Here is a 115,343-nt window from a genome sequence, read left to right as displayed (position 1 = left end):
CAATATTACCTCTGCATATACTGATATTTCTTTTTGTTATAAAGTCAATCATGCTTATGCCATCTTTTAGTCGTCCTACATATTTAGAACTTTGTACTAAAATGTCTTCGATATGGGGTGGGGTCGGATTTTGTTTTTCTATGAATGTAATATCATAAGCCTCATTGATTTTAAATGGACAATCGTCAGATTGATTGTGACCATTGTTATCAAGCAATCGTACAAATCTTCCATCAAAAGTTATGCCTCCAACGCATACTCCTGTATTCATGTGTGTTTTTGATACTATTAGAACTTTCATTTTATAGGTGTTTAATGAAATTATTGTATTTAAGGTGTAAAGCTTTTGCTACTATAGAACGATGACATGCTTCAGGATGTTCTTCAACGCAGAATAGAGCTATTTTCTGAGAATTGTTTTCTTTTAATGTATGTATTAATGTATCAAAATCAAACTGTGATAATATTTTGTTCTTATACTCAATTTCAAATACTTTTCCGATTTCTATCCGAGCAGATTTCGATATTCCATTCTTCTTATCTATTTCTTTTTGTAGCTCTCGAATTTCAGTAGTTGGAGATAATTGGCTTATATATAAATATTTAATTCCATATTCTTTTAATTTGTTTTGTAAATAGGTACTATTTACATATGCGTATTTTTTACCTCTAATTCCTCTTCGTTGTCGAATATCGCAAAATGTATCTATTCCATTTTCTTTTAGCTTTGTAAAGAAAGATTGTTCTGTAGAGCCATATACCCCAATTGTGTAGAATTCCATATTTTATTAGATGTATTTTTTTCTTGATGTGAAATGTTCTTCGCCAAATATGGTATTAAGACCATCGCCATTAGTTAGTTCGAAAATTACTTGGTTTTGTGTTTTCTCTTTCTCAATACCAATGATATGTCTTAATTCAATTCCCATTTTTTGTAGTTCAACTCCAATGAGTTTTGCTCTATGGCATTCTTTGGGATTGCTTTCACTGCATAAAATGCAAACATTAAATCCTTTACTATTTGCATTTTGTAATCTTTTTTAATCCTTCGATGAAAAACTCTCTGTTTTTTAGCTTGTTATAATCGACTTTACCATCAGTATAACACGTTCTATCTAAAGGTAATCCCCCTAATAAATCTCCCATATATCCATACTTAATGTGGTATTCTTCTACAGAATATTTGAGGAAGCCTTGGTTAAAATGAGTATAAAATTTAGAATATGGTTTAGAGCGTATATCAACAAGAAACTCAATATCGAAACTTTGTAGTTCCAATATAAGCTCTTTGATATCCTTGCTTCCATGTCCTATGGAAAATATGTGACTTAATTGTTCCATATATTCTTTTTGAATAGATTCTATACTATTACAAAAGTAACAAAATCTTTTTAATGTGGTTCTAATTTTACTTTTTTTATTTTGATTGTTAGCTAATCTGTGAAGTTGGGTATCAGGTCAATAGCTTTCTTCTTGCTTTCATCCACAATCTTAGCATATATTTGCGTAACTTGAATATTTGTATGCCCAAGTAATTTTGATACAGTATATAAATCTGCTCCAAGTGTAATCATCATGGTTGCATGGGTATGGCGGGATACATGGAATGTAAGATGTTTGTCTATTCCTGCACTTTCTGCCCATTTTGGCAATATTTCATTTGTCCTGCCCAATGATATTAAATCAGCGAAAACTTTGTCTGTGGGCTTTGCATTGCCTTTAGGAGGCAGTTGCTTTATAGCTTCACCACTTAGTGGTATTGAGATTGCTATTTTAGTTTTTTGCTGTACCATATTGAGGGTATATTTTCCTTCATTGTCTTCCTTTAAGTCACCCCATGTTAAGGCAGCTACATCGCAATGGCGAATACCACAAAAACAGCAGAAGAGGAAAGCTCGTTTTACCGTGTTATTGCGGAAATCTGTTTTTACCAAAATTTTCAACTCGTCTATGGTGAGAAATTCTCGCTTGGCTTGTACTTGCTTAGGCTTATCTTCCAATTTTATTTTATCCATAGGATTAGCAGGTAAAATATCTTCTGTTACAGCATAATTGATGCAATAACGAAGCATCTTGTAGTAGTGGGCACGTGTATTTGGGCTTATATATTTTTCTTTCTTACAATGTTGCTGTTTAGCTGTTTTTAGATATTCGACAAAACCAATAATGTATTCCTTATCAAGTTGTTTAAATGTAATCCCTGTCTTATCGTATCGCTGCAAATGATGGATAAGGGTATTAGAGGTGACCTTTCTGCCTGTCTTTTCTACATCTTTATCAGCTATGTACTGGATATAGTCAATCAACTTGATGTTTGACTTATTTTTACTGTTGCTGAAGCCATAGCGGTTATTTTGTATCTCAACGATTTTTTGAGCTTTGATGGCGTTTGCTAATTTCATGGTTTCCGCATTACGGTTCTTGGTTGCACGGTCTTTTTCTGGAACAAGATAGAGTTTTAGAAATTCATAGTTTCTTTTTCCATCTACATAGATGTCCAAGTAAATAGATTCATTTCCATTGTTCAGTTTCTTGGTTCTGATACGGATTGGCTCTTTTATTTTCACTTCTTTGCTCATGGTTAATTCTTGTTTGATACAATAGCAAAGATAGAAAATATTTTTGTTTTTGAGTAACAAACGAGTAACAGAAGTAACAAGAAACAAGGGTAGAGAAGGGAAAAATGAAGTAACAACAGAAAATGATAAATGAATGTAATATATTGATATATAGTATATTTGTATTCTTTTGTTATTTTGAATATGGCATTACCATTATTCCACATTGCAATGCCATTTATCTATTTCGTTTTATTTAGTTATCGATAATCTGACTGCAAAGATAGGTATTTTGATAGAGTTTTAGTATTTTGCCTGGTATTTCTTATAAAAAATCAAGAACAAAGTGAATCCGATCAAGGCAAACGGTACACCTGTCAGGGCAGGATAACGGTATCCGCCACTAACAGCTAGTCCGCCTACATAGGCACCGATGGCGTTTCCGAGATTGAACGCAACCTGTACGCAGGCTGCTCCCAACATTTCTCCTCCTTTTGCTACACGGATAATCAATATCTGTTCCGGACTGGATACAGCAAACAGTCCAGCCGTACAAAGGCACATTAACAGGGCAGCTGCCCATTTGTATGGAGAAAGGAAGAAAATAAGCAATAACATCATGCAGATGAGTGCTTGTGCGGCAGTTCCCACCTTTCCGGGAGTGTAACGATCGGAGAGACGGCCACTAATCAGGTTTCCCATCACCATACCGAAACCGGCAAGGATCATTAAAGGCGTAATGCTTTCTGCAGAGAAGCCGGACACATGGGTAAGCAGCGGATTGATGTAGCTATACCAACAGAATACACCACCGTTTCCTAAGGCTGTAGCACCGAGAATCAACCACGGAGCCGGAGTTTTAAGAAAACGGAACTGCCCTTTAAAGCCGGTGTCCTGCAAACCTTCTACATGGGGAACCCATCGCCAGATATAGTACATGATAACAATTCCCCAAATGCCGACTAAGAGGAAGGTGGCACGCCAGGAAAGCATGGTACTTAAAGAAGTTCCCAGAGGTACACCGAATAGGTTGGCAATGGTCATTCCCGCAATCATGATGGAGACGGCTTCCGAGCCTTTGCCTTTATCGGCCAGTTTCTCGGCAACAATAGAGCCTACTCCGAAGTATGCGCCATGAGGTAAGCCGGAGATGAAACGGGCAACGAGTAGCACCCAGTAATTGGGAGCCATAGCCGCACAGATGTTACCTATCATAATCAAGGTAACTAATACCAACAGAATATGTTTTAATGGATATTTGCGGGCCAATGTCAGTACAGGGGCACCGACACAGACTCCTAATGCATAAGCAGATATGAAATGCCCTGCGGTAGGAATACTAATACCTAAATCTTTTGCCACATCGGGCAAAATTCCCATCATCACAAATTCGGCAATACCCAATCCCAGTGTACCGAACGCCAATGCAATAAGACTCTTCTTCATACCAAACTTTACCTAATACCTGTTTTTTACCTGCCGCTTTTTTTATTTCGGCTGCAAAGGTAAAACAAAATCTTTCAAGGTGAGTTCAGACCGGACGATTTTGATTTAAATCAATTTATACAATGCTAGTGTGTAGCAAGATGATTGCCGGGAGGTTGGAAGATGGATAAAGCGACTATTTCGTTTGCTTTAGAATCCATTCCGCGATATCTTTTAAAACTTCCGGGCTGATGGTTTCCTCCAGTTGCCCGTATTCTGCCAGTGTTCCTTTTTCGCAAGTCTGAAACAGATGGTTTAAGTTGGGATAGGCTTTGATAGTTACATTTGTATTTCCATTTCCAGTGATTTTTTCTTGGATGGCGGTCAGGTTCATGGCGGCATCCATTTGAATGTCTTTTTCTCCGTTTAGTGCCAGAACCGGACATTTTAGTTCCTTCAAGTCTTCGGCCGGATCATATCGCATAAAATGCAGATACCACGGAGAAGTCATCGAATTGATTTGTGCAGATATCTGCTGGATGGTATTTAAATCTTTCAATTGTTCGGGAGACATTGTTTGGGTAATGTCTGCATATAATTCTTTCTGTAACTCTTCGGGAGTCTTATCCGTTTGTTGCAGTATGGCGTACCTGTTTCGTATAGACGGTTTTATCCCCTGCCAGACTGCATCCGGCATTCCCTGGGAGTTAGATATTAACTCTACCTGCTTCAACATCAGACTGTCACCTTTTACACCGGCCCCTGCCAATGAAACGACAAATGCGATCGACGGATCTTTTTTTGCAACGATGAATGCAATGATTCCGCCCGCACTATGTCCGATGATACCGATTTTCTTCGCATTAATTTCTTTTCTGCTGCGCAGATAATTGATAGCAGCCTCCGTATCTCTGGCAAAATCCTCATTGGTAGCTGTTGCGTGATTACCTTGTGAAGCGGCAGTTCCCCTATCATCACACCTAAGTACGGCAATTCCGTTCCGGGTCAGATAATCGGCGATGACGAGGAAAGGTTTGTGTCCCATGATTTCTTCATCCCGGTTCTGTGCACCGCTCCCTGTCACCATAACCACTGCCGGAAACTTAGTTCCCTTTTGGGGAAGAGTCAATGTTCCGGCAAGGTTGATGCCATCCTGCTCATTCCTCACAATGACCTCTTCACTTTTGTAGGGGAAAGGCGGTTGAGGCTCCTGCGGGCGCCTGGGGCGGCTGGCTTCTCCCTTTTCCAAATTCAACGGAATAGGCATTCCCTGTATAAACGTCCCACTGATTGTTTGATTACTATCCAATTTTCCTTTGTAAGAGGCATGGATAATGGGTATCTGGATTGTCAATATAGAATCATTGAAAGAAGTAGTCTGCGTCTTTATGCCGTTAGCTCCTTGGTCGGGGCTGTCCAATGTCGTCACATAAGTTCCCTGTTCTGTTTGACTGATATGGAATACAATAGTCAGTGAACCGGTGGGAATGGAAAGTTTTCCATGCCAGGTTCCCGAAATATCCTGGGCAGAAACAGGGGATGAAAAGAACACTCCGGCTACTACTAGTCCGGTAATGAGGGTAACGATGCGGGCGGCTTTAATTATTTTCATAAGAGGAAAAATTAGATTTGATCTTATTGTAAATATAAGATATAACAAAGGTAACAATTTTCCTCATTATAAAAATAAGACATTACCCAATCTTGTCAGAATCTGGTAATATCTTATTCAGAAACATCTTAATCTATTTCGATGTCGTGTAATATTTATAATATACCTATTGAATTATTCTAAACTATATAACAATCGCCTTCTGTCCGTGCTGGATGGCTTCAGATATTTTTGGCAGATCTCCTCCCAACCCGATTTATTGTCATAGAAAGAAGCACGGTGCAATATCCAACAACTTGTTTGCAACTCTTTTTCCCAATCCCTGCTTTGCTGGTATGGAAACTCACTTTGTGGCTTGCCGATAAAAGAAGCCATATACTTCAATGCTTTCGCGATGCAACGCCCGTCTTTGGAAGTGCTGTTGTAGACATCTATACCTAATGTATGGCCGATTGCACACATATCCATTATAAGAGCCAGATTGTAGTTTGTGTAACTAAGTCCGTTGGTGCGCTCCAGTTCTCTAAGTTGCCTGCCGTCGGGTTCGATTTGTGGGAACAATCGTAACTTTGCAAACTCACTGATTGTCTTCCGTGCCAGGACAGAATCTCCGGTGAAGAGCGCATATACCGTTTGTTGCACGTCGAAAGATACCCCATGATTATTTTCAGATGTCCGTGCCTCGTCGGCTACAGGACTGGTGCGAATCCATTCCAGATAATCGGTAAACCAATCTTTCAGACCGGAACGGTCTGCTGTTGTAAAGGCGGTGGAAGTATTCATCATCTCTACTGCATCCAGTAAATTGATAAACGAATAAACATCAATCATGCCGAACCCTCTGCCCTTGTTTCCATTATGACCCGGAATCATTTGTGCATAATTCATGTTGGGATTCATGCGAGTTTCAGGGTTCAGAAACCAGATGCGGGTGAGTTCAGCAGCTTTGGCTGCATATTTCTCATTGCCGGAGAAATAGTAGGCGATTCCTAAAGTCGATATATCATTAATTGTCTTTCCGATGTTCGTACAGTCACTCGTTGCATTAGGGTTGCGTACTCCGTCTTTGCGGATATAAGGCAGACCGTCGGGTTTCGTCGGATCGGGCCACCAGTAAGGTCCCATACTAATGTAGTCGTGTTTGTCCCCGCTACCCGCAACCATCGTTTTATCCATCACGGAGACAGGTTTACTTTTCAGGGCTTTGTCCGCCTCATTCATCAATTTAGTGATGGCAGATGCATATTCTTTTGACTCCATACGGGCTTTTACCTTAGCCAGTTTCTCTCCGTCGTATATTCTGGTAGATGGAATTTGAGCAGTTACCCTTCCTGCTCCGGTGAATAGGAAGAGAATGACCATCCATAATTTAGTAGATTTCTTCATGGTTTTATCCGTTAGTTTAAACAATTAAATATTCCGTTTTCTTACCGACATGATTTAATATTAAAACAGTTTACCCGTTTTTTCTAATTTGTTTTTACGCATCAACGCTTCTATGAAATAATAGTCGGCATAGACAATAGGTACGTCCACTTCCGTATTAGTCGGTTTGGTACCCGTGCTGTGCAATAACAGGAAACCGTTGTCTTTCTTTAGCGTAGCGCGATAATGCTTCGTCAGGTTCTCTATGATCTTATCTGCATTGCTCCTGTAGCGTTCCCCCTTTTCAGGATCATACAGGCTAAGTTCATAAAGTGCCGAAGCGATGACCGTAGCCGCTGAAACATCACGCGGCTCGTCGGGTATACCGGGCGCATCGAAATCCCAGTAAGGAATAAGATCCTCCGGCATATTGGGATGAGTAAAGAGGTACTTCTCTATGTTTTGTGCCTGCTCCAAAAACTCCGGTAACCGGGTTTCGCGATAACACATCGTATATCCGTAGAGCGCCCATGCCTGTCCGCGTGACCAGGCAGATTCATCGGCAAAGCCCTGATGAGTATTCTTTTTTAATACCTGCCCTGTAATTGTATCATAATCTATCACATGATAACTGCTGAAATCAGGCCGGAAATGATGCTTCATCGTAGTTCTTGCATGATCGACCGCTATCCGGTAAAACGTAGAGTCTTTGCTCTCCTTAGTAGCCCAGAACAGCAGTTCAAGGTTCATCATATTATCAATAATCACCGGACATAGCCATTTGGCCGTACTATGATCCCACGACCGGATAATCCCTGCCGCCGGTTTGAAGCGCATAGCGAGTGTGCGTGCTGATTGCAGCAAGACCTCTTTATAGTGTTCATCTTGCGTCAGACGGTATCCGTTGCCAAAGCTGCAATAGACTTTAAAACCCATGTCGTGAGTACTTCCGTTCATCTTTTCTTTCTCTAATATATCAGTATGTTGCTGGGCTTTCTTTTTCCAGAAATTGTTTTGGGTATATTCGTAAAGGAACCAAAGTTCTCCCGGAAAGAATCCGCTTGTCCAGTCTTTGGACGGCACCAGGTTCAGTGTCCCGTCCGGTTCCGAATTGCGGGGGTTGGTCAGTTCTCCCCAACCGTTCTTTTCCCGTTTCGCGCGGCTTTCGGGTGACTCATTGACGATGGCATAATCTATCTCATCAAAAGCAAACCGGAGCTGTTGCTGTGCAAACTCCATATTATCTTCAATGAGGTTGGTTGCCGGTTGGGGAGTGCAGGCGGCGAAACCTGCTCCCAGTGCCAGAATAGCTATTTGTTCTTTCAGGCTCATATCTTTTATTAATGGTTTAAGTAATAGGTATTTCCTTTTTGGGTGGCAAATCTGATGCGGTTCTTACTTTCCCGGATAGTTTTCACTTTCTTTCCTTTGGCGTCTTTGATTGTAAAATTGGCAATATCCTTGTATTGAATGACGCATTCGCCACCCGCTCTGGATAAGACATCCATTTGAGTCATGAGTCCCTGTTTCCAGAAAACGGAAACTACAAAGTTTCCCCGGGCTACCAAACCTTCATAACTTCCGTCTCTCCATGCAGCCGGCAGGGCGGGGAGCGGGTTGATATACCCTTCATGACTTTGAATCAACATTTCTGCTACTCCGGCAGTCCCTCCCAGGTTTCCGTCAATCTGGAAAGGCGGGTGCATATTCCACAGGTTTTCGAGGATGTATTTCTTCAATAACAGCTGGTATCGTTGGTATGCCATATCCCCGTCTTTTACCCGTGCCCATAAGTTTAAACGATGGGCGACACCCCATCCTGTCGATTTATCTCCCCGGTTGTTTAAAGTTACGGTAGCCGCCTTCAACCATTCGGGAGTCTCCGCATTAATCAGCGTACCCGGATAGAGTGCGCATAAATGCGAAATATGGCGATGGCGCGGATCTCCGATGTCACTATACTTTTTTTCTTCACGATATTCCTTTATCTGCCCCGATTCTCCGATCTGGATGGCATCCAGTTTGCCAATCTGCTCTTTTATCGTCCGGAGGAAAGGCGACTCCTCTTTCAGGATATCCGCTGCTTTCAATACATCATGAAAACTCTCCCAAATCATTCCCTGATCGAATGCACAACCTTTCGTCTGGTAGGTCGTACCGTTATGATATTGTTCAGGCGAAGAAGACGGATCAGCCAGCAAATATCCTTCCTCTGTCGGTTTCAGAGTTTTCGAAAGAAATTTGGCCATACCCAGCATGGCGGGATAAGAGTGTTTCTTCAGTATATCCTCATCCCTGGTGAAATCATAATAATCCCAGAATAATTTGGTGGTGAATCCTCCCGTTCCAGGTCCCGAATGTCCGCCGGGGCTATCTATTGAGAAAGCGTTTGCCCCCGTTCCGATGGTCCATCCGTTTTCTTCGGAGATGGCCGATAAGGCGTCAGGGTTATTCTTTTTGATATAACCTGTCGCTTTCTCGTTGGCCGATTGACGGAAAGCCTCATTGTATTCCACATAAGGAATAAATACTTCCGCCAGATTCGTGTTAAAGGCAGCCCAGTAATTCATTTGTATATTGATGTTATGCCAGTAGCCTCCGGACCAGGGCGCATATTCATACTGGCTCCATGCTCCCTGGAGATGGGGTGGCAACGAACCCTTTCTCGACGAAGCGATTAATAAATAACGTCCGTACTGGAACAATAATTCATCCATATATAAACTTTCTTTTCCTCTCTGATAGTCGTGCAACAGGCTGTCAGTCGGTATACCGGGAGTCTCATCACAAAGACGCAAGTCCACCCGGCTGAAGAGAGACTGGTAATCGGCTATATGCTCTTTGCACAATGCCTCATATCCTTTGTCGGCCGCTTTCTGTATGCATTGGCTGACAGCACGGTGCGGATGCTCGTTTCCGGTAAACTTATTTTCCGGAGATGCCGTGAATACCGAACTTTTCAGTTGATAAGCAGTTTGTGCATTAATCAGTAACACTACGCTGTCAGCCTGTTGTATGCGGATGGTTCCGTTGTTTCCCGATTCGTCGTTCATCGCTTTTAGCTGTCCCCCACTGGGAATTACTTTAATCTGCGCTTCATACGGAAGCCGGAAAAACTGTATATCTCCGGTCAGGGTAATCAAGTCATTCTGCGCTGATACCTTGCCTGTACGTCCGGTTCCTTCGTCGTTATATTCGTGCAGGTAAGGAAGCACGGGACGAAGAGTGAACGAAATCTTTCCGGGTTGGTCCGCTTTGAGCTTTACGACGATTACATTGCTTGGGTAGTTGGCGAAATATTCCCTTGTATAGTTCACACCCTCGTATTGGTAGTTTACCCTGGAGATAGCGTCGTTGAGGCGCAGTGAACGTTTGTAGTTCAATGGCTGGTCATGGTGAATACCCTCTATATATATTTCCGCAAAGTTGCCGATGCCCCCTTTCTTGTACGGTCCTTTGACGCCGAATGTTTTTTCTGTCAACTGAATACGCTCCGTATCCGTGCGTCCGAATATGCAAGCCCCCATATATCCGTTCCCTATGGGTAAAGACCATCTCTCCCAATATTTGTCATAAGGGAATCCGCGACTCTTTACAATGTTTTCAGCTCCTTCATTAGGTGCAGGCTGACTGTACCACAACGAATATTCTTTCTGTTGTGCTGATGCCGACGGCAGAATAAACAGATACATAATAAGTAAGAGGAATAGTCTGGTTTTCATATATCTTATTTTTTAATTTGAGGTAATTTGATTTCTGTAATGCCCACTCTGTCACTTCCTAACACGATACGCAGGTCGCTGGCAGTAGTTCCTTTAAAAGGAAAGTTCAACAGCTTATGATACTCTTTCACTGTGCCGGAGTACACCGTCAGGAACTGTCCGCCACCACTGGAAAGCTGTATTTCAAAATCGGTTTCCAGTTCGTTATCGCGATGAAAGGCAATGGAAATGCCGTCCACTTTCGCTTCGTTCTGTAAGGCAAAGGTGATGTAATCCCCTTTGTTTCCCTCCCAGAAAGTGGTAGGGTTGTTATCCACCACGTTATTCACCGTTTCCTGATTCGTACTTGCACTTATCGGAGCTTCGTTTTCCTTGCTTTGCGGAGTAGAGTCGTTTATGCAGTCAACCACCGTTAACGTGCCGTTCAGACGAATATCCGTAGAAGAAGCCCCTACCATCAGTGTGAAATCACCGGGCTCTACTACCCAATGCATATCCGCGTTCAGCAATTCCAATGCCTTCCGGTCAATGGGAAAAGAAACTTCCTTTGTTTCGCCCGGCTTCAGATGGATTCGTTCAAATCCGGCCAGGTTCTTCTCGTACGTAGTGACGCTGCTCAACACATCGCGCACATAGAGCTGTACTACTTCATCTCCTGCCCGTTTGCCTGTATTTGTCACTTTGCAGGTGACATACGTCTTTTGATTAGGAGTGATAACTGCCGGAGTTATTTTCAGGTCGGAATATTCGAAAGAGGTATAACTCAAGCCATATCCGAAAGCATACAATGCACCGTTGGCACGTGACATATTGCCATCCATTCCCGGATTCTTCCCCCCATCAATTTGAGAAGACGGTTTGCACGGGAAATTGAAAGGAATTTGTCCCACTGTTTTCGGGAAAGTGACAGTTAGTTTACCGCCCGGATTATAATCTCCGAAAAGCACGTCGGCTACCGCTTTTCCACCTTTCGCTCCCGGATACCACGTTTCGAGAATGGCGGGAACAAACTTGTCAGCCCAGTTAATAGACAAAGGTCTTCCGTTGATAAGCACCAGTACGACAGGTTTGCCCGTAGCCACTACTGCTTTCAACAGGTCAAGTTGCCTCCCCGGCAGATCGAGACTACTGCGGGATTTGTTTTCTCCGCACGTACGCTGTCCGCCTCCCAATACAACTACCGCTACATCCGCCTCTTTTGCCTGACTGACAGCTTTGTCTATTTCCTTTTGCTCTTCTTCCGTCAGCGGAAAATCAATCAATTCCGATTCCGGCCAGTTCGCATCTACCAGTTCGCATCCTTTGCTATAAAGCACTTCCGCTTTCCCGTCCGTCTTCTCTTGAATACCTTTCAGTACGGAAGTCACCTCTACCGCCAACGGCCCATAATGTCCCAATGCATAAGAACATTCATCCGCATTCGGTCCGCAAACCGCTATCTTCTTGATACCTGAAATATCCAGCGGCAACACGTCTTGATCGTTTTTCAGCAGTACGATCGATTCCCGGGAAGCCTGCAGGGCGACTTCCTCGTTTTCTGCTTTCTCCACTTCTTCATCCGCCCCTTTCAAATCTGTCTGATACGGATGATCGAACAGTCCGACTAAAAACTTGACACGCAGAATATCCCGTACCCGGTCATTGATGACCTCCTCACTCAATCCTCCCTCTTTCACTAATTCCCTCAACGGCAATACATAAGAATCGGGAGAGCGGAACGTGCAACGGACATTTAATCCGGCTTCTACGCTTTGCCTTACCGCCTCTTTCATATCCTTGGCAGTATTATGTTTGGTATAAAGATACTCCACAGCATCACTGTCGGAAACAACATACCCACGAAATCCCATCTCTCCGCGCAGGCGGGTAGTCAGCCAGTAATAGCTGCTTTGGATAGGAAACCCGTCATAATCATTGTAAGAACTCATCACCCCCAACAATCCCGCTTCACGGATCACCCGCTTGAAAGGATAAACATGAACCATCTCAACCTCGCGCGGAGACATCTGCGGATCGACGCGGGACATGCCTTCACGCCCGCCTTTGTTGTTACTGTAAGCGATGAAATGCTTTCCCGTGGCAGCCACCTGATAATCCTGCTGCATCCCCCGCACCATTTCAATGCCCAGTTCAGCCACCAGATAAGGAGATTCTCCGTACACTTCTTCATAACGTCCCCACCGCTGGTCGCGCCCCACATCGAGTATGGGCGCGTAAACATTGGTATACCCCAGCATACGGGCTTCCCGTCCGGTGATGACACCGACCTGGCGGATGAGTTCCCGATTCCAGGTATGTCCTAATCCGAGTTGAGTAGGAAAGTTCGTTGCTTTGTAACTTTCTACCCCACGAATCCCTTCGTTGGTGAAATCGGTAGGAATACCCAACCGGGTTTCTTCTATAAAGAACCGCTGCACCTCATTCAACGCCCACGCATGACGGGAAGCAGGCCAGACATATTCATTGTCCGATGGAGGAAGTCCCCATTGTTGAAATCCGTTCAGGTGCTCGTCAATGGCTCCGATACCATCTTTCCACAACTGGTTCTTCCATTCGGGAGTGGGCAGATCATCCTTTAATACCCTCTTATATCCATACAGAGTGACCATCTGACAGGTCTTTTCTTCCAGCGTCATCTGCTTGAGCAAATCCTCGATGCGTGCATCGACAGGTGCTGAAGGATCTTCATAGATGTCCTTCACCCCGTTCTTGTTAAAGTCTATCCATCCCTTTTTATACATCTCGGTACGGACAGGTTTATATATGGCAGGTGTTTTAACTGTTTTCTGTGCAGCAAGAAATCCGCAACTTCCTGACAAAAGGATTGTAATTAATAGCTGTTTCATGGTTTTTCTGTTGGGGGTATAATGTTTCTCAAAACGGGGAGATAAGACTATTCTGCTGCGTTACTCCAATAAGAGTTTTGTTTCAGAAGTAAGTTCACTCCCAATTCTTTCATCGGAATAGGCAGGAACTGATGCCTTTCTTCCGTATTGGCTGCATATTCTTTAGCTGCTTTATAATACCCGCTGGTAGTCCACCGTTTGTCGTTCGTGGCTTCAGTCAGTTTGTTATGAGCGGCATCATAATAGATTCCCCAGCGGATAAGGTCGTACTTGCGCAGACTCTCGAAACAGAGTTCGCGGGCTCTTTCATCGCGCACTTCCTGTTGGAATTCCGCGTATGACAGGTTCTCCACTTTATCGATTCCGGCACGTTCGCGTACCTCATTGATTGCATCGTAGGCCAGGTCAGTAGGAGCTTTACCGGCTTCGTTCTCGGCTTCGGCCAGCATGAGCAGCACATCGGCATAACGCAGCACCGGATAGTTGATCTGGTCGTTGTTCTTCTCTTTAGGGGAAGTAGTGGTCCATTCCCTGCGGTATTTGCCGCAACGGCGTGTCACGATTTCCGTATCTTTCCAGTATACCGCGGCGTCGCTGGCGTCGAGCTTGTAAGTAGCCATTGATAAGTCGCGACGTAAGTCACCGGGGTTTTTCTCGAACAAATCCCATAAGATCAGTGAACCGCAATAGAACCCGTAGGCATATCCCTTACCGGTGGAAGAGGTGTTTTCCTGCCAGTTTCCGATAGTGTTTCCTATGCGTGAGTAGGTAAACTTGCCGTCTACGCGGGTACCGATGAATTCCACTTCCCACATACTTTCATTGTATTCCGTATCATACTTGTCGGAAGCGATGTTTTTCCAGATCGCATAGATGTCTCCCTGATACAGTTTGTGCTTATGCGAGTCATACACAGCCTTGGCATACTTGGCCGCTTTTTCATAAAACTCCTTGCCGCCATTGGAGGGCGATCCGGCACGCCATAAGCAGACGCGTGCCAATATGCCTTGAACAGTCGTCTTTTTGACGTGTGATGGAGACAGGTCGTATTTGGAGTCATCCACCAGGTCGATGCAGTCTTCCATCTCCTTGATAATCCAGTCAATGGCTTCTGCATGCGGAGTTGCCGCAAGGGAGCTGTTATTGATGTCGGTCACGGTTTCTGTGCGGATGGGTACTTCATACCAGCTCTGTACAAGCAGAAAGTGGTAGTAGGCACGCAGGAATTTGGCTTCTCCCTTAATGCGGTTCTTCACGGCTGCATCCGGAATGTTGGCTGCATCGATATTGTCCAATAATACGTTGGCGTTGTTGATACCGGAATAGAGCTGCGTCCACGTCTGGTAAATATCATTATTACTTGAATTGTGTGAGTTGGTATAAACCTGACCGCTTTGGTTCAGGCGGGCATAGTAACTCAAGTCATCGGTATTGGATAGGATATTCGAGTACCTCTCACCGTATACATGGTCGGTAGCCAGTGTCCAATAAACTCCGGCCAGTGCCATCATACAGTCACTTTCATTTTTGTAGAAGATTTCGGGAGAGACGAAATCATGCGGGTTTTTATCCAGGAAGTCTGAACAGGATGACAGTAATAAGGACATACATCCTAATGCCAGTACAGCGGTCTTTAAATTGCGATATATCTTTTTCATGTTGAATACTCTTTAAAATGTTATGTTTACGCCAAATGATGCATTGAATGAACGCGGGCAGGAAGACCAGTCGAATCCGGGAGTCAATACGCTGTTGCGGACGGAAACTTCCGGGTCTGAACCGGAATATCCCGAGAGGGTGGCTATATTTTCAGCGGAGAAGTACACTCTGGCTGCCTGAATACCCAGTTTGTAGAGTGCTTTTCTTCCTAAGTTGTATCCTAAAGAGATGGTCTTTAACTTTAGGAAAGAGCCGTCTTCCACGTACAGAGAACTGTAATGTTTGGCGTCCAGAGCTTGCGCTCTCGGCATGTCACTGGTAGGATTGGCTGCGCTCCAGCGGTTGTTGTAAGAGGCGAACATATTCGTATTGGTCCGGTTGCTCGGATTTTCGAAAACCATTCTGTTTGCATTCAGAATATCGTTTCCATAGCTCCATTGCAGGAAGATATTCAAGTCCCAGTTTTTATAGACAAAGTTGTTGGTGAATCCTCCCGTGTGTTTCGGTTGTCCGTTGCCGATAATGGTACGGTCATCGTCGGTGATTTTGTTGGTTCCGTCGTTGGACAGTTTTTTGTATCTGGGGTCACCCGGTTGCACACTGTCGGAGATTCTGGGGATTCCGTCTTTCAGTTTGTATGATATGGAGCCGTCCGAATTAGTGGTCTGGTTAAAATCGTCGTACTTGTAAGTACCCTCGTAGATGTAACCATACAGTTTTCCGGCAGATTCACCTACGCGGCTGATATAAGCAGGCATATTGTTGTAGGCATTATCCCATCTGACGTAGCTAAGCATTTCTTTCTGTCCGGAGTTGAGGGCGATAATTTCATTATTGTTGAATGCAATGTTGAAGTTAGAGCTCCATGTGAAGTCTTTCGTTGTGATATTGGTACTTTCCAGGGTGATTTCAAAACCTTTGTTACGCAGCTTACCGATATTCAGTGTTGCTGTGGCATAACCCGAACTTGCCGGAACTTCCGCGTTCAATAACAGGTCTTTGGTCGTTTTGATATAGTAGTCCAGTGTCAGGTTGATGCGGCCTTTGAGGAAGCCCAGATCGATACCGAGGTCGAACTGTTCGGTCGTCTCCCATTTCAGGCTGGGGTTGGCCATGGAACTCAGTACATAACCAGTAGTGAAAGAGCTGTCCCACGGATATTTATAGTAGTCGCTGTGTGTAATCAGCTGCGCCATGTAATCATAATTTCCGATGCGATTGTTACCCGTCAGACCCCAGCTTGCGCGTAATTTACCGTTTGATAGCCAGGGAAGATTCCCGCTTACAAAACTCTCACGTGAAAAAGTCCATGCCAGCGAACCGGATGGGAAGTATCCCCAGCGATTGTCCTTGGCAAACTTGGAAGAGCCGTCGGCACGTATGGTAAAGTTTGCGTAATATTTTGATTTATAATTGTAATTGAAACGGGTAAAGTAAGACATCATAGCGTTGTCGCCCAGCGATGCAGTGGTCGTCGGAGTAGCTTCACTCTTACCGATACCTGCCATGCCGAAAGATTCGTTCGTGATGTAATCCTGCGTGATACTGGTCGTATAATCGGAGTATTTCTGGAAAGTCAGACCGGCCAGTGCGTTGAAACTGTGTTTGTTCTTGTTGAACTGATAAGTCAACGTATTCTCATTCAGGTAATTTCTGGTTTCCTGTTGAGTCAGCTTGGCATTGATACCCTTGCTTTGTGTATTCTTAGGATGCGAGTTACCTGTACGGGTCTGACTGCCGTTGAACTCTTCTCTTTTGATGTCCCGTCCCGTATATCCGGCGGTAGTCTTGAATTTCAGGTTTTTGATGATTTCCCATTCCACTCCTAAGTTGGCTTGCAGGTGATTAGTCGTGTTGCGGCGGTATTCATTCCGTGCGGAAAGTACCGGATTGAAACGATAGTCATCGCTCATCGACACATCTTCATCGTACATGGCCGCCAACAGGTCGGAACCCGACGGAGAAACCGGACGGTATCCCCAAACACTGTATAATAAGGAATGAGACATCGACGAAGCCTGTGCCGACGGACTGACTCCGTTCTGCACGTTACTGGCGAAATTCGCATTCGCATTTACCTTTATCTTCTTATTGATTTGCTGGCTGAAATTGAAACGTCCCTGATAACGGCTCAAATCCGTATTGATAACAATACCCTGCTGGTTGCTGTAAGAGAGCGAAGCCGAATATTTCATTTTGTCGCTACCGCCGTTCAATCCCACATAGTGATTGTGGCTGACGGCTGTACGGTAGATTTCATCCTGCCAGTCATAATCTCTAAAAGTTTTGTAATCTTCCAGAGTGACGCCATTCTTCAGATAATAATTGGAGAAGTCGTCTGCCGACATGATTTCCTGTTGTAACAAAGCGAAATCATAACCGCTCATCATATCCATCGTTTTGTTGACTTTACTTATGCTGACGCTTCCGTTATAAGTCACTTTCGCCTTGCTGGCCTGTCCCTGTTTGGTGGTGATGATGACGACACCATTGGCACCGCGTGAACCGTAAATAGCTGTGGCGGACGCATCTTTCAAGATGTCGATAGATGCGATGTCATTCGGATTGAGGGCGCTCATGCTGGAATTTTCCTGCGGGAATCCATCTATTACATAGAGAGGAGCCGTGCTTTGCGTCAGCGAACCCGCTCCGCGGATGACGATATTGAAGTTATCCCCCAAAGCTCCGTCGGTAGAAGTCACCTGTACACCGGCAATACGGCCACCCAGACTTTCCGCGATATTGTTTACCGGGGTTTTCGTCATATCACTTATATTGGCCTTGCCGATAGAACCGGTCAGGTCCCGTCTTCTGACGTCACCGTAACCCACAGCCACTACAGTTACCTCTTCCAATGTCTGGGCATCTTCTTCCATTACAATATCGAATCTTTTCTTATTGCCCACTTTCACTTCCTGGGTTTTATAACCTACAAAAGAGAATTTCAGAACGTCGCCGGATTTTACATTTCCTAATTTAAATTCGCCGTCCATGTTTGTAGTCACTCCATTTGTTGTTCCTTTTACCACCACACTGACTCCTGCGAGTTCTCCGGAGGCATCGACAACTTTACCTGTAATTTGGCTTCCCGTCTGTGCTTGAATAGCAGATGTACACCAGAACGAAATAACCAATAGCATGAAAGCTACTTTCTGTTTCATAAATATTAGTTTAATAAATTGTTAAATAAAAGATTTCTGTTCTATTTCTGATAACTACTTCGATCGCAGAGACAAAACTCCGACGATGTTTTTCTGACTCAAAAATAGGACGTTCCGACGAGAGTCGATTACACAGGCTATTCTAATGCTTGTAAAAACGGACACTCCCTGAAAAATACGTCATTTTACAAACGTATGGTGGAATATTACAAACTAACGTGCGGAAATGCAATCCATCCGTTCCGCCGATGAGGCAATATTTCCAGTCTCCCTCTTGCTTTTTACTGTTTAATTTTGTATCTTTAGAGTTTCTTATCCTTCTAAAGACAGGTAGTCATATTATAAAGTGACTAATGTCATCTTATAAGGTGATATTTATCATTCTATAAGGTGACTATTGTCACCTTACAACGGGACGACTACCCGACTGCATAAAAGTTCACTAATTCCTGCACTGAAAATCCTTAATCTCTGCACTGAAAAACCTTAGATACAACGATGAAATAATAATCTGTTACGGTGCAACAATCAAACATTTAATCGTATTGAAGGATAACAGTAGGTGTTATTTCCCCTCCGCTTTGTTCTTGAACTCGGTTGGTGAAACGCCGTACAATGCCTTGAAGCAATTGGAGAAATAGGCCAGACTGTTATAACCCACCGCACAATATACTTCTGTAATTGTCATATCTGTCTCTTTCAGCATCTTGGCAGCAGTTTCCAACCGGAAGTTACGGATAAACTCATTCGGCGAATATCCGGTGATCTGTTTTATTTTCCGGTAGAGGTTCGATTTACTTAAACCGAGTTCTCTGCAGAAAGCATCCAGATTCAGATCGGAATTGGCAATGTTCTGCTGCAAAGTGGCATATAGATTCTGCATAAATTTCTCGTCCACAGATGTCATATCCACTCCCAGGGATTCGAGAGAGAAGTTTTTGCTGTACAGGTCTTTCAGCCTTTCCCGGCTTTGAATGATGTTGTCCACTCTGACTTTCAATATCGAAGCGTCGAAAGGTTTGGTGATGTACTCGTCCGCTCCGGCGGCGTATCCCTCCTTAATATCGTTCGTACCCGTCTTGGCAGTGACCATGATGATAGGGATATGGCTGGTATTCATGTCTTTCTTCAGTTGCCGGATCAGTTCGATACCGTTCATTTTCGGCATCATCAGGTCGGTGATAATCAGGTTTGGCAACAGGTTGATGGCCTTGGCGAGCGCTTCTTCACCATTAGTCACTCCTATTACGTTGTATTTATCCGCCAGACAGGAACAGATATAGTTGTTCAGGTCGCGATTGTCTTCTACTATCAGAATCGTGGCCTGCTTCTTGCCCGAATGCTCGGCTTCGAAAGCAGTGTCCGGAAGTTCCACATTAAATAATACGGTTTCATTGGCGGATGATTCTACCATCGTTTCCGGGTCGAAACCGTTTTTGTCGATAGGCAGGACAAATTGGAAGACTGCGCCGGAGTCGGGAGCGTTGTCTGCCCATATCACTCCGTGGTGCATTTCTATAATGGCTTTGCTTAGGCTTAGTCCGATGCCCGTTCCCGATTTGGAATGTTCGTTTTGTGCTACCTGATAGAAAGGACGGAAGATTTTCTCCAGTTCGTCGGGATCAATGCCGACACCGTTGTCCTGAATGGATACGGTGAGGTATTTTATTTCCGGGTCCTTATACTTGTTCAGTCTGGCAGGCACGAAGATAGCAAGTTCGGAGAGTGATTTCACATTCAGTTCCACTCGTATGGAACCTCCGTCCGGTACGTTCTTGAAAGCATTGGAGAGAAAGTTGAAATAAACTTTTTCCAGCAGGTTCCAGTCGAACCACACCGGTTGCTCGTCTACGGCATGTTTGAACCTTAAATGGATGTTCCGGTACAGTGCTAGATCCTGAAAAGAGCTTACCGCTTCGTGTGTGAACTTGACGATGTCATGCTCGGAAACTTGTAGTTTCATGGTTCCGCTTTCATTCTTTTGCAGATCCATCAGGTTGTTGACGATACGGAGCAGGCGCTGCGCGTTGCGCAGCATTAGCTGGGATTTGTAGTGGACATCATCCACCAGATCCGTTCGTTTTACGAATTCCTCCAATGGAGCCATGATTAAGGTCAACGGCGTACGCAGTTCGTGTGAGAAGTTGGTGAAGAGGCGGTTTCGTTCCTGATAAAACTCTTCGTGCACTTCCGCTTCCATTTGTTTGAGCCTGATGTTGTTTTGCAGGCGTTTCTTCTCCGTAAAATAGCGGATAATGAAAGCGATCAGGGCAATGGCGACGACACTGTATATCAAGTAAGCCCACCAGGTCTTCCACAGGGGAGGCAAGACAACGATTTCCAGTGTGGCTCCCTGTTCATTCCAGATTCCGTCGTTGTTGGAGCCTTTCACGATGAAGTGGTAAGTTCCGGCCGGAATATTGGTGTAGTAGGCAGTACGTCGGTTGCCGACCTTGTTCCAGTCAGAGTCGAATCCCTCCAGTTTGTAGGAATATTCGTTCTTGCTGTTGAAGATATAGTTCAGCGCACAGTATTCAATGGTTATATTGGTCTGATTATGATTGAGTACGATCTTCTTTTGGGTGGAGATGTTCTCCTGCAGTACATTCTCTTCGTCATTGGGGCATACCAGTTTGTTGTTGATATATAGTTTGTCCAATATAATAGGAGGGACGTTGGGGTTGGTGACAATATCATTGGGGTTGAACAGGGTAAAACCGTTGTTGCCGGCAAAGAAAATCCGGTTGTCGGACAGGCGGAATCCTGCACAGGGAGAAAACTCCTGTATCTGTATTCCGCTTTCTTTGTTGTAATTGGTGATGCTCCGGGTACGGAGGTCCAATCTCGAAATGCCGTTTAGCGTGCTGATCCATAAACTGTTGTCGGCTCCCTCCACCACTTTGCAAACCTGATTGCTTTGCAAGCCGCTTTTCTCATTGTAGGTGGTGAATTGCTCGGTCGTGATGTTGAATTCACTTAGTCCGCCATCCATGCTGCTGATCCATATCCTGCCGGAACGGTCCTTTAGAATACTGCTGATATGTTTGGCGGTTAGTCCGTTGGTGTGGTTGTAGGAAAGCAGGGAGTGATTGATCTTGTCATAAAAGAATAAACCTTTCTCTTTGGTGCCGATTAGAAACACATCGTTACTGATTTCGCATACACAGATGACACTGGCAAAACGGAAAGTGCCCTCGCCTTTTACGGCAAATTCGGTCTGCACATGGAGCGATGGGGTATCTGAAATAAACATCAGTCCCTCTTTCGGACTTGTAGAACCTACAACCAGTTCTCCGGAAATGCTTTTACTGATGTGGTAAATCGGATTCCGGTCATTATTCTGAAAGATCAGTGAGAAATGGTGATTGTGCAGGTTGAATTCATAGATTTCCCCGATGCTCGTTCCGCATAAAATCCGGTTCTTGTCGTAATAGACGGTTTTAATGACGCTTTGCATCGACTCACCGGGATTGTGCGGGAGTATGTATTGCTGGAAAGTCTGCTGTTCGAGGTCGAAAGTAATCAATCCTCCTCCTTCGGCTCCGATGTATAAAGTTCTGTCGTGTTCGATGGCAGGGCCTAAGATACCCAGAGTTTTGTTTAGGGATGAGCTGGGATTGTAAAAGTCGAAGAGATGTCCGTAAGGGTTATAGTAGCTGATACCTCCTGCATACGTTCCGATCCAGATGGTTTGCATCCGGTCGAACAGAATGCTGTAGATGGAATGATGACTCAATGTGCCCTGTGTGCCGTAGCGATAGGTTTGTATCCGGTTGGTCACCGGATTGAGGATGTTCAGACCGTCGAAAGTGCCTATCCATATTTCACCCGAGGGAGACTCGTTGATGCAACGGACGTTATTGTTGGATAGTCCGTTCCGGGTATTGTAACACACCACTTCCGCCGGATCGTGTTTGATGACATAGACGCCGTGTGTGTCGTTTCCCAGCCATATATTTCCTTTTCTGTCGATGTGCACTTTTCTGATCCGGTTTGACGGGATAGGCAGTGATTCGGAATTCTGTTGGAAGGAACGGACTACTGCCTGCTGCTGTAAATCGTAGATAAGCAGTCCTCTGTTGTAGGAGGCGATGTAGAGTTTGTGGTCTCTTTCAATAATGTCATTTACCCAGTTCCCTTTTAGCTCTTTGGTGGAGATGTTTTTCAGGGAATCTCCTTGGGGAGTGTAGGCAAACAGTCCTTCAGAGGCGGCTCCTACCCATAAGGTACCCTGCTGGTCAAGACAAAGTGAGGTAATCTTGTTCTTGTCCTTGTTTTCCTGCTGGTTGATATGATACCGCTTAAACTCGTTCTTGTTCTTGTCGAGCCTGTTCAGGCCGTTTTCTGTGCCTATCCACAGGTTGCCTTCTGCATCTTCCGCCATGCAATTAATGATATTGCTACTGATACTGTGCGGATCGTCGGCATGGTTCCAGTAAACCTCGAAGGAATTTCCGTTGAATTTATTGAGTCCGTTGCGTGTACCAAACCATATATATCCTAATTTGTCCTGATAGATACAGGTGACGTTCAGCTGGGATAATCCATCTTTGACAGACAAATGAGAGAAATGATAAGGCTGATTGGCAAAAAGAAACTGTACGGAAATAGCAAACAGCAATGTACAAAAAAGTCTTTTCATAAGTGGATGATTTTAAGGAAAGAGTGTTTTTACTTGCAACAAAAATAGCAAAAAACAGTAAAATACCTCCCAAAGACTCCCATTATTTTGTACCCTTTTCCCTATCAGATAGATAGTTGAACGATTCTTATAAGGTTTCGACGGAAAATTATAAGTGCGAAAAGGAATCTGCAATTCTTTGGTGCATATTAGAAAATAGATTGGAAAGGAAGTGTCTATTTTTACCATCGTAGAATTTGTTGAATTGAAAAACATATTATTATGAAAAAAAGCATTCTTTTTAATCGGACACTGCATCTGGTGTCTTATGTATTACTGTCTCTTACGTCCTGCCTGTTTGTATCCTGCGACAAGGACGATGACTGGGATAAGAACTTGGGAAATAACCTGCTGGAGGGAATTTGGACACGCGAAAGCACATCACAGAAGTTTGTAGCGACCTTCAATGCCGATCACACTTCGTACATCTGTACCTATAATATAGAAACGGAGGCACTCGAACATGTGGATTTGCAGGGCAAATATCGTGTGGTGGATGAATCGGTATTGATTTATCAGAGCGGAGACAAGCACCGGTTCAAACTAAGTGAGGACGGCAATACGGTAGAGATTACTTACGGATATGATACGGGCAGTCCGGAAACGGAGAAAACATATACCTATCAGCGGTTTGTTGAAGTGCAGGAACCGGAGCCGGAACCCGAAGAAAAGGAACTTGAGCTTGCAGACGTGAATGCTGCAAAAGCCACTCTGGGTAGTTTGAAAGCCGGTGCTTCGGTAACGGTGGGAATGAGTAACTGGGAAGAGGTGGTGGTAACGAAAGTCAGCCTGCGTAAGCTGCTTACTATCGAAGATACTCCGATGACCAACAGTAGTCTGGCAAGTGGAAATCTGACTTTCACCGTTCCGGAGAATATGCCGGTAGGCTCTTATTCTTTGATAGTGGCTTACACGATGAATGGCAAAGCGAAAGAGGTGATGTTTGATGCGGTGACTTGCACGGTGAAAGAAGAAGTGACGCCTCCCGAACCCGGAGCCAAAGTGCTGGTGTTCAAAAATCAAATGATGGGAAGTGCACAGAATCGTGATTTCGGCTGTCTGTTGACAGTGACCGATGCCGGCCAGTTGGATATACAGACTGCCTGCTACATGAACGACGATCCTACATTAAATGCCGACGAGAACAAGAAACGCCGTTCGGAAATAGATTTGATTGCAAACACTTATTCCGGTCCTGCTTTTGCTTTGGGTAATTTCGATAAGATTGCTCATAATCTTAGGAACTTCAGATGTAACGGGACGAATCTTTTCACAACGTCCAAAGATGATGCCAAGGATAAAGAGACTGCTGTCACGATGTTCCCGGGATATGCCGATATTCAGACTAAATTCCTCGTGCTTCAGGAAAGCATCGAAAAGGAGAAGAACATTATAGATTTAGTCAGAAACGATCAGTTGGCGGAAATTTCGGAAACGGCGACTCCGGCTTTGTTCGATGGAACTTCGAAGATAGACCGTATCACTGTGCAGAGCATCAAGCCTGGTGAGTCTGTGGGAAGAGACCGGTTCGATCTGAATGGCGTAGTTGTTTTCAAGAGTTCGAAGAACGGTAAGATAGGTATTATGCTGATTCGTCAGATCAATGAACTGGATGGCTCCAATGATGCTGCCGACGCTACCATCGTTTTCGACCTTTATTATCAGAAATAAGTGTTTTATCCAAACTAAATAAAATATCGAATGATGAAGAAAGTATGTTTATTGGTAATCATGGTTGCTGTTGCTCTGATGGGGCATGCACAATCCTTGAGGAATAATTTGTTGAAAGGGTATAAACCCGGGGATCAGTTGGAAAAGGGAGTTTATACGAGCGATCAGGATACACCGCGTTTCAATACCTGGTATGGTGCGTTCAATGCGAAAGCGGTGGAAGTGGAAGAGGGGCCTGTTATCGGTGAGCCGCTTTCTTATAAAGGTTACAATGAGGGCGGACCGTCGATTAATCTGGCGGGCGAAGGGCAGTTGAACCGGGTGAGTGTTTATCCGTTGACGAAGAGTAATAAGGAGTATGCCCGTGGTGCGTATTATCTGGCTTTTCTGGTCAATTTCGAGAAACTGGGTTCCACTAAGTTTTATGATTTTGCAGGCTTGGATATTAATCCGCTTAGCAGGGCCGTGCGCGGCAAAGTGTTTGTGGCCGGTGAAGGGAAAGACAAGATTAAATTCGGTGTGGCGGTACGTACGGATTGTACCGAGGGTACTGAAACTTACGATTATAATCAGACGCATTTATTGGTACTGAAAGTGGATTATGACAAGAAGCAGGCTGTTTTGTATGTCAATCCGGATTTGAGTCAGGGCGAACCGGCAAATGGGCTGGTTGCAAATGCCGAAGGAGATGAACTGAAAAACGGGCTGAAGTCAATCTATTACAGGTATCGCAAGAACTATAAAGGAAACATCGGTAACTTCCGTTTTGCAACGACTTGGGATGCGGTAATCGGTAAATAGACATCTCACAGGTTGAAACTCCTCTAAAGAAAATCCCCTTATTTCTCCCTTTTAATTGATAAGACAGGGTTGAAATAAGGGGATTGTTGTATGTAATTGACAGATAATGCGTCAACTTCTTTTGTGCAACTTCTTTAATGATAAAGTCTTCCCGTCCGCTTGCGTAATTCCAGTTGTGCTTCGAAAAGAGAGGCAGGTGATACGGTGGCATTGGCCCTTACCCAAACACCGTCCGGACGAACCGGATTCTTAAAGTCTCCTGCATGTTTGGTTCCTTTAGTTCCTATACTATAATTCTTCGCTGATACCCAGGGATTCTGAACACATACTTCTTTGGCGGTGCAGTTCCAGAGTACCTGATTGGCTCCGGCCCAGCCGTGTCCTGTTCCCCAGTTACTGCGATCCTGTATATTGATCGGACTGTCGCTGTTGATGTTGTCATAGAGCGTGCCTACATTCCAACGCTGGTGAGGGCCTGTGTCCCCATGTGCATTCCGTATATTGACCCTGACAAATGCGTTAGGACCGACTCCCTTGCTGCCCGTAACACAGTCATGGCGTCCCTCGGTGGCTTCACAGTCTATCACTAAGCACTGCTGTGCCTGATTCATATTGTAAGAATAGCGTCTTCCACCGGTAATGATAGATTTTGCATCCAGGCATTTGCAGTCTTTCACTGTTACATACCGGGTTCCGGAGTTCAAACTAACCAGTCCGTTGCCGAAATACCTGGAAGTGATATTACGCACCCAGCTCTGCTCCATCTTATTGAATTCTATGGCAACCCATCCGTGGTCTTCATCGGTATCAGACGTATATTCGCTTTCTATCAGCATATTCTCAACTCCGCACCGGTTGATTCTTCCTTTGAAGCTCGATTTGAATACGGCACCTTTATTATATGGGGTTTCCATAGCCATCATGATGGGATTGTCGAAGTGCAGCGCATCGTCTATAATATGAGTGATGGTGCGTTCGTAACTTAGGTTGTAGCTTTCGGGAGTCCATTGCACAATAGGGTCTCCGGTGGTTCTTTCCGGAATCTGATTCATTTTCAGATCACTGATCCACTGGGCGGTTCCGGGACGATAGATGGTCACTTCATCCCCTACCTGAAAAGAGGACGGATTTAAAACCCTCACCCAGAACTGTCCTACCGGAACGTAATCATCCTTTATATTGAATAGAGAAGGACTACTGGGAGAAGAAGAACCCGTACCCTCGAATTTAATGAGAGTTCTTTGTCCTTTTCCTGCGGCAATCAATACGGTTCCCGTTTTAGAATCTTCTCCTTCACCACGAAGTACGATTCCTGATGATTGGATGTTCAACGTTCCTGAAATGCTGTAACGTCCTTTTTTCAGAAGGATGGCTCCTTTGAAACCATTGGTTGCGGAAGTGATTTGAGCTACCTTGTCGATCGCATTCTGGATTAACCGGGTGGCATCTGCCCCGTTTGCGGGCGCTTCGATGGTTTCTACCACTTTTACATCGGGAATCTCCTGCTCGCTACCCATATAGCCGATATTACTGAAATCAGGCAGAATATTCCCCTGTTCATCGGTTAATGAAGAAAGAGGCAGATCTGAATCCACTTGCGGATAAGTGGGGGTGGTGGAGGATGAGGCTGCCCTTTGATAGATTTCCACTCTTTTTTCTGTGGAGCCGGAAGAGATGATTAACCGGGTCAGGCGTTCTTTCCCGGTTTGATTGGCGTCTGTGGATACGGACAGGACAGAAGGTGCATTTTCTTTCATCTTGTAATGACACCATTCTCCCCCTTTGGCCACTGTGACGGTCCATTCCCCTGAAGATTCTATCTGCAGTTCCTGCGTCTCTCCCGTACCGTTAAAGTAGAGCACATCCGCATTGACTTGAATGGATGCGGTTCCTTCCATCGGAACAGGCCTGTAAGTTTCCCGCTAAAAAGAGTAATAGCCCCAAGAGTTTTACTTTTATACTTTGTAGTGCCAAAGTATGAATGAGTTTTTTCATGATAGTGTGTTTTTTGAGTAAATAGTATGATGATAATTCTTCTTTTCCGGACGGTGATTCGTAGGAGTTTTTGATAGAAACAAAGGTAGATAATCTTATAGAGACTGTTTTTTGATATTGAACCAAATAGTTGCAATAATATCCCAAAGAAGAACTGACACCCTCTTTTGGGTATTTTCATGAGGTAAAAGATGTATTTTTCGGGGGAATAAGTATAGGATGGACATGACTCCCCATTATTAAACATTTGTTCTATATAAATAGATAAGCGGTGGCTAAATTTGCATCGTTATTAACTGCATAATATGATGAAAAAATTAATCTATCTTGTTCCTACATTGTCTTTGGTAGGTTGTACCTCGCAGCAAGTAGAAGAGAAACCGAATGTGATTGTGATTCTTGCCGATGATCTGGGATTTGGCGATGTCAGCGCTTATGGATCGACTACCATTCATACCCCGAATATCGACAGTCTGGCTCATGGAGGAGTCTGCTTCACGAATGGATATGCCACTTCGGCGACGTCTACTCCCAGTCGTTATGCCTTGATGACCGGAATGTATCCGTGGAAAAATAAGGATGCAAAAATCCTGCCCGGCGATGCTCCTCTTATCATCAATGAGCATCAGTTCACTTTGCCGAAGATGATGCAGCAATGTGGTTATGTGACCGGAGCTATCGGAAAATGGCATTTGGGTATGGGCGACGGAAATGTCAACTGGAATGAAACCGTCAAACCGGGTGCCAGGGAAATCGGTTTCGATTACTCTTGCCTGATTGCGGCAACCAATGACCGTGTGCCGACCGTTTACGTGGAAAACGGCGATGTCGTGGGACTCGATCCGGCTGATCCCATCGAAGTGAGTTACGAGAAGAATTTTGAAGGAGAACCGACTGCCATCTCTCACCCGGAGATGTTGAAGATGCAGTGGGCACACGGACACAATAACTCCATAGTAAACGGAATACCCCGTATCGGTTATATGAAAGGTGGCCAGAAAGCCCGTTGGAAAGACGAGGACATGGCCGACTATTTTGTAGATAAGGTGAAGAATTTTGTAACCGAACACAAGGATGCTCCCTTCTTCTTGTACTACGGCCTGCACGAACCTCATGTACCCCGCGCTCCTCACCAGCGTTTTGTGGGCAAAACAACTATGGGGCCTCGTGGTGACGCTATCGTTGAGGCGGACTGGTGTGTCGGTGAATTGCTTGCTCACCTGGAGAAAGAAGGATTGCTGGAAAACACACTGATTATCTTCTCCAGCGATAACGGTCCTGTATTGAATGACGGCTACAAAGACGGTGCTCCGGAGTTGGCAGGCAATCATCTTCCTGCAGGAGGACTTCGCGGAGGCAAGTACAGTCTGTTTGATGGCGGTACGCATATCCCTTTGTTTGTTTATTGGAAAGGAAAGATTCAGCCGGTTGTATCCGATGCGCTGGTTTGCCAGGTGGATATCCTTGCTTCTTTGGGTTCAATGGTACATGCCGATTTGCCGGAAGGGCTGGATAGCCGGAATTACCTCGATGCTTTCTTCGGAAAAGCTTCAACTGCCCGCAAAGATGTAGTATTGGAAGCGCAGGGACGTATGGCTTACCGTTCGGGCGACTGGATCATGATGCCTCCTTATAAAGGTTCCGAACGCAACCTGACCGGAAATGAATTAGGCAACCTGGGCGAATACGGATTGTTCAATGTAAAAGCCGACCGGACTCAACATCAGAACGAGGCGGCCCAACACCCCGAACTTCTGGATTCTCTGAAACAAAATTTCTTTGCCGAAGTGGATGGTTATTATCGCAGTGAAGTAGAAGAAGAACCATTAAAATAAGGTCAAATGTTTATTCTGAACATAAATCCCGTTGATAAAACAATCGTTCTATTCTACCGGGATTTATTTCTCTACCTTTGTTCTGTTCGATGTCGGACAATTAACCTTGAAGTATGTATATGAAAATGAAAGCTTTTTTAATGTTTGTATTGCTGTTCTTATGTTCAATGGGAACAAAGGCGCAGGATTTGGGGGCGAACTATAATGAAAATATAGACTACCCGATTACGGAAATAGAGATGCTGAAGCAGTCGAAAGTGAATTGGGTGAGAGGGTTTGTCAATGTCCCCGCTCTGTTTCTTCAAAATGAAAACGGGAAAATTGTAGGCGTGAAAGAAGAAGCCATTAAGACACATATTCCCACACTGAAATTTATCCAGGCCAAGAAAGCGTTGGGCGACCGCGTGAAGTTCATATTAAGCCTGAAAATACCTTTTGAATTATATACCGATACGGTTCCCAAAGTAGGGACGAAGGAGATGGAGTACATATTCCGGGCAACGGAAGTGTTATTGCAAACTTATCAGATGGCGCAGAACATTGACATTTTGGTTATGGGTAACGAACCGGAGTGGGAAAATGCATTGGATACCGATCTTTGTCATGCCGACGGTGATGATTACCGGGCATTCCTGAATGAGTTTGCCAATCGGCTGACTACTTGGAAGCAGGCGAATGGCTGGACATTTGACATTTATGCAGGGGCATTGAACCGTGTGTCCGAGTTGCCGAAGAGCGAAACGGTTCCTGCGGTAGTCTCTGTGGTTAATAATAATCCTAATGTGGTGGGACTCGACCTGCATGTTCACGCATTGAATATCAATCAGGCGGAAGATGATTTCCGGATCATCCGCAATAAGTACGGTGTAACCAAAAAACTGATTTGCACGGAATTCTCTATGGTGCGTGCTTTGAATCCTCATGTGGCCGATGCGTTGGGAGAATGGGGAACCAAGAATGGTTATACAGCCGGAATGAAAATCTACGAATATCTTAATCTGATAGCTGAAAAGGCGAATGCCGGTACACCGGTTAGTGCTGCCGAGTTCAAGAGTCTTTTTGAGAGTTACTCCTGGTATCCGAAGAATTGGTATAAGACTTTTTATGAGGTATTCAAGAAATATGATACGTATGCCATTACCGGGCGTTTTAGCGTTGTTCCCGGTGGGGCGAGAGCTGTTTACGATGCGAATACTGAAATGTGGGAGCTTGGAGGAATTTATTTTTCCCGTTATTTAGGACTGGATGCAAACGGGTTCTACAATCCCAATCCATTATTATATCCTGATTTCATCGCTGCTCAAAATGGGCTGGCAATTTCCAGTCTTGTCGAAGGACAACAGGAGTTATTTATTAGTTGGGGTAACGGAGCTGATAAGACGGGAGTGTTGTCGGTGACAGACAAGGACGGGACCGAGGTAGTGCGTCAGCCGCTTGATTCGGAAAGCGATTATACGCTGGTTGAAAATCTTGTTCCCGGCACAACATACCATGTAGCGTTGCTGAAGTCGGATGACAGTGTGTTGTGGGAAGATGATGTCAAAACTAAGCTTGTGACGGGAGAGTTCCCTCTGTTGAAATATCAGCAAGTGGATGGATATGCGTTGGTGCAACTGTTGAATTTGCCGGCTGATGTCGCTTCTTACAAGCTAAAGGTGGATGGACAGGAAATCGATATAGTGAATAAGAACCTGAACGGGCAAGTGCTTACGGCCGAAGTGACTTATAAGGATGGATCGGTAGAAACATTGTCGGCAACTATTAGAAAGTAATGATCTTAAATTTATTCGCTTATGAAAGTAATATATGTATTATTGGCATACCTGTTGGTTTTCGCCTCTTGCGCAAAAACGGATTATGCTGAAAACGGCGTTGATAGAAAGGATATAACGGGATATACCGAAATAGGATTTTATAGTTTGGATGGAGTTTGTATTTTTGCAGAGCAGGAACAAGTTCAGACTGCAATCAATTCCAAGCGCCTGACCTATCGTTTACAGAATTCGGATCAAAGCCAATACATTCATGTGAAGTTTACCGGGAAACCTGCAACTATCGGTCAGAAAATAAAGGCAGCGTTCTCATTCCGGGGGAGTTTCTTTCCTCAAAGAAGAGATGGAGATGGAGGTCGTTCGGATAGATGGTGGAAAAGTGTGGTTGTCAGGTGACAATGTTGGTATGGTAATCCCTGTTTTTTAATCATTAAAAAAGAATTGAATTATGAAAAGATATATTCCTATTGTAGCGTCGCTGATGGCGTTTTCATTGGTTTCCTGTGGTGAAGTCATGGATTTGACGCAGCCGGAAAAGGCGGAAGTTACTTATTCCGGTATCACTTTGTCACTTAATCAGACTGGCAAGTATGACCTATATCTGGATGAACCTGAATATGAATATACCATTATGGTAGAGAAGAGCCATTGCGAAAAGGAAGCGAAAGCGGAATTTGCAGTAGTCGATGCTCATTCGTTTGGCGAGGAATACACGCTATTGCCTGCGGCTAACTATGACCTGGATGCCAACAGTCTCGACTTTAAAGGTGACGATGTGTTGCATGCTGTGGGTCTGCGTTTCCACGATCTTACTACACTGGACAACACCAAAAAATACGTGCTTGGTCTGAAACTGAAGTCTGACGATCTTGCCGTCAATGAAGAAAAGAGTACCATGACTTTCTATCTGCAACAAAAACAAGGTGGTATCGGTAATCCGTACATCATCACTGCGGCCAAAGACTTGGCCAAGCTTGGTGAATATCTCAAAGACGGACAGACTACTTACGTACGTCTGGGTGCGGACATCGACCTGCAAGGAACGGACTGGACTCCGGTGGAAGCCACTGCTGTCAGACCTGTGGATTTCGACGGCTGCGGACACGTTATCAATAATCTGAAAATTACATCTTCTTCATCCGGTTATCAAGGCTTCTTCGGTATGTTGACAGGACGGTGTGCCAATGTGACCTTTACGAACGCGCAAGTTACCGCTGATAAGAAACTTGCGGGTATTGTTGCTGGTCAGGCGGGTAATGTTTCCGGTGCGGGTATAGTAGAGAATGTTCGGGTGTCAGGTACTATCAGTCTGACTTCGGGTAATGCCGCATGGGACGACGGTCAGGCGGGTGGTATTTGCGGACGACTTCATGGAGCAGACAGTAAGATTTATCAATGTGGTTCGGAAACGAAGATTACTGCTTTGTGGTCGGCAGGTGGTATCTGCGGTGAAGTGCGTGAGGGAGCTGCTATAGAACAGTGCTATCATATAGGTGATATCACTACCCAGTCATGCGTCGGTGGTATTGCCAGCCGGTTGCTTGGAAGCAAAATTTCCCACTGCTATTCACACGGAGTGATGAAAGCGGTTCCCATGATGGTGGCTAATCCGGGTGGTGGTATAGCAGGATGGGTGCAACCTATGTCCGGTGCTTCTACAACCTCTACCATATCCTACTGCTGGAGCGACTGCGATGTATCTGCACAAAACCAGGTGGGAGGTATTATGGGTAATGCCAACAATACTACCGGGAGCGGTATTACTGTTCATCACTGCGTGGCATGGAATACGTATTTATTCTCTCAAGCTGCGCCCAAATCGGGTAAGGTATGCGGACGGTACAGCGAGAACGTCGCTTATTCCTGTTACGCTAATCCTGCTATGGAATGTGTGTTCCCCAATAATCCCATGTTGCCTGACCAAGCCAGCGTAAACGTGGACGCTGTCATTACGGTAGACCGTTACAATGGCCTGACTACCATCAATAACTTGATGGAAGCTGTCCGTACTCTTGACTGGGATAACTCTATATGGAACCTTGACGGTGAACAACCCCGTTTGGCATGGGAACTGGATTAATAAGAAGTGATATAATAATTAAGATATAAACTGATGAATACATTCAATAAAATCCTCTTACGAATGACACTTGCTTTGGGAGCGACATTCATATCTGTCTCCCAACTGCAGGCTGATGATTGGAAAGAAATATCTTTTGCCGACCCCACTATCTTTGTGGAAAATGGAAAGTACTACCTCACCGGTACGCGCAACCAGGAACCGTTGGGCTTTTCCATCCTCGAATCGACCGATTTGGAGCATTGGACGGTTCCCGACGGCAGTTCCCAGCAGCTGATTCTTCGGAAAGGTGACCGTACGTACGGTGAAAAAGGCTTCTGGGCACCTCAATATTTTAAGGAGAAAGGAACCTATTATTTCACTTATACCGCCAATGAGCAAACGGTGATTGCTTCTTCAAAATCGGTATTCGGTCCTTTCCGTCAGAAAGAAGTCAGACCGATAGACGCTTCCGCCAAAAATATCGACTCATTCCTGTTTAAGGATGATGATGGGAAATACTACCTGTATCATGTTCGTTTTAATAAAGGAAATTACCTTTGGGTAGCCGAGTTTGACATGAAGAAGGGAGGCATCAAACCGGAAACGTTGAAACAATGTATGGACTGCACGGAGCCTTGGGAAAAGACTCCGAATTACAAGTCCGCACCAGTAATGGAAGGACCGACGGTTATGAAATGGGACGGAGTGTATTACCTGTTCTATTCTGCTAATCATTTTATGAATATTGACTACTCGGTGGGCTATGCTACTGCTTCTTCCCCTCTTGGTCCGTGGAAGAAACATCCGAACAGTCCGATCATACATCGTAGTCTCGTAGGAGAAAACGGATCGGGACATGGAGATGTGTTTAAGGGGTTGGATGGAAAATACTATTATGTCTATCATGTCCATCGTTCGGACTCCACGGTGCAACCTCGTAAAACGCGTATTGTTCCGCTTATGCTGGAGAAAGGAAATGACGGCGTATATAGCATCACCGTAGACAAAGATCACGTCATAAAGCCAATGTGGAAATGATTTGTTCAGAAATGTAGTAGAGAAATCTATTTTGCACATTTGTACGGGTTTTAAGGAGATTCTTCCCTTTCATTTGAAGATTTTCCCGCTTAATTTGTGCTATGAGATAAAGAATTTGTTAACAGTTAAAAATAATGTTTATGAAAAGGAACAGACTTTATTTTTCTTTCTTCTGTCTTTGTTGCTTTTTGCTTTGTACATTGAGCGTACATGCACAACAAATCTATTGGAAGGGACAAGTGAAGGATGCAGTATCCGGTGAGCCGATGATAGGTGTCAGCGTTCGCGTGAAAGGTACAGGCAGCGGTACGATTACTGATTTTGACGGTAATTTTTCCGTGAAAGCATCGAAAGGAGACATACTTGTCATTTCTTATGTGGGCTATAAAACTCTGGAACTGGATTTAAAGAATAAGACGACGCTGGGAGTCATTTCTTTGGGAGAAGATGCGGAAACGTTGGAGGAAGTGGTAGTGGTAGGATATGGTGTTCAGAAAAAGGTATCCAGCGTCGGTTCCATTGCTACGGCAAAGGGAGACGACTTGTTAAAGGTAGGTAGCGTGAACTCTGTGTCCGAAGCCTTGCAAGGTCAGATGCCCGGTGTGGTTGCCATCAACTCCACTTCGAAGCCGGGAGCCGATCAGGCCTCTTTGTTGATTCGCGGTAAGTCCACTTGGGGAGAAGCTGCGCCGCTTGTGCTGGTGGACGGCATCGAGCGTGATTTCAATGATGTCGATGTGAATGAAATAGAATCCATCTCTGTATTGAAAGATGCTTCGGCCACTGCGGTTTACGGTGTGAAAGGTGCAAACGGCGTTATCCTGCTTACCACCAAGCGGGGACTGGAACAGAAACCGGAGATTTCGTTCACTGCCAACTTTGGCTTCAAGCAACCGTCTGCCGCTCCCGAATGGGCGGATTATGTGACTTCCATGAAACAGTATAACAGAGCCCAGGCGAATGATGCCAACTGGGGGCACTGGTTCCCGAATCTACCATTGCTGCATGGGAAAATGCGTATGCTACCGGAAATTATGGCCCTTACAATGATGCTTTCCCGCAAGTGGACTGGTGGAAAGAAATGGTAAAGAATGTAGGTTACGAGCAGAACTACAACCTGAATGTACGAGGTGGTACAAAGAAAATGAGTTATTTCGTTTCTTTGGGTTATTTGCATGACGGTGATATCTTTAATACGACCAAACAGGAGGAATTTGATCCTTCCTTCTCCTATCGCCGCTATAACTGGCGTAGTAATTTCGACTTCAATATAACGAATACTACCAAACTGTCATTTAATGTAGCCGGTAAGATGGGGTATCAGAATCAACCTTCTTATTATGAGAATGTCGATTCTCCGGATGAACGCTTTTTCGGAACGTTCTTCACGGCTCCGAGTAATGAGTTTCCGATTAAATACAGCAATGGAATATGGGGAGACGGGTTAAGTTCCGATCAGAACATTGTCTGTCTGATGACAGAAGGGGGGAGTCGTAACATTAAGCAACATCAAGGTTTCTATGATGTGATCCTGAATCAGAAACTGGACTTTGTCACTAAAGGATTATCATTGAAAGCATCCTTGTCTTATACCACTTCTTCATCATGGAGTACCCAGATTATGCCGGGTAAGATTCTGGGTAAAGATGATTTGGTTGCTCAACGTACGCATATTCGTATCAATCGTGTGTATGATTATGCCAATCCTATTTACAATCCCGATGGAACCATTACTTATAATTATACGGAGAAACGCTATCCGGATGAAAACGCCCCTGGAGATTTACCTGTCGGCGGTGCTTATGACGGATTCAAGGCTTACGGACGTAAGTTGTATTATGAAGTGGCATTGAATTACAACCGTCAGTTTGGCGACCATGATGTAAGTGCCTTGTTTGTGTTCAACCGTAAGATGAACGAGTCGACTAGTGATAATGTGGCCGTCATGAACTTCCCGGCTTACGAAGAAGATTGGGTGGGTCGTGTGACTTACAACTTCAAAGAACGTTACCTGGCCGAGTTTAACGGTGCTTATACCGGCTCGGAAAAATTTGCTCCGGGACATCGCTTCGGTTTCTTCCCGTCCGCTTCTATCGGTTGGCGTATCAGTGAAGAGCCTTGGGTGAAGAAATGGACCAAAGGAATACTGACCAACCTGAAAGTGCGTTATTCGTATGGTGTGGTGGGTAATGATAAAGGGGCTACCCGTTTCAACTATATTCAGAAATTCGAGCAACTCTCCGATAACGCACAGTTCGGTAAATACCAGACCAGTAATTGGGGACCTTTATATAAAGAAGGCAAACTGGCCGATCCGGATGCCACCTGGGAAGAATCCGTTAAACAGAATATCGGTATTGAGATAGGTTTGTGGGGCAAATTGAACTTTACGTTGGACTTGTTCGATGAAAAGCGAAATAATATTCTGATGACTCGTAATACAATTCCGTCTTGGGCGGACAGTGGTATTGCTTTCCCGCAGGTGAATCTGGGTAAAACTAAAAATCATGGTTTCGAACTAGATGTTACTTGGAACGATCGTATCGGAAAGTTTAATTATTATGCAAAGTTTAATTTTGCAACTAGCGAGAACCGTGTCGTCTTTATTGACGACCCGAAGAATCAGAGTGAATATCTGAAGAAAGCCGGGAAATCAATCGGATACGTCAACAAGTACCTGGCAACAGGTAACTTCCAGTCGTTGGATGACATTTATAACTCGGCGCAGTCTACCATTGCCAACGGTGCACACAACACACTGATTCCCGGTGACTTGTATTACATTGATTACAACGGAGACGGTATGATCGATGCTAAAGATATGGTTCCGATGAAAGACCTGAACTATCCGGTAACTACCCTCGGATTTACGCTGGGAGGTTCTTACAAAGGATTTGGATTCAATATGTTGTGGTACAGTGCCATGGATGTTTATAAGGAAGCGATACCGTCTTACTTGTGGGATTTCCCTGCAGGTAACATCAAAGCTCAACCCAATACATTGAACACATGGACAGCCGATGCCCCGATTCAGAGCGGAGCCGTCCGCCCTAGTATTCATGTACAGAGAAATTACAACTCGGTGGGCAGTACTTATACGTATACCAACCATGCTTATCTTCGTCTGAAGAATCTGGAAGTGAATTATGAGATTCCGAAACGCTGGTTACAACCTGTGCATCTGACAAAGCTGCAGATATATATCAACGGTACCAATCTGCTGACATTCTCGAAAGGCGATTCACGTCGTGACCCGGAGCATTCGGGACAGAATGTGTATCCGATGGTGAGACGTTATAATATTGGTTTTAGATTAGGATTATGAGACACTTTAAATTTACTGATATGAGAAGACATAAGTTGAATTGGATATGGATCATTATGCTGGGGTTGTTTTTCGGAAGTTGTGAGGACTACCTGGACCGTTCCCCTGATGACGGACTTTCCGAAGATGATGTTTATAAAGACTATAACAGCTTGTTAGGGTTCATGGACCGCATTTTTCTGAATGGTGATATATTGATCTTCACACATGGCATCAACTCCTATTCAAATACGTATGTAACGGTAGGTAATTTGTCCGATGAATATGCATCTGTCCGTGATGATGACCCGTCGAAGTTTGTCAATGCAGGCAACTGGCTGGAGAATGCGAGTACACGTTTCGAAATAGGAAGTAAAAGTGATGGAGCGAATTTCAAAAGTGCTATTTCGCGTGCCTATACCGGACTTCGTATCGTGAACCGTGTGATTAACGGAGTCGACCAGGTGAAATCGATTACCGAAGACCAGAAAAGAAAATTGCTGGGACAGGCTCACTTTCTGCGTGCTTACTTCTATTTTGAAATCATCAAACGATATGGCGGAATGCCTATCTTTGACCAGCTTTGGGGAGCATCAGACAACTTCGATCTTCCCCGTAAAACTTATCAGGAATCCAATGCATGGATGCAGACTGATCTGGATAAAGCCATTGAATATTTGCCATTAAGTTGGTCGGATGTAGAGCACGGTCGGCCTGACAGAGTAGGTGCTATGGCATTAAAAGCAATGACGCAGCTTTATGCGGCCAGTCCTTTGATGCAGAACGACCTGAATACCATTGAAAACAAAGGATATGGAAAAGAAATGGCTGCCGAGGCTGCCCGCAGTGCGCAGAAGGCTATCAACGCTATCGAAAGCCACGAATATTATCGCCTGATGAATCATGACGAATACCGCAGTATTCAGTTAATGCCTAATTCCAACCAATTCGCACAACCGGAATACTTATGGTTTCTGCGCTGGCATCACGGTAACTGGTCGGCTTTTGTCAGAGCGCAGTGGTTGACACAACCTTATGATAACAAGACCGGTGCCGAAGGTACTCCTTATAATGCTCCGACACAAAATGCGGTAGATATGTACGAACGCATGGGAACTGATGGTAAGTACTATCCGATCACTGATTCGCGTTCCGGTTATGATGCGGTGAAGACTACCGATCCATACTCGGATAGAGATCCTCGTTTCACTAACAATATCCTTGTCCCCGGTGAACAGTGGGGAAAGAACTTGCAGGGTGTTCCTTATTATGTAACCACTTATTCGGGCGGTTATTCCGAGAACTTCATTTCTACCAACCAGTTTACGAGAGGTTCCCAGCAGACCGGATATATGTGTAAGAAGTTTATCTGGCCGGAAGCAAGTGTGCCTTTGTTTGGCGAAGCAGGTTTCCAATTATATCGTCTGGTGGCTGTATACATTCGTGTTTCACAGGTTTACCTCGATATGGCAGAGGCTTCCATACGAAGCAACAGGTGATCCGGATGCAATAGTGACAGGTTGTACGATGTCGGCCCGTCAGGCATTGAATAAAATCCGTGTAAGAGCCGGAATCGGTGAACTGCCGGATGGAGTGGACTTTAGAGAAGCTTATCGTCGGGAGCGCGGTGTGGAATTGATGTTCGAAGGACACCGCTGGTACGATATCCGCCGTTGGATGATTGCTGAAGACTTGTTTAAGGGTGAATATCCGATTATGGGCGTTAAAGCTACCCCGATCAACCATTCTTATACCGCCGACCAGTTGAAAGTGGAAAAAGCCTGCACTTATAAGTTGACCGACTTCACCTATGAGTATGTTCCGGTAAAGACAGCCGTGCGGACGTTTAACAAGCGTAATTATTGGTATCCGTTGCCGATGGATGAAGTGGCGGCTTTGGATAATCTTCAACAGAACCCCGGATGGTGATACCTAAAATAAAGAAAAGTATATGAGAAACAAGATTAGATATATAAGACTGATAGGGCTCATATTTGTCCTTATCGTTGGCTCTAGCCTGACTTTCGCACAAAATAAATCAAAGAGAAAGTCGGCGAAGAAGCCTTTGGTGGAAATAGTTTCTATTGTTACCGACGAGAAAGGTAGTCCGCTGAAGAATGTTTCTATCATTTGTGGAGAAGGTGCAGTCGTTCTATATACAGATGAAAAGGGACGTTTTCAGACGAAAGTGGAGAATGACGCAACCGTCATGATCGAAGCTTTGGGATACGAGGATAAAGTGTATAAACTGACAGGTAGCAATATCGTTCCTGAAAAGATTGTCCTGAAGAAAGAGCCTCTGTTCCTGACCGGAGAATCCTTGGTGAACAGAGCCGATGGCGGAAAGACATATAAAGGGAATGAAGTAGGTGCAACGAGTGTACTGGAGAACGGGCAGTTCGGAACGTTTCCGGATTTGACTTTGACGAATATGCTGCAAGGTAAAATGTTAGGTTTGCAGGTCCGCTCTACGGTCAGCGGATTGGGAAATAATACGCCTGATTTATATATCCGTGGCCAGCACGGTATGTCGGAAAATACGGCTATTGTTATTATCGACGGTGTGGAACGTCCGGTTGCGGATTTGATTCCTGAAGAAATTGAACGTATCGAGTTGCTGAAAGATGCCACTGCTAAGATTCTTTACGGAGCACGTGCAGCGAATGGAGTACTTTGGGTAACTACCCGCAGAGGAAAGGCCAACCGCCGTATTTATAATGCCACTGCCGAGGTGGGAGTGGTGCAGATGACACGCACACCGGATTTCCTGAATTCCTATCAGTATGCTAATCTGTATAATGAAGCGCGTGCCAATGACGGGATGACTCCTTACTATAACCAAAAGCAACTGGAAGGATATAAAAACTCCAAAGGAGCCAATGACCTGTTATACCCGAACGTTGATTTATATGATCAGTTGTTGAATAAGAATGCCAATTACCGGAAAGTATCATTCGATATGACGGGAGGTACCGACAGAGTGCGTTACGCACTGATTGCCGGATATGTAGGAGGTAGCGGATTTGAAGACGTTGCCTATACTCCACAACTGAACCGCTTGACGCTTCGCGGAAACCTCGACTTTAACGTAACGGATTTCCTGACTATATCCGCAGACGTTGCCGGACGTATGGAAATGCGCAAATGGGGACAACTGGACTGTGGACAGGTATTTACGGCCTTGTCTACTCACCGCCCGAATGAATACCCTCTGACAATGTCAACGGAAGAAACCGGACTGGCAGGCGGTTCGGACGGGATTCCTTTGTTCGGTGCAAGCCTCCGGCAGCCGATGAATGCTTATGCGGAAACCATGTACGGAGGATATACAGACGAACGCTATACGCGTAGCCAGACCAATATCGGTTTGAAATTTGATCTTGATATGCTGACGAAAGGATTGAAAGCCGGAGCTTTCCTCTCTTTCGACAACTATGATTACCTGCAACTTTCCTTGAGCAAAGTCTATCCGACGTATGCCATCAAGACATACCGTGACTTTGCCGGTGAGGAAAAAATCATGTACACCCAGATGAAGAAAACAGATGTAGCCACTTCACAAAGCCGGAAGTCGACTACCCTGCAACAGACATTGGGATGGAATGCTTTTGCCGGTTATGAGAATACATTCAATCAAAAACACGATGTATCGGCACGCCTGACTTATATGTACTCGAAAACAACCAATCAGGGAGTAACCCAAGACATCATCAATGCCAACTACGCATTGCGCCTGAACTATATGTACGACCACCGTTATGCTGTGGAAGCCGACATGGCATTGATGGGAAGCAACCGTTTCAAACCGGGAAACAAATATTTCTTCTCGGCTGCGGGGGGCTTGCCTGGATTCTAAGCAATGAAGATTTTCTGAAAGACAATGAATACGTGAACTTCCTGAAACTGAAAACCAGTGCCGGTATTCTGGGATATGACAGAAGCACGGAACATTTATTGTATGAACGTGCTTGGGCACAAGACGGCAGTTTCCGGTTCGGAACAACGAACAACGGTGCTACGGCTTACTATTCTACTTTTGTCCGTGCAGGCAATCCGAACCTGAAATGGGAAAAGGCGGCAGAATGGAACATCGGTGTGGAAGGTCTGTTCCTGAACAACCGCTTATATACCGAAATAAACTATTTCCGTGAAAAACATACAGACATCATCGGTTCTGTCGATGCATCTTACGGGGATTATACAGGCAACTTTACTTACCAGGATAACATGGGTTCTGTCTTGAATCACGGTATAGAAGGAATGTTCACCTGGAGCGACCGCGTCAACGACTGGTCTTATTCGGTAGGAGCCAATTTCGTATGGTCAAAGAACAAAGTATTGAAATGGAATCAGGTGAAACATGGTGAAGAATACCGCTACACCGTAGGACGCTCTACCGATGCTATGATGGGATTGGTTGCCGAAGGATTATTTGGTAAGGACGTAGCTATCAACGGACATGCAACCCAGACATTTGCCGATTATCAGGAGGGCGACATTGCCTACCGGGATCTGAACGGTGATAAGGTTATCGATGGTCGTGATGTGAAAGAACTTGGAAACTCATTCCCGCGTACTACACTGGGTATTGACTTCAGCGTAAGCTACAAAGGTTGGGGGCTGTATCTTCAGGGATACTCCGAACTGGGTGTTCACACTTGGGCAACGAATGCCTATTATTGGAACAACGGAGAAAGTAAATACTCCAAACTGGCATTAGACCGTTACCATCCGGTAAACAACCCGACCGGAAGCTATCCTCGTCTGACAACAACTGCCGGTGAGAACAACTTCCGTAATTCTTCCTTTTGGCTGGAGAATACAAGTTTCTTCCGTATGAAGAATGTCGAGTTGAGCTATACGTTCAATCAGTTCTCTCCGAGTTCGGTGGTGAAAAAGATCAAGGTTTTTGCCCGTGGTGCCAACTTGTTCGTGCTTTCTTCCGTGAAGGATCTGGATCCTGAACTGCTGAATGCCGGTGTGACCAACTATCCGGTGACACGTAGCTTTACAGGTGGAGTCTCTTTTGTATTTTAATTTTGAACAATTAATAGATGGCAATATGAAACATATATTAGGAAGTTGCGTTTTAGCAGGTCTGTTTCTCTTTTGTGCTTGTGACGACACATTGGATACCAAGGTGACGTGGCAGATCGGAGACTCCGATACATGGAGAGTTCCGGAGCTTGCTCAAGGCGTACTATATAAAGCTTATAATGGCATAGCCAACCGTCCGGATTGCTTCGAAGATAACTTTCTGGATTGTGCTACTGATAATGCAATGACCAATTTGCGTAGCTCTTCTGTCTATAAATTAAGCATGGGCGGTATGACAGCGTTTAACAATCCGATTGGAAACTGGAGCAATGCATACAACATGCTGAATTATGTAAACTCTTTCCTCGAAAACGGCTTGACCGACCAGGTGCAGTACAACCGTACCGATCCGGAAGTGGACAAGCAAATCAAGTTACGTCTGAAAGGTGAATCGTATTTCCTGCGTGCATGGTGGCATTTCGAACTATTGAAGATGTACGGTGGAAAGGGTAAGAACGGAAAAGCATTGGGTATTCCGTTGGCAGATCATTTTATCTCGCAGGAAGAAGCTGCGCAGAATGGTGAGTTCCTCCGTCCTACATATCAGGCAACAGTCAATTTTATTGTAAACGATTTGAATAATGCCATCGAACTGTTGCCGAACGCATATCAGGGAGATGACCTGGAGTTTGGTAATACACAAATAGGGCGTGCCACGAAAGCTGCTGCGGCTGTTCTGAAAAGCCGTGCGCTTTTATATAGCGCCAGCCCAGCCATGCAGGATGATGACGTGACGAAGATTACCGGTATGGGACAATTCGAAATACTGAACCCTACAGTTTATCAGGCAAGATGGGAAGCGGTAGCTAAAGAGATTAATAAGATTCTGGGTATGGAAGGTTTCGGTACTTTTGTTCCTGTCACGGCTTCTTCCATAGCCGATGTCCAGACGGAAAGTTCCGATTATGCTTTCCGCAGGTATTTTAATAATAACCTGCTGGAAGGTTTTCATTTCCCGCCGTTCTATTATGGAAGTGCCCGTGCCACTCCTTCTCATAATCTGGTAAAGGCTTTTTATACGAAGAACGGTTATCCGGCAACTGACGTCCGTTCGGGTATCGACTTGTCTGATCCAGACTTTGATATGATGCAGCTTTATGCCATACTGGATAATCGTTTTGCATTGAATGTTTATTACCACAGTGCTACATTTGGTGATTCCGGTCAGTCACTGGATATGTCCGAGGGTGGAAAAGATTCTCCGTCGTTTAGTGAGAATGCTACACGTTCCGGTTATTACCTGGCTAAATTCGTATCCAAGAAATCGGCTATGCTGAATCCGATCCAGACGTTAAGTTCGGTTCATTACAATCCTTTATTACGGAAATCGGAAGTTCTTCTTAACTTTGCCGAAGCTGCCAATGAGGCATGGGGCAACCCGACGGTGAAAGGGGAGGGATGTCTGTATTCTGCTTATGAAATAATGAAAACGATCCGTTTGCAGGCAGGAGGCATTAACTTTGATCTTTATCTGGATGAAGTAGCTCAAAGTAAGGATTCGTTCAGAAAGCTGATTCAGAATGAACGCCGCTTGGAGTTTGCTTTCGAGAATCATCGCTATTTTGATATGCGGCGCTGGGTATTGCCGTTGAACGAAGAGGTGGAAGGAGTTGCCGTCACCCGCAATGAAGACGGTACATTCAGCTTCAAAGTACAGAAGGTGGAGCAACGGAAATATGAAGTGAAAAACTATTTCACTCCACTGCCATATTCAGAGCTGGAAAAGAATAAGAATCTAATTAATAATCAGGGTTGGGAATAACATGTGGTTGATATAAATACTTATTTACAATGAAGAAACTAAATATATTATGGATAGGGCTGATAAGCGTTCTGATGACTGCTTGTTATGATGATTATGAAAAGGACTACGATAAGAGTACGGTGTACTTTGCTTCGCAGAAACCTTTGCGGACACTGGTAGCCGACACAGATATGTCGATAAAGGTAGGAGTGGCCATTGGTGGCAAAAGAGAAGTGCATACCGATGATTGGGCTACGTTCGAGATCGATCCGTCTTTATTGGATGGTACGGGCTTGACACTAATGCCGGAAAACTATTATCAGTTGGCTGATCCGAACAAGATGACGATCAGCAACCCGAACCTGGCAATCGCAGATGTGAAAGTGACTTTCTCCGATGCTTTTTATAACGATGATGCCGCTTTGGATAAACACTATGCCATCCCTTTCCGGTTGGTCGATCACAATCAGGATGAAGTAAGTACCGACGTGAATGGCAATTTGAAGGATTACAGTATTGTAGTTGTCAAGTTCGTCAGCCAGTATCACGGCACCTACTTTGTAAAAGGGAAAGTTACCAACTTATCCACCCAGCAGGTGACTGAATACAATAACAAGGATTTGAGTCAGAATATGACCCGCGACTTTGTTTCATTAGGCAGGAACAAGGTACGCAGACCGGGCTTCGGACAAACGTTGGAAAACAATGAATCGGTGAATCTGACAGTCAATTCAGATGGAAGTGTAACTATCGAAGCCGGGGGAAGTGTCGCTATCGCAGATGCATCCGCCACATTAGATCCTGCAGCCGAATCACTGGAATTTGTAGGGAAACAGCCTAAGTTTACACTTTCTTATAAATACACGAAAGGCGGTGTTACTTATCAAGTCAATGAAGAATTGATTCGTCGTCAGAATCCGGAAGCCGATTTACGCTTCCAGGAATGGTAGAATAGGTATTAGTCGATTATAGGTGTCTATCTGTCACCGGTAATTAGCTGAATCAACGATGTTGCAGGCTGATTACCGGTGATATTTTTAGACATTCTGTTAAATTTATATCGCTTAAATTAGCTTACGACTCTACTTTAGAATAGATTTTCCTTTTTCTGTTATCATCCAATAACCTATCTTTTTCGAGCCTTTTCGAATAATGCAGCCATTCACTTTTAAGTTGCGGAATGCTCTCTTGATCGTAGCACTGGAAACAGATAAAGATATGGCTAAATTATCATATGTTGACTGATTATCTTTTACTATCAATTTTAATATATCTTTCTCTAATGATGATAGTTTTAAAGGGTCATTTAAAGGGTCATTTAAAGGATCATTTAAAGGGTCATCGTTCTTAATTCTGTTAGGTCTATATATGATAAGTGTAACACCACCGGCTTCATTTATAAACTCCGGTTTGCGGAGCCCTGCTTTCGTCATACCCTCATAAATTTTATGAATACCTCGTCCCCATGATTCAATAAATCCGGCACGGTAAAAAGTTTCGGCGATAAGGCGATTCCGGGGTTGTGAAGCGTGGTCACCTAATAATTGTTCGATAGTCATACCTTCGGGAAGTGTCCCCGGATTCCAAAGGCGGATGCGGTCATTATACACTTTCATTTGTATATGTACTCCCGTGTACAACTTATGCACAATACTATTGAATAAACTCTCCCGCAATGCATCTTCTGGAATTTCTAAAGGTTCAATGCGCTGCAATCCTTCATAATGGACAGGTGAAATGAGATACTTGGATTTCAATACTTCTATCACGCGATCGGTCATCTGAATGATATTTCCATCCACTACATCTTGAAACATCAGGTCGGCTTCATCACGACCAAACCTCCCAATACGAAATTGTACACTGGTGAAAAACTTTGCAGGATTTTTGCCGAATAGAAGTAAAGCAGCATTGCGCAACTTACCTTCCCCACCGATAAGATTCAGATTAGAGAGTACTTTTTCCGTAGTTTCATTCAATGAATCTACTGGCATACGTCCGGCATCGACGGCTTTACGCAAAAAGAAATCAATAGCTTGGCGGTCGATGTCATCCAATGTAGCTCTTTCGTTTTCAATATCATCCCACGAATGCCCCATTTTGCGAAGCAAAAACTGTTGCAAGGCTGCACCTTTCAACTCCTGTTTGGTAGAACCGCTGCGATAATGATATATACCGTGATAAGCGATAGGCAAATTACACGGTTGCACGGCAATCTCGATGTAGTCTTTATCCTCTTTATGCAAAAGATTTACATCAGCTACAATGCCCAGGTAGTTAACGATCTTATTAGGAATGTCTTCCATCAGTCGTTTGGTGTCTGCTACACCAACCACTTGTTGGTTATCGTCTATACCGATATAGATACGTCCACCTTGTGCATTTGCAAAACCACAAATCCACTTTAGATATTCGTCTCTCCACGATTCCTTATATTCAATATTCTGACTTTCACTCATAATTACTACAAAGTTACATATTCTTTTTCAAACTTTGTAGAGTATAAGGAGATTTACAAGTGCCAGTTCCGGCGAATTACTTCAATTGCTTGAGAAACTCTGTCGGAGTGATATTAAATTCCTTTTTGAAACATTTTGTAAAGTAGTTCGGGTCTGATATACCGACAGCGAATGAAGCTTCGGAAACATTCATGCCGTTCAGTAAATGGGTTTTGGCTTCCTTCATCTTGATGGTACGTATAAACTGTGTGATGGAGCATCCCGTGAGTGATTTCAGTTTCATGTGCAGCAGACTACGGCTGATGCGGAGATGGGCTGTGATTTCAGTTACTCCAAAATCTTCCTTGGTGAGGTTCGCCATGATCAGCTCCACCAGTTCTTTCATAAACACCTCATCCCGTGGATTATTGGTGATTTGCTTGATGTTCAGTTCCTCCGCCTGTTTGAAGTGCTCGATATTCTGTTTCCGGTTCTTCTGGATATTCTGTACCAGCAACTCCAGGTTCTTGGCGTTGAAAGGTTTGGTGATATAGGCGTCCGCTCCCCGCAGATAGCCTTCTGTATGGTCGTTTTCATCCGTCTTGGCAGTCAGGAGGATGACGGGGATATGACTGGTCGTTACATCTTGCTTGACGCGTTCCGTGAATTCCAGTCCGTCCATCACCGGCATCATTAAGTCCGATATAATCAGATTCGGCAGTTGTCTGGCTATCTTCTTGCAGGCTTCCGCTCCGTTGTAGGCACGTATGATGTCGTATTTCTCGCCGAATATACTGGCGAGGTAATCATTCATTTCTTTATTATCCTCCACAATCATGATAGATTCTCTGCCGGAGTCTTTCTCTTTGTTGGTCAGCTTTTCGGGGATGAGTTCGATTGTTTCCTTGATTCGCTGGTTGTATTTTTGTATTTCTTCGGTCGTGATGTTTTCGGAAGAGCGTTCGTCGGGTGCGTAGGCATCCTCCGATACGTTCAGGGTGACGATAAAGTCCGAACCTTTGTTGACTTCGCTCTCTACCCGTATTTCCCCTTTGTGCATGTGGATGAGCGAACGGGTGAGCGACAGTCCTAGTCCGAATCCCTCGCGGTGGTCACGCTTCTCTACCTGGTAGTAGCTTTCGAATATTTGTTCTTGGGCTTCCTTAGGGATGCCTCTACCACTGTCTTTCACGGAGATTTGCACAAATGTCTCTTTTTCTTCTTTTATCAGTTTGGCGCTCAACTTGACATATCCTCCCGGTTGTGTGTATTTAAATGCGTTCGAGAGCAAGTTATAAAGAATCCGTTCCAGTTTGGAAGGCGAGAACCATACTTCCTCTTCGGTGTCTTCCAGATTGACAATAAAGTCTATTTCCCGTTCTCCGGCTACGATGTCGAAGATGTGAGACAACTCTTCCAGAAAATGCATGATGTCTCCTTTGCGGACGCTGATATGCATCTGCTTCATTTCGATTTTACTGAACGTCAGTAATTCGTTAATCAGATAATTCATCCGGTTGGCATTGCGGTAGATGACTTCCAGTTTCTCTTTGTCGTTGTTGTTGATCTGTGGCTGCTGGATCAACCGTTGAAGAGGTGACAGAATCAGGGTTAGCGGTGTTTTCAGGTCATGGGAGATGTATGTGAAGAAATTGATCTTTTGTTGGTTCATGTTTTCTATGTTGACACGCTGTTCATGCTCTGTTTTCAGTCGCATGAGCAGGATGATACGTGTTTTGGTATATCTGTATGCGGCGTAAATGATTAACAGGGAGAGTAGCGCATAGGCAAGGTATGCTCCCGATGAGAGCCACCAGGGAGGAAGGATTCTGATGGCAAGGTCTTTTTGTCCCGTTTCATCCCAGTGGATGCCGTCTTTGCTGGCTTTGATCTTTAAGATATACCTTCCTGAAGGCAGGTTTGAGAAACGTACCTGATGCTGGTTGCCTACAAACTGCCAGTCTTTGTCGATACCTTCCATTTTCATGGCATATTGGGTGTTGTAGGTGTATTGATAATTCAGTCCGGAATATTCGAGACGCAGGGATTGGGCCTGGTCGTGTGTCAGGGTAATCTCTGTCAGCTCGGAGATGGAGGAAGGGATGGACGCCTTTTCATTATTGGGTGACATATATTCGCTGTTGCTCCATATAGCAGTCAGGGCAATGTTGAAATGGGGATTGACGGAGCGTACCTGTTCCGGATAAAAAGAAATCATGCCGTTGATGGTTCCGAAATACAGTTCTCCGTCAGGTTTCTTGCAGGCGGAGGAGTAGTTGAACTGGTTGATGGGCAATCCGTCGGCAGTGGTATACCGGTCTATATTTTTTGTTTGGGGATTGATACAGCAGAGTCCGTTTCCGGTTCCTACCCAGATATTACTCATTTCATCCTCAATGATACCTTTAATGGCGTTGGAACCCAACTGTTCTTTGCTGTAAAAAGCGATGATGCTGCCGTTGCGGTCTGATACATAAAGCCCGTTGTTGTCTGTCCCTATCCATATCCGTTGGTGCGAATCGGGGTAGATATAGGTTACATAGAGATCGGTGTGTGGTAAGATAGGGAGCGAGGTAACTTTCAGTGTACGGGTGTTTATCTGGAACATACTGCCTTTTCGGGTTCCTGCCCAAAGTATGCTGTCATTGAATTGTACCAGATTGAAGACGCGCAGCGGTGAGACCTTTTCCGGACGGGCATTGATTTTTTTCTTGTCGATCAGGAACAAGCCTGAAGGACCTCCGTACCAAACGTGGTCGTTTTTGTCTTCGATGATGCAGAAGCCGGACGAGACCTCTTCCGACAATAGATTATAGTTCACCGTACGGTTCAGATGCGGTATATAGTGAAGAGCTCCTTTCAGGAACAGTCCGAGCCATAGGCTGTTATCTTTGTCGAGCCATAGAGAGTGTATGTTCTTGGCGTAGATTTGCATCTGTTTGTGAAGCCGTTCGGCGCGGGTAATCTCTTTTTTACTGTTCAGGTAATTCAATCCGCCATCCTCCGTAGCGATGTACAGGCCGTTGTCCGGAGCATTGATAATCTGGCGGACAGCTTTTCCGCTCAAATGATTGAAGCTGCTTCCGTAAGGATATATCTGGAATTGGTCGGAGCCGAATATATAATAGTTGACTCCTCCGAAATAGGTTCCCACCCACATATTATGTGCCTTGTCCTGATAAAGACTGTAAATGGGCGAATCGTTCAGGGCACTTAAATCCCGTTCGGATTGTTCGTAGTGCGCAATCAGTTGGTAGAGTTTGTTGAACACGAAGATGCCGTACTCCGTTCCTACCCATATATTTCCGGTATAGTCGGTTGACGCACACCGGAAATCTTTCACTTCGAGGTCTTTCGAGAGGTTACACAGGGTGTTGCTTTGTATGTGGTAGACGAAGAAATCACTATTAGTATTCAACAAAAGCTGGTTGGACGAGATCAGGACAGCATTGTTACATTGTTGTGCAAAAGGCTGGATGAGAGTAGGGAGGGAAACGAATTGTTTCTTTTCCAGACTGTATCGCATCAGTCCTTTGTTGGTATCTATCCACAGGGTTTTGTCTCCGTCCTCTGCGAGGTATCTCACATGGGGCTTCTCTTCATTGAGCAGGAAAGGGACGAACAGGCTGTCCTGTTCATTGTAACGGTAGAGTCCGTTGCTGCAGGCCGCCAGGAGCATACCGTCGTTGGTGTTCAGGAAACAAACATCATCTTTGGTGTTCCCTTTGATCCGGTAACGGGTAAAATCTTCCGTCCGGTAGTCATAGCTGCAGATGCCCTGATCGGTAGAGATCCATAGAACGTTGCGGAGTGAGTCATTGTACAGACGGGTGATGAAGTCATGGCAGAGTGAGGTACTGTCGGCTTCATTGTGTGCGAACAGGTTGATATTATAACCGTCAAACCGGCACAAGCCGTTGCGTGTACCAAACCAGATGAATCCGTGATTGTCCTGTGTGATTGCATTAATGGTGTTATGCGGAAGTCCTTCGGTTATACTTAACTGTTTGAAACGTATGTTGGTATATTGTATCTGTCCCGTAGACAGGTTTATGTTTAAGAGCACGAGACTAAATAAGAGGATGATTTTAAGTGATGTGGTTCTCATGGCTTTTCTGATTAATTTTCACGACCAAAGATACGTCTTTTTTTGTTTTGGACGGTCGTAGGATTGTTCAAACGGACAGTACTAATGTTCAGTTTGTTGTCCGACAACTGATTTTTATACATGATTGCAGGTATTAAATACTATTTTTCTGTTTTTCTTGGATAGAAAAGACCACATTTGCAAGGTGAAACTCTAAAAGTCAGAAAAAGGATCACACGTTTGATGTGTGTCCGGATGCGGCGATTAAGGATATGGAAGGTATGCAGAAAATTTTTGTGACGATGGGACATGATATGAAGTCGGTTCCATGATTGTACACCGTTTTGAATAAAAGACTATAAGATTAAAATAAGCAAATATGAAAAATACACTCTTTTGTATCACAGGACTAGCTATACAGGGATTGCCTCTGTCGGTCACAGCGCAGAACGGTAAACCGAATATTGTGGTTATCATGACCGACCAGCAGCGTGCCGATCTCTGCGGCAGAGAGGGGTTCCCTCTTGACGTGACTCCTTATGTAGACCAACTAGCACAGGAGAATGTATGGTTCAACAAGGCATATACCGTGATGCCTGCCAGTTCCCCCGCCCGTTGCTCCATGTTCACCGGACGTTTCCCTTCTGCCACTCACGTACGTACGAACCACAATATCCCCGACATCTTCTATCAACAGGATTTGGTAGGAGTATTGAAAGAAAACGGATATCAGACAGCATTGGTCGGCAAGAATCATGCTTACCTGAAACCTGCCGACCTGGACTTCTGGTCTGAATACGGACACTGGGGAAAGAACAAAAAGGCGACTCCCGCCGAGAAAGAAACTGCCCGTTTCCTGAATCAGCAAGCCAGAGGGCAATGGCTCGAACCCTCTCCAATCTCCCTGGAAGAGCAGCATCCCACCAAAATCGTGAACGAAGCACTGGCATGGATTGAGAAGCAGAAAGAAAATCCTTTCTTCGTATGGGTATCTTTCCCGGAACCCCACAACCCTTATCAGGTATGCGAACCCTATTACTCCATGTTCTCACCAGACAAACTTCCCGTATTGAAGACATCGCGCAAGGATTTGGCAAAGAAAGGAGAGAAATACCGTATTCTGGCAGAACTGGAAGATGCATCCTGCCTCAATCTGGAACAGGACCTGCCCCGAATCCGTGCCAACTATATCGGAATGATCCGGTTGATAGACGATCAGATCAAAAGATTGATCGAATCATTGAAAGCCGGCGGACAATATGAAAATACCATCTTTGTTGTACTCTCCGACCACGGTGATTATTGGGGAGAATACGGATTAATCCGTAAAGGAGCCGGACTTTCCGAGAGCCTGGCACGTATTCCGATGGTATGGGCGGGGTATCAGATCAAGAATCAGCCTGCACCTATGGATAGCCACGTGTCGATAGCCGACCTTTTCCCCACCTTCTGCTCTGCCATCGGTGCCGAAATACCGGCAGGCGTTCAGGGACGTAGCTTGTGGCCGATGTTGACCGGGAAGGCTTATCCCCAAGAAGAATTCTCCAGTATAGTGGTTCAACAAGGCTTCGGCGGGGCTGACGTCGGACTGGACGCTTCCCTGACTTTCGAACAGGAAGGCGCATTGACTCCCGGCAAGATAGCCCACTTTGACGAACTGAACACCTGGACGCAAAGCGGCACTTCACGCATGATAAGAAAGGATGACTGGAAACTGGTGATGAATCATTATGGAAACGGTGAACTTTACAACTTGAAGAAAGACCCTTCGGAAGTTCATAATCTGTTTGGTGAGAAGAAATATAGCGAAATTCAAACGGAACTTCTGACCCGGTTGCTGGCATGGGAATTACGTTTGCAGGACCCACTACCTCTTCCGCAAAGACGCTATCATTTTAAACAGAACCCATTTAACTATCTTAAATAGGAAGAATACGTAAACATAAAACAGGAATATATGAAATTGATTGGACGATTAGGATTGATCTTGCTTACAGGATTTATTTCCATCTGTACAGCATCAGCGCAGTTATATGGAACGGCAAATACAAACGCTCCGGAACTACGTGTTCCGAAATCTGTAAAGCCGGCATTTGATTATTGGATGAGGGACACCTGGGCTACGCTGGGACCTGACGGTTATTATTATATCACAGGAACTACCTCTACCCCCGATCGTCATTTTCCGGGACAGAAACATTGCTGGGACTGGAATGACGGTTTGTACCTGTGGCGTTCCAAAGATATGAAGTCGTGGGAAGCTATGGGACAAATCTGGTCGATGGAAAAAGACGGCACCTGGCAAAAGAAGCCGAAAGTATATAAAGCAGGAGAGAAATATCAGAAAAAATCCATCAACGGTGATCCGATGGACAACCGCTTTCATGCAGTGTGGGCTCCGGAAATGCATTATATCAAAAGCGCGAAGAACTGGTTTATCGTTGCCTGCATGAATGAGTCGGCAGGCGGGAGAGGTTCTTTTATTTTGCGCAGTAAGACCGGAAAACCGGAAGGACCGTACGAGAATATCGAAGGCAACAAAGAGAAAGCCATCTTCCCGAACATCGACGGAAGTTTGTTTGAAGATACGGACGGCACAGTTTATTTTGTCGGGCACAACCATTATATCGCCCGTATGAAACCGGATATGAGCGGATTGGCCGAGGAACTGAAAACGTTGAAAGAGAAGAAATACGATCCGGAACCGTATATTGAGGGAGCGTTTATTTTCAAATACGATAACAAGTATCATCTGGTACAAGCAATATGGTCGCACCGTACGGCAGAGGGAGATACCTATATCGAGAAGAAGGGAGTGACTTCGCCGAAAACACGTTATAGTTATGACTGTATCATATCGACAGCCGATAATGTGTATGGGCCGTATAGTGAGCGCTACAATGCCATCACGGGAGGAGGACACAACAATCTTTTTCAGGATAAGGCTGGAAACTGGTGGGCTACCATGTTCTTCAATCCACGCGGGGCACAGGCGGCAGAGTATAAAGTGACGTGCCGTCCCGGATTGATTCCGATGATCTATGAGAATGGTAAATTCAAACCCAACTTTAATTATAAAACCAAATGAAAACTTCTTTATTGATAGCAGGCAGTCTGGCTCTGGTTCCGATGGCTTATGCGCAGGACAAGCCGAATATTATAATTATACTGGCTGATGACTTGGGATTTTCAGATCTCGGTTGCTTCGGTGGTGAGATTCATACACCGGTATTGGATAAACTGGCGGAGAATGGCGTCCGTATGACGCAAATGTACAACAGTGCACGCAGTTGCCCGTCCCGTGCCAACCTGTTGACGGGACTTTATCCCCATCAAACAGGACTGGGACACATGGACGGCAGTCACCCTGCATGGCCGAAGGGATATTCGGGATTCCGTTCCAATTCGGATAATGTCACGATTGCGGAAGTCTTGAAAGATGCCGGATATTTTACGGCTATGTCGGGAAAGTGGCATTTGGGGAACAAGTCGAATCCTGTTCTTCGTGGTTTTCAAGAGTATTACGGGTTGCTGGGCGGATTCAATTCTTTCTGGAATCCGGCGGTATATACCCGTTTGCCGAAAGACCGTACCCCCAGACACTATGAAGAAGGGGCTTTCTATGCAACGAATGTGATAACGGATTATGCGATTGACTTCATCGACCAGGCACATCAGGAAAAGAAACCGCTGTTCCTGTATCTGGCTTATAATGCTCCCCATTTTCCTTTGCACGCACCGAAAGAAGTGACTGATAAATATATGTCTCTCTATATGCAGGGATGGGACAAGATTCGTGACGCACGTTGGAAACGGATTGTTGACCTGAAACTGATGCAAGGCAAACCGGAACTTAGTCCGCGCGGCGTGGTTCCCGAAAGTCTGTTTGAAGATGAAACGCATCCGTTGCCGGCATGGGACTCATTGACGAAAGATCAGCAGACCGACTTGGCACGCCGTATGTCTATTTTTGCAGCGATGGTGGATGTGATGGACGCGAATATCGGCCGGGTAGTGGATGAATTGAAAAAGAACGGTGAGCTGGACAATACATTTATCATGTTTATGTCTGATAACGGAGCTTGTGCCGAATGGCATGAATTTGGTTTCGACAAACAGACCGGAGTCGAATATCATACGCATACGGGAGCCGAACTCGACCAGATGGGCTTGCCCGGAACTTATCATCATTACGGCACAGGCTGGGCGAATGTTTGTTGCACGCCGTTCACGCTGTATAAACATTATGCTCACGAAGGAGGTATCTCAACCCCATGCATCATTTCCTGGGGCAATCATGTGAAGAATAAAGGCGGACTGGATCATCAGCCTGCACAATTCTCCGATATCATGTCTACTTGTGTGGAACTGGCAGGAGCCACTTATCCGAAAGAATATCAGGGAAGAGCGATTCTGCCCACGGCAGGTAAATCCATCCTCCCGATTGTGAAAGGAAAGAAGATGCCCGAAAGGTATATCTATGCGGAACATGAAGGCAACCGCATGGTGCGTAAAGGTGACTGGAAGCTGGTTTCGGCCAATTTTAAGGGAGATGAATGGGAATTGTACAATATCAAGGAAGACCGTACCGAGCAGCACAACCTGATCGGCAAATATCCTGAAATGGCAAAAGAACTGGAAACGGCCTATTTCGAATGGGCAGACAAGAGCGATGTCCTGTATTTCCAGAAAATGTGGAATACCTACAATAAGAATCGACGGAAAGATTTTTAAAGAATATAAAACCCGCTAACGCTTATGGATAAGAGAATCTTGTTTACTCTGGCTTTAGGAGCCATGTCGCAGGTGTTTGCCCATGCATGGGAGCCTAAAGGAGACAAAATCAAAACAGTATGGGCTGAACAGGTGACGCCGGAAAATGTGTGGCAAAGTTATCCCAGACCGCAATTGCAACGGGCAGAATGGATCAATCTGAACGGATTGTGGAAATATGCCGTAACGGATCAGAACACGCCCCGGAAGGATGTTTCCTTTGAGGGGGAAATCCTTGTTCCGTTTGCGATTGAATCGTCACTGTCCGGAGTGCAGAAAACATTTCTTCCTACGGATAAACTATGGTATCAACGTGAGTTCACACTAAATCCTTCCTGGAAGAATAAATCTACTATCCTGCATTTCGGAGCAGTGGATTATGAATGTCAGGTGTGGGTGAATAACCGGTTGGCCGGCACGCATAAAGGAGGGAATAATCCGTTCTCGTTTGATATTACTAAGTTTTTGAAGAAAAGCGGGCCTCAAAGCATTGAGGTAGCTGTAACCGATCCGACAGATACGGAATCTATTTCCCGTGGCAAACAGCAACTCAATCAGGAAGGGATTTGGTATACTCCTGTATCGGGTATTTGGCAGACAGTCTGGCTGGAAGCGGTAGATAAAACTTATATCCGTCAGGTGCTTCCTTCCACTGATATTGAGAAGAAGTCTGTAAAACTGAATTTCGACATAGCCGGAGCTAAAGGCAATGAAGAGGTAAAAATAGAAGTATTGGATGATGGTAAAGTAATCAGGACGGTGGAACAGAAGTTGCGTGATGCGATTGAGATAGATGTTCCGGATGCTGCTTTATGGTCTCCCGAATCTCCGAAACTGTATCATCTGAATATTTCCTTATCCAATGGAGGGCGTGTTTTAGATCAGGTAAAGAGTTACTTTGCTTTGAGAAAGGTAGATGTACGGAAAGATGAGTGTGGATATAACCGCATTTGCCTGAATAATCAACCCATCTTCCAATACGGTCCGCTCGATCAAGGCTGGTGGCCCGACGGATTGCTGACTCCTCCTTCCGAGGAAGCGATGCTGTGGGACATGGTGCAGTTGAAGAAGATGGGATTTAATATGATCCGTAAACACATCAAGGTAGAACCGGAACAATATTATTATTACGCCGATTCTCTCGGTCTGATGATGTGGCAGGATATGGTATCCGGTTTTGCTACATCAAGGAAGAAAGAGGAACACGTTAATCCGTCGGCTACTGCCGATTGGAATGCTCCCGAAGAACATACCCGCCAATGGCAAAAAGAAATGTTCGAGATGATTGACCGTCTCCGTTTTTATCCTTGTATCACTACCTGGGTTGTATTCAATGAAGGATGGGGACAGCACAATACGGTGGAAATCGTGAATAAAGTGATTAAGTACGACGATACACGTCTGATAAACGGGGTGACCGGGTGGACGGATAGAGGCGTAGGTGATATGTACGACGTACATAATTATCCTGTCACTTCCATGATTCTGCCGGAGAATAACGGTAATCGTATTTCCGTATTGGGAGAGTTCGGCGGTTATGGCTGGGCGATCAAGGAGCATATCTGGAATCCGAATATGAGAAACTGGGGGTATAAGAATATCGACGGGGCAATGGCATTGATTGATAGCTACGGTCGCCTGTTATATGATTTGGAAACGCTGATTGCCCAGGGATTGAGTGCGGCAGTCTATACACAAACCACCGATGTGGAAGGGGAAGTGAACGGCTTGATTACTTATGACCGGAAAGTGACTAAAATACCGGAAGGCTTATTGCACCTGATGCACAACCGTTTGTATGAAATCACCCCCGTGAATGCGGTTACTTTGATTGCGGACAGTCAGAATGGAAGCAAGAATACCCGCCTTGTCGGTGTGAACGGTCAGGAACTGAAAATGATTTCTTTGCCTTTCGAATGTTCCCCTCGTTCCACAATAGTATCTGAAGCAACTTTTAATGTAGATAAGGGCTTCAATCACCTGTCTTTGTGGCTCAATGTTGCCGGAGAAGCAAAAGTGTGGTTGAATGGAGTGGAAGTCTTTGCGCAGGAAGCAAAGCAGACCAGGCAATATAATCAATACAATATCAGTGACTACAGCCGTTACTTGCGGAAAGGGAGCAATCTGTTGAAAATCGAAGTGAAAGATAGCAAGAAGATGAGATTCGATTATGGGTTGAGAGCTTATTAACGGAATTGTTTTTCTTTTGTCTGTTTCTATTATAAGGTACTTACCTTTGTATTCTTCTTCCCGAATTGGCTTAGGAATCGAAACACTGTAGAATTTCTTGGTATCTGGGAGAAGCTGAACAATCCCACTTTTAATTGTGTAGAATTCGACATAATTAAAAGTGGGATTGAACAGTTATTGCCTTAGCGCAAAAGAATGGATACAAAATACAAATGCCATTGGTATCATATCAAAACTGCTAGATATGGTGGAACATGCCCACAAAGGCATTGATTTTATAAACATTCAGTGCAAAACTTCTTGTATTTATTGCCTTATTTCCAATATATTCCAAATAAATCATTTATCTTTGTCACACGCTTTCCGCCCATCAGCGTGATGGAACTGGTGGAAAGTGGTTTTATTTCTTATTGGAGTAAAAGCGTATTATCTCTCGTCTATGAAAATTAGCAGTTTTAAAGGAGAGAGGTGATTCAGCAGATACTCCACGCGAACGGTGTATATCAACATATCCGTCAGAGATGTGTTATATATAAACGATTGGCGTGGGTGTCTGTTGTTATCATTATCTTCCGAAGGGTATTGCTAAGCCTCATAGACGGATAATGGTGCAACAGCATCTACGCCTTTCTTGTATCCGGTCGGTTTATTCATAATACCCCAATATAATCTGACCAATCCCCGCCACCGGACTGCAGGAAGCGTAGATGCCCGTTGTGCTAATATAATAAAAAGAGTATCCCTCTTTCATTGTATCACACATAAAAAAACGAACACTATGTCAGAATGGATTAGCATAGAAGAAGCGGCCAAGAAATACGGTATCGAAAAAGAGTATATCCAACTTTGGGTGGATATGCAGGTAATCATGTCATATTTCAAGGATTACAGAACCGTCGTAAACGATCAGAGTCTCCGTGGATTCCTGAAGATTAGGGAGAAAGGAATTAGCCCGGAATACGTGAAAGTCTTGGAGCAGCTTTGCATCAGTAAATCTGAAGTGTGTTCGGCATATGCTTTTCTCTTAGGGGCACGCGACAAGGAACTCGAAATGTACAGGGAAGCCAAATCACAGCGGGATGCATTACGGGGCATGTGGATAGAGCTAAACGAACGGACACGGGATTTAGAAATAGAACTTGAATTAGGACGGGGTAGTTGTTATAAATGCCCGTTAAAAAAGCTGTGTATAAGAATCAAAAGAATAAAACAGAATTGGTCCACAAAGATGCAGAAATGAGCAATCATCTTATTTTGTTTAGGCTAATACTTAGCGATTTGTACTCTTTTTATTGTCAATCTGTCAGGATGACATTCAAGTGCTTGAATATCAATTTTATACTGCCTGACAATAGGTGCTGATAATAGGCTGACAGTAAAACATCTGCACTTTTATTGTCAGCCTTGATTTCTTGTCAAGTGCCTTGTTTTAAGATTAATCAAGTGGGACTTTATAGGAAGAGTAGCCGGTATAGTTATGTTGGGATACCGGTATAGTTACATTAAAGTATCGGTATCTTTAATTCGTCACGGTCGTGACGAGATCTTCCCACGGCCGTGGTAGCTTCTTCCCACAGCCATGACGAGATCCTACCACGGCCGTGGGAAGTTAGTGATATCGGCACGTTAATGGACAAATGGTTATGGGATAATGGAAGTATAACAGCTGTATAACGTTTGTTTAATGGGGACTTGTCACAAAAGGTAAGTAGGCTGGATGGATTGAGGATAATACGGGAGGACAAATCATTAAATAATAGACTGGCAATAGGAACTGCTAAATTTATATATGTGAATACAATCGGAAATACTGCTTATCTTCAACCAAGAAAAGGGAAGAGAGGGTAAGCTGACTATGAGAAATACCCTGAAATGTTATGAGAGTAAGCTGAAATTTAAGCTAAAATAGAGAATATCTTATGAGAAATACCGTATTGAAAAGTATTTCTCATAAGATATTTGTTTGATTATCTGATGTCTATGAAAATTAATGAGAATATGAGAAATGCTTTCTATATCTCTAAATCCGGTAAGTTATCAACTAGTTTCTTTTCCACACGCTTACCACCGACTTGATCTACAATAGTCGTAGCACCATTATTCAAATCATAATCAAAGTTCAGCGAAACACCTTTCTTTTTATTTTCTATACGGAGAAATGCTTTCTCTCCACCATCTAAATTACATTCAATAACCCATTCTTTTACAGTTATGCGATTTCCTTCACGATCCACCACAGCATCAGCACGGTTATTCCCATGTACATCAATCACATTCAAAAAACAGACCTGATTGCTGGGAGACGTGGTTGCTGTGAAATGGTAATGATTAGGGAGTGTCTTGCCAAGTCGTTTTTTCCAATCAACAGCAGCCACAAAGAAGGTATCTGTCTGTGCGTAAGTCATCTTTTGTGAAGAAAACAAATGGGCTACAGATACTCCGTCTACCTTATTCTTTCCCAGAATACGCAGTCCACCCCCTTCTTCAACCACTTCCATCGGAAGTTCTACCGTATGCAGTAAATAATTCCACTTTACAGGTTCCTTACCTGTCAGTTCATCATAAATGACAAATAGTCCCGAACGTCCTAATTGGACAATGTGCCTGCGGAAGAAATCCAGTTTATTCTCATCCCAACCCATTTCTGGAGTAAAACGAGTGCCGGACAAACGTCCGCGTTCCAGCCATAACGGAGAAATGACTTTGCCATAGGCATTGGAAGCATCACCTACAACGTAAGAGATTTCTTCACCTTCGTAATAGCGGGGAATCCAACCATAACCTTCTGTTCCTATCTTTTGTCCCATACCGTTTACCAATATGGAATTATGGGCACGAGTGTTCCGATAGGCATACATGCAGTGGTCATCTGTAAACCCGGTACGATGTCCGCTGCTATAGAAGATGGCTTTACCGCCAAAGAAGGTGTTGAAAGCATTCTGATTCGCTAAGGCATGAGAAGTAGAACCGTAAGGACTGCTTCGGAAAGAAAGCATCGCATTGTTAGTATGGTGTCCGATGTCGGTATGCATCAAAGCAGTACCCGTTTGACTGAAGATTTTGCATGCCGGTAAATCCGACAAGCGCATGCTATAAGCAGGTCTTTCCTTTTTAGTAATACAACGATACCACGTCAGGTCTGCCGGTTTGGTTTCGAAAGCTTTCGAGAAGATATCGGGGTCTTCTTGCATGATTTCGTGTACATAGGCTGCCGCCCACGGGTTGTTACATTCACGCGCTATGGCATCAGCATATCCTACGCGGCCTCCGTTCGGAGTATGCTGTCCCTCATGCGAATTGCCATGACCTCCGGATTTGGAGAAAGGAGGTTGCTGGTAGATGACATATAATGCATTATTGTTATACCACGGATCAGCAAAGAAATTGAAGCCTGAAATACGTGAGAAGAAGGCCGGAATTTCTATTAAGGTGCGTATATTTACATGGAAATAAGCGTCTCCGTTATGCCAGGCACCATCTTTGTTCAGACCGGGAAGGCGGGAAATCCATTCATTATAGCAATAATCTGTCCACACTGATGCTTCCGGTATCTCACCAACCGTAGCGAATGCCGCCATCGTCAGAATACGGAAAGTCATCTGCCATACATGGTTGTCGGCGATACGGTTCTCCAGATGATTGACATATTCATTATAGAACTTATCGCCAATATTGCGAATGTTGTCCAATAGCAGTTGTTTCTCTTCAGGAGACAGCAAGCCATAGAATCCATCATATGTAGATGTACTCATAGATAATAAAGTGGATAGATTAAAGTCGCCTGCAAAGTATTTGCTTTCTTGCCAGGAAAGAATTTCGCTCAATCGGTCGATACCTTCCCGATAATATTTTTTATCTTTCGTCAATAGGTAGGCACGTACCAATGCTTCTACGTTAGCTTCTTCCCTATCCACAATCTTACGGCTTTCCCGTATAAGGGCAGACTTACGCTGTACAAGGTTGGTCAATGTAACCACATTCGTTGTATCTATCTCCTCCCAAAGATGTTTCAACGGATGCGAGATGCATCGGACAGCCTTGTCTATATATGCCCGAGCTTCCGGATTATTTTTATTTTTTGCTATGATCTCCTCCCAATCATCGGCATCTAACAATACACGGGGATGATGGGAAGGGTAACCCGCCAATACTTTCTCTAAAGCAGGTGGATTAAACTCCGGTGTATCTTTATTTATATAGAACTGATAAACCGGCGACCACTCTTCATTACCTTCGGGAGTAACATAAGCATGTTGCCAATACCATTTTCCCGGAGCCAGACACTGGAAAGGATTGAAGAAAGCCCAGGCACGTTCTCCCGTCAGAACATCCTTTTGGAAATTTTTGTCTTGGGAAATACGAATCCGGTAAAGTACTTTCGGCTTTTCGTCCACTTGCCCCGGTACACCATCTAAAACGGAACCTAAATGCGGAAATTTGTCCGGCCACATAAAACGCGGCGGATTCACCGCAACATGTGCGTCATTCAACGGTGAAGGAGTTGCACGGACTTCGTGCATCATCGTTTTTTCAGCGACTTTTATAACGGCTGTTTGTCCGGAACTGTTACATGACATCAACAGACAAAAGGCAGGTAAACCTAATAATATCTTTTTCATTTTTGAATCTTATTTTTATTTGTTGAAAGTAACCAACTCTTTCAAACTGACTGTCTTATTATTGATTAAAAGGGGTTCAAAACCCTATAAATGTACTATATTTCATGCTTGCAAGGCATCAGTTCTTTATGAACCGTCTGTCACCTTTGAACAGTTCATTCTCTTTTTCGTCAGGATCTTCATCCTTATATTGTTTTTGAACCTCTTTCAGTAACGACATTAGTTCTGTTTGCTTATCAGCATACTCTAATTTGCCGAATATATTATTTAATTCATTCGGGTCGTTCTTCAAATCATACATTTCCCACTCATCCACATCATTGTAGAAGTGAATCAGCTTAAAATCAGCCGTGCGAATACCGTAATGCCGCTTTACCGAGTGTTCTGCCGGATATTCGTAATAATGGTAATAAGCCGCCTTTCTCCAATCGGCAGGAGTCTTGCTTCCATTGGTCAGAATAGGTTTCAATGATTTACCTTGAATATCATCTGGTATATCCACTCCCGCAAAGTCCAGCAAGGTAGGAGCAAAATCCACATTCATTGCAATTGCATCCGAAATACTACCCGCTTTTATTGCTTTCGGATATCGGATTATCAACGGCATGCGTTGACATTCTTCATACATAAAGCGTTTATCAAACCATCCATGCTCACCCAGGAAAAAACCTTGGTCTGAAGTGTAGATAATGATTGTATTATCCAATTCGCCCTTTTTTTCCAGATAGCTGAGTATGCGTCCGATGTTTTCATCCACAGCCACTACCGTTGCTAGATAATCGCGCATATATTGTTGGTATTTCCAACTTATAAGTTCCTTGCCCTGCAGTTTGCCGCTGCGATATTCGGAAATGCGTTGTGCATAGACGGAATCCCACTTGTCTTGTACATCGGCAGGCATACGTTTATAAACCTGATACAAACGGTTGGTCGTATCTCTCAGCATTTCTTCGCGAGTCAGCAATTTCAAGTCCCAATCGTTCGTAAGTGTATGCTCAATCGACATATCCTGTTCTTTGGCTGCAGAACCTCTGCCTTCATAGGTATCAAAGAATGTGGCCGGTTGGGGAAAAGTCGTATTGTTGAACATACCCAAATGACGGGGAGCAGGCATCCAGTTGCGGTGTGGCGCTTTCTGATGATACATCATACAAAAAGGCTTGCTCTTATCTCTATTCTCCAGATACTCGATAGCTTTGTCTGTTATAATATCAGTAGTGTATCCTTGTTCTACAATTTGCTTTCCATTCTCGTTGAAAGCAGGATTATAATAATCCCCTTGTTCATGCTGTCCTGTCAGGATACACCAATAATCAAATCCCTGAGGCTCTGTAATCAAATGCCACTTACCAACGATTGAAGTCTGATAGCCTGCTGACTGCAATAATTTAGGGAAAGTCTGCTGACTGCCGTCAAAAGTGCTGGCATTGTCCGTGAATCCGTTGACATGACTGAATTTGCCCGTTAAGATACAAGCCCTTGACGGACCGGACAGGGCATTGACCGCATAACAATTGTCCATGCGGATACCTTCGTTGGCAATTCTATCCATGTTGGGAGTCTGGAGAAGACGACCTCCGTAGCACGACATAGCTTGTGTAGTATGGTCGTCCGTCATCATAAAAATGATATTGGGCCGTTTCACCTCTTCCTTGAGTTTACCTGAACTACAAGCAGATACTCCAATAGCTGTGAGGGGCAAAAATAAAAATGATAGTCGATTCATAACCACTGCCGCTTATAAATGATACTCTAATTGGCGTTTCTTACCATTGACAGATACTTCTATCTTCACACCGTTTTCATCGAATTCTTTATTCAGGTATTTCGCCTTGATATAGGGGAAAGAAGCTGTATCCTTCACCGGATAAATAACTGTGATGTAACGTACCGGGGCCGGACTTTCCTTGACTATATCGAATGATACGGAAGTGCGGGCTACGCGTTGACGATAAGCAATCGAACTCCAGCCTTCCTTTTCTCTGGTAGAGATTTTTTTCTCGGCAAAGCATTGCAGCTTCACATTGTTCGGTCCGTCAAAAGCGGTGGTCAGTATATTATTCTTTTCATCCACATTGACATTTCCTTCGCAGAAATGATAGTTCAGGTTCACTGTTCCTTTGGCATCTCCAACTGCCTCATCAACAATGACAAAATACGTCTGGTCAACAAAAAATACGGAACGCCTGTGTTTCAGCCCGTCATAATGCGGATTTTCCGTTACCAGGATCTGTTCATTACCTTCTGGTTTCCAAAGTTTAGTGACAGACTGCGTGGTTTGTAGATTCTTTTCATCCAATGTCAGTGTATTATGAACGCAAGTCTGGCGGAACCAGTTGCGAAGCTTCATCACTTCATCATCTCCGGCATACACATACGAGCCGCTGTCGGGAAACAGATTCTTGCCATTAAACCAAAGTTCAAAAGTTCCGTTATCGGGCTGACAGTGCCATTCGCCCTTCGGACCTGCTTTCACCACCATTACTGTAGCATCTTGTTTCCACCCGTTTCTGAAAGTGAAAAAGCCAGAAGTCAAAGCGCCATGAGACAGATTAGGCAACGGAGTGCCTTCACGTCCTTCGGTTGCATAATAGCGTATCCATTCACAATCCGGGAAAATATTGAGCCACTCCTTATAATTTTTAATTTCTGCCGGACGATTACCCAGTTTGGCATCGCTGAAACAAGGATTGCTATAATCAGGGAAGCAAATATTTGAGTAGAATTCGATCATGCTCTTTACCGTATTCACATATTCAGCAGGAAATTCCTGACGGAAACCGTTAACATCCGCCATGCGCAAAGCTTTACAAAAGATATTGATTGCTGCCAAATGATAATGAGGGTCCAACTCGTACTGACCTCCATCCGGATAAACTTGCTTTTTGATTTCACGGTTCAGAATGCTGATGCCACTTTCCCTCCAAGAGGCAGCCTCTTTAAACTCTGGAAAGAAGGCTCCTGCATACACCATGCGCTGAGCTTCAAAAAGCAAGTGATTACCCTGAGCGGAATAATTATTCAGAATGTGCAGTGCATGGCGATGATAATTCACTAGAAATTCAGTCAAGAATTCTGGAGTGAACGACGGTGAATCGACAAACAACAAGAACTGCAAGGTCTGGTCTTGCAAACGGTTGCTGACTTCCAATGGACGCCAGGCAAAACGTACATTCTCCGCATTGTCTTTTACTTCACCGGCACTGACCAGTTCATATTCTTCCGGTTCCACCTGTGTCAAAGGATTCTTCTTAATCCAATCCATATACTGGTATGCCCATTCTTTGGCATATTTCTCATCACCTGAAAGGCGATAGGCTTTTCCCATAGGAGTAAACCATTTATGGCGATGCAGTTGCCAACGTAGTTCATTGTCTTGCACCGGCCAATATTGCCAGTTGATGTCTTTGCCATAATTATAAGAAGGTTGATATCCTTTATGTACAAAGAATGTATGTTCCAAAGCGTCATCCGCCCACTTTTGCTCTTCTTTTGAAATTTGAATGTTCTTCAAATCAATATCAGGATGGAAGATTCCCGTGCGATGCCGGTAATAATTCAACAGTGCTTTGGCAGCTTCGTCATAATTTTGTGCAGCATAGGCGGCTTTAACCTCCTGCATACCCTGATAGTCCAGATTTAAGAGGCTGAAAGCTTCTTCTTTGAGTTGCTGCGCTTGAATGTAAAAGGACACTGTTAATAAAACAATGCTCAAAATGTATTTCAAATTTTTCATAAAAGTAATATTCTATTCAATTAAAGCGATTCGTAGTCTAATCTTTTTTACCTGCATGTATCGCAGCAATGCTTCCAGATAGTAGTAGTCGGCATAATTCAGTGGGGTGTCGATCTCCGAACCATTAGGTAGTGAGCCTACTGAATGCATCAGCAGGAATCCTTGGTTGGTACCGGCTTTTGCCAAATACGCATCTGAAGAAAGTGAATGAAGTAATTTTTCAGCATAATTCAGATATATTTGTCCATTTTCCGTCAAGGTACTAAGTTCTATTAGTGCCGAGGCTGTAATAGAAGCTGCTGATACATCACGGGGTGTTTCAGGAGTATCGGGGGCATCGTAATCCCATAAAGGAATGAGGTCTTCAGTCTTCACACGGTCCATTATCATTGCTGCAATGTTTTTAGCTTGTTGCAGGAAGAGCGTATTTTTCGATTCGCGATAGCAGGATGTGTATCCATATACACCCCAAGCTTGTCCGCGTGCCCAAGCTGAATCGTCATTCTTTCCTTGGTGAGTACATTTCTCTTCTACACTCCGATCGTCATTATAGCTCACCACATGATAAGAGGAATAGTCTTCCCGAAACTGATGTTGTTGTGTTACGCGAGCATGTTGTAGAGCAATCTCTTTGTATTGCGGATTACCAGTAAGTCGATATACATAAAACAAAAGGTCCAAATTCATCATGTTGTCTATGATAACGGGGAAATTCCACCGTCCGAAGTCCCACGAACGAATACATCCTATCTTGGAATCAAAACGTCCGCACAGATTATCAGCGGTTTGTATCAATGCCTGACGTACACTGTCTGCAGGAGCCAAACGATAGGCATTGCCGTAGCTGCAATTCATCATGAATCCGATATCATGCGTACCTTTATATTTCCTTACTGGATAGAGAAAATTTGTAAAATGTATGGCAGCGTCCTTCAGATTTTCTTTGCCTGTTATTTGGTAGATTAGCCACAGGTTGCCGGGAAAGAATCCGCTTGTCCAGTCATAGATAGAAGTGCAATAACGACGAGTACCCAATACTTCCGTCACGGGTTTTACCCGTAAGGAGTCCTTAAAGGTCATAGGATTCTGTTGCAGTTGGCTGCATAGGAAATCTATATCATAACCAGTCCAGATGGAACGAGGCAATAAAACAGAATCACCTATATCAGCTACAGTTTCTTCCAATTGCCTGACAGATGTATCTATTGCACTCTTTAGCCAACCATAGTCTTCTTCGGGCTGAGGAGACGCACAACTAGAACATTCCAATAACGTAACAACTACATATCCCAACAATAAAATATTCTTCATAAAAATATGTCTTATAAATAACTGTTTCTATATGCAAAATTGCCTACAAATCAAAAACTCATTACACGATTCTATGGAAAGAAGTTTCACAGGTAATAAAAAGATTATTACGTCTGTTTTATGACAGAATAATATTCTTTTTATTACCTGTGAAATACTCTACGGAGGGTTTTTATTCAAATCCCGGATTGTTCTGTCCATTCAAAGCTGCATTCGACTGTATCTCAGCTAACGGAATGGGATACAATTCATGTTTGCCATCCACAAAGTTATGTCCAGCCACATAATTGCTTGATGCCCATGAAACAGGATCCCAACTTTGTAGTGTACTTGCATTAATGTATTCATTAGCATCTGGATACCAGGATTCTATGTAAGCTTGTGCAGCTCTCAAAGCATCACCCAGACATCCCCACCGAAGAAAGTCATACTTGCGTTGTCCCTCGTAACAAAGTTCAAAACCACGTTCCCAATACAAAGCTGTACGAAATTTCCCAGCATCGTCACTATCATCAATAAAATCCAAATTATACACCTTAGGAGCTTTCATCAGACTTGCATAGTTGGCACTCGTAATAGGAGTAGCCTCTGCACGCTGGCGTACATCGTTCAGTAGCTTCCAGGCTTCTGTTGTATTGTTAGTCTCATTATAAGCCTCTGCAGCCATTAATACAACATCTGCATAACGCAAAGGACAATAGTTCACACCAGTATTGTTGGGATCCACAAAACCCAAAGCCATCCATTCTCTGCGCCATTTACCCGGATAACGATATAAACTCTTGGCTATAGAACTGGCCGTATATGACTTATCCTGAGTTTCGGTAGTAGCATTCCATACATACGCATAATCCACGAAATTTACATCCCGACGTACATCCTTCTGACTACCATCCGCATTCGATTCATAGAATGATTTCCAGTAGGGTAATACCGTAAAGAAAGCATTGGCGCGTCCCATGTATGAACTCGTGCCAGAATAACTACCCGGAGCATCTACTATCGGGCCATTGTAAGTAGCCCACATACCAGCATTGTCTGTTTGTCCTTGATTGGGTTCAAAAGCAATCTCCCACAAACTTTCCTGATTATTCAGAATCAATTGAGAATAGTTTTTGAAGAGTTGCTCGTAACCGCCACCATAGAAATTATGATAACCTTCTGCCTTGAATGTCTCCCATTCCCTAATCACAGCTTCAAAATAGCTCTTGCGGGTAGTATCATCCGGACGGGTCAACTTTCCGGTAGTGCTGCTTAGGCTATAGCCGGCCCGTTGCAAATACACCCTCATCAATAATGCCCGAGCCGCCCCCTTACATGGAATTTCAGAAGAAGCAACTGCACTTCCTACATACAAATGTTCCTTTGCAAAGTTTAAATCGTCAATTATCTGATCGTATATCAATTCACGATCCATGCGAGGTTTGGAAGTCTGTTCATAGCCGCTTGTATAATCTACGCTAAATGGCACATCCCCAAAGAATCTTACCAAATCGAAGGCCAAGAATGCCCGAAGAAATTTGGCCTGTCCAACTAATTCCTGTAAAGCTGTATTCCCTTCATATCCTTCCATCTGCTCAATACTAGCAATTGCTAGATTGGCACGGTCAAGACCTTGATAGGCAAACTTCCAAACGGAAGCAATCCATGTATTCGAAGAAGTATACATATAGTGAGACAAATCACGGCGAGTTCCATCTGCACCAACCCCTCTTACCATAAACATATCATCCGAACCGAAGAAAGGCATAATGTATTGGCCGTAATATTCACCGGTCTCCAAACAGTCATAGATTCCTACAACTGCCATTCGGGCCTTGTCTTCTGTCACGAAATAAGTATCTTTCTCATAATATGAAGTAGGCTTTTCCGTTAAATCACAGGAACCAAATCCTATCACCATCAGTGCGCCAAGCGCATATATCATTTTATTTTTCATTGTATTCCCTTTTTTTATCCTAATTAAAATGCTACATTAACACCAAATACGAAAGACCGACTTCTGGGATAAGCACCGAAATCAACGCCCGGAGTCAGAGCATCGCTCATTGTAGAAACCTCTGGATCAAAACCTGTATAAGGTGTCCATGTCAGCAAGTTGTTTCCAGTGGCGTATATACGTAATTTGCTTAAACCAAGCTTATTAATCATTCTTTTAGGGAATGAATATCCGATGGTTATATTACTAAGTTTCAGATAGGAAGCATCTTCCACAGCCCACGAATGAATGTATGTATTGTTCGAACCGTTGTCACCAAATACAGCAACGCTTTTTCCCCTGTTTACAGCCGCCAGTTCTTCCGGATTCTTAATCAATTCTCCATTGCTGTTTACGGTTACCCAACGGTTAGCTTCATTGGCTATTGCCAACACGTTCTTATTGGTCAAAGCTGTTTTTGTATTAGTCAGTTTCGTGGCATTAAGTACTTCTGCTCCGTAGCTATAGGTCAAAAAAATGCTCAAATCAAAATCTTTCCAAGTAAAGGTATTGTTAATACCACCATAGAAATCAGGGAATGCATTACCGATAACAGTCTTGTCATTTTCCGTAATCAAATTATCCTCACTACCATCCACATTCTTAAATTTCCAATAACCCGGTTGAATTTGTTTTTTGTCTCCATGATAAGGAACCCCATCCTTCAAGGTATAAGTATTAGTCGTTGCATCATAATCGAAATCGCTTACCTGATACAGACCATCTGTAACATAGCCATAGAACTGTCCTAAGGGTTGTCCAACTGCAATTTGATGGGACGCACCGGCACCAGAATAACCAAAGCTTGCCAAATACAACTGTACGTCTTCACCTGTCAGCTTGTTGACTTTGTTCTTATTATGAGATAATGTAACAGTCGTATTCCATGAGAAATTCTTGTTGGTGAAGTTCACTGTATTAATAGTCAAGTCGATACCGATATTTTGAGTTTCGCCTGCATTAATAATCATATTCTGATAACCAGATGAGTAAGGCAATTTGGCCGCCAACAACAAATTACTACTTCGGTTGATGTAGAATTCCGGAGAGAAAGTGACACGTTGATTCAAGAAACCAAAATCCATACCTAAATTGAACGTCTTGTTAGCCTCCCATTTCAAATCGGGGTTAGGAACTTGATTGGAAGCATAACCAGCCTGTGCGCCGTTGCCATTAGCAGCTGTAACAGAACTCATGATTGCCAGACTCTGATAACTGTCGATTCGGTTATTACCTGCCAAGCCATAACCGACACGGAGTTTCAAATCAGAGAAGACATTCAAATTCTTGATGAATTTTTCTTCACTCAAACGCCATGCAGCAGAAAATGCCGGGAAATATCCCCATTTATTGTTCTTTCCGAATTTTGAAGAACCATCGGCACGTACTGAAGCTGTAAACAGGTACTTGTCCAACAAGCTGTAGTTTACGCGAGCAAAGAAAGAAAGCAGCTTATCATCATAATTCTCAGAAGAAGTAGGAGTACTTGGTGTTCCTAATGAAAGGTCGCCCAGTCCGATTTCGTCATTCGGAAATTGAGTAGCACCTGCTGAGAACGAACGTGCCCATTTGCTTATAAACTCGTGGCCAACCATTGCAGTGATATCATGTATCTTGTTATTCCAAGCATAAGTCAAAACATTGGAAGTCTGAAAACTATTATTTTCGAGATTCGTAATAGTACCTTTGATACTGGAACGCTTAGCTGTTTGCGATTCTGCACCATAGAACACATCATTACGACGAGTTTGATAGAGCATACCTACTGTACTGCGAAACGACAATCCTTTTAGCAATTTAATCGTAGCACCTCCATTGGCTTGGAAAGTACGCCACTCTCTATCATTAATTTCTTCGGCAGCAGAAATTAGAGGATTCTGCATTACATTACCACTGTCATCAGCTAAAATGGGGTCTTCACCTGCCAGAAGTTCTGCATCAGTTCCTTGAATACCGATTGTGGGGCGGTATTGTAGGATATGTTGCATCTTATTGAAACGGTCGCTATCTCCTGAAGTTCCCATGCCTTCTACACGTCTCTGGTCATAACTGATGCGAGAATTTACCGTGAGCCATTTGTTAACTTCATGATTCATGTTAAAAGAGATATTGTGTTTCTTAGTACCACTATACACCATAGCTCCTTCTTCATTATAGAACGAATAAGCCAAACTATAATTCATCTTTTCAGTCTTTCCGGAGACTGCAACACGATAGTTCTGTGTTAAAGCTGTACGTCCCAGTGCTTCATCTTGCCAGTTAATTCCGGGACGATTGGCATAGTTGGCTTCGATATCACTATATTTACCATATCTTTTCTCCCATGATGTCATACCGTCAGCACCAGCATCACCTGTACTCATTCTCCACAAGGTGCGTTCGTAATCCAGTCGTACAAACTCGTAAGGAGAAAGTACATCGAGCTTTTTGGCCAAAGTCTTGAAGCCTACATAACTATCAAAAGTGACTGTTGCTTTGCCGTGGGATTTACTACCATTCTTGGTGGAAATCACTACAACACCATTGGCACCACGTGCACCGTAAATAGCTGTGGCGGAAGCATCCTTCAGTACGTCAATCGTTTCTATTTCAGCGGGATCTAGGCTAGCCATACCATCTTCGCTGGGAAATCCATCGATAACATAAAGTGGTTCATTACTCTGGGTAATTGAAATTCCTCCACGTACGCGTATGGAAACAGTAGAACCTGGAGCCCCCTCACTTTGTTGTACCATCACACCAGCCATACGTCCGCTCAAAGCTTGTGTTACATCACTAACTGGAATTTTAGAAAGTTCTTGTCCGCCTACTGAAGCTACCGAACCGGTTAAATCCTTACGTTTTACAGTAGCATAACCAATAGCAACAACTTCGTCCAGCATCACAGCATCAGCCTTTAAAGTTACGTTAATTACACTTTGATTATTGACCTTCACTTCCTGTGAAGTCATCCCCACATAAGAAAAAATCAGCACATCTTTAGATGCATCTTTTACTTTTAAAGTATAGTTACCATTTATATCGGTAACTGTTCCAACCCCGACAGCACCTTTAATAGTAACACTACTTCCAATCAGTTCATATCCTTCGCTATCAACCACCTTACCGGTTATTGTCAGACTTTGTGCGTATGCAGCCATACTAACAAAAGCGAGGACAAACATTAAAAATAATTCTTTTAATTTGTACATACATAAATAAATCTAAGGTTTAACTTTAGAATTTTTCGATAACAAACATACGACAAGTGCTAAAAAAGGGTAAAAGTATTGTTTTTAATCTCCCCATTTTTCCACTTTTTTCATATCAATATTGTTCACCATGTAATAGTTTTGTGCAAAAACAGCCTTATAGATACCTAAAACACAGGGTGTTGTTTTAATCAAATAGTAAATTTATGTATCTGATTACACGCCCTTTAGGTTGTTTTTCAGTACTTATTTCAGAAAATCCGCCCGCATCGGAGCAAAACAATCAATCAAAACTCCAGGTTCCAGACAAATGCAGCCATGTAAGATGTCTGGTTCAATATAAATACCGTCTCCTGCTTCCACAATTTTCTTTTCATCACCTACCGTAAATTCGAATTTACCAGTTGCTACATAAGTCGTTTGCGTGTGATAGTGGGTATGGGGAGTTCCTATGGCCCCTTTCTCAAACTTAACTTTAACCAGCATCAGTTGCCCGTCGTAACCCATGATTTGCCTGGTCACGCCTTCACCAGCGGGTTCCCATGCTTTGTCCTTTTCATAAATAAAAGTGCCGCTTCTTGTTTTCTTTACAGAATTGTCGGGAATTTCGTTATTGGCACATAAACTCGTTATCACCAAAAGAGGCACTCCAATTATAAACATGCATTTCTTCCATACTTTCATTTTCATAATTAATAAGTTTTAGTTGATTAAATATATTATTCTGATATAGTTTCAAATTTATAAATAGTCATTTGGCGGTATATTTCTCCCGGAAACAAGCTTGTAGTTGGAAATTGAGGATTGTTAGGAGCATCTGGAAAATGCTGCATCTCAAGGCAAAAGCCATAATACCGGCCATACTTCTTGTCGTCATGTCCGGCAAGATAATCCATGTTCGAATTCGGAATATAAAACTGCATACCTGGTTCAGTGGTGTATGCTTTCAGAACTCTGCCGGATATGGGTTCTACCACAATAGCCGCCAATTCCAAAGAATCTGAATGCCTATTCAGTTTATAGTTGACATCATATCCTTTCCCCATTTTCCGTATTCGTTTTTCTGCCCGTTGTGGAGTAGTGTAATCATATACAGTTCCTGCTACGGCCAGTATCTCTCCGGTAGGAATGCCTGTAGAATCGACCGGAGTTATGGAATCTGCATTAATCCTATAAATATGGTCCAACACCGGTTCTTTACAGCCTGTCAGGTTGAAATAGCTATGGTTCGTAAGATTGATTACCGTAGGCTGATCTGTAGTAGCTGTATATTCCAAGATAATCTCATTCTGATTAGTAAGTTTATAAGCTACTGAAAGATTCAGATTTCCGGGAAATCCCCCTTCCAGGTGCGCACTTCTATATTTAAAAATTACGATGGCCGTATCTTTTACTGTATAGAATGTGTCCGTTTCAAAAATCCGGTTATTGAATCCTTTTGCCCCTCCATGGATGGAATGGCCTTTATTGTTTTTTTCCAGATGATATGTCTGCCCGTTCAATTTGAATTCGGCATTTTTGATTCTGTTGGCAAACCTTCCCACCGTAGCACCTAATTTAGGATGTTTTCCTAAATAATATTTCAAACTATCAAACCCCAGAACTACATGTTCAAAGTTTCCTTGCCTGTCGGGAACGGAAATATCAGTCAGAGAAGCGGCGTAATTCGTCACCTTAACAGACATTCCGTTTCCATTTACCAAGGTGAAAAGCTCTATAAGTTTGTCTCCACTCCGAATACTATCACTCTTAGATACTGACAACTGATATGAAGCCGATTGACTGCACGAAACCGATAGGAACTAAAACTGCTGTCAAAACTAAAATAAGGTGTACTTTCATAAGTAATAAATATCATTTCTTTACATACTCTGTCGGCAAGCATCCGATATATTTTTTGAAGCGTGCTGCAAAATAAGAAGGTGTATTATACCCTACCATAAAGCTGATTTCGGAAACAGTATATTTTCCTTCTTTCAATAATTGGCATGCATGGTTGAACCGTATCTTGTGAATAAAATCAATGGCAGATTTTCCTGTTATCGCTTTTAATTTGAGATGAAGATTTGAACGGCTCATATTCATTTCACGTGCAAACTGTTCCGTAGAGAATTCTACATTATCCATGTTCTTCTCAATGACAGCAATGGCCTTTCGCAACAGTTCCTCGTCCATTGTATTATTCGCAAGTTTTTCCGGTTCAATTTCCATCATCTTGGAATACCGCTCGAAAATGCGGTAACGTGTGCGTAGCATATTCAGTATCTTAACCTTCAACACTTCCATAGAGAATGGTTTGGCGATATAATCGTCAGCTCCTACCTGCAAGCCTTCCAACTGGTACTTGACATCCACTTTGGCTGATAACATATAAACCGGAATATGGCAGGTACGTAAATTCTGTTTCACTAACTTGCATAATTTCACACCGTCCATTACAGGCATCATGACATCTGTAATAATCAAATCGACTTCCTGGTCTTTCAATATATACAATGCCTTTTGTCCGTTCTCCGCTTCCAAGAGATTGAAGAAAGCAGACAGACTGTTTACTATGTATTGTCTCAGCTCCCTATTATCTTCTACCACTAGGATGGTGCCGCGTTTACCGCCTTCATCATCTGTATTTTCTTCCTTTTCCAACTTCTCATCATCACTAATATAGATGTCATTTGCATTGGTGGAATATACACGTTGATCTCCTGCGTCCCCACTTCTGCCAGACAGTTCCTCCCGGGTATATACAGATTTATCCTGCGGCAGATAAATTGTAAAAATGGACCCTTTGCCTACTTCACTCTGAAGAACAATCCGCCCATGATGCAGTTCAACCAAGCGCTGAATTAAAGAAAGTCCGATACCGCTTCCTTCACAACCATTCTCCACCTGATAGAAACGTTCAAAAATCTTCTCCTGTTTCTCGAGCGGAATGCCAATACCAGTATCGGCTACTTGTAATACAAGGTTGTTATCTTCCTTATAGAGTTTCACGGTTATGCTTCCGCCGACTTTGGTGTATTTAAAGGCATTCGAAAGCAAGTTATTTGCAATCAGATCCAAATAGTTTTCGTCGAAAAGCACATTTTCAACTTGTAGTTCTGTATAGAAATTATAGTCTATATCTTTTCTTTTAGACAGACTTTCATAATTCATAAAGCAGTTTAGTACCCGTTTAGAAGCATTGGAATACACAGCTCTGAGTTCAAAGATTCCTAATTCTGCACGTCTGAAATCCATCAATTGATTAACCAAGTGCAGTAGACGGTTGGCGTTCCGCTGGACATAGGACAATAGCTCATGTTCCCAATGCCCGCTGATATGGTTGAGTAATTCCTGTAATGGCGCAACAATCAAGGTCAACGGGGTTCGTAATTCATGTGAGATATTTACATAAAAACGGATTTTCATTTGGTTGATTTCTTCCCGTTTTTCCTTATCGAGTCTTTCCATGCGTATTTCAGCTTGCATATTTTTGCGCAGCCAAAAGAACCGTACACTACCGAATACCAGCAAGGCAAACGACAGAATAAATAAAGTAAGTGCCCACCAAGTACAATACCAAACCGGCAGTATGCGGATGTGAAGCATAGTGGGATCCTCATTCCATTTTCCATCATTGTTCGCCGCTTTTATGCAGAAAGTATAGTCTCCTGCCGGTAAATTGGAGTAAGAAACGAGACTGATATCATTTTGCTTATACCATACATCATTATACCCTTCTAATTTATAAGCAAAAGTATTATGCTTACCTGCTATATAATTGGAGACGACAAACGAAATGGAAAATGAATTCTGGGATGACGACAAAGTTATATGGTCAACGTACGCAATGTTCTTTTTCAAAATACCGGTTTCATCATCCGGCAGTACCTCCTTATTATAGACAAATAATTTATTGATTACGGGTTTAGGGGTATAAGGATTATCGATCAATGTTTCAGGACGGAATAAAGTAATGCCGTTGACTCCTCCAAACAGCATATAACCATCGTCTTTTCTGCAGTAAGCTCCTGCATTAAACTGATTACCTTGTAATCCGTCCATAATCGTAAAATTACGGAATTTTCCACTTTCCAGATTCAAGCAACTCAATCCCTGATTCGTACTTATCCATAAACGACCGTAGGCATCTTCCAGGATACCGTAAATAACATTGCTCGGCAAACCGTTTGCTGTTGTATATTGCAAAAATTGCTTGTCACCCTCTTTCAAAGCAAATAAACCGTTGCGAGTTCCAATCCATATATATTGGGAAGAAGATTCGTAGAAACAATTCACAAATGCCTGCTTCAGTATAGAAACTATTTGAAAATCTGTATTAATGAGTAAGGAGGTACCTATCTGATTAAAAACCGAGACTCCCATTTTTCCTCCGGCCCATATACGTTTCTTGGAATCCCGAAACAACAAACGGTTATCTTGCTGCAATTTATGCCCGTTCCTATCTTTATCAACAATCGTGAAGCTGTGTTTAACCATATCAAAGTGGAATAAACACTCCAATGATGCCACCCAAAGTCCCTCGTGCCCATCAGAGATTATAGAATAAATATTATTACTCGGCAAATTGCTGTTCTGGCTATTATAATATTCCACATGACCGGATTTCCGGTGCAAGGCCATCATTCCTCCGGCATGTGCTCCTACATAGACCTTATCTTGCGCCTCATCCACATATACTGTTTTAATATCTTTAAAAGGTGCACTCACATTACCCAAATTAAATAAATAATTCTTATATTGTTGCGAAATATTATCATAGAAATTCAACCCGCCATTACTCGTACCGATCCACAAGTTATGCATATTATCCTCAACAATACAACTGACTACATTATCACTAAGTGAATTTAAGAACGGAACATGCTTGATACGCTGAAAGCGGTTACACAAAGGATGATAGTAATTCAATCCTCCCCAGTATGTACCCAACCACATACCGCCTTGCGAATCTCTGAAAATGCTTCGGACTGAATTCTGTGACAAACTTCCTTCCTGAATCTCCGAACTTTTTATAGACGAAAAGTTATCTGTACCTTCCTTGTAGATATTCAATCCTCCATAAGTTCCCACCCATAAACGATTCTCCGTGTCCAATGCCAAAGAACGCACATAGTTTGAGTTTAATCCGGATTTACCATCTGCATGACGGTAATTTTTCCATTCTTTTGATTTCACGTCATATAAATAAAGCCCATCTCCCTCTGTTGCCAACCATATTTTATTAAACATCTGGCACAATATAGCATGTATTTTCACACCGGCAGGTATATTCACCAGCTTCTCCAGAACACCGCTTGATAGAGTATAAATATACGCGCCATCTTCGGCACCTATATAAATGCAATCGTCCTGGCGTACCAAGGCAGTAGGTTGCAATCTATGCAAGGAAGAAGACAATGTATCATTCAGGAAACATTCCTTCTTTACATCAAAAAGCAAGATACCTTCGGCAGTTCCCAATATCAACCAGTCTTTTTTAATTGATACAATATTGGTTACAGCTACATTCAAGCCATTCTTTTTATAATAATAATTGGAGAAAGCATTCTTTTGATGGTTGTAGAGAGATAATCCCTCACGAGTACCAACCCATATCCGGTCTGAATCATCTACTGCAATGCAGTGGGAGATGTCACTGGCAATGCTACTGGAATTTGTATATTGATGACGATATACAGTAAAATTATAACCATCATATTTATTTACACCATCATACGTAGCAAACCATAAATTTCCTTCTTTATCCTGATTAATAGCAAAAACTGTACTGTGTGACAAGCCCTCTTTCAGACCAATATGGGAGAAATAAATATCTTCGGTTACACCGGCATTCAGCACACAGGGAAACAATCCTCCTAAAAGTACTAACAAAAATTGCAGTGTTTTCATAGTTCTAATCCATTATGAAGCAAATAGATGAAATATATTAGCAAAAATAGATATTTATCTGTATTTTCTTATCAGTGCCTTTCGGTATTATTTGCAAAGGTATAAAAGAAAATCCGGGAACCGGATTGAAGATTCGTCCATCTCCATCGGTCGGTGCCACTTGTATATTTCCAGATTCGCAGGTGATATGCAATACACCTTTGTTCTTCTTTATACAAACTTCACGGGCAGTTATTTCCACCTTTTCTTCAGGCGATGCGATAACCGGCAGCATAAGATAAGCCGATTCATTGCAATGCTCCACACTTATGCTGACTCCTTGTTCCGAGAACGCATAACCCATCACTACAGATACTGCTCCTTGTTTTGGAGACTGTTGATTAATATCAACCAAATGAGTCTGTACATCAAACCGGCAGATTTTGTTTCCGGTAAAACAAGTGATGTCCGTGGTCAAATCATCCAGATTACTATATGCAACCCCATCTTGAATTAATTCAACTCGGGGAGTACCTCCCATCAGATATTTACGGGTATTGCTCTGCATATTAGGAGCTTCAATCAGTTTATATTGATTCATAGTTGCAGCAAAAACAGGCCCTGCTTGCGCATGCCACAGCAAAGAGAGGGCACCTCCCATAGGATGAGTCCCTTTTACCTTATATTCAGCATCATATCCGGTAAACGTGGCACGCCAAGCTCCTTGGGACAGAAGCCAAGTACGAATATCTTTAAAATACTTCATGCCATAAACAGCATCCCGGGGAAGGCTACCCGAGGAATTTATCTTCACAGGAGGCAGTTCCAAGAAAGATGCTAATGCTTTGGCGTGTCCAAATGTATGATGAATACAGGGAGGAATACCGGATGCGAGATAATGCATTCCTCCATAAAGAAGACCGCCATGAGTCGCCTCATCCAGCAAACGGATATTGCGGTGAATGGCCTCCAAATATTCCGGATGACGGGCAGCCATCAGATAATAGCCTCCCATAAATCCGTCACTGGTACGTCCACCCCAGTATGTCCACTTAAAACTGCGTGTGCCCCAACTGTTATCCCAAGCACCGTCGGGCAACATAAATTCCAGATGGGTATTCATGGAACGTTCTACGAGTGACAATAATTCCGTATCATTCGCCATCACTGCATAATATGCCATATTGGGCAGGGATTCTTCTATATTATAAAGTAAATCGACCGGACGACAGCCGTTGCTAGTTTCAGAACTGATATTCGGTCCTTCACCATATAGGAAGCAATTATTCCCCGTGAAATAGCTTTTCAGTCCGGCAGCTATCTCTCGGGCTTCCATCTTGAAATCAGGGCGGTTACACAGTTCACCGATAGCGTACAAGGCATAGGTTGCAGAAGCTGAATAATTGACGTTCATATTCCGCATACCTTTCCGCTTGCGGCTATAAATAAAAGGATTGTCCATTATAAACTCACCGGCATTCAATAATTGTTGCTTCCAATGGTTACGGGTCGAGTCATCCAGTAAGTGCCCATGATAATGTAAAGCCTCGTAGAGGGCAATAGACGCAAATACCGTAGTACCGTTCCAGTCCGAAATATGTACATCATTCATCCATGAACCATCTGGACGGTGCACATTCTCCATCCACGCCATTAGGCGCTTGGCTCCGAGCAGATATTTGTGGTTGCCAGTCTTTTCCGCCAGATACATTAAAGGAAGTACGGCATCTCCTATTCGCCCGTGCATGCGGGCACATGCAGGGCACAGGATGCCTCCGTCAAGTGCGGAATCAGGATGGATGCACTGATAGGTCAAAAAGGTGTCCATCCATTTCGTCAACAGCTTATCTGCTTCACAGCGTAGTGAATTATCAAAAGAATTTCCATTCACATTTCGTGCTTGTCCTGACAAAAATGATACATAAAATAGTATCATTATAAAAAACATGTTTCTCATATCTTTTGCGTTAGATTTCAATATTTAAAATTAAAATTTTATCCTCGGTCTCTTATCTTTTTTTATCCAATATCATATGAATAGATGTTTAAGCGTCTTGCAATATTGTTGAATCGATATTAATTTTGTTGAAAAATTATTTGCCGAGACAATATTAACACACTTTTGAACATAAGAAAATCTCCGTTAGACACAAACGGGCTATTTTAGCAGAAAGAAACAAATATACTTAACATTTTATGAGACACTTACCTTTATTAATGTGTACCGCCTTCTACGGATTGTATTCCGCACCTACAGAGGCAGCAGACAAAAAAAACGAGAGGCCAAATATTCTTTGGCTCACCTTTGAAGATACCAGTGCATACGAATTCGGTTGCTATGGCAACAAAGGGGTACATACCCCCAATGCGGATAGTCTTGCTTCCCGCGGCATACAGTTCATGAACGCATGGTCTGTAGCTCCCCAAAGTTCGGCGGCCCGTTCTTCACTTATCACCGGATGCTACTCAGTACCTACGGAATGGATATCCATCCCGTACCCTATGATACACCCGCCGACATCTTCTTTCCCCAGAAATTGCGTGAAGCCGGATATTATTGTACGAACAACAGCAAGACACATTATAATTCCACCACCGACAATAAAATATGTTGGGACGAGTGCAACAACAAGGCTTCCTACAACAGTTCAAAACGGGGAAAAGATCAACCTTTCTTCGCCGTGTTCAATACGGTAACTTCACATATGGGACGCATTCGTACTTTCCACACCGACGGACGAAGAGACTACACGCAGGAAGGTATCTACCCGACATTACTTTCATTGCCCTCCTATGTTCCCGATTTGCCGGAAGTACGTTCCGATTATGCCGGTCATCTGGAAGCAGTACAAGACGTAGATATTTGGCTGGGCCTCTTCCTGAAAGATTTGAAAGAAAGAGGATTGGATGAAAATACGATTATCTTCTTCTTCAGTGATCATGGCGGTTGCGTACCCCGTGGTAAAGGATATTTGTACGAAAGCGGTCTAAGAGTACCTTTGATAGCCTACTTTCCACCCAAATGGCAACATCTGGCGAATCAGGCTCCAGGCAAAGAGTACAGTTTGGTCAACTTCACGGATTTGGGACCTACTGTACTTAGTCTTGCAGGGATAAAACCACCCAAACAGATGCAGGGCAAAGCACTTTACGGCAAGTTTGCAAATAAAGAAAAACGTGAAATGCAATTTGCATTGGCAGCCAACCAGCTACATCATTTCATGCCGGTACGTGCCGTTACTGACGGACGATTCAAGTACATCCGCAGCTATATCCCCTACCGTCAGTTTGCCTTACGCAATTATTACCAATGGGGGATGCCATCCAATAAAGCCTGGGACAAGCTGGTGTTGGGAGGACACAATACCAACCCCGATTGGGGGCAGGCTTTTGAAGCCCATCCGGCAGAAATGTTGTTTGATCTTGAAAAAGACGCGGGTGAATTACATGATTTGTCCGATGTGCCCGAATATGCAGCAATTCTCACTAAAATGCGCCAAGCACTGTCTGACCATATCCGCACTACCTGTGACTTGGGATTTTTCCTTCCTACCTCACGTATCGGACATATACTTTATGATAAAGTACGGAAAGAGAAATATCCGTTGGATGACTTGTATGTCCTTGTCGAGACAGCTGGAACGGCAACTACCGCTTCCCTTCCTTTATTGGAGAAAGCAATAGCAAGCTCTCTGCCGGAAATGCGGTTCTGGGGAGTAGTGGGATATGCCAAACTTGCTAGAGAAAAACAAATTGGGACTTGTCCGGAAACCTTATTGGCGCTCCTCCAAGATGACAATCCTTACATCGCTTCTGAGGCTGCCTATGCCGTTGCCTATCTGGGCAAAGCCGAAGAAGGTGTTTCACGCCTGATTACTCCCGTTTTGGAAAAAGACAGAAAAATAGCTTATTCATCACTGGAATGCCTGTCATTAGATCCTAACATGCGCGATTGTATCCGTCCTTTCCTGCCGGATCTAAAAGAAGCTGCGGAAACCTTGCCACGCCTTGAAAACGAAGATGCCGGTCTCATGGCACGGGGGATCCTCGTAAACTTGGGTGAAATGGATATCAACAACCTTCATGGTCCCGAAGCTTATCAAAGAGGTCTGAAGTTAAATTACGGTCGCAGACCAATAGTGCCGCTACCTAACTAAAAGAATAAATTTATATGTAATGTAATCGAGATAGTAATTTTATTGATTTTCGTATGTACTTTGCCATGTCTGAAGTTACATCTTCGGACATGGCAAAGTACATATGCCACACGCATTGATATGGGAATGGCTACCCTTACAATGGAATGCAGGTATTTTTTTAGGCAATGAATAGAGGATAAGACTGCCTATATGCCTAAGATAATTGCGAAGCACTCCAGGATATAATAGAGTTTAATCTTAGTGAGGATACGAGATGCTATTTATATCACACAAAAAGATACTTTGGGGAAAACAAGGGCATGGAAGAAGTGAATAATAGAGAATAAAAATTTTCAATACTTTCTCTAGTAAGGAGTGACCGGAATAAAAGAATTAACAATGACTGCATATTGATTATTATAAATACAATTATTGTGTTTATAATAAATCTGTTTTGCTCTCTCTTTAAAAAAGATTGTTTTTTCTACCTGCAATAATCTTCTCCTGAAAGCCGGAAGTTTCTGAAAGACTTTTATCTTTGCAGATATAATACATACGGCACTATGAAAAAAGTTATTCTGATTTTTGTGACAATCGTCCTTTCTGGTCTGCTTTATGCAAAAGATAATAAGAGTACCGATGCGTTGCTTCGTGAGATTGATGGTATCATTAAAAACCGCCAGACTTATGGAGCGGAAAAGGAGGCACGAATTGCTGACTTGAAGAAATTGTTGGTTGAGGCTGCTTCCGATGAGCAGCGATATGGTTTTTGCGGACGTCTTTTCGATGAATACCGGGCTTATAATCTGGATTCGTCTTTTGTCTATGCCCAACGGAAAGAGGAACTGGCACATCGTTTAAATAAACTGGACTACTTGGATGATTCTGCCATGAATATGGCGGAAGTGATGGGAACTACCGGAATGTATAAAGAAGCCCTTGAGTTATTGGGGAAAATTGATAAGAAAACACTGCCCGACTATCTATATGGCTATTATTATCATCTGTACCGCACTATTTATGGATTGATGGGTGATTATGCCGTTACGGAGAAAGCCAAGAAAGAATATTACCGGATGACGGATTTATACCGGGATTCCTTGTTACAGATCAATGCTTCCGACTCTCTGGGGCACGCATTGGTGATGGCAGATAAGTGCATCGTTCATGCCCGATACGATGAAGCGATTGATATGCTGATGGAATATTACAGTAAACCGTCTTTAGATGATCATGCACAGGCAATGATTACTTATACCATTTCCGAAGGCTATCGGTTGAAAGGAGATAAGCAGGGGCAAAAACATTACCTGGCTCTTTCGGCCATTGCCGATTTGAAATCAGCGGTAAAAGAATATGTGTCTTTGCGCAAACTCGCTTCTCTTGTTTATGAAGAAGGAGACATCGACCGTGCCTACAACTATCTGAAATGTTCCCTGGAGGATGCCACCCTTTGCAATGCCCGTCTTCGTACCCTGGAAATCTCACAGGTCTTTCCTATCATCGACCAGGCCTATCAATTAAAAACCAAACGTCAGCAGCAGGAGATGAAAGTCTCATTGATTTGTATCAGTTTGCTTTCCGTATTTTTGTTAGTCGCCATTTTCTTCGTTTACAAGCAGATGAAAAAGGTTGCTGCCGCACGTCGCGAAGTGATCGACACTAATACGCTCCTGCAAGAACTGAACGAAGAACTTCACGATTCCAATTCGCAACTGAAAGAAATGAATCATACGCTTTCGGAAGCCAACTATATCAAGGAGGAATATATCGGGAGATATATGGACCAATGCTCCACTTATCTCGACAAGATGGATTTATACCGCCGTTCCCTGAATAAGATTGCTGCTGCCGGAAGGGTGGAAGAACTATATAAGGCTATTAAATCTTCGCAATTTCTTGATGAAGAACTGAAAGAGTTTTATGCGAACTTCGATGTGACTTTCCTGCAACTCTTCCCCAGTTTTGTGGAAGATTTTAATGCCCTGCTTACCGAACCGATGCAACCCAAACCGGGAGAACTGCTGAATACCGAACTTCGTATCTTCGCTCTCATCCGCCTTGGAATTACGGACAGTACTAAGATAGCGCAATTCCTTCGTTACTCCGTCACTACCATTTATAATTACCGGACTCGTGTCCGTAACAAGGCTGTGGGAGAAAGAGATGAATTTGAGGCTAAAGTAATGCAAATAGGGAAGGTGGAAGAATAAGAAAACCACTACTTTTTTAGTCCGACTTCTATTTTGTAACGTTCTTATATTTAGTGGTTTATACTGTGGGATACTGTATAAATCACTATATTTTTGCTATCTGCTTTAAGAAGCAGTATGAAATGTGGATACTTTTGTTTCACGGTCATTTCAGCAATGACACAGAAAGTAAAACAAAAGTAACCCTAATATTAACTTTAAATTAATGTACATGAAACAGAGTATGAAGTCGAAAGGCTTTGAACGCCGCCTCTTACTAATAATGTGGGGCTTGTTCCTATCTCTTAGTGCATTCGCACAACAGATTTCAATAAAAGGACATGTCGTAGATGCCACGGGTGAACCGGTGATCGGTGCCAGTGTGGTAGAAAAAGGTACAACGAACGGTACAATTACCGATGTAGACGGTAATTTCTCATTAAGCGTTCCGACTAACAGTACGCTGACTATCTCTTTTGTCGGCTATAAAATGCAGACAATCCCGGTGAACGGGAAAAACGCTTTGAAAGTAACCTTGCAGGAAGATACGGAAGTATTGGACGAAGTTGTAGTAGTGGGTTACGGAACGATGAAAAAGAGCGATCTGACCGGAGCGGTATCTTCTGTCGGAGTGAAGGACATTAAAGACTCTCCGGTGGCCAATATCGGTCAGGCAATGCAGGGAAAGGTGTCCGGTGTGCAGATTATCGATGCCGGTAAGCCGGGTGATAATGTCACCATTAAAATCCGTGGCTTGGGAACAATCAACAATAGTAACCCGCTGATTGTCATTGACGGAATACCTACCGACTTGGGATTGTCTTCCTTGAATATGGCCGATGTAGAGCGGGTGGACGTATTGAAAGATGCTTCGGCAACAGCTATTTATGGTTCGCGTGGTGCGAACGGTGTGGTGATGATTACCAGCAAACGGGGTGCCGAGGGTGCCGGAAAGGTGACGGTAAACGCTAATTGGGCGATTCAGAATGCCACTAAAGTGCCCGATATGCTGAATGCTGCGCAATATGCCGCTTTGAGCAATGATATGCTGTCTAATAATGATGATAATACAAACCCTTATTGGGCAGACCCTTCTTTATTGGGAACAGGAACGAACTGGCTGGATGAAATGCTGCGCACGGGAGTGAAGCAAAGCTATTCGGTTAGCTATTCCGGTGGTACGGAAAAAGCACATTACTATGTGTCCGGTGGTTTCCTTGACCAGTCCGGTATTGTGGAAAGCGTTAATTACCGTCGTTTCAACTTTCAGGCAAATAGCGATGCCCAAGTTAATAAATGGCTGAAATTCACTACCAACCTGACATTCAGTACGGACGTGAAAGAAGGAGGAACTTATAGCATCGGTGATGCAATGAAAGCACTCCCCACCCAACCGGTGAAGAATGAGGACGGCAGTTGGAGCGGTCCCGGACAGGAGGCGCAATGGTACGGAAGCATCCGTAACCCGATCGGTACACTGCACATGATGACCAATGAAACAAAAGGATATAACTTCCTGGCAAATATCACCGGAGAGATTACCTTTACCAAATGGCTGAAGTTGAAAAGTACATTCGGTTATGACGCCAAATTCTGGTTTGTCGACAACTTTACTCCGGCTTACAACTGGAAACCGAATCCGGTAGAAGAATCTTCCCGCTATAAGAGCGATAACAAAGCATTTACCTATTTGTGGGATAATTATTTTGTATTCGACCACACTTTTGCGCAGAAACACCGGGTAGGGGTGATGGCAGGTTCTTCCGCCCAGTGGAACAACTACGATTACCTGAATGCTCAAAAGAATATCTTCATGTTTGATAATATCCACGAAATGGACAACGGCGAGAAGATGTACAGTCTTGGCGGTAGCCAGAGTGACTGGGCACTGCTCTCTCTGATGGCACGTCTCAACTATTCTTACGAAGATAAATACCTGCTTACAGCTACTGTGCGTCGTGACGGTTCTTCCCGTTTCGGTAAGAACAACCGTTGGGGAACATTCCCTTCCGTTTCGCTGGCATGGCGTATCTCCCAGGAGAACTGGTTTCCGAAAGACAACTTCCCGGTGAATGACCTCAAACTGCGTATCGGATACGGTGTGACCGGTAATCAGGAAATCGGTAACTATGGTTTTGTTGCTTCCTATAACACAGGAGTCTATCCTTTCGGCAACAACAACTCCACCGCTCTGGTATCTACTACTCTCTCCAATCCGAATATTCATTGGGAAGAAGTGCGCCAGACCAACTTTGGTGTAGACATGAGCCTGTTCAATTCACGCGTCAACCTTTCGCTGGACGCTTATATCAAGAAGACAGCAGATATGTTGGTGAAGGCTTCCATTCCTATCACTTCCGGTTTTGAAGATACTACCGAAACTTTCACCAATGCCGGCAAGATGCGCAACAAAGGGGTGGAAATGACCTTGCGTACTATTAATTTGAAAGGGCTTTTCTCTTGGGAGTCTGCCTTAACAGCTACTTATAACAAGAACGAAATTCAGGACTTGAACAGCGAAACTCCGATGTTTATCAACCAGATGGGGAACTCATACGTGACTATGCTTAGAGCCGGTTATCCGATTAATGTATTCTACGGATACGTAACCGACGGACTTTTCCAGAACTGGGATGAAGTAAACCGCCATGCTACCCAACCGGGCGCTGCTCCGGGTGATATCCGTTTCCGGGACTTGAATAACGATGGAGTTATCAACGATGAAGACCGTACCGTTATCGGCAACCCGAACCCGAACTGGTTCTTCTCTCTAAGCAATAATTTCTCTTATAAGGGATGGGAACTTTCCGTGTTCCTGCAAGGCGTATCGGGAAACAAGATTTATAATGCCAACAATGTAGACAACGAAGGAATGGCAGCCGCTTACAACCAGACCACAGCCGTACTGAACCGCTGGACGGGAGAAGGAACAAGCAACTCCATGCCGCGTGCTATCTGGGGAGACCCGAATCAGAACTGCCGTGTATCCGACCGATTTGTGGAAAACGGTTCCTACCTCCGTCTGAAAAACATTACGCTTTCGTATACACTGCCTAAAAAGTGGATGCAAAAGATGCAACTGGAAAATGCCCGCATCTCTTTCTCTTGCGAGAATGTGGCGACTATCACCGGATATTCCGGCTTTGACCCGGAGGTTGACGTTAATGGTATCGACAGCAGCCGTTACCCTATCTCACGTACGTTCAGCATGGGTTTGAACTTTAACTTTTAAATCAGGAGGAAGAATATGAAAAAGATAACAACTTTGGTGATGATGTTTGCCATATTGGCATTGACCTCATGCAACGATTTCTTAGATAAATATCCTAAATATGGCGTCGATCCCGAATCGGAAGTAACGAACGAGATTGCCGTGGCACTGACTACTGCCTGCTACAAGACTCTTCAGTCATCCAATATGTATAATCAGCGTATCTGGAGCCTCGATATTATCGCAGGTAACAGTGAAGTAGGCGCCGGAGGGGGAACCGACGGACTGGAAACTGTGCAGGCTTCCAATTTCATAGCCCAGAGTGATAATGGCTTTGCTTTGTACGTATGGCGTTCTCCGTGGGTAGGTATCGGACGTTGTAACATTGTGCTTTCCAATCTGCCTTCGGCAGCTATCTCCGATGAGGTAAAGACTCGTTGCATGGGTGAGGCTTATTTCCTGCGTGCACATTACTACTATATTCTGGTTCGTCTGTATGGAGGTGTGCCTTTGCGCTTAACGCCGTTTGAACCGGGAGAATCTACGGATATTGCCCGTAATACGGTAGATGAGGTATATGCCCGGATTCTTTCTGACTGCAAAAATGCGGTAAACATGCTTCCTCCGAAAAGCAGTTATGGAGACAGCGATAGAGGACGTGCCTGCAAAGAAGCTGCAATGGCTATGCTGGCGGATATTTATCTGACACTGGCGCCCAATCATCGCGAATACTATAATGAAGTAGTAACTCTGTGTGACAACATTGCTGCGATGGGATACGATTTGACTCAATGCAATTATGCCGATAATTTCAATGCTACTATCAATAATGGTGCGGAATCCCTTTTCGAAGTACAATATTCCGGTAGTACGGAATATGATTTCTGGGGCGGTGATAACCAATCATCCTGGCTGTCGACTTTTATGGGACCTCGTAACTCAAGTCTGGTGGCCGGTGCTTATGGATGGAACCTGCCTACGGAAGAATTTTTCAAGCAATATGAGGACGGTGATTTGCGGAAAGACGTAACTGTCTTGTATCAAGGTTGCCCCGCTTTTGACGGAATGGAATACAGACGTTCCTGGTCGAATACAGGTTATAATGTGCGCAAGTTCCTTGTGTCGAAGACTGTTTCTCCGGAGTATAATACCAATCCCAACAACTTCGTAGTATATCGCTATGCAGATGTTCTATTGAAGAAAGCGGAAGCATTGAACGAGCAGGGACATCCCGACCAGGCTGCTGCTCCGTTGAATATCGTCCGCAAACGTGCCGGACTGGCAGATGTGCCGACTACTCTGACGCAGACTGAAATGAGAGAGAAGATTATTCACGAGCGCCGGATGGAACTTGCCTTTGAAGGACACCGCTGGTTTGATATGATCCGTGTGGATAATGGAAATTATGCATTGACATTCCTGAAATCCATCGGCAAGAATAATGTGACCAAGGAACGTCTCCTGTTGCCTATTCCGCAGACAGAGATGGACTCCAATCATCTGATGACTCAAAATCCCGGTTATTAATCTGTTTTATAATCATTCATTTAGATAAATAATATCATGAAGAAATATATATATCAGTTGTTATGCTCTCTTTTCATCGGCGGAACGATGGTTGCCTGTGCCGAAGATTATATGGAGACAAATAAAGGACATGATACCCTCACTCTTTCGGTGAATCAGCAGGACTTGGTGTTGAACGAAAAGAACCATAGTCAGGAAGCACTCGCTCTCTCATGGACTACCGGAACGAATTATGGAAGTGGTAACCGTATCTCTTATACGCTGGAGCTGGCAAAAGCCGGAACGGACTTTGCAAATGCTTATTCGGTGGATTTAGGTACGGGAACGTATCAATGGACTAAGAAAGTGGAAGAACTCAACCAATTCCTGAATACACAGTTCGGTATCGGTTATGCTGTGAAAGCGGAGTTGGAGGCACGTATCACAGCGGTTGTTGCCGGAATGGAAGAGCAGAAACAAAGTGCGACGACTGCTTTTACAGTGACTACATACCAGCCGGTTACTACTACGCTTTATCTGATTGGTGATGCTGCTCCGAATGGATGGGCTGCCGACAATGCGACAGCGATGGAGCGTACGGATAACGGACAGTTTACATGGACAGGAAAACTGAACGCCGGATCATTGAAATTTATAACGACATTGGGACAATTCTTGCCGTCGTACAACCGTGACGCCACTGCTGGGGAAGCACTCCAGCTGACTTACCGTACATCGGGTGACCAGCCGGATGAGCCGTTTGTAATCGATGAAGGGGCAACCTATATTGTAAAAGTAGATCTGCTCAATCTGACGTTGACACTGACTGAAACGGAAGATATCGGTTGGAGATTTGACGAGTTCTTCATTGTCGGTTCGTTCACCGGAAATGGTGGCTGGGGATTTGAGGCACTGTCTAAAGATGCTGTTCAGATGGATTTGTTCCATTATGGAGCTGTGATTCCTTGGGAAGCAGACGGAGAATTTAAGTTTAGCTCTGTGGCGGACTTCGGCCAGTCGGATGCTTTCTTCCATCCTGCCGTAGCAAATGCTCCGTACACTTCGACGTCAGTAGTGCTTGGAGGCGACGATAATAAATGGCAAATGAAAGAGGCTGAATGTGGCAAACCTTATAAAGTATGCTTCTATACAGGCAAAGGAAAAGAAAAAGATGCTGATGCGTCCGTTCACTCCTTACGCAGGATTGTATCTGGTGGGTGAGGCAACTCCGAACGGATGGAATTTGGACAATGCTACGCCGATGACTAAGAGTGTCGACAGTCCTTATATCTTCACATGGAGCGGTACACTGAAAGCCGGTGAGATGAAGATTTCCTGCGATAAGCAGTCTGACTGGAACGGAGACTGGTTTATGGCGGATAAGAACGGTAAAACTCCGACGGGTGAAGTGGAAACAGCATTGTTCGTCACTAAATCGGATGCAGAGTTGAGCAGTATGTATCCGGATGCAGATTTGGGTGGTCTGGACTATAAGTGGAATATTCAGGAGGCCGGTTCTTATCAGATTACGATTGACCAGTTGAAAGAGACGATCTCGATTGTGAAACAATAAAACAAGAATTCAAGATGAAAAAAATAATATATCTGGTAGCTGCTTTCCTGTGTATGGCTTGCAGTGATGATAATGAGTCGAACCAACAGAATGGAGGAGCTTCGGGCGGTGTCACCGAAGTGACTCCGGTAACATCGGATTTGAGTGTAGACCTGTCGACAGACAAGGCTTTCTACAAACCGGGAGAGAAAGTGGTGTTTACAGCGGATGACGCTCTGCCTGCCGGAACTAAAGTACGTTATCGCCTTTCGGGTGAAACGGTGGGAGAAGAATCGGTAAATGGTACGAGCTGGACATGGCAACCGCCTACCACTGATTTTAAAGGGTACATGGCAGAGCTTTATCGTCAGGAGAACGGAACGGATGTAATAGTCGGTACGATTGCGGTAGATGTATCCAGTGATCCGGCACGTTTCCCGCGTTATGGTTTTGTCGCTGATTTCAGTCAGGAGAAGACAGCCGAAAAGACACAGGAAGAGATGGAGTATCTGAACCGTCATCATATCAACTGGGTGCAGTTTCAGGATTGGCATAATAAACATCACTGGCCGTTGGGCGGTACACGTGTACAGTTGGATGAGGTATATATGGATATCGCTAACCGGGAGGTTTATACAAGTTCGGTGAAGAATTACATTGAAGCGCAGCATCGTTTCGGTATGAAGTCTATGTTTTATAATCTTTGTTTCGGAGCGTTGAAGGATGCTGCTGCGGATGGAGTGAAGGAGGAATGGTATCTGTTTAAGGATGCTTCTCACACTACTAAAGACAGTCACGATCTGCCGGGCGGATGGAAAAGTAATATTTATCTGGTAGACCCTTCTAACAAGGAATGGCAGAAATATCTGGGCGAAAGGAATGACGATGTATATGCAAACTTTGCTTTCGACGGTTATCAGATAGACCAGTTGGGACGACGTAGCACGCTTTATAATTATAGTGGTATTCCTGTTAACTTGCGTGAGGGATATGCCTCTTTTATAGATGCAATGAAGCAGGTGCATCCGGACAAGAGCTTGGTGATGAATGCGGTGAGCCGTTACGGTGCCCGTCAGATAGGGGAGACGGATAAAGTGGATTTCTTCTATAATGAAGTATGGGCGGATGAGGCTGATTTTACCGATCTGAAAGCTATTCTTTATGAAAATGGAGTATATGGCGATTATCAGTTGAATACGGTTTTTGCAGCTTATATGAATTATAACAAGGCGGATAACCGGGGGAATTTAATACGCCGGGTATTCTGCTGACGGATGCTGTTATGTTTGCTTTGGGCGGTTCGCATCTGGAATTGGGAGGCGATCACATGTTGTGCAAAGAGTACTTCCCGAATGAGAATCTGACAATGAGCGAAGAGCTGAAAACAGCGATGGTTCATTATTATGACTTCCTGACTTCTTATCAGAATCTGCTTCGTGACGGAGGTACGGAGAATAGTATCACCATGAATTGTACCAACGGGGAAATGAGGTTGAATGTATGGCCTCCCCAACAAGGTTCGGTCACTACTTATACCAAGCAGGTAGGCAACAAGCAGGTGATACATCTTCTTAACTTCTCGCAGGCAAACAGCCTTAGCTGGAGAGATGTGGACGGCACGATGCCGGAACCGACCTTGATTACGAAAGCTGCTTTACAAATGAATCTGCCGGCCAAAGTGAACAAGTTATGGGTAGCCTCTCCGGATATACATGGAGGCGCTTTGCAGGAACTGGCTTTTACGCAGGAGAACGGAGTTGTTTCTTTCACATTGCCGTCTCTGAAATACTGGACAATGGTTGTGGCTGAATAAAAATGATTGTAAGTCTTCTAGCAAACTAATCTTATATTATTAGGCACGGATTACACGGATTTCACGGTTTTTAGAATGATGGAGTATGTAAAACAACAGCGTTAATCCGTGTAATCCGTGCCTTAATTTACTATATGAGCAATAATGCATGAAGCGGCTGTAGATAGAATAACTAAAATGATAAGTATGAAGATGAGATATAAATTCTGGGTATGGGCGTTGTGTTTGGTATTCCCGACATTGGTGTGGGCGGAAAGTGCAGCGCGCACATGCACTTCTTTTACACAACAAGGCCGTCAGGTGACTTTTCACCTGACGGACAGTGCTGCGTTGCAGTTACAGCTTTGTAGTCCTTCGGTAGTCAAAGTTTGGTTTTCGCCCGATGGACAACTGCAACGAAAGAATGCTTCTTTCGCAGTGATTAATGAAGAGTTGGAAGATGTAGGAACCGTCCATGTAGACGAACAGGCAGCCTGTTATGAGATCTTTACTCCGAAATTGCGTATTCGGGTAAATAAATCTCCGTTGAGTCTTCAGATATTTGATAAGTATCAGAAACTCCTGTTTAGTGATTATGCTGACAAGGGGCATGTGAGTGAAGGAACAAAGAAGATGGAATATAAAGTGCTTCGTCGTGACGAGCATTTCTTCGGACTGGGAGAAAAGACAGGAAAGATGGACCGTCGTGGCGAATCTTATAAGATGTGGAACAGTGACAAGCCCTGTTACAGTATAGTGGAAGATCCGCTCTACAAGAGTATTCCTTTCTTTATGAGCAGCTATCGGTATGGTATTTTTCTTGATAATACGTACAAAACGGAATTTAAGTTCGGTACGGAAAGTCGTGACTATTACAGCTTTGAAGCTCCGAACGGTGAAATGATCTACTATTTTATCTTCGGCAAGGACTATAAGGAGATTATCAGCCAATACGTCGGACTGACGGGTAAACCGATCATGCCTCCGAAATGGGCGCTGGGCTTTGCTCAATGCCGTGGTCTGCTGACAAGCGAAAAACTAAGCCGCGAAATAGCCGAGGGTTACCGGAAACGTGGAATCCCCTGTGATATTATCTATCAGGACATCGGCTGGACGGAATACTTGCAGGATTTCGAGTGGCGCAAGGGAAACTATGAGAACCCGAAGAAGATGCTTTCGGATTTGAAAGGGATGGGTTTTAAGGTAGTTGTATCTCAAGATCCGGTAATTGCACAAGCCAACAAAAAGCAATGGGAAGAAGCAGATCGTTTGGGATATTTTGTAAAGGACAGTACGAACGGTAAAAGCTACGATATGCCCTGGCCTTGGGGTGGTAACTGTGGAGTAGTGGATTTCACCCTGCCTGCCGTAGCCGACTGGTGGGGAACCTATCAGCAGAAACCGATTGACGATGGTATCTCCGGCTTCTGGACGGACATGGGCGAACCTGCCTGGAGTAACGAAGAGCAGACGGAACGTCTCGTCATGAAACACCATCTGGGTATGCACGATGAAATCCATAATGTCTATGGATTGACTTGGGATAAAGTGGTGAAAGAACAATTTGAAAAGAGGAATCCGGACCGTCGTGTGTTCCAAATGACTCGTGCTGCTTATGCAGGGCTGCAACGTTATACGTTCGGCTGGACGGGTGATAGCGGAAACGGAGACGATGTACTGCAAGGTTGGGGACAGTTAGCCAATCAGATTCCCGTAATGCTTTCCGCCGGTTTAGGACTGATACCGTTTTCTTCCTGTGACATTACCGGTTACTGTGGAGACATTGAAGATTATCCGGCTATGGCGGAACTCTATACCCGTTGGATACAGTTCGGGGCATTCAATCCTTTGAGCCGTATTCACCACGAGGGAGATAATCCGGTGGAACCGTGGCTTTTCGGTCCCGAAGCAGAAAAGAACGCAAAGGCAGCTATCGAGTTGAAATATCGTTTATTACCCTATATCTATACTTATGCCCGTGAAGCTTATGATACAGGATTGCCTATCATGCGCCCTCTGTTTCTCGAATATCCAATGGATATGGAAACTTTTTCTACGGATGCTCAATTTATGTTCGGTCGTGAATTACTGGTAGCCCCTGTGGTGAAGAAAGGTGCCCGTACCAAAAACGTTTATCTGCCCGAAGGTACATGGATTGACTATAATAACAAGAAGACGGTTTACACCGGAGAGCAATGGACTACGGTTGACGCTCCCTTGTCCTCCGTTCCTATGTTTGTGAAGCAAGGTTCTATCATCCCCACCATGCCGGTGATGAACTACACTTATGAGAAACCGGTATATCCACTTACTTTTGAAGTCTTTCCCGCACAGGAAGGTGCACAGGCTATTTTTACTCTCTACGAGGATGAAGGGGAAGACTTAGGATATCAGCGTGATGAATTTGTCAAAACGCCGATTGTTTGTAATACTTTGGCGAATGGATATGAATTGACTGTCTCTGCCCGTGAAGGAAAAGGCTACACTGTCCCTGGTCCGAGAAATCTATTATTCCGTATTTATTCTGCGAAAGCTCCGAAAGAGGTAACTGTTAAAGGAAAGAAGATAAAAAAGGTAAAACCGGAACGCTTGGAAGAAAATTTAGAGAATGATACGGAATCTATATTATGGAGTTGGGATAAAGAAACCGGTGTATGTAGTGTGCGAATACCTGATAAGGGGGGTGATGAACAGATTATGATTGCTTTTTAACTAAGCAGTGAGCTGTTGGTAAGCTAATATTCAGAACTTTTCTTTCGTTTTATGTGGATAATGTGTATATTCGCACGAAACTCATATCAGAAATGTGTAAATTATCACATTTCTGATATCAAAAATGTGATTCATTATGTTCGAAAGAGATATTCTCAGGCAATTGGCAGCATGGAAAATGGACGTGAACAGGAAACCGCTCGTTATTCACGGGGCTCGTCAAGTAGGAAAGACATGGGCTTTGAAATATTTCGGGAAGGAATATTTCGAGGATGTCGCCTATTTTAGTTTGGATAAGGATGAAAGCGGGCTTTGCGATATCTTTAAAACGACCAAAGACCCTAGGCGGATTATTCAGCAATTGTCTTTCTTGCATGGAAAGAAAATCAATCCTCAAACGACTTTACTCATATTGGATGAGATTCAGGAATGTAATGAAGCACTGAACGCACTGAAATATTTTTGTGAGGAAGCTCCCGAATATGCGGTAGCTTGTGCAGGTTCTTTATTAGGTATTTATTTGAATCATATTGGCAATTCCTTTCCGGTGGGAAAGGTGAATCATCTGTCCATGTATCCGCTTACTTTTACGGAATTTCTGAAGACAAAAGATTTGAATATGTATGAGTATATGCGTTCTATTAAGGAAATAGTTCCTCTTCCTCAAATATTTTTCGATAAGTTGCGTGAATCATTTGTTGCCTATTCCATTTGTGGTGGTATGCCCGAACCTGCTACTCTGATGATTGACTTCAATGATATGGAAAAGGTGGATTCGGCACTTCGGGATATCTTGAATGACTATGCACTGGATTTTGTAAAACATACTACATCGGCATTGGCTCCCCGCATTAATTATGTATGGAATTCCCTGCCTTCACAATTGGCGAAGGAGAACCGTAAGTTTGTTTATCAGTTGGTACGTCCCGGCGCCCGTGCTCGTGAGTATGAAGATGCTATTTTGTGGTTGGAGCAGGCGGGACTTATCAACAAAGTTGTATTGAGCAAATCACCCAAATTACCATTGAAAGCATATGATGATTTGAGTACATTTAAACTTTACGCATTAGATGTAGGACTGTTAAGGCAGTTGTCGGAGCTGGATGCAAGTGTTTTGCTTCTGTCTACTCCCGGGTATATTGAATATAAGGGAGCTTTGGCAGAGAATTATGTGTTGCAGAGTCTTACAGCGCAGTTCCAGGCATCTTTTCGGTATTGGACTTCCGGCAATAAGGCTGAAGTGGATTTTCTGCTTCAATATGATAATCATATTTATCCGATAGAAGTGAAAGCTGACCAGAGTATAACAGGTAAAAGTCTGGTTCAGTATGAGAAGCTTTTCCAGCCTGCTTGCCGGATCCGGTATTCAATGCTGAATTTGAAACAAGATGGTAATTTGATTAATATCCCTCTGTTTTTGGCGGATAAGACAAAAGAACTATTGAAGGATAAAAGTTGAAGGAGCCTTCTGAAGAAATCAGTAGCCTTCTTAAAAAATGATGATTCTTAAAAAAGGAATATTTAATCATTGGAGAAGTACGTGAATTGCAGTTTGGTAAAGAAAAGCCGGAAAATGTCCAGCATTTGTAATTACACGATTTTTTATTTCTGCTGTTTCGAAAATATACCAATCGAGCTGCGGTAGATTTTTGATTATTTTTGTTATTTGGCGAGTAGATGCCCGAATAACTAATCATTTTATTGTTTTTTCCTTTCCGATATATTATGGTAAACTAGAGAAAAAATGCTTCTTAATAGTCCATTTTTATCTTCTTCACCGAGGAGCGATAGCTTCCTCGGTGAAGAACAAGTCGATGCACACCGAGGAACACTTCATTGGTTTTAAAGCAATGAACGGTTTCTGGATAGAGAAAGATGCATATTCTGTTTGCTTTTATGCAATATTAGGCATCTTTCTGTATGCTCATGCATTTATTTATGCAGTTTATTTTCTGGTTCATTATTTTCTAATTAGCTATTTCCCTACAGAATATTAAAAATAGAACATTGAAAGTATATATTATCAAGTGTATAATTATTTAAAAGACACTTATTGATGGAGGGGCGTTCGGTACTGAATGTTCGGCTATAGACAGCGGGTGCTTATATGTGAGTATGGATGAGATGCAACTATATCTTTCCGGTTAATATTTACTTATTCTTATTTAGTAGGGTCTCTACTTTATTTTGTTTTTAATTAGAAGAAGTTATAAAAGTAATTTTCATTTTTTGTGTTTTTATTTTCCTCATATTGCATTGATATATCAAAAAGAGTGATATATTTGCAGTGTAATTGAATTGATAACTGAAATTTATTCTTTAACTTTTTAGAATAGTGTGTTTAAGTAGGGACTGTATTGTATGGATAGAAAATCAAAGGATATAAAGAGAATAAGTGATATTGCCATTATGCAATCTGGCATATATATGAAAAGTGATCCGGCAGGTAATATAAAGTATTTGCAGGTTAAGGATATTAATCCGGGGAGTAAACCTGATTACAGTCGGATCACTACAGTGGAGGATAGAGGGATTGGTGATCAATACTGGTTACGGAAAAATGATTTATTATTTGCGGCTAAAGGAGCCTCTAATTATTGTTTTTTGTATGATGGGTTAGTGGAAAAGATGGTAGCTTCTTCGTCATTCATTATTATACGTATTATATCAAAAGATATACTACCAGAATTTCTTTGCTGTTTTCTCAATACCCCATCTGTTCTTAATAAATTGAAAAACTCATCGGTAGGTACAGGAATTCAGGTAATTCCCCAATCGGTACTAAGTGATCTTCAGATCGGCATACCTTCTATGCAGACACAACAGCTTATTGTACAGATGGATCAATTGAGAAGAGAGGGGGAAAGTATTTACAGTGAAATCAATGAACTAAAACGGAGTTTGCAGGAACAGTTGTTGATGGATTCTTTAAAATGAAACATGTTATGATAGAAATTGCATATTATATAGCGAGTAAGGCGAAACAAATTTTAGGTGGAACGCTTTCTGTCAATCAGTATAAGGATTATGTACTGGCTCTGCTATTTCTGAAATCTGCAAATGAGTACTACAAATCAAACGATTCTTTTCAATCGGATGAGAATAAACCTCTCCTCCGGTTGTTGGTGTCTGAACGTAGTTCTTTTGACTATCTTTACAAACAACTTGGCTCGGCGGAGCTTGGTAAGTTGATCAATGTTGCTCTTTATGAATTAGAGCAAGCAAACAGCCGTGTAATTGAAGGTTATGAAATTAATAGAGCCATCAACTTCGAAAGTAATATATTGGGAGATACGAATGAGAGATTGGGTAAATTGCATGAACTTCTTCGTCTGTTTCAGAAACTGACATTAACAGATGATGCCGGTAAGTTAATAGATATCGGTGCTTTATATAATCAGTTATTGTACATTTTTGCCGAAGAGGCGGGTAAGAAGATAAGTAATGTCCTTACTCCTAAAGAGGTTATTGGTTTGGTGGCGGAATTGATAGGTAATAATAAAGATAATAATAGTTTGTGTGATCCGGTATCCGGCAGTGGTACTCTACTAGTTGAAGTTGGTAAAAGGGTTGGAATCAGAGGAGTTGGTATTTTCGGGCAAGAGGCAAACTGGAATCAATATGCATTGACAAAAATGAATCTGATGTTGAATGGATTCAAAGATTCCACTTTTTTTTGGGGAGATAGCCTTAGTAATCCTAAACTGACGGATGGCGACCGGTTAAAGCAGTTTGATATTGTTGTTTCTATACCACCATTTGCAGATAAATGGGCAATAGAGGAAGCTGAGTTTGATCGTTATGAACGCTTTCAATATGGTATTCCTCCTAGAAGTCAGGCTACATGGGCATATATTAGTCATATTCTGGCAAGTTTGAAACCTAATGGGCGGGCTGTTGTCGTGGTTCCGGCGGGGGTTTTGTTTCGTACCAGTGAAAGTAAGATACGGCATCAGATTATTGAGCATAATTTGCTTGAAACGGTTATTGAGTTACCGCAAAATCTGTTTTACGGTACGGCTATTTCTACGGCTATTCTTGTTTTCAGAAAAAACAGGGAGACGACGCAGACTTTGTTTATGGATGCGCGTAAAGGATATATTTCGAATAAAGGTATTTATAAACTTTCGGATGCAATGGTCGAACAGCTTTTAAGCACTTACAAGGGTTTTCTTAGTGGTGAACAGGTTTGGCAGGAAAATAGTTGCCCGGCTTATATTGCTACACAGGAGGAGGTTCGAAACAATAAGTATGATTGGCAGACTGTCAAATATGTGGAGGAGAAGATTGAAAGAGTGGAAGTTGATGTAGAAGCAACTCTGCAAAGAATTGAAAAATTAGAGAAGAGACTGGAGTTTGTCAATGAACAGTTAGAGTATTGTACACAGCAGTTAATCAGGCTAACAAATAGAAAATAGATATACCATGGGAACTATAAATTCTATAATATGTGCTATTATCAGTGCACTATTTACAGTCTTTTTTGGCACACATGTCAAGAAGAAAAACCAGAGTGACGATTTACTGTATGGAAAATACGTTATTGACACAAAGACCGAATGTTCCGGGCCTTGCAGTTTTTGTGAAGTATGAAGATACGACGCCCATTGAAAATCTTTGGAGAATATGTTATATGCTAAAAAATACAGGAAATCAGAATATTGTAGGTGAGGGAGCCCAGTCATCTTTGGTGACTAAAGGGCATGGACTTCCTTTGTATACGAGAAATATAAAACAGATTATTCAAATATCCGCAACAGATAATAGTATAGCCGAGTTGAAAGATAACGCCCTATATTTTAAACAATGGTTGCCGGATGAATATATCACTATTGAAGCTTTGGTGGAAAGCGCAGGTGAGAAGCCTGAATTGTACATTGATAAGCGTGATATTATTAATGCTAAAGTTATTGTTAAAAACAATATCAATAAGTGATTTTTCATTTCGAAGTGGTAAATTGAATAGCGTTTGTCCAAGTTGGAACTTTACCCAATCAATAGTATGAGCTCTTTTTTTAGTCTTTTTTACTTATGTTCTTGGAATAAGGTCTTATCTTTGTTCCTGTCTGAAAAAAAGAATGAACTGCTTAGGTTGATAGTTAATGTAATACTGAATCATTGAAAATAAATAAAGTCATGAAAAAGATTTGCCTTCTTCTCTTTTTGCTTTGTACTTGCATTGCTCAAGCACAAACTGTTTATCGCACCGACAAGGATATATCTTATGTTTCTGGTTCCGAAATGGATGCCTATCGACTGGAACGTTGCAAACTGGATATTTATTATCCCGAAAATAAGAAGGGTTTTTCAACTATCGTCTGGTTTCACGGCGGTGGTATGGAAGGTGGAAATAAATTTATCCCCAAAGAACTGACAGAACAAGGGTTTGCAGTAGTGGCGGTAAATTATCGTTTGAGTCCGAAAGCGAAAAATCCGGCTTATATTGAGGATGCGGCTGAAGCTGTGGCATGGGTTTTCAAGAACATCGAGAAGTATAGTGGCCGTAAGGACCGAATTTTTGTTTCCGGTCATTCTGCGGGAGGTTATCTTTCGTTGATTCTGGCAATGGATAAAAAGTATATGGCAGCATACGGAGTAGATGCTGATAGCGTAGCTGCTTATCTTCCGGTCAGTGGCCAGACGGTGACACATTTCACTATTCGTAAGGAGCGTGGTTTGCCCAACGGCATTCCGGTGGTTGATGAATATGCTCCGGTAAATAAGGCCCGTAAGGAAACAGCCCCTCTTGTACTGATAACGGGGGATAAACATTTGGAGATGGCAGCAAGATATGAAGAAAATGCGCTGTTGGAAGCTGTCCTGAAAAGTATAGGTAATAAAAAAGTGACGTTGTATGAAATGCAGGGATTCGATCATGGTCAGGTGCTCGGTCCGGCTTGCTATCTGATTGTAGATTATGTGAAGAGGTTTAAATAATATAGTTATAAATAATAATAATAGATTGGAAGATGAAAACACGTAGTGATGCTTTTCAGTTTGAGAAAGAATTGGATTGGGATAAACCGGCTCCGGGAATCCGCCGCCAGATAATGGGGTATGACGGGCAACTGATGATGGTGAAAGTGGAATTTGAGAAAGGTGCCGTCGGTTCTATGCATCAACATTATCATAGCCAGGCTACTTATGTCGCAAGCGGCAAGTTTGAATTGAGCATTGGCGACCGGAAAGAAATTCTCTCTACGGGCGACGGTTATTATGTAGAACCTGATCAGCCTCATGGATGCGTTTGTCTGGAAGCAGGTGTATTGATTGATACATTTAGTCCTATGAGGGCTGACTTTCTATTGTAGTATCTGGTAGAAAGTCAGATATGTATGGTATGAATTTACCATATATGTGGTATTTACCTTGAACAGAATCTCCACTATCTTTGTACTATATTAAAAACAAAAGAAATTAAAAACAGATATATATGGAAAAGATAGCAAGAAAATTGACGGATTTGGTAGGTAATACTCCGTTGTTGGAACTTAGCAATTATAACAGGAGTAATGATTTGAAAGCTCGTCTGATTGTAAAGATTGAATCTTTTAATCCTGCGGGAAGTGTTAAGGACCGTATTGCATTGGCTATGATTGAGGATGCTGAAACGAAAGGTGTCTTACAATCCGGAGCAACGATCATTGAACCGACCAGCGGAAATACCGGTGTAGGATTGGCTTTTGTTTCAGCAGCGAAAGGCTATAAACTGATTCTGACGATGCCTGATACAATGAGTATTGAGCGACGTAATCTTTTGAAAGCCTTGGGAGCGGAATTAGTGCTGACTCCTGGTGCGGATGGCATGAAAGGGGCAATTGCCAAAGCGGAAGAATTAAAAGCTGTAACTCCGGGAGCTGTCATCCTACAACAGTTCGAGAATCCTGCTAACCCTGCTATGCATTTACGAACTACCGGTTTGGAAATATGGAGAGATACCGAGGGGAAAGTCGATATCTTTGTAGCAGGTGTAGGTACTGGCGGGACAGTTAGCGGTGTAGGTGAAGCGTTGAAGATGCGTGATCCGAGTATAAAGATAGTGGCAGTGGAACCATCTGATTCTCCGGTACTGTCGGGAGGAAAACCAGGTCCTCATAAGATTCAGGGGATCGGTGCAGGATTTATTCCTAAAACGTACAAAGCCTCTGTCGTAGATGAAATTATTCAGGTGCAGAATGACGATGCTATTCGTACGAGTCGTGAACTGGCCAAGCAAGAAGGGTTGTTGGTCGGCATATCTTCGGGGGCAGCTGTATATGCTGCTACGGAACTGGCGAAGCGACCGGAAAATGCGGGAAAGATGATCGTTGCGTTATTGCCTGATACAGGTGAACGTTATCTGTCTACCATTTTGTATGCTTTTGAGGAATATCCTTTGTGATAATACTGCTTTCTTTCAGATAAAAATAACTGCTCTTTTTTTTGATTCAAACGATTGTCTTTTGTTGTAGACATACAATCATTTGAATCAAAAGGAGCAGTTTGCACTAATAATGTACACTTACTTATAAATGCTTATTTATAAGTAATCGTCAATACTTGATTTCCGCATTGCATACGAAAATCTCCCTGTTCCAGCACCCATTGTCCATCAGCATTGACAAAAGCTAGGTCGCTGTCTTTGATGGATAGAGTGACGGTTTGAGTTTCGCCCGGTTGCAGTTCTACCTTTTTGAAGGCTCGTAACCTGCGGTTTTCAGGAGTAAGCGAGGCCACAAGATCACTGCTGAACAGCATGACGACTTCTTTTCCGGCATATTTACCGGTATTGGTTACGTCTATGGAAAAGTGCAACTTATCTCCTGTGCTAAACGAGGACTTGTCCGTTTGGAAGTTGCTGTATTCAAAGGTAGTGTAGCTCAATCCATATCCGAAAGGCCATTGAACGGAGACTACCGCATTGTAGTCGTAAGCTCCTTCCATCTTGTCCATTTCCTCGCTCACCCGATAATCGTAGGTGGTCAGTGCTGCTTCGTGTCGCGGATATGTGTAAGGCATCTTGGCACTGGGGTTCACGTCTCCTGCCAGAATGTTTGCCAATGCGTCGCCACCGTAGTTTCCGGGTAATAGAACGTTAATAACAGCATCAACCAATGGTTCCAAGTCGTTGATAATACGGGGACGGCCTTCGTTGAGTATCAAGATAATCGGTTTTTCCGTAACGGCAAGTGCCTTTACCAATTTGCTTTGGTTGGCAGAGATAGCAAGTTCGGAAAGGTTACCGGGTGTTTCGCAATACGAATTTTCGCCGATACAGGCGATAATAATATCCACATTGCGGGCTGCTGCGACAGCTTTCTCGATTTCCGGTTCATTTTCTTCCATGTAAGCACCTTCGGGTTTGTAGGTTACTCCCTGTTCCAGACGGACATGATCGGTTCCGAATTTGTTGCAGATTGCTTCATAAATGGTGTTATACTTGTCGGCAAATCTGTCGGTCAGATGTCCTTGCCATGAATAGCTCCAACCGCCGTTCAAGCAACGCATGGAGTTAGCGTTCGGACCGGTTACCAGTATCTTTTTTCCTTGAGGAAGCGGAAGGATGTTATCCTTATTCTTTAGCAATACTTCCGATTCTTCGGCTGCATGAAGTGCGATAAGTGCATGCTCCTTGCTACCGAAGAGAGGATAGTCTTTCAGCAAGGTATTCGGATGGTCGAACAGACCCAGGCGGAACTTTAATCTAAGTACGCGGCGGACGGCATCGTCAATGCGGCTCATGGGTACTTTCTTTTCTTGCACCAACTCTTTTAGTAATGTACAATAATTGAGATCATACGGTTCCATAGCCATGTCTATGCCTGCATTAATTGCCATTTCGATGGCTTCTTTCTTATCCGCTGCCACATGTTCGCGGGTATAAAGATTGTTGATGTCCGCCCAGTCGGTGATCAACATTCCGTCCCATCCCAAGTCCTCTTTCAGCCATTTTGTAAGGAGTTCGTGGTCGGCATGCACAGGCTTCCCGTTGATGGAACCGCTGTTGACCATTATAGTCAGTGCGCCTGCTTCTACACAGGCCTTGAACGGAGCAAAGCATTTCTCACGCAGTTCGGAAACGGATATATAAGCCGGTGTGCGGTCTTTGCCGGTACGTGGTATGCTGTATCCCATGTAATGTTTTACGGATGTAGCAATCCGATCAGCGGGAATATGGTTAGGATCGTCTCCCTGAAAGCCTCGAACAGCATTACTGCCCATAATGGCATTGACTAAACAGTCTTCTCCATAGTTTTCCCACACACGTGGCCAACGGGGATCGCGCGCCATATCGACAGTGGGGGAGTATGTCCAGGGACAATTGCTTGCTCTTGTCTCATAAGCCGTTACACGTGCCGCTTCGTAGGCCAATTCTGGATTGAACGCAGCACCCATATTGATGTTCTGGGGAAAGAGGGTGCCTCCTAATGTATAGGTAGTACCATGATTTTGATCCAATCCGTAGATGCATGGAATGCCAATCTCTTTCATCGACAGTTCTTGTATCCGACTGATAATTTCGTTCCATTTTTCCGGGCTTTGTGCCACAGGGCCGGGAGCGTTAAGAAACGAACCTACCTTATATTCGGCAATCGCTTTGTGGAGTTTTGTCTCGTCCAGTTGGAATTCTCCATTCACTATATCTCCCAATACATCAATGGCAAGCTCGGTCATTTGCCCTATCTTGGCGTCAAGGTCCATCTTTGATAGAAGCTCTTCCACTTGTTGCTCTATTTTTGCGTCTTCAGGAATGGCAGTGGGGACTGCCTGTTTGGAACAGGCAGTCATTGCAATGGATGCGGACATTAAGATAATATTTCTTAGTTTCATTATGATTTATTTTTTAAGTAGCGTAGTTTATCCAATCTGTCATTCATTATTTCACGGTTATTAAATCTACATAATAGCCATGTCCCGTACATAAGAATCCGTCTTCAGTTTGAATCTTATTCAGCATGTCTTGTGTCAGTACCAGTATGTATTCACCGTTTTCCGTAAATTCTATCTTATCTGCCAGACCAGCCCACCAACCTGTGGCAAGTTGCATCTGATGATATTCGGCAGTAGGCTCTATGGAGTAGACTACTTTCAGTGTTGATCCGGCTGTGATACCGGCAAACACATCCTTCGGAATCAGACCGAAACTCTTGTTGGGATCACCGTCCGGCTTATCCCACGAAACGTAATGATGTCCCGACCAAAGCGTTATTTCGGTAGATACGGTAACAGTCTGCTCGGTAGTTGTAGTATTATCGTTCAAGAACTGTACAGCCTCTCCGCTACGGGTCTTGCCTGTCATCGTATAGCTTCCATCAGACAAATCCGGACAAGTCAGTGTAATCTCCGTAGAAGATTGGTTGCTGAATTGAGACACTGTCTGCCCGCCGATGGTTAGAGAAGCGATGTTGTCGAGATTGATGCCGGAAATGGTCCAGTCCGTGTTGGCAGTAGCCCGGTTGGCTCCCGAAATGATTAAGGAAGACTTAGTCACTTTTACCATGTCGGCTCCATATTCATTGCCTTCGGAATCTTGCAGAACGATGCGATAATCGCCTTCACGTACGTCTGTTGGAACAGTGTATTCCAGATATTCCCCATCTTCCGATTCAACATAAGTGGGATCGGTGACCGTGCTTCCTCCCAAGAGGATGGCTGTTACGTTCTGTAGATTACTGCCATATAGACGGGCAGTCTTACCGGGAGATACAATCCGTTCAAAGGCTACTTCCTTGGATTGGGGGTCATCTGCCAATGGGTTGACCAATACCAATCCTTCACGGGAAGTCTTTTTCCCTTTCACGGTTTCTACTTCTATCTTCAAATTATATGTACCGGCTTTCAGACTGCGGTTCATTTCCTTGTCGGAGTCGGTACCCGATTCTACTTCCTGCCCGTCAATAAACCACGTGACTGTGGTGTAATCTTTCGGAGTCACGGTCAGCGAGATGGATAGATTTGCATCCCGGCTGATGTTGGCGAATGTAGCCAATTGACCATTTGTTCTGTCAGGGAACACCGGATCAAGGATATGCGGATCATCATTCTCTGTTACCGTAGCGAACGGTTCTTCGTCGGTGCATGCAGTAAATGTGGAGCCTACAGCGAGTAGGGCAAATAGTGCAATATATATCTTTTTCATAATGGATGATTATTTAATAGTTAGTTTTCAGTATCCCACCACAGAAGGATATGCCAATTATCTGTTCCTCCCATACGTTCAATGGCTTCGTTATAGTTATTCTTATTGTATGAAGATTCCAATACAGGATAGCAGAGGCGAACCGGAATGTCCGTGCCACCGGTGAGATATTGTCCGAAACCATATTCTGCCGGTGATTTCAATTTCGGATAACCGGAACGACGCACATTTGCCCAACATTCGGCAGGGTTGGTGAAGTGAAGAATCCATGCCTGTGTGTTGATGGCTTCGAGTTTCTGATTGTCCGTGTGCCCGAAAGCCCCTTTGTTTTGAATGAATGCATCAAACTCTTCATCGGTGATAGCCGTGCAATCGTAGTTGTCTGTCAGGAAATCCATAGCCGCACGCACTCCTTGCTTGTACAGATTTTCTGCCGAAACACTGCCGACGTTCCATTTTTTTACGGTAGCTTCCGCCATCAGCAACTTCACTTCTGCAGAGGTCATCACTACACCCGGATTGTCGCTTTTAAGGAAATTATTGGCAAGTTTGGGTTCCACTTCACGGGCCATAGTCGCCGTGACGGCAGGATTGTTGACGGCTAATGCTGCACAAATATCGCTGTCGTAACCCGTAGGCCACGGTTCCCACGAATAAGCACCCGGGTCGCGCGGACTGAAAGCAATTCCTTTGTCAATCATCTCTTGAGTGATGTCGACACGATTGTCGGTACTGGTGGCACTCATCAGTCCGTCGTAATAGCAACGGGAAATTCTGAATGTACGGGGATCGCCGGAGTTGTATAGCTGATTAAAGAAGGTAGAGCAGAGATAACTTGGATTGTTGGCGGGGTCGTTGCCGAACAACAGTTGCGGCAATGAATTTCCGCGGTAGTCAGAGTAAGCTTCTTGTCCGAAACTAAATGCTATTGTCATGTATTTGATGAGAGCGTCGCCGGAAGCGTCCGTTATCACACCGCCGTTGGCAGTTAAAGCGTTTTCAAATTCCGTTTGTGCCTTTGTCGGGTTGACATTGGAGATTCGCATGGCAAAACGAAGGCGAAGTGAGTTTGTCAATTGTTGCCATTTAACCACATCACCGGCATAGATGAGGTCGCCTGTCACTTTATCTTTGGACGGATCGATTTTATTGACGGCATCTTCCAGTTCCAGAAAGAAAGCGTTGTAAATATCTTCCTGTTTATCATACTTCGGATTGAACTTCCCTTCGAGGAATCCCAGTCCGGCTTCACTGAAAGGAGCGTCTCCGTAAGTGTCGGTGATGATAGATATCAGGTAAACCCGATAGATGCGGAGCACAGAGTTGATATTCACTTTCTCTGCATCTTCGGCTGTACGATATTCAGCGTCGGTAATGTTCTTCAGAGATTGGGTGTAGAAAGATGTCCAGATACGGCTCATTTCATTATTGTCCACTGTGTGGCGGCCACCATAGTTAGTGGTGTTCCAGCATCCCATCAGTTGTTGGGTGAACGCATAATGGTAGTTACGGTAGATCTCTATCATGCCCAAGTCTCCGTATGTTTGCAGTTGGGCAGTGGTGAGCTGTGCATTCGGGTCGATGGTAGCAGCCTTGGAAGGGTCGGTGTTCATGTTTTCCATGTATTCATCGCTACAAGAAGCGAAAAACAGGGTGCATGCCATCATGATGATTGTGATGTATTTAGATTGTCTCATGATATATCTTTTTAGAATTTCACATTTACATTAAAACCATAGCTTCTGCGTGAAGGCAACGAACCGTATTCAAGTCCCATACCGGTGGTATTGTTGTAGTTGGAATCCGGGTCGATATTTGGAATATTCTTCCATACGATGAATGGATTGCGGGCAACGAACGAAACGGTCAGTCCGCTTATTACATTCTTTAGCCAGGATTTGGGTACATTATAACTCAATGTCAGTTCACGGCATTTCACGTATGAGTTGTCGTAAATAAACATAGAGGGTGCATTACGGCAAACGCTCATCCAGTAGTCTTCCGGATTGATGTAGATGTCATTGGGACGATAAGTTCCATCACCGTTGTCAATGACACCCGGAGCAACGAATCCACCTGTCGGCTTCCAGTTATCGGCTCCTTTCGCAATGCCGGCTGCTAATCTTTCTTCTTCCGAGCGATACCATGCATCGCGTCCAGCCAATGTCTCGGGACTTTTACCCGATTCGTGGGCGGCGCGGGCAGACATGGAATAGAGGTCGGCGCCTATTTTCACATCGAATACTGCTACCAACGAAATATTCTTGTAGGTAAAGTTGGTGAGCAATCCACCTGTCCAATCCCAAGAGGCATTACCCAATACGTGGTTGCTCTTGTCATATTGCGGCAGACCGGTTTGCGGGTCAATCAGAATATCTCCCTTTTCGTTCCGTTGGAAGTCCGGACCTACGATAGAACCAAAGTTTTCGCCTACCTTAGCGGCTACCTGAACGTCGAGCCAAGTCGCCTTTTCCAGTTCAAACATATCCGATTCGCCATCCAGCTCTTTTACCTTGTTGCTGTTTTTGGAGAAGTTCAGATTAATATCCCAGGAGAAATCACGTGTTTGAATCGGTCGTGTGCTAAGGGCAATCTCGATACCTTTGTTTTCTATTTTGCCGGCATTGATTAAGCGATAGTTATAACCGGTTGTCCAGGAACTTGCCATTCCCATAATCTGGTTTTTACTGATTTGAGAATAGTAGGTGAAATCCAACCCGATACGGTTCTTCAGGAATTTCAATTCCAATCCCATTTCCACAGAATTTGTTTTGGTTGGTTTCAAGTCTTTGTTGGGGATGGTTCCGTTATCGATATATCCGATGGTATATCCGGGATAAGCATATTTGGATTTCGTATAGACAAGTCCCAATTGATAAGGATCGGTATCGCTACCCACTTGCGCCCATGACATACGTAACTTTCCGTAAGGCAGGAGGTCACCCAGTTGTGTCAGCTCGGAGAACACAAAGCTACCGGAAAAAGAAGGGTACATATACATATTGTTACTGATAGGAAGGGTAGACGATTGGTCGCCACGCAACGTGGCATCCAGGTAAAGCATGTGTTTCCATCCCACGTTCACTGCTCCGTAAACCGAATTAATCTGCTTGCGGTAACTGCCGGGCACTACACTGATCTCGTTGAAGCTCGTCAATGAAGGGACATCGCGTATCTTCATGTCTTGAGCGGTGGTAACAGTGGTCTGGTTGTTCACCTTATATACATTGCCGCCCAACGTAGCGTTGAAATCGAAATTACCCCAATGGTTGTTATAGAGAGCCAACACTTCAAAATTGTACATGCGGTTGCGGAAAGCGCTGTTTTGAAGTCTTCCGGCTTCGAATCCGGGAGTGGTAGGCGCTTTGTAATCATCGAACGTGAACCAGTTGAGTTCGGCGCCCAGCGTTGCCTGAAGTTTCAGATGCTGGTCAATGTTCCATACAGCTTTGCCATTCATGCGGAACAAGTCCTTCTTGGATTTATTGAAGTTCTTATAGATATCCCAGTACGGATTCACGTTGTAGGGGTCCATACCGTTCCAGTTGGAATATTCGCCGTCGGCAGTCTGATAGGTTCGTAGCCATTCCTGGTCGTAGGTGGTGGCGAGGGTCATCAGGTTTTTACCGATATTGGACTTGCTGTCGCCTAATGCCGGACGGTTCTTCACGTCTTCCCGGGTATAGTTGACGCTGAAATCCAAGTCTACCTTTCCTGTAGACGTATTGGCACGCAGGTTGAAAATATCACGACTCATGTGCGTTTGGGGAACGATGTCTTTATTGCGCATGTCCGTATAGGTGAAGCGAATGCCGGTTTTTCCGCTGTTCACACCTATGATGGCCGAGTTGGTGGCGGTGATACCCGTGCGGAAGAAGCTGGATGTATTGTCGGGGACAATCAGGAAAGGACGTTCCACGCCGTCGAAATACTTCAGCATGTTTGAACCGTCCGCTTTGGGGCCCCAACTCTTGTTCGTGTTGGATATGGCATCATAGCTGTAAGTACCGTTGCTTCCCATACCATATATCTGTTGCACTTCGTCCCATTTGGCGAGTTGGGTGTCAAAAGTCAGTGTTCCGTTATATTCCACGCTGACTTTGTCCTTGTTGGCGCGCTTGGTTGTAATCAAGATGACACCGTGGCTGGCACGGCTACCATAAAGTGCGGATGCTGCAGGACCTTTCAATACCGACATGTTTTCCACGTCATCGGCATTGATACTTGAAATGCCGTCGCCTAAGTCGAAGCCGCCGTTTGTACCGGCACTACCGAAATTGGTATTATCCAGAGGTACACCGTCCACTACATAAAGAGGCTGGTTGTTTCCGGTCATTTCGGTACTGCCTCGCAGAATGACACGTGTAGAACCGGAAGGACCGCCGGCAGTCTGGCTGACTACCAAACCCGGCACACGTCCTGCCATGGAGTTGATGAGATTCGTTTCTTTGGCTTTGGTCAAAGCTTCACCTTTCACCTCATCAATGCCGTAGCCCAATGCTTTGCGCTCTCTCTTGATACCGAGGGCGGTGACCACTACTTCATCCAATGCTTTGGCATCTTCTTTCAAAGTGATATTCAAAGGACCTTTTCCCACTTTCACCTCTTCGGATTTATAGCCTACGTAACTGACAACGAGCGTAGCTCCTGCTTTTACGTTCAAACTGAAATTTCCATCCAAATCGGTAATGGTTCCGTTGGCAGTTCCTTTTTCCACTACAGAAGCCCCGATAATGGGACCTGTGGCATCGCTTACTTTTCCGGTTACCTTGTTGCTTTGTTGTTGAACAGCTTGTGAACTTGGTTCTGTTGCTGCATACACTTGTTGGAAACTTCCCGCCATCCCAAGGGCGAGCGTTCCGCAAAATAATAGATACTTACATTTCTTCATATTCATAGCATGTATATTTAAGATTCCTATAATATTCTCACCCAGTCGATGTACATATTTACTTTCTGACCGTCTTTCAGGCCTGTCAGTTTATTGATGTCGGTAATTCCTGTAAACGCACCTCCCACGGCGAGGTTGAACAGGACGTAGAAGTTGTCGTGAAAGTAAGGGTTCGAGCTAATGTCGAACGTATGGAACTTGACGTTGTCGACGGATATGGTCAGGCTGTTTTCATCCCAATCCAGAGAGTAGGTGTGATAATTGCCGTCTTGCAGACTGCTGGCAACATTGGCTTTGTAGTATTGCTGTTCGTGAGCCGCTATGCTGGGACCATAGTGAATGGCGGTGTTCACTTGTTTTTCTGAAATGCCCGCAGCCATTCCGCTCTGTTCTCCCATTTCCATAATATCAATCTCTCCGCATTGCGGCCATTCTTTGTCGTTATCTCCCATTATCCAGAACGCAGGCCATAGTCCGCCGTTGGTTTTGGGAAGCTTGATGCTCGCTTCTATCTTGCGATACTTGAAGCTCTTTTTTCCTTTAGAATTGACCCTGCCGGAATAGATTTTATTTCCTTTGCGTTCGGCAGTAAGAATCAGAACCGATTTGTCCCCGTCCTTTCCTACTGATACATGAGCGGCATCGTATGCTTGCAGCTCTTGATTGGTCCAACCGGGTTCATGAGTTTCTTTCGTCCATACTTTTTCGTCGAAAAAGTTGAAATCGTCTTTAAAAAGAATGTCTTGTGGATTCTCTTCCGGTTCCGTTCCAACAGAATCAGACGAGCAGGATTGTTGCGCGAAGCAAACGGATAAAAATAGAAATAGTGCTACTTTTTTCATCGTTTTAGCATTTTAAAAGGTTGAACGTAATATGTGCTTTATACTTGTAAAGTCTGGTGCAAAGATGCTAATATCAGGCTAAAACGATGGTCAGATTGCTGACATATAAGGTTTGATTGCTGACAAATCTGCTGATTTTTATCGAACTGACGTTATCCTACCCATCCTTTTTCAAAGATTGCTTCGGTGCGGAAATGAACTAATCTTAGTTTTTCTAAAACCTAATTGGTAGTATGCAATGATTTAATACTCGTTATACATAACTTTATTCGTCTGACAGTTGTTTCTTTTTCGTCTGACAACTGTTATTCTTTCGTCTAACAACTGTCAGACGAAAAAGAAACAGTTGTCAGACGAATAAAATCATGCATCATTAGCCATAAATCCATTAAGCATTAAAAATAAAATTTCACAAGTTCAAAATTAGTTCATAACCAGTACGGTTATGAACTAGATCGTAAATTGAGGATTAGGCACGGATTACACGGATTTCACGGTTTTAATGCAATGATTACGCAAAGCAACTGTTTTTATCCGTGTAATCCGTGCCTAAAATATATTCCTTTCTTATCTTTTAAAGGTTGTTTATTTCCCACTATATTTACTCGGCTGCATCCCGAATTGTTTCTTGAATAATGAACTGAAATATTTCGTGTTGACGAATCCGGTTTCGGTGGCGACGTCGGTTACACTTTTACCTTCCTTCAGCAGTTCGGCAGCCTTCTGAAGTCGGATGATACGGATAAACTCCTGTGGTCCTTTTCCCGTCAGTGATTTAAGACGACTGTAGAACAGTGTCCGGCTCATTGCCATTTCATGACATAAGAGGTTGATGTTGAAATCGGGTTCATCTAAATGATCAAGAACAAACTGTGTAGCTTGCATGATGAACCGGTGGTCGCCCTCGGCCATTGTTTCGTTTGCTGTCGTAACGCTTTTGTTGTCGATGCTTTCGTGGCTTTCGTTGTCGTCCCGTTTGCTACCCGCCTCTACTTGAGCGATGGCCTGTCGCATGAAGAACTGCCGTTGTCTGTTTCGATTGTCAATCAGTCCTTGCACTTTTAGTTTCAGTATTTCGGTACTGAATGGCTTGGGGATGTAATCATCCGCGCCTTTCTTCAATCCTTCCACTATTGCTTCATGGTTAGCCTTTGCTGTCAGCAGAACGACGGGAATACCCGATGTGTCGGGATTCTCTTTGACCAGTTTGCAAAGTTCGTCCCCCCGTATGCCGGGCATCATGACGTCCGAGAGGATGATATCCGGATATTCATTGGCGAGGCAGGCGATAGCTTCGTCTCCGTTGGCGACATCAATCACCCGATAGAGGTGTTCAAAGGTCTGGCGGAGATAGTGACGGAGAGTCTCGTGGTCTTCTACAATGAGCAATGTATTCCGGTCGTCCGGATCTTTCATCTTGTCCGTTTCGTGGCTGTTTTTATCCGATGTGTCGGTAAAGTGTTCGAGGGATGATTCGTGTGATACGGATTCGGCTACGGTGGTAGTTCGTGGCAATGTTACGGTGAAAGTAGTTCCCTTGCCCTCCTCGGAACAGAAAGTGATTTTGCCATGTAGCATCTTTACAATGCGCTGCACCTGCAACAGTCCGAATCCGGTTCCTTCTTCCTGTGACTGCCGGGCATTTTCGGCTCTGTAAATATCGGAAAAGATATGCTTTTTCGCTTTCTTGGGTATACCTATTCCGTTATCTTTCAACGAAAGGATGGCTTTGCGTTTCGTTGCTTTCAGATCCAGGCTGATTGCTCCTTGGGGCATTGTGTATTTGCAAGCATTAGACAGAAGATTGTCGAGTAACATCTCTATCAGATGTTTGTCTGCCGAAATGAAAATGGATTCGTCGGGTTGGGTCAGATTCAGTGTCAACTGCTTCTTCTCGCAAAAAGACCGGAAGACGGAGACTTCTTTCAGCAAAACTTCATTCAGACAAAGCGGAGTTGATAAAAAGGATTGCTTGTGGGCGTCTACCTTTTCAAATTCGAGCAACTGTGTGATGAGTGAATGGAGCTTGCGGGTACTTTCATGGGCCAGATTCAGGTAATAACGGGCTTTGTCCGAAAGATCTTGTTCCCGGTTCAAATCCTCCAGCGGTGCCATGATAAGCGTCACCGGCGTGCGAATGTCGTGCGCTGTGTCGATGAAGAAACGTATTTTGTCTTCGTCGTATTTCTTCTGGAGTTGGTTGCTCTTATACCGCAGAATGAAATAGAAAATGAAACCTATTATAAATAGGTAAATAGTCCAAGCCCACCACGAGTTCCACCATGGCTGACTCACGTGTACTTCTAAGGTGTTTTCGGAGATAGTCTTTCCGTCGCTGCGCCGCAGACTGCGCACCTTAAAAAGATAAGTGCCCGGCGATACTTTGGTGTAAGATGCTTTCCCCTCGGCAGACGGTTTGCTCCAATCATTGTCATACCCCTCTAAAATATGCTGATAGACAATATCGCGCTGGAAACGATAGTTGATAGATTCAAAAGAAATAGTAAACGAGTTGTATTTATAACCGAGCTGTACGGCATGGTCGGCAAGCATATCATGAATGGCGGGTTTCAACGATTCTTCTTCCTTGGCGTTTTGATAATCCACTGTCAGTCCCGTGAAACGCAGGAGCGTCCAGTAGTCAACGGTTGAAATGTCGAGTGGCATGATAAAGACAGCACCATCCGTGCTACCATACACAAACTCACCATTCATTAACCGGGCAAACGAAGACTTGTTATATTCCTTGTCTATATTGCCCGCATAGTTGAGGTTCGACACGCGCAGGCTGTCTATCAAGGCAATTCCTTTTCCGGTGCTGACCCACAAGCGTTTCTTGTCGTCT

Annotated in this window: 56 protein-coding genes and 8 pseudogenes (2 of these 64 cut by a window edge); 32 read left to right on the top strand and 32 right to left on the bottom strand. The window is 43.7% G+C overall.

Going from position 1 to position 115,343, the window contains the following annotated elements; genetic code table 11:
- The 13 genes from NXX38_RS06210 to NXX38_RS06150 all read right to left on the bottom strand — a co-directional run.
- Nucleotides 1-301, bottom strand: partial view of a dual OB domain-containing protein gene (locus tag NXX38_RS06210; RefSeq protein ID WP_258978839.1) — the 5' portion only. It extends 260 nt beyond the left edge of the window; the window shows 301 of its 561 coding nt (coding positions 1-301); its start codon is at nucleotides 299-301; the stop codon falls past the left edge of the window.
- A 1-nt stretch (nucleotide 302) separates the two neighbouring features.
- Nucleotides 303-782 (bottom strand): DUF488 domain-containing protein, encoded by a 480-nt coding sequence (locus NXX38_RS06205; RefSeq protein WP_258978838.1) that lies wholly within the window; start codon nucleotides 780-782, stop codon nucleotides 303-305.
- A gap of 235 nt (nucleotides 783-1,017) precedes the next feature.
- Entirely contained in the window at nucleotides 1,018-1,341 is a 324-nt protein-coding gene (locus NXX38_RS06200) for a DUF488 domain-containing protein (RefSeq protein ID WP_258978837.1), read from the bottom strand.
- Nucleotides 1,342-1,433: 92 nt separating this feature from the next.
- A complete protein-coding gene (locus NXX38_RS06195) occupies nucleotides 1,434-2,579 on the bottom strand; it encodes a site-specific integrase (protein WP_258978836.1) in 1,146 nt (381 codons plus the stop codon).
- Nucleotides 2,580-2,861: 282 nt separating this feature from the next.
- Nucleotides 2,862-4,004, bottom strand: coding sequence for an MFS transporter AraJ (gene araJ, locus NXX38_RS06190; RefSeq protein ID WP_258978834.1), 1,143 nt, complete (start codon nucleotides 4,002-4,004; stop codon nucleotides 2,862-2,864).
- A 175-nt stretch (nucleotides 4,005-4,179) separates the two neighbouring features.
- The gene (locus NXX38_RS06185; RefSeq protein ID WP_258978832.1) at nucleotides 4,180-5,595 is read right to left on the bottom strand and encodes a S9 family peptidase; all 1,416 of its coding nucleotides are present in this window, start codon (nucleotides 5,593-5,595) and stop codon (nucleotides 4,180-4,182) included.
- 174 nt (nucleotides 5,596-5,769) lie between these two features.
- The gene (locus tag NXX38_RS06180) at nucleotides 5,770-6,981 is read right to left on the bottom strand and encodes an alginate lyase family protein (RefSeq protein WP_148367675.1); all 1,212 of its coding nucleotides are present in this window, start codon (nucleotides 6,979-6,981) and stop codon (nucleotides 5,770-5,772) included.
- A gap of 60 nt (nucleotides 6,982-7,041) precedes the next feature.
- Nucleotides 7,042-8,292 (bottom strand): glycoside hydrolase family 88 protein, encoded by a 1,251-nt coding sequence (locus NXX38_RS06175; RefSeq protein ID WP_258978830.1) that lies wholly within the window; start codon nucleotides 8,290-8,292, stop codon nucleotides 7,042-7,044.
- Between the two features lie 8 nt (nucleotides 8,293-8,300).
- Nucleotides 8,301-10,682 (bottom strand): glycoside hydrolase family 95 protein, encoded by a 2,382-nt coding sequence (locus NXX38_RS06170; protein WP_258978829.1) that lies wholly within the window; start codon nucleotides 10,680-10,682, stop codon nucleotides 8,301-8,303.
- Between the two features lie 5 nt (nucleotides 10,683-10,687).
- Entirely contained in the window at nucleotides 10,688-13,528 is a 2,841-nt protein-coding gene (locus NXX38_RS06165) for a beta-glucosidase (RefSeq protein ID WP_258978828.1), read from the bottom strand.
- Between the two features lie 47 nt (nucleotides 13,529-13,575).
- Nucleotides 13,576-15,186, bottom strand: a complete 1,611-nt coding sequence (locus tag NXX38_RS06160; protein ID WP_148367671.1) for a RagB/SusD family nutrient uptake outer membrane protein — start codon at nucleotides 15,184-15,186, stop codon at nucleotides 13,576-13,578.
- 12 nt (nucleotides 15,187-15,198) lie between these two features.
- Nucleotides 15,199-18,348 (bottom strand): TonB-dependent receptor, encoded by a 3,150-nt coding sequence (locus tag NXX38_RS06155; RefSeq protein ID WP_148367670.1) that lies wholly within the window; start codon nucleotides 18,346-18,348, stop codon nucleotides 15,199-15,201.
- 565 nt (nucleotides 18,349-18,913) lie between these two features.
- Nucleotides 18,914-22,990 (bottom strand): hybrid sensor histidine kinase/response regulator transcription factor, encoded by a 4,077-nt coding sequence (locus NXX38_RS06150; RefSeq protein WP_258978827.1) that lies wholly within the window; start codon nucleotides 22,988-22,990, stop codon nucleotides 18,914-18,916.
- Nucleotides 22,991-23,251: 261 nt separating this feature from the next.
- Between NXX38_RS06150 and NXX38_RS06145 the strand changes: the two genes are divergently transcribed.
- Both NXX38_RS06145 and NXX38_RS06140 read left to right on the top strand, forming a co-directional pair.
- A complete protein-coding gene (locus tag NXX38_RS06145; protein WP_258978826.1) occupies nucleotides 23,252-24,700 on the top strand; it encodes a hypothetical protein in 1,449 nt (482 codons plus the stop codon).
- A gap of 30 nt (nucleotides 24,701-24,730) precedes the next feature.
- Entirely contained in the window at nucleotides 24,731-25,501 is a 771-nt protein-coding gene (locus tag NXX38_RS06140) for a hypothetical protein (RefSeq protein WP_217720797.1), read from the top strand.
- A 134-nt stretch (nucleotides 25,502-25,635) separates the two neighbouring features.
- Here the strand turns inward: NXX38_RS06140 and NXX38_RS06135 are convergent, their stop codons facing one another.
- Nucleotides 25,636-27,399 carry a BACON domain-containing protein gene (locus NXX38_RS06135; protein WP_258978825.1) on the bottom strand — a complete coding sequence of 588 codons (1,764 nt, stop codon included), beginning with the start codon at nucleotides 27,397-27,399 and terminating at the stop codon, nucleotides 25,636-25,638.
- A 405-nt stretch (nucleotides 27,400-27,804) separates the two neighbouring features.
- Between NXX38_RS06135 and NXX38_RS06130 the strand changes: the two genes are divergently transcribed.
- From NXX38_RS06130 to NXX38_RS06085, 10 genes and pseudogenes are all read left to right on the top strand, one after another.
- Complete coding sequence (locus tag NXX38_RS06130) at nucleotides 27,805-29,331, top strand: sulfatase-like hydrolase/transferase (protein WP_148367802.1); 1,527 nt, start codon at nucleotides 27,805-27,807, stop codon at nucleotides 29,329-29,331.
- A 113-nt stretch (nucleotides 29,332-29,444) separates the two neighbouring features.
- Nucleotides 29,445-31,103, top strand: a complete 1,659-nt coding sequence (locus tag NXX38_RS06125) for a hypothetical protein (RefSeq protein WP_258978823.1) — start codon at nucleotides 29,445-29,447, stop codon at nucleotides 31,101-31,103.
- 21 nt (nucleotides 31,104-31,124) lie between these two features.
- A complete protein-coding gene (locus NXX38_RS06120; RefSeq protein ID WP_258978821.1) occupies nucleotides 31,125-31,499 on the top strand; it encodes a hypothetical protein in 375 nt (124 codons plus the stop codon).
- A gap of 52 nt (nucleotides 31,500-31,551) precedes the next feature.
- Nucleotides 31,552-33,183, top strand: coding sequence for a DUF1735 domain-containing protein (locus tag NXX38_RS06115; protein ID WP_258978820.1), 1,632 nt, complete (start codon nucleotides 31,552-31,554; stop codon nucleotides 33,181-33,183).
- A 33-nt stretch (nucleotides 33,184-33,216) separates the two neighbouring features.
- Nucleotides 33,217-34,203, top strand: coding sequence for a glycoside hydrolase family 43 protein (locus NXX38_RS06110; protein WP_148367791.1), 987 nt, complete (start codon nucleotides 33,217-33,219; stop codon nucleotides 34,201-34,203).
- A 140-nt stretch (nucleotides 34,204-34,343) separates the two neighbouring features.
- A pseudogene (locus NXX38_RS06105) lies at nucleotides 34,344-37,528 on the top strand (SusC/RagA family TonB-linked outer membrane protein).
- Between the two features lie 20 nt (nucleotides 37,529-37,548).
- Nucleotides 37,549-39,436, top strand: a pseudogene (locus NXX38_RS06100) (RagB/SusD family nutrient uptake outer membrane protein).
- A gap of 22 nt (nucleotides 39,437-39,458) precedes the next feature.
- A pseudogene (locus NXX38_RS06095) lies at nucleotides 39,459-42,544 on the top strand (SusC/RagA family TonB-linked outer membrane protein).
- A 25-nt stretch (nucleotides 42,545-42,569) separates the two neighbouring features.
- On the top strand, nucleotides 42,570-44,366 hold the full coding sequence (locus NXX38_RS06090; protein WP_148367787.1) for a RagB/SusD family nutrient uptake outer membrane protein: 1,797 nt from the start codon (nucleotides 42,570-42,572) through the stop codon (nucleotides 44,364-44,366).
- Between the two features lie 29 nt (nucleotides 44,367-44,395).
- Nucleotides 44,396-45,298 carry a BT_3987 domain-containing protein gene (locus NXX38_RS06085; RefSeq protein WP_148367786.1) on the top strand — a complete coding sequence of 301 codons (903 nt, stop codon included), beginning with the start codon at nucleotides 44,396-44,398 and terminating at the stop codon, nucleotides 45,296-45,298.
- Between the two features lie 132 nt (nucleotides 45,299-45,430).
- Here the strand turns inward: NXX38_RS06085 and NXX38_RS06080 are convergent, their stop codons facing one another.
- Both NXX38_RS06080 and NXX38_RS06075 read right to left on the bottom strand, forming a co-directional pair.
- Entirely contained in the window at nucleotides 45,431-46,807 is a 1,377-nt protein-coding gene (locus NXX38_RS06080; RefSeq protein ID WP_148367785.1) for an ATP-binding protein, read from the bottom strand.
- 76 nt (nucleotides 46,808-46,883) lie between these two features.
- Complete coding sequence (locus tag NXX38_RS06075) at nucleotides 46,884-50,894, bottom strand: two-component regulator propeller domain-containing protein (RefSeq protein WP_258978819.1); 4,011 nt, start codon at nucleotides 50,892-50,894, stop codon at nucleotides 46,884-46,886.
- Between the two features lie 358 nt (nucleotides 50,895-51,252).
- Between NXX38_RS06075 and NXX38_RS06070 the strand changes: the two genes are divergently transcribed.
- The 5 genes and pseudogenes from NXX38_RS06070 to NXX38_RS06045 all read left to right on the top strand — a co-directional run bounded on the left by NXX38_RS06070 (nucleotide 51,253) and on the right by NXX38_RS06045 (nucleotide 59,076).
- Nucleotides 51,253-52,800 carry a sulfatase gene (locus NXX38_RS06070; RefSeq protein ID WP_258978818.1) on the top strand — a complete coding sequence of 516 codons (1,548 nt, stop codon included), beginning with the start codon at nucleotides 51,253-51,255 and terminating at the stop codon, nucleotides 52,798-52,800.
- Between the two features lie 30 nt (nucleotides 52,801-52,830).
- Complete coding sequence (locus NXX38_RS06065; RefSeq protein WP_148367782.1) at nucleotides 52,831-53,961, top strand: family 43 glycosylhydrolase; 1,131 nt, start codon at nucleotides 52,831-52,833, stop codon at nucleotides 53,959-53,961.
- A pseudogene (locus tag NXX38_RS06060) lies at nucleotides 53,958-55,626 on the top strand (arylsulfatase). The gene NXX38_RS06065 and the pseudogene NXX38_RS06060 overlap by 4 nt, the downstream one beginning before the upstream one ends.
- Nucleotides 55,627-55,631: 5 nt before the next feature.
- Nucleotides 55,632-57,836 (top strand): glycoside hydrolase family 2 protein, encoded by a 2,205-nt coding sequence (locus NXX38_RS06055; RefSeq protein WP_258978816.1) that lies wholly within the window; start codon nucleotides 55,632-55,634, stop codon nucleotides 57,834-57,836.
- 778 nt (nucleotides 57,837-58,614) lie between these two features.
- Nucleotides 58,615-59,076, top strand: a complete 462-nt coding sequence (locus NXX38_RS06045; RefSeq protein WP_148367780.1) for a hypothetical protein — start codon at nucleotides 58,615-58,617, stop codon at nucleotides 59,074-59,076.
- Nucleotides 59,077-59,848: 772 nt separating this feature from the next.
- Here NXX38_RS06045 and NXX38_RS06040 read toward each other — a convergent pair.
- The 10 genes from NXX38_RS06040 to NXX38_RS05995 form a co-directional block, all read right to left on the bottom strand.
- Entirely contained in the window at nucleotides 59,849-62,455 is a 2,607-nt protein-coding gene (locus NXX38_RS06040) for a DUF4962 domain-containing protein (RefSeq protein WP_258978815.1), read from the bottom strand.
- Nucleotides 62,456-62,573: 118 nt separating this feature from the next.
- Nucleotides 62,574-64,181 carry a sulfatase gene (locus tag NXX38_RS06035; protein WP_148367777.1) on the bottom strand — a complete coding sequence of 536 codons (1,608 nt, stop codon included), beginning with the start codon at nucleotides 64,179-64,181 and terminating at the stop codon, nucleotides 62,574-62,576.
- A 12-nt stretch (nucleotides 64,182-64,193) separates the two neighbouring features.
- Nucleotides 64,194-66,191, bottom strand: coding sequence for a heparin-sulfate lyase HepC (gene hepC, locus NXX38_RS06030; RefSeq protein ID WP_148367776.1), 1,998 nt, complete (start codon nucleotides 66,189-66,191; stop codon nucleotides 64,194-64,196).
- A 12-nt stretch (nucleotides 66,192-66,203) separates the two neighbouring features.
- A complete protein-coding gene (locus tag NXX38_RS06025) occupies nucleotides 66,204-67,502 on the bottom strand; it encodes a DUF4995 domain-containing protein (RefSeq protein ID WP_258978813.1) in 1,299 nt (432 codons plus the stop codon).
- Nucleotides 67,503-67,674: 172 nt separating this feature from the next.
- Nucleotides 67,675-69,441 (bottom strand): RagB/SusD family nutrient uptake outer membrane protein, encoded by a 1,767-nt coding sequence (locus tag NXX38_RS06020; protein ID WP_148367774.1) that lies wholly within the window; start codon nucleotides 69,439-69,441, stop codon nucleotides 67,675-67,677.
- 23 nt (nucleotides 69,442-69,464) lie between these two features.
- Nucleotides 69,465-72,671 (bottom strand): TonB-dependent receptor, encoded by a 3,207-nt coding sequence (locus NXX38_RS06015; protein ID WP_148367773.1) that lies wholly within the window; start codon nucleotides 72,669-72,671, stop codon nucleotides 69,465-69,467.
- A gap of 246 nt (nucleotides 72,672-72,917) precedes the next feature.
- On the bottom strand, nucleotides 72,918-73,361 hold the full coding sequence (locus tag NXX38_RS06010) for a cupin domain-containing protein (RefSeq protein WP_234131805.1): 444 nt from the start codon (nucleotides 73,359-73,361) through the stop codon (nucleotides 72,918-72,920).
- 29 nt (nucleotides 73,362-73,390) lie between these two features.
- A complete protein-coding gene (locus NXX38_RS06005; protein ID WP_258978812.1) occupies nucleotides 73,391-74,434 on the bottom strand; it encodes an aldose epimerase family protein in 1,044 nt (347 codons plus the stop codon).
- Nucleotides 74,435-74,525: 91 nt separating this feature from the next.
- Nucleotides 74,526-78,563 carry a two-component regulator propeller domain-containing protein gene (locus NXX38_RS06000; RefSeq protein WP_258978811.1) on the bottom strand — a complete coding sequence of 1,346 codons (4,038 nt, stop codon included), beginning with the start codon at nucleotides 78,561-78,563 and terminating at the stop codon, nucleotides 74,526-74,528.
- A gap of 37 nt (nucleotides 78,564-78,600) precedes the next feature.
- Complete coding sequence (locus NXX38_RS05995) at nucleotides 78,601-80,499, bottom strand: hypothetical protein (protein WP_258978810.1); 1,899 nt, start codon at nucleotides 80,497-80,499, stop codon at nucleotides 78,601-78,603.
- A gap of 239 nt (nucleotides 80,500-80,738) precedes the next feature.
- Between NXX38_RS05995 and NXX38_RS05990 the strand changes: the two are divergent.
- The 15 genes and pseudogenes from NXX38_RS05990 (at nucleotide 80,739) to cysK (ending at nucleotide 103,027) form a co-directional block, all read left to right on the top strand.
- A pseudogene (locus NXX38_RS05990) lies at nucleotides 80,739-82,699 on the top strand (sulfatase-like hydrolase/transferase).
- Between the two features lie 200 nt (nucleotides 82,700-82,899).
- Nucleotides 82,900-83,025 (top strand): annotated as a pseudogene (locus NXX38_RS05985) (ISAs1 family transposase); the annotation flags it as partial.
- 219 nt (nucleotides 83,026-83,244) lie between these two features.
- Entirely contained in the window at nucleotides 83,245-84,894 is a 1,650-nt protein-coding gene (locus NXX38_RS05980) for a DUF6377 domain-containing protein (protein ID WP_148367767.1), read from the top strand.
- Nucleotides 84,895-85,105: 211 nt separating this feature from the next.
- The gene (locus tag NXX38_RS05975; RefSeq protein ID WP_258978809.1) at nucleotides 85,106-88,105 is read left to right on the top strand and encodes a TonB-dependent receptor; all 3,000 of its coding nucleotides are present in this window, start codon (nucleotides 85,106-85,108) and stop codon (nucleotides 88,103-88,105) included.
- Nucleotides 88,106-88,147: 42 nt separating this feature from the next.
- Nucleotides 88,148-89,611 carry a RagB/SusD family nutrient uptake outer membrane protein gene (locus tag NXX38_RS05970; RefSeq protein WP_374226065.1) on the top strand — a complete coding sequence of 488 codons (1,464 nt, stop codon included), beginning with the start codon at nucleotides 88,148-88,150 and terminating at the stop codon, nucleotides 89,609-89,611.
- Nucleotides 89,612-89,647: 36 nt separating this feature from the next.
- A pseudogene (locus NXX38_RS05965) lies at nucleotides 89,648-91,163 on the top strand (SusF/SusE family outer membrane protein).
- Between the two features lie 14 nt (nucleotides 91,164-91,177).
- Nucleotides 91,178-92,955 (top strand): annotated as a pseudogene (locus NXX38_RS05960) (glycoside hydrolase family 66 protein).
- A gap of 177 nt (nucleotides 92,956-93,132) precedes the next feature.
- On the top strand, nucleotides 93,133-95,646 hold the full coding sequence (locus NXX38_RS05955) for a glycoside hydrolase family 31 protein (protein ID WP_258978804.1): 2,514 nt from the start codon (nucleotides 93,133-93,135) through the stop codon (nucleotides 95,644-95,646).
- Between the two features lie 136 nt (nucleotides 95,647-95,782).
- On the top strand, nucleotides 95,783-97,105 hold the full coding sequence (locus NXX38_RS05950) for an ATP-binding protein (RefSeq protein ID WP_258978802.1): 1,323 nt from the start codon (nucleotides 95,783-95,785) through the stop codon (nucleotides 97,103-97,105).
- A 902-nt stretch (nucleotides 97,106-98,007) separates the two neighbouring features.
- Nucleotides 98,008-98,583, top strand: coding sequence for a restriction endonuclease subunit S (locus NXX38_RS05945; protein WP_148367760.1), 576 nt, complete (start codon nucleotides 98,008-98,010; stop codon nucleotides 98,581-98,583).
- Nucleotides 98,584-98,591: 8 nt separating this feature from the next.
- Nucleotides 98,592-100,064 carry a type I restriction-modification system subunit M gene (locus tag NXX38_RS05940; protein WP_258978800.1) on the top strand — a complete coding sequence of 491 codons (1,473 nt, stop codon included), beginning with the start codon at nucleotides 98,592-98,594 and terminating at the stop codon, nucleotides 100,062-100,064.
- A gap of 110 nt (nucleotides 100,065-100,174) precedes the next feature.
- Complete coding sequence (locus tag NXX38_RS05935) at nucleotides 100,175-100,582, top strand: hypothetical protein (RefSeq protein WP_148367800.1); 408 nt, start codon at nucleotides 100,175-100,177, stop codon at nucleotides 100,580-100,582.
- Nucleotides 100,583-100,782: 200 nt separating this feature from the next.
- On the top strand, nucleotides 100,783-101,583 hold the full coding sequence (locus NXX38_RS05930; protein ID WP_258978798.1) for an alpha/beta hydrolase: 801 nt from the start codon (nucleotides 100,783-100,785) through the stop codon (nucleotides 101,581-101,583).
- A gap of 32 nt (nucleotides 101,584-101,615) precedes the next feature.
- A complete protein-coding gene (locus tag NXX38_RS05925) occupies nucleotides 101,616-101,957 on the top strand; it encodes a cupin domain-containing protein (protein ID WP_217720814.1) in 342 nt (113 codons plus the stop codon).
- 122 nt (nucleotides 101,958-102,079) lie between these two features.
- Nucleotides 102,080-103,027, top strand: coding sequence for a cysteine synthase A (gene cysK / locus NXX38_RS05920; RefSeq protein ID WP_258978797.1), 948 nt, complete (start codon nucleotides 102,080-102,082; stop codon nucleotides 103,025-103,027).
- 134 nt (nucleotides 103,028-103,161) lie between these two features.
- Here the strand turns inward: cysK and NXX38_RS05915 are convergent, their stop codons facing one another.
- The 6 genes from NXX38_RS05915 to NXX38_RS05890 form a co-directional block, all read right to left on the bottom strand.
- Nucleotides 103,162-105,456, bottom strand: coding sequence for a glycoside hydrolase family 3 N-terminal domain-containing protein (locus NXX38_RS05915; RefSeq protein WP_148367755.1), 2,295 nt, complete (start codon nucleotides 105,454-105,456; stop codon nucleotides 103,162-103,164).
- Between the two features lie 46 nt (nucleotides 105,457-105,502).
- On the bottom strand, nucleotides 105,503-106,765 hold the full coding sequence (locus NXX38_RS05910; RefSeq protein ID WP_258978796.1) for a hypothetical protein: 1,263 nt from the start codon (nucleotides 106,763-106,765) through the stop codon (nucleotides 105,503-105,505).
- A 20-nt stretch (nucleotides 106,766-106,785) separates the two neighbouring features.
- Nucleotides 106,786-108,462, bottom strand: coding sequence for a SusD/RagB family nutrient-binding outer membrane lipoprotein (locus NXX38_RS05905; protein WP_258978795.1), 1,677 nt, complete (start codon nucleotides 108,460-108,462; stop codon nucleotides 106,786-106,788).
- Between the two features lie 11 nt (nucleotides 108,463-108,473).
- Nucleotides 108,474-111,662 carry a SusC/RagA family TonB-linked outer membrane protein gene (locus NXX38_RS05900; protein WP_258978793.1) on the bottom strand — a complete coding sequence of 1,063 codons (3,189 nt, stop codon included), beginning with the start codon at nucleotides 111,660-111,662 and terminating at the stop codon, nucleotides 108,474-108,476.
- Nucleotides 111,663-111,682: 20 nt separating this feature from the next.
- Nucleotides 111,683-112,498, bottom strand: a complete 816-nt coding sequence (locus NXX38_RS05895) for a family 16 glycosylhydrolase (protein ID WP_234131819.1) — start codon at nucleotides 112,496-112,498, stop codon at nucleotides 111,683-111,685.
- Nucleotides 112,499-113,083: 585 nt separating this feature from the next.
- Nucleotides 113,084-115,343: the 3' portion of a two-component regulator propeller domain-containing protein gene (locus NXX38_RS05890; protein ID WP_258978790.1), read on the bottom strand. The gene runs 1,703 nt beyond the window's last position; 2,260 of the gene's 3,963 nt are visible here — the last part of the coding sequence; its start codon lies off the right edge, out of view — the gene reads right to left on this strand; its stop codon occupies nucleotides 113,084-113,086.

This window comes from Bacteroides sp. BFG-637 (assembly GCF_024793605.1).
GTDB lineage: Bacteria > Bacteroidota > Bacteroidia > Bacteroidales > Bacteroidaceae > Bacteroides > Bacteroides vicugnae.
The sequence above is the reverse complement of the archived record's forward strand: the minus strand, read 5'-3'. Positions and strand labels throughout refer to the sequence as shown.

Excerpts from the sequence above, each read along its gene's own strand:
- NXX38_RS06180 (WP_148367675.1), bottom strand. The coding sequence starts at position 6,981 with ATGAAGAAATCTACTAAATTATGGATGGTCATTCTCTTCCTATTCACC.
- NXX38_RS05910 (WP_258978796.1), bottom strand. The coding sequence starts at position 106,765 with ATGAAAAAGATATATATTGCACTATTTGCCCTACTCGCTGTAGGCTCC.
- NXX38_RS06035 (WP_148367777.1), bottom strand. The coding sequence starts at position 64,181 with ATGAATCGACTATCATTTTTATTTTTGCCCCTCACAGCTATTGGAGTA.
- NXX38_RS06130 (WP_148367802.1), top strand. The coding sequence starts at position 27,805 with ATGAAAAAATTAATCTATCTTGTTCCTACATTGTCTTTGGTAGGTTGT.
- NXX38_RS06165 (WP_258978828.1), bottom strand. The coding sequence starts at position 13,528 with ATGAAACAGCTATTAATTACAATCCTTTTGTCAGGAAGTTGCGGATTT.
- NXX38_RS06160 (WP_148367671.1), bottom strand. The coding sequence starts at position 15,186 with ATGAAAAAGATATATCGCAATTTAAAGACCGCTGTACTGGCATTAGGA.
- NXX38_RS06145 (WP_258978826.1), top strand. The coding sequence starts at position 23,252 with ATGAAAAAAAGCATTCTTTTTAATCGGACACTGCATCTGGTGTCTTAT.
- NXX38_RS05930 (WP_258978798.1), top strand. The coding sequence starts at position 100,783 with ATGAAAAAGATTTGCCTTCTTCTCTTTTTGCTTTGTACTTGCATTGCT.
- NXX38_RS06015 (WP_148367773.1), bottom strand. The coding sequence starts at position 72,671 with ATGTACAAATTAAAAGAATTATTTTTAATGTTTGTCCTCGCTTTTGTT.
- NXX38_RS05935 (WP_148367800.1), top strand. The coding sequence starts at position 100,175 with ATGGAAAATACGTTATTGACACAAAGACCGAATGTTCCGGGCCTTGCA.
- NXX38_RS05915 (WP_148367755.1), bottom strand. The coding sequence starts at position 105,456 with ATGAAACTAAGAAATATTATCTTAATGTCCGCATCCATTGCAATGACT.
- NXX38_RS06065 (WP_148367782.1), top strand. The coding sequence starts at position 52,831 with ATGAAATTGATTGGACGATTAGGATTGATCTTGCTTACAGGATTTATT.
- NXX38_RS05955 (WP_258978804.1), top strand. The coding sequence starts at position 93,133 with ATGATAAGTATGAAGATGAGATATAAATTCTGGGTATGGGCGTTGTGT.
- NXX38_RS05945 (WP_148367760.1), top strand. The coding sequence starts at position 98,008 with ATGGATAGAAAATCAAAGGATATAAAGAGAATAAGTGATATTGCCATT.
- NXX38_RS05970 (WP_374226065.1), top strand. The coding sequence starts at position 88,148 with ATGTTTGCCATATTGGCATTGACCTCATGCAACGATTTCTTAGATAAA.
- NXX38_RS06040 (WP_258978815.1), bottom strand. The coding sequence starts at position 62,455 with ATGAAAAAGATATTATTAGGTTTACCTGCCTTTTGTCTGTTGATGTCA.
- NXX38_RS06055 (WP_258978816.1), top strand. The coding sequence starts at position 55,632 with ATGGATAAGAGAATCTTGTTTACTCTGGCTTTAGGAGCCATGTCGCAG.
- NXX38_RS05995 (WP_258978810.1), bottom strand. The coding sequence starts at position 80,499 with ATGAGAAACATGTTTTTTATAATGATACTATTTTATGTATCATTTTTG.
- NXX38_RS06200 (WP_258978837.1), bottom strand. The coding sequence starts at position 1,341 with ATGGAACAATTAAGTCACATATTTTCCATAGGACATGGAAGCAAGGAT.
- NXX38_RS05905 (WP_258978795.1), bottom strand. The coding sequence starts at position 108,462 with ATGAGACAATCTAAATACATCACAATCATCATGATGGCATGCACCCTG.
- NXX38_RS06085 (WP_148367786.1), top strand. The coding sequence starts at position 44,396 with ATGAAGAAACTAAATATATTATGGATAGGGCTGATAAGCGTTCTGATG.
- NXX38_RS05925 (WP_217720814.1), top strand. The coding sequence starts at position 101,616 with ATGAAAACACGTAGTGATGCTTTTCAGTTTGAGAAAGAATTGGATTGG.
- NXX38_RS06075 (WP_258978819.1), bottom strand. The coding sequence starts at position 50,894 with ATGAGAACCACATCACTTAAAATCATCCTCTTATTTAGTCTCGTGCTC.
- NXX38_RS06045 (WP_148367780.1), top strand. The coding sequence starts at position 58,615 with ATGTCAGAATGGATTAGCATAGAAGAAGCGGCCAAGAAATACGGTATC.
- NXX38_RS06175 (WP_258978830.1), bottom strand. The coding sequence starts at position 8,292 with ATGAGCCTGAAAGAACAAATAGCTATTCTGGCACTGGGAGCAGGTTTC.
- NXX38_RS05950 (WP_258978802.1), top strand. The coding sequence starts at position 95,783 with ATGTTCGAAAGAGATATTCTCAGGCAATTGGCAGCATGGAAAATGGAC.
- hepC (WP_148367776.1), bottom strand. The coding sequence starts at position 66,191 with ATGAAAAATTTGAAATACATTTTGAGCATTGTTTTATTAACAGTGTCC.
- NXX38_RS06120 (WP_258978821.1), top strand. The coding sequence starts at position 31,125 with ATGAAAGTAATATATGTATTATTGGCATACCTGTTGGTTTTCGCCTCT.
- NXX38_RS05980 (WP_148367767.1), top strand. The coding sequence starts at position 83,245 with ATGAAAAAAGTTATTCTGATTTTTGTGACAATCGTCCTTTCTGGTCTG.
- NXX38_RS06115 (WP_258978820.1), top strand. The coding sequence starts at position 31,552 with ATGAAAAGATATATTCCTATTGTAGCGTCGCTGATGGCGTTTTCATTG.
- NXX38_RS05940 (WP_258978800.1), top strand. The coding sequence starts at position 98,592 with ATGATAGAAATTGCATATTATATAGCGAGTAAGGCGAAACAAATTTTA.
- NXX38_RS06140 (WP_217720797.1), top strand. The coding sequence starts at position 24,731 with ATGATGAAGAAAGTATGTTTATTGGTAATCATGGTTGCTGTTGCTCTG.
- NXX38_RS06090 (WP_148367787.1), top strand. The coding sequence starts at position 42,570 with ATGAAACATATATTAGGAAGTTGCGTTTTAGCAGGTCTGTTTCTCTTT.
- cysK (WP_258978797.1), top strand. The coding sequence starts at position 102,080 with ATGGAAAAGATAGCAAGAAAATTGACGGATTTGGTAGGTAATACTCCG.
- araJ (WP_258978834.1), bottom strand. The coding sequence starts at position 4,004 with ATGAAGAAGAGTCTTATTGCATTGGCGTTCGGTACACTGGGATTGGGT.
- NXX38_RS06170 (WP_258978829.1), bottom strand. The coding sequence starts at position 10,682 with ATGAAAACCAGACTATTCCTCTTACTTATTATGTATCTGTTTATTCTG.
- NXX38_RS06010 (WP_234131805.1), bottom strand. The coding sequence starts at position 73,361 with ATGAAAATGAAAGTATGGAAGAAATGCATGTTTATAATTGGAGTGCCT.
- NXX38_RS06000 (WP_258978811.1), bottom strand. The coding sequence starts at position 78,563 with ATGAAAACACTGCAATTTTTGTTAGTACTTTTAGGAGGATTGTTTCCC.
- NXX38_RS05975 (WP_258978809.1), top strand. The coding sequence starts at position 85,106 with ATGAAACAGAGTATGAAGTCGAAAGGCTTTGAACGCCGCCTCTTACTA.
- NXX38_RS06195 (WP_258978836.1), bottom strand. The coding sequence starts at position 2,579 with ATGAGCAAAGAAGTGAAAATAAAAGAGCCAATCCGTATCAGAACCAAG.
- NXX38_RS06020 (WP_148367774.1), bottom strand. The coding sequence starts at position 69,441 with ATGAAAAATAAAATGATATATGCGCTTGGCGCACTGATGGTGATAGGA.
- NXX38_RS06080 (WP_148367785.1), bottom strand. The coding sequence starts at position 46,807 with ATGAGTGAAAGTCAGAATATTGAATATAAGGAATCGTGGAGAGACGAA.
- NXX38_RS06110 (WP_148367791.1), top strand. The coding sequence starts at position 33,217 with ATGAATACATTCAATAAAATCCTCTTACGAATGACACTTGCTTTGGGA.
- NXX38_RS05895 (WP_234131819.1), bottom strand. The coding sequence starts at position 112,498 with ATGAAAAAAGTAGCACTATTTCTATTTTTATCCGTTTGCTTCGCGCAA.
- NXX38_RS06135 (WP_258978825.1), bottom strand. The coding sequence starts at position 27,399 with ATGGAAGGAACCGCATCCATTCAAGTCAATGCGGATGTGCTCTACTTT.
- NXX38_RS06025 (WP_258978813.1), bottom strand. The coding sequence starts at position 67,502 with ATGAAGAATATTTTATTGTTGGGATATGTAGTTGTTACGTTATTGGAA.
- NXX38_RS06205 (WP_258978838.1), bottom strand. The coding sequence starts at position 782 with ATGGAATTCTACACAATTGGGGTATATGGCTCTACAGAACAATCTTTC.
- NXX38_RS05900 (WP_258978793.1), bottom strand. The coding sequence starts at position 111,662 with ATGAATATGAAGAAATGTAAGTATCTATTATTTTGCGGAACGCTCGCC.
- NXX38_RS06125 (WP_258978823.1), top strand. The coding sequence starts at position 29,445 with ATGTATATGAAAATGAAAGCTTTTTTAATGTTTGTATTGCTGTTCTTA.
- NXX38_RS06150 (WP_258978827.1), bottom strand. The coding sequence starts at position 22,990 with ATGAAAAGACTTTTTTGTACATTGCTGTTTGCTATTTCCGTACAGTTT.
- NXX38_RS06185 (WP_258978832.1), bottom strand. The coding sequence starts at position 5,595 with ATGAAAATAATTAAAGCCGCCCGCATCGTTACCCTCATTACCGGACTA.
- NXX38_RS06070 (WP_258978818.1), top strand. The coding sequence starts at position 51,253 with ATGAAAAATACACTCTTTTGTATCACAGGACTAGCTATACAGGGATTG.
- NXX38_RS06155 (WP_148367670.1), bottom strand. The coding sequence starts at position 18,348 with ATGAAACAGAAAGTAGCTTTCATGCTATTGGTTATTTCGTTCTGGTGT.